This is a genomic window from Achromobacter sp. FW305-C-13 (genome assembly GCF_058783475.1).
In genome coordinates, this window is record NZ_JBYSYN010000004.1 from 337,490 (window position 1) to 451,816 (window position 114,327).

A 114,327-nucleotide genomic window follows, 5' to 3' on the forward strand; every position below is an offset into this window, starting at 1 on the left:
CCCCCAGGCGCGCGTGTCGTCGCCGGCGCCGGGGCGTTCGATCTTGATCACTTCGGCGCCAAGGTCGGCCAGGTTCTGGGTGCACCAGGGGCCCGCCAGTACGCGGGTGAGATCCAGCACGCGTATGCCGGTAAGGGGAGCGGGACGTTGCGACATCAGTGTTCTTTTCGCTAGATGGGAAATGAAAACGTCTGGGCTGGCGGCCAGCGCAAGCCAGACTGGAGTCCGTCATGCCAGCGGGCCAGGCCGCCAGCGCGTCATATGCGATATTAGCCGTTCAAGCCCCGGGCCGGTCGCCGGCATCGCCGGGCGGCCGGCGCACGGACGCGGGCGTGCGCGGCAGGGGTGGCGTGCAGGCACCCGCAGCCGCACGCGCCCCCTGACCGGCTTGGCATCAGGAATGGGCCTTGATCGTTTCGCGCGCGATCACCAGCTGCTGGATCTGCGACGTGCCTTCGAAGATGCGGAACAGGCGCACGTCGCGGTAGAAGCGTTCCACCGCGTATTCCGACATGTAGCCCGCCCCGCCGTGGATCTGCACGGCGCGGTCGGCGACGCGGCCCACCATTTCAGTCGAGAACAGCTTCGCGCAGGCGGCCTGCATCGTGGTGTTTTCGCCGCGGTCGCGCATGCGGGCGGCATCCAGCACCATGCAGCGGGCGGCGTAGAGCTCGGCCTGGCTGTCGGCGATCATGGCCTGGATCAGCTGGAACTCGGCAATCGGCTGGCCGAATTGCTTGCGCTCCATCGCGTATTTGACGGCGTCTGACAACAAGCGGTCGGCGATCCCCACGCACAGCGCCGAGATATGCAGGCGGCCCTTGTCCAGCACGCGCATCGACGTGCGAAAGCCATTGCCTTCTTCGCCGCCCAGCAAGGCGCTGGCGGGCACGCGGCAGTTGTCGAACACCACGTCGCTCGTCAGGGCGCCGGCCTGGCCCATCTTCTTGTCGGGCTTGCCGATGCTCAGGCCCGGGGTGCCGGCTTCGACCAGGAAGCACGAGATCGAGTTGGCACGGCGCTCCGGCGCGGTGCGCGCCATGACCGAGAACAGGCCGGCGATGGGCGCGTTGGTGATGTAGCGCTTGGTGCCGTTCAGCACGTAGCCGTCGCCATCGCGTTCGGCGGAAAGCCGCAACGCCATCGCGTCGGAGCCGGCATCGGGCTCGGTCAATGCGAACGAGCCGATCAGTTCGCCGCTAGCCAGCTTGGGCAGGTAGCGGGCGCGCTGGTCGTCCGTGCCGGCCAGCACGATGGCCTGCGAACCGATGCCGATGTTGGTGCCGGCCAGCGAACGAAACGCGGGCGAGGTCTGGCCCAGTTCGAACACCACGCGCACTTCTTCTTCCATCGTCAGGCCCAGGCCGCCGAATTCCGGCGCGATCGACAGGCCGAAGAGACCCAGTTCGCGCATTTCGTTGACGATGGCGAGCGGGACCTGGCCGCTTGAGGCCAGTTCGTCTTCGGCGGGGATCAGGCGCTCGTGCACGAAGCGGCGCACGGCGTCCAGGAGGAGGTTCAGGGTTTCGGTGTCCAGGGCCATGATGGGAGTCTCACAAGGAATGCGGTGCAGGGATGCGGTGTGGGGAAGCGAATATCGGCGGCGGCGCTCAGGCGCGCATGCCGCCCAGCAGGAGATCGAAGTAGCCGGCGGCGATAGTTTCGGCGCTGTCGCCTTGCCCCGGCTTGTACCAGCGCACCATCCAGTTCAGCATGGACAGCACGGCGCGGCCGGTGGCGGCCACGTCCAGCGGGCGGAACGCGCCGTCGGCCACGCCCTGCGCAATCAGTTCGCGCAGGCGCTTCTCGTAGCTGTCGCGCAACCGGGCGGCGTCTTCGCGTTCGGGCAGGGCCATGCCGGAATAGCCGATCAGCATCGTCACGAATTCGGCGTGGTGCTGTTCGAAGTAGCGGGCATGGCCGACCATGAACGCGCGCAGCCGGGCGGCGGCACCCTCGGCGCGGTCGACGTCCTGGCCCACGTTCTGGGTCAGGCCGCTCAACACGCCCAGGATGATGGCGTCGTAGATGTCCTGCTTGGTCGTGTAGTAATGGTAGATGGCCGCCTTGGACACGCCAATGGCGGCCGCCAGATCCGACACGGAGCTGCCGTCGTAGCCGCTTTGGGCGAAGAGCTTGGCGGCTTCTTCCAGGATGCGTTCGCGCGGGGCCGCCAACGTAGGAGGCCGGCCGGCGCGGGCGCGCTTCAGGGGAGGAGGGGCGGAGGTCGCCATGACAGCCTTTGCAAAGAGGTTGCGCCGCGGGCGGCCAAGGGGCCGGGCGGGCCTCCATTGACAGCAGTTCGGCGCATGCCGTTAAATAAAGATTAATTAATTACCGGACGGTCGGTAGGTAATTATAGGCACATCCGCCTCGGGGACTCAAGCCTGTCCGCTGGCGGCCTCTTCTGGACTGACCTGAACACAACGCGACGACGCTATGCCCCACTCTCTCGTGACAGATTTGTATGGCCAGATGTCCCTGCCGGTCATCAGCGCCCCCATGTTCATCGTCTCCAACCCGACGCTGGTAGTCGCCCAATGCACCAGCGGCATCGTGGGGTCGTTTCCCGCGCTGAACGCGCGCCCGCAAAGCCTGCTGACGGATTGGCTGGACGAAGTGCAGGCCGGCCTGGCCTCGTACCGTGAAGCGAATCCGGGCGCCGCCGTGGCGCCGTTCGCCGTGAACCAGATCATCCACCAGTCCAACGACCGCCTGGAGCAGGACCTGGCCGTATGCGCCAGCCACCGCGTGCCACTGATCATCACCAGCCTGCGCGCCCCCGGCGACCTGGTCAAAGGCGTGCACGACTGGGGCGGCAAGGTGTTCCACGACGTCACCACCATCCGCCACGCCGAAAAAGCGCTGGAAGCCGGCGTGGACGGGCTGATCCTGGTCTGCGCAGGCGCAGGCGGCCATGCCGGCACGCTAAGCCCCTTCGCACTGGTGTCCGAAGTGCGCCGCTTCTATGACGGCCCGTTGATCCTGTCGGGCGCCATCACGTCCGGCGCACACGTGCTGGCGGCGCTGGCCATGGGCGCCGACTTCGCCTACATGGGCACGCGCTTCATCGCCAGCGAAGAAGCCAATGCCAGCGAAGGCTACAAATCCGCCATCGTCGAGGCCAGCGCGTCCGACATCCTCTACACCCCGTTCTTCACCGGCATTCCCGGCAACTACCTGAAGGCCAGCATCGCGGCCGCCGGGCTGGATCCGGCCAACCTGCCGCAGCCGGACAGCGGCGCGTCCAACTTCGGTTCGTCCCGGGTCAAGCCGTGGAAAGACATCTGGGGCGCGGGCCAGGGCGTGGGCGGCATCGCCAGCATCGAACCCACCCGCAAGATCGTCGACACGCTGCGCCGCGAGTACGACGAAGCCCGCGCGCAATTGGCCGCCAGGACCTACGCATGAGCGCGGGCCTGAAGGTGGCGCGCGACGGCGCCGTCCTGACGCTGACCATCGATCGCCAGGACCGCCGCAACGCGCTGGATACGGCGACGTACGCGGCCTTGACCGAACAGATCTCGCTGGCGTCGGCCGACCTGTCGGTATCGGCGGTGATCCTCACCGGCGCGGGCGAACACTTCACGGCCGGCAACGACCTGCGCGACTTCCAGGCCGAACGCGGCGCGGGCGACAGCGCCGGCCTGACGTTCCTGCGGGCCCTGACCACGGCGGAGGTGCCGGTCATCGCTGCGGTCGAGGGCTACGCCATCGGCATCGGCGTGACCCTGCTGCAGCACTGCGATTTCGTCCATATCGGCGAAGGCGCCACCTTGCGCATGCCGTTCGTGGCGCTGGGCCTGTGCCCGGAAGGCGCCTCCAGCCTGCTGATGCCGCGCCTGGCCGGACGCCGAGCCGCCGAATGGCTGCTGCAGGGCAAGGCGTTCTCGGCCGCCGACGCGCACGAGGCGGGTTTGGCGACCTCGGTCGCGCCCAAGGGCCAGGCGCTTGCGGCCGCGCAGGCAACCGCCGCCGACCTGGCGCGCCAGCCGCCCGCGGCGCTGCGCCTGACCAAGGCCATGATGAAACGCGCCGACCGGCAGGCCATCCAGGAAACGCTGGACTACGAAGCCCAGCAATTCCGCGCCCGCCTGCAAACCGAAGAGGCGCAGGCGGCGTTCGCGAAGTTCTTCAAGAAATAGCGGCGTGCGTGAAGATGGGTTGCGCGCGCTGCGCTACGGCGCTTTTGCGGCGGGGTTTTCGCGCTCCACCCATCCTACGGGGCAAGACCGCCGCTTGTAGGATGGGTGGAGTGCGTTCCGGCGCCCCAAAGCACACTGAGGCATGCCGCACGTAACCCATCACTGATGCATGCGGCAGATGGGTTGCTCGTGCAACCCATCGCTTCAGAACGGCGAATCGGGCCGGAAATTGGGCGCCCGGCGCTCTCGCAGGGATTTGACCCCCTCTTTGACGTCCGGCCCGCCGAAGCCCATGAATTCCAACGCGAGCGACGTGTCGAAGGTGGGGCCAGCCATGCGCAGCCAGTTGTTCAGCGAATACTTGGTCCAGCGAATGGCGGTCTGCGAGCCGGCGGCCAGCTTGTTGGCCACTTCGAAGGCGCGGGTGATGAGCTCGGCCTCGTCCACGCACAGCGACACCAGGCCGATGCGCTCGGCTTCCTCTCCCGTGACGGTTTCGCACAGCATCAGGTAGTACTTGGCGCGGGCCATGCCGCACAACAGCGGCCAGACGATAGCGGCGTGGTCGCCCGCGGTCACGCCCAGGCGGGTGTGGCCGTCGATGATCCGCGCGTCGCGCGCCGCGATCGAGATGTCGGCCAGCAGCCCGGCCACCAGCCCCGCGCCCACGGCCGCGCCATGCATGGCGGACACAATGGGCTTGCTGCAATTGATGATGTTGTAGACCAGGTCGCGGGCTTCGCGCCAGACGCGGGTGCGCACGTCGAAGTCGTCCGCCATCTGCTGCACCAGGTCCAGGTCGCCGCCGCCGGAAAAGCCCTTGCCTTCGCCGCGGATCACCACCACCCGGGTGTCGGGGTCGGTGTCGATATCGCGCCAGATATCGGCCAGTTCGCGGTGCATGCGGTCGTCCGCCGTGGACAGCTTGCCCGGCACGCCGCCCTTGGCGCCCATGATCAGTTCCAGCACGCCGCCGGGATGCCGGCGCAGCTTCAGGGACTCGTAGGCCGAATAGTGTTGCAGCGTGATATCAGTCATTGTCTTCTCCGCGTTGTCTTTACCAGTGGGGCAAGCCTGAGGCCGGCGCGTTTTTGCGAACTATAGTGGATACATCGGCGTCCACCCGCCGACAGCCCGAAGGAGCCTCACCCCATGAACACCCCCGCCCCGTCCGCCGGCGCCCCCATCGACCGCGCCAGCCTGCCTGCTCTGTTCGCCCCCCGCGGCGCGGACACCCACAAGGGCAGCTTCGGCACCGTCGGCATCGTGGGCGGCGGCCCGGGCATGGCGGGCGCGGTGTTGCTGGCGGGCCGCGCCGCGCTGAAGGTGGGTGCCGGCAAGGTGCTGGTCGGCTTTGCGCAGGACGCGGCGCCCCTTGCCTGCGACCCGCTGCAACCCGAACTGATGCTGCGCGACGCGCGGTCCCTGCTGGAGGAGGACTGGGGCATCACCGCCTGGGTCGCCGGCTGCGGCATCGGCACGGGCGCGCTGGCGGCCAATATGCTGTCGGAACTGTTCGTCCTGCGGCATGAAGCCCCGCTGGTGCTGGACGCCGACGGCCTGAACCTGCTGGCCCAGGGCGACATCCAGCCCAATTGGGGCCCCGGCCCCGTCGTGCTGACCCCGCATCCCGCCGAAGCGGGCCGCCTGTTGGGACTGACGGCCGCACAGGTGCAGGCGGATCGGCGGGGCGCGGCCTGGCAACTGGCGCAACGTTTCAATGCCTGGGTGGTGCTCAAAGGCGCCGGCACCATCGTCTGCTCGCCGGACGGCAGCCGGCGGACCAACACCAGCGGCAACCCCGGACTGGCCACCGCCGGAACGGGGGACGTATTGGCCGGGATGCTGGGATCGCTGATCGCCCAGAAGCTGCCCTTCGAACAAGCCGTGTCCGGCGCCGTCTGGCTGCACGGCACCGCGGCCGACGCACTGGTGGCCCGCGGCATCGGCCCTATCGGGCTGACGGCGGGGGAGCTCGCGGATGCCGCCCGCGCCCTGCGAAATGGCCGCTAAGGGGCAAAAAGCGCGCTAAGTCCCCGTCGCATAAACATTTTTACAACATACTAGGGTTTTCCCCTAAAAGGTCGTTGCTTTTAATTTAGGGTTATCCCTATAATGGTTTACCCCAAGACGAAACGGACTGGAGAAGACCATGAGCGAACTGACCTTGAATAGCACTGCCCGCCTGACCGACGCGCTGGAGCGCGACCTGCTCCGCGGCGCTCTCGAGAACCAACCGAATTCCCACCCGCTGACCAACCTGAAGAAGGCTGGCCAAACCGTGATGGCCGCTGTCGCCAGCGTGTTTGCCTTCATCGACGAAGTGAACGAATCGATGAACAAGGCCCGCGCCGCCAGCTCGCGCTTCTCCGGCTCTCAGTGGTAAGTACAGCTGCGCTGGACTGAATCGCGACCGATCTCCCGCGATTCAGCCCGGCGCGCTGCCGTTGCAACGGCCTGCTTGGCCGGTCCAAGCACCCCGTTCGGCGGACTCCGGCGCCTGCCCCTCACCGGCGCCATCGCGCCGCGCCGGCTCCCATTCATGCTGTTGGGAGCCCTCGCGACGCCCTCCCGGCCCTGCTGCCGCACCCCTCCTCTCGGCGTTTTCCCTAGCGCCCGATTCGCCGTTCTTCATTGACAGCGCGCGAAGCCCCTACCGATAATCGGCCCCTTGCCGTCGTGCCTGGCGCCAAACACCGTAAGCCCCCCGGCCGGCACCCGCTGCCCGCCCGGCCCGCCCGGTGGTTCTTGCGCAGGCACGATCCGGTTCGTTATCCATCCGGAGTTGTCACCATGAAGTTGCGCACCACCCTGGCCCTTGTGGCCGCCGCCATCCCCTTGGCAGCCGCCCAAGCCCAGACGCTGAAGATCGGCCTGTCGGCCGAACCCACTTCGGCAGACCCCCACTATCACAAGATGACGCAGAACGACGCGTTCTCCGCGCACGTCTACAGTTCGCTGGTGGGCCGCAGCGCCGACATGAAACTGACGCCCCAGCTGGCCACGTCGTGGAAGAACCTGGACGACCTGACCTGGGAATTCAAGCTGCGCGACGACGTCAAGTTCTCCAACGGCAAGCCGTTCACGTCCGAGGACGTGCTGTTCACGATCTGCCGCACGCTGAACAACGAAACCAACGTGTCGCAGTCCTACATGGACATGACCAAGCGCATCACCGACGTCCAGACGCCGGATGCGCACACCGTCATCATCAAGACCGGTGAGCCCTTCCCGCTGATGCCCGCCGAACTGGCCCGCTCGCTGCCCATCGTCTGGAACGGCATCGTCGAGCACGGCAAACTGACGTTCGACCCGAAGAAGGGTTGCGGCGTGACCGGCGCCTGGCCGACGGTGGCCGACTTCAACAACGGCAAGGACGCCATCGGCACCGGCCCGTACACCCTGAAGTCGTACGTGAAGGGCACTGGCATCGAGCTGGTCCGCAACGAACAATATTGGGGCGAGAAGCCCTACTGGAAGGAAGTGAAGTTCGTGCCGGTGCCGTCCGCCGGCCCGCGCCTGACCGGCCTGCTGTCCGGCGACTTCGACATGATCGAAAACCCGGCCGCCCGCGACCTGCCGCGCCTGAAGGACAACCCGAAGTTCGGCTTCGTGGCCACGCCGTCCACCCGCCTGGTGTTCTTCCAGCCGGACGTGGGCCGCAACCCGAGCCCGTTCGTCAAGACGACCGACGGCAAGAACCCGCTGCAGGACCTGCGTGTTCGCAAGGCTATTTCCATGGCCATCGACCGCAAGACCATCACCGCCCGCATCATGGACGGCATGGCCACCCCGGCCTACCAGTTCATGCCCGACGGCATGTTCGGCGCGCTGCCCAAGGCACCGGAAATCAAGTACGACCCGGAAGGCGCCAAGAAGCTGCTGGCCGAAGCCGGCTACCCGAACGGCTTTGAAATGACGCTGTCGTCCACCAACGACCGTTACGTCAACGACGGCCAGGTGGCCCAGGCCGTGGCCCAGTACCTGGCCCGCGTCGGCATCAAGACCAACGTGGACGCCATGACGGCCTCCATCTATTTCCCCAAGCGCGCCAAGCGCGAGTTCAGCTTCTCGATGGGCGGCTGGCCGGCGGAAACGGGTGAAGCCTCGGCGCTGTTCCAGCTGTGGGTCGCGTCCCTGGATTCGCCCAACAGCCTGGGCACCAGCAACTACGGCGGGTTCTCCAACGCCGATTTCGACAAGGTGTACAAGCAGGCCATCGTGACGGTGGACGCGCCCAAGCGTGAAAAGCTGCTGCAGGAATCCACCCAGATCGCCCTGGACAACGTGCCGCTGATCCCGCTGCACTTCGAAAGCAGCATCTGGGCCTTCCGCAAGGGCATCACCTACGAAGGCCGCCGCGACCAATACACGCTGGCCACCTCGGTCACGCCCGAAAAGAAGTAATCAGGTCCGCCTGAACGACAGAACGGCTGCCTTCGGGCAGCCGTTTTTTTTCGCCCCGCCACGAGAGCCGGCGCCGGGGGCACGCCGTATGGCCAGACCTTATGGCCGCCCCTTATGGCCGCCCCGCCGGGCCCGCCGCCAGCGCCTGGTCCAGTTCCCGGGACAGCAGTTCGATGAACGCCTCTGCCTTGGGCGGCAGCACCCGCCCCGGCATCACCTGGATCTGCAGCGTGCGCGATTGCAGCTCGACGTTGGAAATCGGCACGGCCACCAGTTCGTCGCGCCGCAGGCTCCACGCCACCGAGATATAGCCGCTGAGCATGATGGCGTCCGTGCCGAACACGAAACCGTGCAGGGGCGAGGAATCGTTGCACGTCAGCACCGGGTCCAGTTGCACCGATTCCAGCGCGCAGCCCATTTCGAAGAGCTGGCGCGTGGTGGTGCCCGCCCCGGTCAACGCCAGCGGAAAATCGCTGAGGTCCTGCAGGCTGACGCTGCGATGGCCGGCCAGCGGATGGTTGGACGCCATGACGGCGTGCACCGGCGCGCGGCGCGAATACCGCACGCTGACCCCATTGACCCGTTCGGCGATGAACGTCATGCCCAGATCGGCCCCGCCTTCCGCCACCCGGCGGCTTACCTCGGCCGGGGATCCCACGAAGAGGTCGAAGCGGATATTCGGCCGTTCCTGGTGAAAGCGCGCCATCACCGACGGCACGAAGATGCGCGCGACGCCTTCGACCGCCGCCACCCGGATCTCGTTGCGCGCCATGCCGCGGGCGGCGGCAATCTCCTGCAAGACCGACTCAGCCTCAAGCATGGTGCGCCGGGCGTGCGCCAGCAGCAACTGGCCCGCAGGGCTCAGGACCATGCCCCGGGCGGCGCGCTCGAAAAGCGGCGCCCCCGCTTCCTCTTCCAGCTTGGCGATCTGCCGGCTGATTGCCGACACCGCCACATGCAGGCGCTCGGACGCGCCGCTCAGGCTGCCCGCCTGGGCAACCTCCAGAAAGTACTTCAGGGCGATTCCGTGCATGTTCAAGCCTCGCTGCCGGCGCAGACCTTTGCCTTTTCAGCAAAGCTGCCGATAAATATTCTAATTGTAGAGAAAGCTGCCAAACTCCTAGAATTCGCGGGGACCGCATCGCACCGGTGCGCGAATGAAGCTCGCCTGGCCCCAACCCCTATACAATCCCCTCGCTTCATCGGAGTTCCCATGCCCACGTCCCCGTCCGCGCCCCGTCCGCGCCCTTTCCTGCTTGCCTGTCCCGACCTGTCGGCCGAACGCCTGGGCAATACGGATACGCCGGGCGTCTGGCATTTCGATTCGGGCGTGCCGGGCAAGCGGGTCATGCTGAGCGCGCTGATCCACGGCAATGAGCTGTGCGGCGCCTGGGCGTTGAAGGAAGCGCTGGCTGCCGGTCTGCGTCCGCGCCGCGGTTCGCTGACGCTGGCGTTCTGCAACCTGGCCGCGTTCGACCGTTTCGACGCCGCCAACTACGCCCCCGCGCGCTTCGTCGACGAAGACATGAACCGCGTCTGGAGCGACGACAAGCTGGGCCTGCCGATCAGCCAGGAACGCCGCCGCGCCGCCGAGATCCGCCCGTGGGTGGAACAGGCCGACTGGCTGCTGGACTTCCATTCGATGAGCAATTCCGACGTGCCGCTGCAACTGACCGGCATGGAACAGCGCAATATCGACCTGGCGCTCGCGCTGGGCAACCCCGCCACCATCATCGCCGACGCCGGCCATGCCGCCGGCGTGCGCATGCGCGATTACGGCCGCTTCGGCGAAGCGGGCGACAACGGCACGCGTTCCCTGCTGATCGAATGCGGCTTTCACGGCGCACCCGAGGCGCGCGGCGTGGCCGTGGACCAGATGGCGCGCTTCCTGCTGGAAGCCGGCACGGTCGATGCCCAAGACATCCCCGCTGGCTGGGTCGCGCCCGGCGCCCCGGCGCAGCGCGCGCTGCGCGTAACGCATGCGGTGGCCGCCAAGAGCGCCGACTTCCGTTTCGCCGAGCCCTGGAAGGGCCTGGAAACGCTGGCGGCCGCCGGCACCGTGATCGGCTGGTCCGAAGGCGAACCCGTCGCCACCCCCTACGACAACTGCGTACTGATCATGCCGTCCACCGCGAACCTGCGGCCCGGCGTGACGGTCGTCCGCCTGGCCCAGCCTATCGCCTGATCCGCATCCCTGATTCACCACGAGGGAGCGCCCGCCAGAGGCGCCCTTCGGCACGACGAGCACGACCGGCACTACCCATAACAACTAGGGAAAAACATGTCAGCCCAGGTATTCATCCGCAGCGCCTTGCTGGCCTGTACGCTCGCCGCCTGTACGGCGGCCGTCCAGGCCCAGACCCCGCCCTCTACCCTGAAGATCGGCCTGTCGTCCGAACCGACGTCGATGGACCCGCACTACCATCAGGCCACGCCGAACGATGCGATGACCTCGCACATGTTCGAGACGCTGGTGGGGCAGGACGCCAAGATGGCCCTGATCCCGCGGCTGGCCACGGCCTGGAAGGCGGTGGACGACACCACCTGGGAATTCAAGCTGCGCGACGGCGTGAAGTTCGCAAACGGCCAGCCCTTCACCGCGCAGGACGTGATCTTCACGTTCTGCCGCGTGATGAACAACGAACAGTCCATCGGCGGCTCGTACCCCGCCGTCGTCCAGAAGTTCGCTGATGTGCAGGCGCGCGACGGCAACACGCTGGTCATCAAGACGCACAAGCCCTATCCGCTCTTGCCCAACGACCTGACCCGCACCGCCATGCTGTGGAGCGGCATCGTCGAGCACGGCCCCATCACGTTCGACCTGAAGAACAAGTGCGGCGTGACGGGCCCCTGGCCCACGGTGGCCGACTTCAACGGCGGTCGCGACGTGATCGGCACCGGCCCCTACACGCTGAAGTCCTACGTGAAGGGCACCGCCATCGAACTGGCCCGCAACGACGGCTACTGGGGCGACAAGCCTGCCTGGCCGGCCGTCAAGCTGGTGCCGGTGCCTGCGGCGGGCCCGCGCCTGACGGGCCTTCTGGCCGGCGATTTCGACCTGATCGAAAACCCCGCCGCCCGCGACGTAAAGCGCATTTCGCAAACCCCGGGCTACGGCTACGTAATCACGCCGTCCGTGCGCGTGGTGTATTTCCAGTTTGACGTGGCCCGCAGCCCCAGCCCCACGGTCAAGGCCGCCGACGGCAAGAACCCCTTGCAGGACGTGCGCGTGCGCCGCGCCATTTCGATGGCCATCGACCGCAAGACCATCGCCGACCGCATCATGGACGGCGCGGCCACCCCCGCCAACCAGTTCCTGCCCGACGGCATGTTCGGCACGCTGCCCCATCCGCCCGAACTGAAGTACGACCCGGAAGGCGCCAAGAAGCTGCTGGCCGAAGCCGGCTACCCCAACGGCTTCGAACTGGCCGTCTCGTCCACCAACGACCGCTACATCAACGACGCCCAGATCTCGCAGGCGGTGGCGCAGTACCTGTCCCGCGTGGGCATCAAGACGACCGTCGACGCGATGACGCGCTCGGTGTATTTCCCCAAGCGCGCCAAGCGCGAATTCAGCTTTGCGATGGGCGGCTGGTCATCCGAAACCGGTGAAGCCTCGTCTTTCCTACAATACTGGGTTACCCGGTTCGACAAAGCGCAAGGCCTGGGCACCAGCAACTACGGCGGTTACGACAACCCCGAGTTCGACGGCGTGTTCAAGCGCGCGCTGGTAACCGTGGACCCGGCCGAGCGGGAAAAGCTGCTGCAACAGTCCCTGACCCTTGCACTGGCCGACCTGCCCAGCATCCCCCTGCACTTTGAAAGCAGTATCTGGGCGTTCAAGAAGGGGCTGGCCTACGAAGGCCGGGCCGATCAGTACACCCTGGCCATGTCGGCCAAACCCGCCAAGTAAGCACGCGGCGCCAAGAAACCCTGAGCCCACCAAGGAAATCATCACGTGGCCTTGTTCATCCTACGCAGACTGATACAGAGTCTGTTCGTGCTGCTGGCCGTTTCGGTCGTGGTCTTCTTCGCGGTGTACGCCGTGGGCGACCCGATCGAACTGCTGGTCAGCCCCGAAGCCAGCCAGGCCGCCCGCGAGGCGATGATCGCCCGCCTGGGCCTGGACCTGCCCGTGTGGCAGCAATACACCGGATTCCTGTGGCGCGCGCTGCACGGTGACCTGGGCACGTCCTTCGTGCACGGCATCCCCGCGGTCGAACTGATCGTGCAACGCATCCCCGCCACCTTCGAGCTCGTCTTCGTGGCCATCATGCTGACCTGTGTGGTCGGCATCCCGCTGGGGCTCGTCGCCGGCCTGTACCGCGACGACTACCTGGGCCGCGGCATCATGGCGTCGTCCGTGCTGGGCTTTTCGCTGCCGAACTTCTGGCAGGGCATGATGCTGATCCTGCTGTTCGCCGTCTGGCTGGGATGGCTGCCCGCCACCGGGCGCGGCGACACCGTCACTGTGCTGGGCGTGCGCCTGTCCATCCTGACGGCCGACGGCTGGTCGCACCTGATCATGCCGGCCATCAACCTGGCGCTGGCCAACATCGCGCTGGTGCTGCGCCTGACCGCCTCCGGCGTGGTCGAGGCCCGCAGCCAGGACTACGTGAAGTTCGCGCGCGCCAAGGGCGTCAAGCCCGGCCGCATCGTGCGCCGCCACATCCTGCGCAACATCCTGATCCCGGTCGTGACCGTGATCGGCATGGAATTCGGCAGCCTGATCGCCTACTCCACCATCACCGAGACCGTGTTCGCATGGCCCGGCATGGGCAAGCTGCTGATCGACAGCGTCTACCAGCTGGACCGCCCCGTGGTGGTCGCGTACGTGATGCTGGTCACCCTGATCTTCGTGGTCATCAACCTGGTTGTGGACATCCTGTACGCCGCGCTCGACCCGCGCGTGCAGCTCGTGACCCCCGCTCAATAATCCGCCATGGCTAACTCTCCCAATCCCGGCCGCACCCGCACCGTCCAGCCTCTGGCTGAGACGCCGCAGCGCGCCTCCATCCTGAAGAAACTGCGCGCGCGCCCCACGGTGCGCGGTTCGGTAATCGCGCTGGCCATCCTGGTGGTCCTGGTGATCTTCGCCCCGTACTTTGCGCCGCAGAACCCGTATGACCTGGCCAACCTGTCGCTGATGGACGGCCGCCTGGCGCCGCGCCAGGCGCTGATGGACGGCAGCATCGCCTGGCTCGGCACCGACGACCAGGGCCGCGACATGCTCAGCGCCATCCTGTATGGCCTGCGCATCAGCCTGATGGTGGGTCTGTCCGCCGTGGTGCTGGCCACCGCCGTCGGCGGCGCGGTCGGCCTGGTCGCCGCCTATGTCGGCGGCCTGGTCGACACCGTGCTGATGCGCATCGTCGACTTCATCCTGGGTTTCCCGACCATTTTGGTGGCGCTGGTGCTGCTGGTGGTGCTGGGGCGCGGGGTCGACAAGGTGATCCTGGCGCTGGTGCTGGTGCAATGGGGCCACTACGCCCGCATCATGCGCAGCCGCGCGCTGCAGGAGCGCCGCAAGGAATACGTGGAAGCGGCCGCCAACCTGGGCTTTCCGGCCTGGCGCATCATGGTGTTCCACCTGCTGCCCAACTGCCTGGGCCCCGTCATGGTGTTCGCCACCATCCAGATCGCCACCGCGATCGCGCTGGAAGCGACGCTGTCCTTCCTGGGGGTCGGCGTGCCGATCACCGAGCCGTCGCTGGGCCTGTTGATCTCCAACGGTTTCCAATACCTGCTGTCGGGCGACTACTGGATCAGCCTGTTCCCGGGCATCGCCCTGCTGGTGCTGATTCTTTCCATCAACATCGTGGGCGATCGCCTGCGTGAAAGCCTGGACCCCAAGCGATGACGCCCACCCCCGAAGCGCTACGCGCTTCCCCCTCAAGGGGGCATGCCTGCGGACCGGCAAAGCCGGCTCCGCGGCATCCCGATCGGGCGGCGCCCGTTGCACGCGCTGCCAGTGGCGCAATGGACAACTGAAATGAGCGAAACCCTTCTTGATGTGCGCGGACTGCGCACTGCATTCCATACCGAGGCCGGCGCGTATCTGGCGGTCGACGGCGTCGACCTTACCGTGCGCCGCGGCGAAATCGTCGGCCTGGTCGGCGAATCGGGTTCCGGCAAATCCGTCACCGGCTTCTCGCTGCTGGGCCTGATCGACCCGCCCGGGGAAGTCGTGGACGGCGAAGTGAAGTTCAAGGGCACCGACCTGCGCAAGCTCTCGGAAGAGCAGATGCGCCAGTTGCGCGGCAACCGCATCGCCATGATCTTCCAGGACCCGCTGATGACGCTCAACCCGGTGCTGCGCATCGGCGAGCAGATGATGGAAGCCATCCTGACGCACGAGAACGTGTCGCGCGCGCAAGCGGAAGAACGCTGCCGCGAGGCGCTGGCCATGGTCGGCATCCCGTCGCCGGAAAAGCGCTTGAAAAGCTATCCGCACGAGTTCTCGGGCGGCATGCGCCAGCGCGTGGCGATCGCCATCGCCATGCTGAACAAGCCCGACCTGATCATCTGCGACGAGCCCACCACCGCGCTGGACGTCACCATCCAGGGCCAGATCCTCTACCGCATGCAGGAGATCTGCCGCGAGCACAACACCGCGCTGATCTGGATCACCCACGACCTGGGCGTCGTGGCCGAACTGGCCGACCGCGTGGCCGTGATGTATGCCGGCCGCATCGTTGAAAGCGGCCCGGTCGAACAGGTGCTGGAATCGCCGCGCCACCCCTACACCAAGGGCTTGCTGGATTCGATGCCGGGCGCCACGCAACCCGGCGCACGCTTGCACCAGATCAACGGCATGGCGCCCAGCCTGGCCGGCCGCCCGTCGGGCTGTGCGTTCCGCCCGCGTTGCACCCGGGTGATTCCGCGGTGCACCGAACAAGCCCCCTCCGTCACCACCGAAGGTCCGCGCAGCTATCGCTGTTACGTGCCGATAGCCCGCGAGGCACAAGAAGCATGAGCCAAGCCGATACCCCCGTCATCGAGCTCAAGAACGTCCACAAGCGCTTCGAGCAGCGACCCGACCTGGCCCAACGCATCCTGGCCCTGACCGGCCGCCCCATCGACCGCCGCACGGTGTATGCCGTCAACGGCGTGGACCTGTCCATCAAGCGCGGCGAAGTGGTCGGGCTGGTGGGCGAGTCCGGCTGCGGCAAGTCCACGCTTGGCCGCGTCGTGGCCGGCCTGCATCGCCAGACCGAAGGCGAACTGCGCTATCTGGGCCAGGACGCCGTGCGCCTGCGCGGCGCTGAAAAACTGGCCTACACGCTGGGCGTGCAGATGATCTTCCAGGACCCGCAGGCATCCTTGAACCCGCGTCAGCGCCTGCGCCAGATCCTGGGCGAATCGCTCAAGGTCCACAAGCTGGCCCCGCCCGCCGAGATTCCCGGCCGCATCGACCAGGCCCTGAAGGAAGTGGGCCTGGACGCCGAATACCGCGACCGTTTCCCGCACCAGATCTCGGGCGGCCAGCGACAGCGCATCGGCATCGCCCGTGCGCTGATGGTGGCGCCCAAGTTCCTCGTCTGCGACGAACCGGTCGCCGCGCTGGACGTGTCGATCCAGGCGCAGGTGATCAACCTGTTCATGGACCTTCGTGAGCAGCACCGCTTCACGTATCTGTTCATCAGCCACGACCTGGGTGTGGTCAAGCACATCTCGGACCGCGTGGCGATCATGTATCTGGGCAAGATCGTAGAGATCTCCACCGCGGCCGAGATCTTCGCGCGCGCCAACCACCCCTACACCCAGGCCCTGATGGCCGAAGTGCCGGACGTGGCCCGCCGCGGCCGCAAGTTCACGCCGATCAAGGGTGAAATCCCGTCGCCGCTGAACCCGCCCCCGGGCTGCACGTTCAACCCCCGTTGCCCCCACGCCATGCCGCGTTGCCGCGAGCAGGCGCCGGTCCTGAAAGAAATCTCGGCGGGCCATTGGTCGGCCTGTCACCTGAATGAAGCGAGCGCCTGATGAAACCCTCCGACATGTCCAACGTGGACCGCATCGCCATTGAAATGGGCCATGCGGGCCGCAACGCCATCCTGTACGTGGATGAAGACCGCAACTCCGATCGTCCGTTCAAGCTGCAGACGTACCGCCCCTACGGCTACACGCCGGACCGCCCGGTCGTCATCGTGCAGCACGGCGTGCTGCGCAACGGCGACGAATACCGCGACTTCTGGGTCGAGGCGGCCGACAAGCACAAGCTGCTGATCGTGGCGCTGACGTTCTCCAACGAGATCTGGCCCGGCGTCGAAAGCTACAACAACGGCCGCGTGTTCTCGGCCGGCGGCAATCCGCGCCACATCGACGGCTGGACGTATGCGCTGGTGGGCAACGTCATCCGCGACATGATCGACGGCGAAATCACCGACGGCCAGAACATCTACCTGTTCGGCCATTCGGCCGGCGGCCAGTTCGTGCACCGCCTGATGAGCAGCCAGTCGCATGCGCCGTTCAAGGCCGTCGCGGCCGGCAACCCCGGCTGGTACACGTTGCCCACGTTCGACTTCCCGTTCCCGGAAGGCATGGACGGCGTCGGCCTGACCGAAGAACATCTGGTGAAGTTGCTGGCCTACCCGATGACCATCCTGGCGGGCGATCAGGACATCGCGACCGACGACCCCAACCTGCCGTCCGAGCCGGCCGCCATGCGCCAGGGCCCGCACCGCTTTGCGCGTGCGCAGAATTACTACGAGTTCGGCAAGAAAGAAGCCGAACGCCGCGGCGTGCCGTTCGGCTGGACGCTGCAAGTGGTGCCCGGCATCGGCCACGACGGCCGCGCCATGTCGGCCGTATGCGCCAGCCTGTGGTTCGACGGCAAGATGCCGGATGCCGCCGAGCTGGCCCGCCTGGCCGGCCAGCAGGTCGCCTGATCGCCCTCTTCCTTTCCATCGCTGAATACCGATACCGCCATGTCCAACACTCAGAGCACTGAACAGATCGTCGCCGGCATCCAAAGCTGGCTGCAATGCGAATCGCCGTCGAACTTTCCGGAAGGCATTGCCGCGATGGCGCGCATCATCGCCGACTACGCGGCGGCCGCCGGCCTGACGGTGGAACTGTCGTCGCTGGGCCCCACCACGGGCCCGCTGCTGTACGCCACCAACCGCGCCCCCGGCGACACGCGCCCCGGCATCCTGATCCTGGCGCACATGGACACGGTGCATCCGGTCGGCACGCTGCTGGAGAACCCGGTGCGCATCGACGGTGACCGCCTCTACGGCCCCGGCAGCTATGACATGAAGGCGGGCATCTACCTGGCGCTGACGGCGCTGGCCGGCGTGGCCCGCCCGGGCGCGACGCAGCTGCCCGTGGACTTCCTGGTGGTGCCCGACGAAGAAACCGGCAGCCACGCCTCCCGCGTGCACATCGAACGCTTCGCCGCCAACGCCAAGTACGCGCTGGTCTGCGAACCGGCCCGCCCCAACGGCGGCAAGTGCGTCACCGCGCGCAAGGGCACGGGCATGCTGAACCTGAACGTCAAGGGCCGCCCGGCCCACGCCGGCATGCAACACGAAAAGGGCCGCAGCGCGATCCGCGAAATGGCGCACCAGGTGCTGGCGCTGGAAGCGATGACCGACTACGACCGCGGCATCACGGTCAGCGTCGGCACGATCGCCGGCGGCACGGTCACCAACACGGTGCCGGCCCTGTGCCGTTGCGTGGTGGATTTCCGCGTGCCGGACATGGGGGCCGCGGAAGACGTGCTGCGCCGCATGCGCGAGCTGTGCGCGGTGGGTCCGGATGTGGAACTGGACATTAACGTGGAACTGAATCGTCCGCCGATGGTGAAAACCGAAGCGGCGGCCAATCTGCTGGCGCTGGTACAGGGTTACGCAGATCGCGCAGGTTTCCTGCTGGAAGACGCCCCGATGACCGGCGGCGGCAGCGACGCGAACTTCACATCGGCGATGGGTATTCCGACGTTGGACGGTCTGGGCGCCGACGGCGACGGGGCACATACGTTGAATGAATATATTCTGGTGTCGACGTTGGAGCAGCGCTTGAAGTTTTGGGAATTGTTGCTTCGGGAATTGGCTTAGTTTTTTTGTGCCGTTGATGGTTCTTTAGACGCCCGTCACGGCGGTCCCGCGGGAAGTGCGGGTCAACGATTGCGGTCCGGAGCCTTCGCTCCGGACTTCCCCGTCGTCATCTTCGTCACTGCCTGCGGCAGTTCCTTCAGATTCCCTCGGGCTTATCGACTCCCCGCACTTCCCGCGGGACCGCCGCGACGGGCTCTGCTGGCTGCAATCTGACGGTCGCTGGGGAGAACCGTGTGCTTGCGTTCTCGTCAACAATTTTGAGGGGCGAAGGATCTTGCGATGCCCGCTCCCCGCCGGCCGCGCGGGCGGCCTTGGGGCGCTTACGCATTGTCTTGCGCCGTGATGTGATTGATGGTGCTCCGTAGGATGGGTGGAGTGCGATCCGGCAGGCCCAAGTACACGGGCGTATGCCGCACGTAACCCATCATCGATGCCCGCCACCATGATGGGTTACGCGCGATGGACGCCCGTGTCCTCATGCCGGATTTGCCGCGCTCCACCCATCCTACGACGCACGATCAGCCGGATCGCATCGACAGTCTTCCTATTAGACGGGTGGCGCGCGCAGGTCTGGCTACGCACACAGCTCTGCCGCGCGCCACCCGTCGCTCCACTCCACCCCGTGACTGCGGGGATCATTAGCAAACTGCTCTTCACCGGCGCGTAAGCGATCACCGCTCCGACGCCTCGACAATGCGTATGCCTCAAGCGGCCGCCTGCGCGGTCGCTTGAGGCGGGCCACGCAAATCTCGTCAGTAAACAGCGCTCTAGCAGCGCATCGAACTCAGACGGCGCAGCTCGTCGTTGGGGTCGGGTGGGTGGCGCGCAACCTTGATGCGCCCGAGGGAATCTGAAGGGAAGGCCGCAGGCCTGGACGAAGATGACGACGGGGCAGTCCGGAGCGAAGGCTCCGGACCGCAATCGTGGGCGCGCGCCACCCACCCGACCCCAACGACGGGCGTCCCACGAAGACCTGAAGGACGTCCAACGAAGATCTGCCCCCCGCCGCCTCCAATCGCCTAGAATCCTCCCAATTCCAGTCCAGAACTCCCCGCCATGTCCGCCGCCCCCGCACCTCAAAGCGCCATCGCCTACGGCCTTGCCACTCTTGCCGCCGACGGCACCATTCTTGATACCTGGTATCCGCGTCCGTCGCTAGCCGATCACACCCCTGCCGGCGGCACCCGGCATCTGACGCCTGAAGAAGCGCGCGCCGCGCTTGGTGAGCACGTTCCCACGGCCCTCATCCGGGACACACGCCGCAAAGTCGACATCGTTGCCGTCCGCACCGCGATCCCCTCGCTTGCCGAAGCGCCTGTCGACGCGCATGACGCCTATCTGCGGCTGCATCTGCTCAGCCACCGGCTGATCCGCCCCCATGACGCCAACTTGGACGGCCTGTTCGGCGTGCTCGCCAACGTCGCGTGGACCTCCGTCGGGCCCTGCGCCATCGACCAGGTCGACGCCTTGCGCTGGCAGTTGCGCGCCATCGGCCAGACCCTCGAGATCCGCGGCATCGACAAGATTCCCCGCATGACCGACTACGTCGTGCCCGGCGGCGTGCGCATCGCGGACACCGCGCGCGTGCGGCTGGGCGCACACCTGGCGGCAGGCACCACCGTGCTGCACGAAGGGTTCTGCAACTTCAACGCCGGCACGCTCGGCGCGTCGATGGTCGAAGGCCGCATCAGCGCGGGCGTCATCGTCGATGACGGCACCGACATCGGCGGCGGCGCCTCCATCATGGGCACCATGTCCGGCGGTGGCAAACAGGTGGTGTCCATCGGCAAGCGCTGCCTGTTGGGCGCCAACTCGGGCCTGGGCATCTCGCTGGGCGATGATTGCGTGGTCGAGGCCGGCTGCTACGTCACCGCCGGCACACGCGTGCTGACGCCGGAAGGCGCCGTGGTGAAAGCCGTGTCGCTGGCGGGCCAGCATGGCCTGCTGTTCCGCCGCAACTCGCAGACGGGCGCCGTGGAGTGCCTGGTGCGCACCGCCGCCTGGGGCACCTTGAACCCCGCGCTGCACGCGGGGCATTGAATGGAAAAGGGCCGCTGCAAGCGGCCCTTTCTTCATCCGGGAAAAGCCGGCGCGCCCGGCGCCGCTTGGGGTCGTGTCCCGGTCAGGCGTATTCCGCCGTCTGCCCCAACTGGTCGTACACCAGATTCACCAACAGGTCCGAGCTCAGGATGCGCGTGGCCAGGCACGAGAACACCGTCTTGCCGCTGTCGTCTTGCAGGGTGACCGTCTCGGTCCAGTCGTTCAGGTCGATGCGCTTGAGCGACTCGTAGGGCCACGTGGCGCCGCCGATGTGCAGGCCTTGCGCCGACAGGGCCAATTCCTGCGTTTCCAGGCCAGGGAACTCGCCGGCCTTGATATAGCGGAACGGAACGCGCGTGCCATTGGCGATCATGGCTTCCAGCACGGGCAGGCGCTGCTCGACGTAGCGCGAGCGGAATCCGTCCATGAATGCGGGAAATTCACTGGTGCCGCTGGGCACCACGGTCCAGTCTTGGGCCGAATCCGTGCGGTAGGCAAAGCTGTCTACCTGAACCGCCGCGGCCGGGCCGGAGGCGAACAGGCAAAGATCCTGGATGTCCGCGAAAGCCGCGTAATTACGCGTGTCGCCATGCTGGCTGACCACGCCCTTGTCATGCAATTCAAAGCGATCCGGGGCGCTCCCCGTGTGCGTAAACACCGCCAATGCGTCAGATGCCTGCGGGGTTTTGCTATTAGTCATGCAACTTCCTTATTCAGTTAGGGTGCTTTCGCGGCCCAGGACGTCGCAAAGTCATGCGACACGCATTCTCCCCCATATGAGGAATACGTGCTTGATGACCCCTTTTATCGCCGATAAAGGTGTCCGCCAAGGGGACACCAAGCACCCGCTTGCGTCACGCGCCCGGCGGAATGGGCACGAAGGGATGGTGCTGCACGTCCCCGCCCCCGGCGATGATCGCGGTCGCCTCGGGCACCTCTTCCCAGGCTCCGGGCATCTCGCTCAAGGGTTCGGACAGCAGCAGGAAGGCGTTCTCGTCCAGCGCGGCGATCTGCGCGTCCTGCGGATACAGTTCGCGCAGGTGGCGCACGCAGGTGTTGTGGAACAAGGTGCGCGATTCGGCCTCGCTGGAATAGCGCACGGCGATCAGGCGGTGGCCGTCCAGTGCGCAGACGGTCATGTTGATGGGATGCGTGACGCCATGACGCCGCCCGGTCTCTTCCACCGCGCCCACCATGCGGGCCAGCGCCGGGATCGGGTCTTCCTCCAGGCCGAACGTCAGCGCCAGCAGGAACATCACCTCGGAATCCGTCGACCCTTCCAGCGACCCGAAATACGCCGGCGCGATCATCAGCATCAGATCGCGGCGCAAGAGCGGATAGTCGCGGATGACGCCGTTATGTACGAACAGCCACTGCCCGTGCCGGAACGGATGGCAGTTGGTCTCTTGCGCGGGCGTATCGGTGGCCGCGCGGATGTGCGCGACGAAGAGCGGCGCATGGATCGCGCGCGCCGCCTCGCGCAGGTTGCGGTCGTTCCAGGCGGGATGCACGCTGCGATAGCGGAACGGCGGTTCGGGAGACTGACCCGCCGGGGCGCGGCCATACCAGCCCAGGCCGAAGCCGTCGCCGTTCGTGGTGGTGGCGCCCAGGCGAGCGTGCAGGCTCTGGTCGATCAGCGAGTGCTTGGCTTTGAAGAGCACGCTCTCCATCTGCAGGGGACTACCGGTGTAAGCCAGCCAACGACACATGACGCACTCCTTCAAGACAGACTTGACCAGTGTAGGAGCGACCCGCAATTTTCTACAAGCTTGCCCGTCCGCGCCGCGGCATAGTGGCCTTTTCCCCGCATCAGCCGGAACTTGCCTGTGACTACGCCCTCATCCGTCCCCGCCCTGCAACAGGGTTTTTCCAGCGACAACATCGCGGGCGCCAGCCCGGAAGTCTTCGACGCCCTGCTGCGCGCCGGCACTGGCCAGGCCCCGGCCTATGGCACCGACGACGGCTCCTTGCGCGTGCAGCGCAAGCTGGCCGACATTTTCGAACGCGACGTGGACGTGCTGCTGGTGCCCACCGGCACCGCCGCCAATTCCATCAGCCTGTCAGCGTTGACGCCCCCTTGGGGCGCCGTGCTGTGCCACGCGCAGGCCCACATCGCCAATGACGAATGCGGTGCGCCCGAGTTCTACACAAACGGGGCGCGCTTAAAGCTCCTGGGTGGCCAGGCCGCCAAGATCGATCCGGCAGAACTGGCCGTGGAAGCCCGCCGCAAAGTGGGCGACGTGCACTCGGTCCAACCCTCCTGCGTCAGCATCACCCAGGCCACCGAAACCGGCGGCGTCTACACGCTGGATGAAATCAACGTCATCGGCGGCATCTGCCGCGATGCCGGCCTGCCCTTGCACATGGACGGCGCGCGCTTTGCGAATGCGCTGGTCAGCCTGAACTGCACGCCGGCGGAAATGACGTGGAAGGCGGGCGTAGAGGTCCTGTCGTTCGGCGCCACCAAGAACGGTGTGCTGGGCGCCGAGGCCATTGTGCTGTTCAACCCGGAACGGGCCCGTGAACTGGAGTTCCGCCGCAAACGCGGCGGCCATCTGTTCTCGAAGATGCGTTTGCTGTCGGCCCAGCTGGAAGCGTATCTGGACAACGACCTGTGGCTGCGCAACGCACGCCAGGCCAACGCCATGGCCGCGCGGCTGGCGGCCGGCATGCAAGGGCTGCCGGGCGTGGCGCTGCAAGGCACCGTCGACGCCAACATCCTGTTCTGCCAATTGCCTGCCCAGGCCATCGAAGGCCTGCTGGCCGATGGCTTCCGCTTCTACCACGACCGCTGGGGTCCGGGCGTCGTGCGCCTGGTGACGTCGTTCGCGACGCAGGAGCAGGACGTGGACCACTTCCTGTCGGCGCTGCGCGCGCAAGTCGCTTAAGACCTGTGCTCGCGTGCGGGTCCGCGGCCTAGGCCGCCGGCTGGTACGCCGAAGGCGGCGCGCCGTAAGCCATGCGGAAGGCGCGGTTGAAGTGGCTCTGGTCATAGAAGCCCACGTCCGCCGCCACCTGGGCCACCGACACCCGCTCGGTGGCCAGCGCCGCGCAGGCGCGCTCCAGCCGCAACCGCACCAGCCACGCGTGCGGCGTCAGGCCAGCCGAATGCGTGAAACGCCGCAGGAACTGGAAGCGGCTCAATCCGCATAGCCGGGCCAGGTCGTCCAGCGCGATCTTCTCGCACAGGTGCGCCTGGCAATAGTCGCGCACGGCGTGCAGATGCGTGGACGACAAGCCGCCCTTGACCGTTTCGGGCTGCACGGCGCCGGTACGCGCGAACAAGGCGCCCATCAACGCCAGCGACTGCGATTCCTGCGCCAGTGGCTCATCCGGCGCACCCGACATCCACACGCTGTGCAACGCCATGAAACGGGCGGCCAGCGCGGCGTCTTCCACCAGCGTCGCAGAGAAGCGTTCATCCGCAGCCGCCCCCGACACGTCTTCGATGAAGCCGCGCATCAGCTCGGCCGACAGGCGGAAGGTCTTCAGTGTGTACGAAGCACCATAAGCGTCGACGCCCGCGCCATCGTGGATCTCGCCCGGCGGCATCAGGGCAAGGCCGCCGGGGCCCAGCAGGATGCTCGTGCCGCGGAAACACTGGCGCTGCACGCCCTGCGTCACCAGGCCGATGTGATAGTCCACATGGTAGTGGCGGTCGAACTGGAATTCGCTGAACCGCGCCTGGCCCAGCACCAGCCCCGGCGTGCCGGGCACCGGGTGATATCGGACGTCGTCTTTCATGGCGTCGGCTCCCGCGCGCTACTTCTTCAACAGCGCCTTCAGCATCGCCATGCGCTCCTTGGGATTCATGGCGGCCGTGGCTTCGTCTTCCTGCACCCGCACATCGCCCAAGCCCATCTCTTCGATGAAGCGCGACGGTTCCCGCACCAGGTCTTCACGGGCGCGGCGGCGACGCTTGCACCAGCTCAGATTCAGGCTGCGCTGCGCACGCGTGATGCCCACGTACATCAGGCGGCGTTCTTCCTGGATGCGCGTGGCCAGATTCTCGGCCGCGCGCGCCGGGTCGCCGACTTCGTCGTCCTTGCCCAGGTGAGGCAGCAGCCCCTCTTCCACGCCGGCCAGATACACGTGCGGATACTCCAGGCCCTTGGAGGCGTGCAGCGTCGACATCTTCACGGCGTCGGGCTCTTCTTCTTCGCCGCGCTCCAGCATGGTCACCAGCGCCACGTGCTGCACCAGGTCGAAGAGCGTCATGTTGTCTTCTTCGGCCTTGCGCTTGAGCCAGCCCGTCAGTTCCAGCACGTTCTGCCAGCGCGTCTGCGCCGGACGTTCCTCGAACAATTCGAACAGGTGGCGCTCGTACTGGATGGCTTCCACCAGGTCGTCCAGGATGACGCCCGCGGGTTCGGCGGGCGCGGCGTCCTTGGCCGAAGCCGCGCCGCGTCCGGCGCGCCACTGCATGCGGCGGATGAACTCGGCAAAGGTGCGCAGCGGGTCCAGCTGGCGCGGCGCCAACAGGCTTTCCAGGCCGGTTTCGGCCACCGCCGCCAGCAGCGAGATCTCGCGCGAGGCTGCATACTGACCCAGCACCTGCAGGGTCGCCTGGCCGATGCCGCGCTTGGGCGTGGTAGCCGCTCGAATGAACGCGGGGTCGTCGTCGTCATTGGCCAAAAGGCGCAGATACGACAGCACGTCGCGCACTTCGGTCTTGTCGAAAAAGCTCTGCCCGCCCGAGATCGTGTACGGAATCTTCAGATTGCGCAGCGCCTGCTCCAGGATGCGCGACTGGTGGTTGCTGCGGTACAGGATGGCGAAATCCTTCCACTGCGCCTGGCGTTCGAAGCGCGAGGCCGACACCTTCATGGCGATGGATTCGGCTTCCTGCTCTTCGCCGTCCATCGCCGACACCAGGATCGGTTCGCCCACGCCCAGGTCTGACCACAGCTTCTTGTCGAACAGCTTGGGGTTCTTCTCGATGACCTGGTTGGCGGCGGCCAGGATGCGCTGCACCGACCGGTAGTTCTGCTCCAGCTTGATGAGCTTGATGTTGGGGTAGTCGGTCGTCAGCTTGGCAAGGTTCTCGATCGTGGCGCCGCGCCAGGCATAGATTGCCTGGTCGTCGTCGCCCACCGCCGTGAACATGGCGCGCGACCCGGTCAGCAGCTGCACCAGGCGGTACTGGCACACGTTGGTGTCCTGGTATTCGTCCACCAGCAGGTAGCGCACGCGGTTCTGCCAGCGCGTGCGCACTTCCTCGTTGCTGGCCAGCAGCAACGCGGGGATGCGGATCAGGTCGTCGAAGTCCACCGCCTGATAGGCCGCCAGCGTGGCCGCGTAGCTGCGGTAGACGTTGGCCGCTTCAACATCGCCCGGCGTGACCGCCTCTCGCGCGGCGTCGTCCGGCTCCAGCAACGCGTTCTTCCACAACGAGATGATGCCTTGCACGTGGCGCAGGCGGGCCTTGTCGGTGGTGGCCAGCAGTTCCTGGATGATGGACATGGCGTCATCGGCGTCCAGGATCGAGAACGTGGGTTTCAGGCCCGCGTTGCGCGCCTCTTCGCGCAGCATCTTCACGCCCAGCGAATGGAACGTGCTGATGATCAGGCCCTTGGACAGCTTGCGGTCCACCAGGGTCTTCACGCGCTCGTCCATCTCGCGCGCGGCCTTGTTGGTGAAGGTCAGCGCCACCACGTTGCGGCCCATGTAGCCGCACTCGCGCAGCAAGTAAGCGATCTTCTGCGTGATCACGCGCGTCTTGCCGCTGCCGGCGCCGGCCAGCACGAGGCACGGGCCGTCCAGGTAAAGCACCGCCTCTTTCTGGGCGGGATTCATGCCTTGGCCAATAGATTCGCTTGCGGACATTTTGAGTTGGGTCGTCATGCATCGCGCTCGCCGCAACGCGGATGCGGCCGCCAGGCGCAGGGCCGGCAGCCGCCCGTCAGCGGGCTGGTACTACGCGAGAAAATGGGGACGGGCGCAGCCGCCGATGCGGGCCTGCCGCGCCAGCGCGATAGAGGAAGACGATCATAGAACAATCGGATGGATGACGCATCGGCAGATGCCGAGGGGTCAGATCTCCAGCGGATCGACTTCCAGTTGCCAGCGCACGCGCGCCTCGTTGGCAATGTAGGGCAGATGGTGTGACCATGACGCCAGGAACGCCTGCAGGGCCGGCCGGCTGCTGCTTTCCACCAGCAGTTGCGCGCGTTCGATATTGGCCACCCGCACCACCCGCAGCGGCACCGGGTCATACAGCATGATCGCGTCCAGGCCCGGAAAGTCGGCCGCCCACTCCCCTTCGGGCAGCACGCGCGCGCGTTCCAGGAAAGCCTGTGCCACCTTCAACTCGCGCGCCTCGGCCGTCAGCAGCGCCTGGTAGACGAACGGCGGCAGGCCGGTGCTTTCGCGTTCATGCAGCGCGTGCCGCGCAAAGCCCGCGTAGTCGTGACGCAGCAGCGCCTGGTAGACGGGCTGCTCGGGATAGCCGGTCTGGATCAGCACCTCGCCGTTGCCCTGGTGGCGCCCGGCACGGCCGGCCACCTGCATCAATTGGGCGAACAGACGCTCGGGCGCGCGGAAGTCATGCGCGAACAGCATCGAATCGGAATTCAGCACGCCCACCAATCCCAGGCGCGCGAAATCGTGGCCCTTGGCCACCATCTGCGTGCCCACCAGGATGTCGACCTCGCCCGCATGCACCGAGGCGAACAGCGCCTCGGCGCTGCCCTTCTTGCGCGTGCTGTCCGCATCGATGCGCAAGATGCGCGCACCGGGAAAAAGCTCGGCCAGATGCTCTTCAATGCGCTGCGTGCCGCGGCCCATCGGCGCCAGGTCCTGGTCGCCGCATTCGGGGCATGCGCGGGGCACAGGCGCCTGATAGCCGCAATGGTGGCACTGCAGGCGGTGGCCGCGGCCGTCGGTGCGATGCAGCACAGTAAAGGCCGTGCAGCGCGGGCAATTACTGACCCACGCGCACGACTGGCAATGCAGCACGGGCGAATAGCCGCGCCGGTTCAGGAAGATCAGCGACTGCTCTTTGCGCTCCAGCCGCTGGCCGATCGCCTCCAGCAGATGCGGCGACATACCGTGCTTCATCTGCAGGCGGCGCGTGTCCACCAGCCGCATCGACGGCAAGCTGCTGGATCGCGCGCGCGCCGGCAGCGTCAGGCGCAGATAGCGGCCGCGCTCGGCGTGCTGCCACGTTTCCAGCGACGGCGTGGCTGAACCCAGCACCACGGGAATGTCCAGGTCATGGGCCCGCCACACGGCCAGGTCGCGCGCCGAATAGCGCAGGCCGTCCTGCTGCTTGTAGGAGGCATCGTGTTCTTCGTCCACGACGATCAGGCCCAGCTTGCTCAAGGGCGCGAAGATCGACATGCGCGTGCCCAGCAGCATGCGCGCGTCGCCGCGCTGGGCGCGCGCCCAGGCCTGCAGGCGTTCGCCGTCGGACAAGCCGCTATGCATGACGGCCAGGCCGTCCGGGCCCACCAGCGCCTCGAGGCGGGCGCGCAGCGCGCCTTCCAGCTGCGGCGTCAGGTTGATTTCGGGCACCATCAGCAGCACCTGGCGCCCCTGGGCCAGCACGCGTTCGGCGGCCCGCAGGTACACCTCGGTCTTGCCGCTGCCCGTCACGCCATGCAGCAGCACGGGCTTGAAGCCGGCCAAGGCGCCAATGGCGTCCACGGCGGCCACTTGGGCCTCGTTCAGTTCGGGCGGCTGGTCGGCCTTGGCCGGCGCGCGCGCCGTCTTGCGCTTGCGGTTGTCCAGCCGCGCCACCGGCCCGCCCGCCGACCGTTTGCCCTGATACGCCGTGGGTTTGCGCAAGGGTGGCGGCAAGGTCGGCAGCATTACCTCGCCCAGGGGCCGCTGGTAGTACTCCGCGGCAAACCGCGCCAGGCGCAGCCAGTCCTCGTCAAAAGGCGGCAGGTCGTCCAGCACTTGCTCGATGGGGCGGATCTGCTTCGGGTCGAACGAGGGCTCGGCCGGGTTCGCCACCACCACCCCGATCATCTTGCGCCGCCCGAACGGCACGATCACCCGCAGGCCCACCGGCACGGGGGTCTCGCTGCGGTAATCGAAGGGGCCGGGCAAGGGCACGTCCAGCGCCACGCGCACCCAGCAAACCGCTGCGGGAGTCGTCGTAATCGGCGGCGCTTCAGACATGGATGCTGGGAGGGTGCATGGGGCGGGTAGGACCTGGTTGGCGGGAAATTGCTAAGGAAGGCGCAGCGGGGCAATTGTCGCCCCAATGCGTCGGCTTGCTCCAGCCCCCGCCTGTGGATAACTTTGGGGAAAAGGCTGGGGCAACGTCAAGATTTGGAATAAGCGTAGATTGCGCACGCTGTTGCAATCCGGTGGAAAACTTGATTTTTGTCTATTAAAACAATGACTTAAACAGTCTTCCAAGATTGTAAACTAGCTTCTAAAGGGTTTTCCCCGAGCAAAATCTTGCTGTGCACAAGTGTCCGCCGGGGCCCTCAAACTTCGGCCCTTTGGACCGAAGCGTTCACTCACTTACCCCTGCAGCAAGCGGCTGTGTTGGTGGACTTCGTCGACCAATTCCGCTACCGCTTCCGGCGGCGTAAACCGCGAAATGCCGTGTCCCAGGTTGAACACGTGGCCGCCCTTGCCCACCGGGCCGAAGGCGTCCAGCACGCGGCGGGCTTCCGTACGGATGGCGGACGCGCCGCCGAACAACGCCATCGGGTCCAGGTTGCCCTGGAAGGCCACGGAGTCGCCCGTGCGGCGGCGGGCCGCAGCCAGGTCCACCGTCCAGTCCAGGCCTACCGCGTCGCAGCCGCAAGCCGCGATTTGCTCGAGCCACTGGCCGCCGCCCTTGGTGAAGACGATGACCGGCACGCGCCGGCCTTCGTGCTCGCGGGTCAGGCCGTCCACGACCTTCTTTGTGTACGCCAGCGAGAACTGCTGGAACAGGCCATCGGCCAGCACCCCGCCCCAGCTGTCGAACAGCATGACGGCTTGCGCGCCGGCGGCGATCTGCGCGTTCAGGTACTGCAGCGTGGCTTCGGCGTTGATTTCCAGGATGCGGTGCAGCAGATCCGGACGCGAATACAGCATCGTCTTGATCAGGCGGTAGTCGTCGCTGCCCTGCCCTTCGACCATGTAGCAGGCGATGGTGAACGGGCTGCCGGCAAAGCCGATCAGCGGCACCTTGCCGTCCAGTTCGCGGCGGATGACGCTGACCGCGTCGAATACGTAGCGCAGCTTGTCCATGTCGGGCACGGCAAGGCGCGCCACGTCGTCCTCGGTGCGCACCGGGCGGGCAAAGCGCGGGCCCTCGCCTTCGGCGAAATCCAGGCCCAGGCCCATCGCATGCGGCACGGTCAGGATGTCCGAGAACAGGATGGCCGCATCCAGGTCGAAACGCTCGAGCGGCTGCAATGTGACTTCCATCGCGTAGTCCGGATTCTGAGCCAGGCCCATGAAAGAGCCTGCCCGGGCGCGCGTCGCGCGGTATTCGGGCAGGTAGCGACCCGCCTGGCGCATCAGCCAGATCGGGGTATAGGGCACGGGCTCGCGCAAGAGCGAGCGCAAGAACACATCGTTCTTCAAGCTGGAAGCAGACACGACTATCCTCGATGATCGGAAGCCGTGATTTTACTTCCCCAAGCTGACAAGGCGCGCCAGGCCGGCAGACCCGGCTTGCTTGGGCGCAAGTCGGCGGCAATTCTGCCGGGCATTTCAACTTTTTCGGCGGCGGCGCGGGGTGATCCCCGGTATTTCAATACTCCGCCCGACGCGCCAGCGCCGCCTGCCGATACGGTGCGGCCTCGATGCCGTGCTTGCGCATCAGCGCCCAGAATGCGCGCCGGTGCTTGTCGCAGGCCCGTGCGGCCTGCGCCACGTTGCCGCCGTGGCGTGACAACGCGTGGCGAATGTAGTCCCGCTCGAAACCGTCCACCACCCGCGATTTGGCCACGCGGAACGGCTCCTGGGCCGGCAGGCGCCGTGCCTCGCGCATGCCGGCCGCCGCCTGTTCGACAAGTTCTGCCGGCAACCGCGGGCGAGCCGCCTCGTGCGCTGCGGCTTCTGACCCGCCCGGATAACTGGCCGCCGGTTCCCGCACACTGGCGCGCGGCGCCTGGCGCCACACGGCGGGCCGCGCCATCCGGTCCAGACGCACCCGCATGCTTTCCAGGCAGGCGGGCTGCGCGATGAAGTCCGCCACGCCCAAGCCCAGCAGGTCTTCGATGGCGGGGGCCTTCATGTCGTCCATCAGCAGCAGGATAGGCGTCGTCAGCGCGGCGCCCGCCTGGGCTAGGGCCATGCGCGCCCAGGCGACCGTGGATGGCGTCACAGGCAGGATGCAGCCGTCATAGCGCTTGAGCGATATCGCCAGGCGCGCGAGCACCTGGACGTCCTGCAGCGGATGTGGGTGGACGCCCGCGCCGTGCGCAGGAGCCGCGAGAAGCTCGGCATTGGCCTCCGCTGCGTGTGTGCGAACCAGCGGCACCAGGTGCAGCCGGATCCGCGTCAGCCGGGCTTGATGCCGGGCGACCCAATCGCGCATGGCGCCTTCATGGCCCGGCGCCAACAGCACCCCGCAATCCAGGACTTCTCGCACGCTTTCCCCTTTGGCTAAGTAGGCAAAGTTGAAGGCTACTGTCGTGCAAGCCGCGTCGCCATTCGTAGTGAACGCATTGCGGTCGCCCCCGCACCCGGGCACATGATGCGCGGGCATGAAACGCGCGGGCATGAAAAAAGCGGCCATTGGCCGCTTTTTCCAATCCGGAGCGAACCCCGGGGTACTGCTTTGCCGCTTAGTGCGAACGACCGCCTTGGCGCAGCTTGCGCGCCGCGATGGCTTGCGCAGCCAGCATGGCGAGTTCCGCTTCGACGACAGCGATGTCAGCCTTGTCCTTGGCGTTCGCAAGGGCCTCTTCGGCCTTCTTGCGAGCTTCCAGGGCACGGGCTTCGTCCAGGTCGGCGGCACGGATAGCCGTGTCGGCCAGAACCGTCACGCTGCCCGGCTGCACTTCCAGAATGCCCCCGGCGACGAAGATGTTTTCCTCGCCTTGGTCGGCACGAACGATCTTGACCGTCCCGGGGCGTATGCGCGAAATCAGCGGGGTGTGGCCGGGCAGAATGCCCAGTTCACCCGCTTCGCCAGGCAGCACCACGAACTTCGCCTCACCGGAGAAGATCGCTTCCTCTGCGCTGACGACATCCACATGCAGGGTAGCCATATCGGTTCCTTATTGCAGTTTCTTGGCCTTCTCGAAGGCCTCGTCGATCGAACCGACCATGTAGAAGGCCTGTTCCGGCAGGGCATCGCACTCGCCGTTCACGATCATCTTGAAACCACGGATGGTTTCGGCCAGCGGAACGTACTTGCCGGGCGAGCCGGTAAACACTTCAGCAACGTGGAACGGCTGCGACAGGAAACGCTGGATCTTACGAGCGCGGGCCACGGCCTGCTTGTCGTCGGGCGACAGTTCGTCCATACCCAGAATCGCGATAATGTCGCGCAGTTCCTTGTAGCGCTGCAGCGTTTGCTGCACACCACGAGCAACGGCGTAGTGCTCTTCGCCGACGACTTGCGGGTCGAGCTGGCGGCTGGACGAATCCAGCGGGTCCACGGCCGGGTAGATACCCAGCGAAGCGATGTCACGCGACAGCACGACGGTGGAGTCCAAATGCTGGAAGGTCGTGGCAGGCGACGGGTCGGTCAAGTCATCCGCAGGGACGTACACGGCCTGGATCGAGGTGATCGAGCCCGTCTTGGTCGACGTGATGCGCTCTTGCAGCTTGCCCATTTCTTCAGCCAGCGTGGGCTGGTAGCCCACGGCCGACGGCATACGGCCCAGCAGTGCGGACACTTCGGTACCGGCCAGCGTGTAGCGGTAGATGTTGTCCACGAAGAACAGGATGTCGCGGCCTTCGTCACGGAACTTCTCGGCCATCGTCAGGCCGGTCAGCGCCACGCGCAGACGGTTGCCCGGGGGTTCGTTCATCTGACCGAACACCATCGCGACCTTGTCCAGAACGTTCGACTCTTCCATTTCGTGGTAGAAGTCGTTGCCTTCGCGGGTACGCTCACCCACGCCGGCAAACACCGACAAACCGCTGTGCTGCTTGGCGATGTTGTTGATGAGTTCCATCATGTTCACGGTCTTGCCCACGCCGGCGCCGCCGAACAGGCCGACCTTGCCGCCCTTTGCGAACGGGCAGACCAAGTCAATAACCTTGATGCCGGTTTCCAGCAGTTCCACCGACGGCGACAGTTCGTCGAAGCGGGGAGCGCTTTGGTGGATGCCACGCTTTTCTTCGTGTTGGATCGGGCCGGCTTCGTCGATGGGACGACCCAGCACGTCCATGATGCGGCCCAGCGTGCCGGTGCCGACCGGCACCGAGATCGGGGCGCCCGTGCCGGTGACCTTCATGCCGCGGCGCAGGCCGTCGCTGGAGCCCAGCGCAATGGTACGCACCACGCCGTCGCCCAACTGTTGCTGCACTTCCAGCGTCAGACCCTTTTCGGCGAACGAGGAGGACTCGTCGTCGGCCAGGGTAAGCGCTTCATAAATCTTGGGCATGTGATCGCGGGGGAACTGAATATCCACCACGGCGCCGATGCACTGAACGATGGTTCCGTTGCTCATGTCGATTCCTTGCTTGATAGCTTTAGATGGGAGCTGCCTGCCTTAAACGGCGGCAGCGCCCCCTACGATTTCCGAAATTTCTTTGGTGATCGCGGCCTGACGGGTCTTGTTGTAGACCAGTTGCAGCTCTCCGATGACCTTCTTGGCGTTGTCCGACGCCGCCTTCATGGCGACCATCCGGGCCGACTGCTCCGAAGCCATGTTCTCGGCCACGGCTTGATACAGCAGGCCTTCAACGTAACGCTGCAGCAGGTCGTCGATCACGCTACGGGCGTCGGGTTCGTAGATGTAATCCCAGCTGTAGTCCGACTTCACTTCCGACGTCTTGGCCAGGCTTTCAGCACCCGTCTGGTACGGATCTTCCAAACCACTGGCCAACGGCAGCAGACGCAAGAACAGCGGCTCCTGCTTCATCGTATTGACGAAGCGGGTCGATGCCACGTACAGCGCGTCGATGCGGCCATCCAGGTAGGCGTCCAGCTGCACCTTGATCGCGCCCAGCAGGCGGTCCAGTTGCGGCTTGTCGCCCAGTTGCACTTCCTGGGAAACCAGTTTGGCGCCGATACGGGTCAGCACACCCACGCCCTTATTGCCGAAAGCGGTCGCTTGCACGGCGATGCCGTTTTTCTCGAACTCTTTCAGCTTGCCCAACGTCACGCGAGTGATGTTGGTGTTCAAGCCGCCGCACAAACCCTTGTCAGTCGTCACCATGACCACGCCGACCGCTTTGATTTCGCGTTCGACCAGGTACGGGTGGCTGTACTCGGGGTTGGCCTGCATCAGGTGCGCAGCAATCTCGCGCACCTTGGTGGCGTACGGACGACCAGCACGCATCCGTTCCTGCGCCTTGCGCATTTTGGATGCGGCGACCATTTCCATCGCCTTGGTGATCTTGCGCGTGTTTTGCACGCTCTTGATCTTGGTTCGGATTTCCTTAATTCCGGGCATTGCGCTTTCCTGTGAAGACTGGCCGATGGGTTCCGCTCACGCCTCAACCATCCGGTAAGGATGGGTGAGGCGTTGCAGACGCCTAACCCATCACTTTCTTAAAAAGCACCGTGCTTCTTGAATTCCTGAACGGCGGTGGCCAATTCGGCCTCGTCGTCCTTGGACAGTTCCTTGGTGTCTTCGATGCGCTGGATCATGGCCGCATGCTTGGCCTTCAGTTGATCCTTGAGCGACTTCTCGAACGACAGCACTTGGGCCACGTCCACGTCATCCAGGTAGCCGTTGTTGACCGTGTACAGCGTGACGGCTAGTTCCCACACTTGCAGCGGCTGGTATTGCGGCTGCTTGAGCAGTTCGACCACGCGCTTGCCGCGTTCCAGCTGGCGACGGGTGGCGTCGTCCAGGTCGGAAGCGAACTGCGCGAAGGCGGCCAGTTCACGGTACTGCGCCAAGTCGGTACGGATACCGCCGGACAGTTTCTTGACGACCTTGGTCTGCGCAGCACCACCCACACGCGACACCGAGATACCGGCGTTGATTGCGGGGCGGACACCGGCGTTGAACAGGTCGGTTTCCAGGAAGATCTGGCCGTCGGTGATCGAGATCACGTTGGTCGGAACGAAGGCGGAAACGTCACCGGCTTGCGTTTCGATGATCGGCAGTGCGGTCAGCGAACCGGTCTTGCCCTTGACGGCGCCATTGGTGAACTTTTCGACGTAGTCTTCGTTCACGCGGGCAGCACGTTCCAGCAGACGCGAGTGCAGGTAGAACACGTCGCCCGGGTAGGCTTCGCGGCCCGGCGGACGGCGCAGCAGCAGCGACACTTGGCGATAGGCCCAGGCTTGCTTGGTCAGATCGTCATAAACGATCAGGGCGTCTTCGCCGCGATCGCGGAAGTATTCGCCCATCGTGCAACCGGCGTAGGCAGCCAGGTATTGCATGGCGGCGGAGTCGGAAGCCGAAGCGGCCACGACGATGGTGTATTCCATCGCGCCGTGCTCTTCCAGCTTGCGGACCACGTTGTTGATCGTGGAAGCCTTCTGGCCGATGGCGACGTACACGCAGGTGACGCCCTTGCCCTTCTGGCTGATGATCGTGTCGACAGCGACAGCGGTCTTGCCGGTCTGGCGGTCACCAATGATCAGTTCGCGTTGACCGCGGCCGATCGGCACCATCGAGTCGATAGCCTTGACGCCGGTTTGCAGCGGCTGCGACACCGAGCGGCGGGCGATAACGCCGGGCGCCACTTTTTCGATGATGTCGGTTTCCTTGGCGTTGACCGGGCCCTTGCCGTCGATCGGCTCGCCCAGCGTGTTGACCACGCGGCCTTTCAGTTCCGGACCGACCGGGACTTCCAGAATGCGGCCGGTCGTCTTGACCTGGTCGCCTTCGGAGATGCCGGTGTAGTCGCCGAGGATAACGGCGCCGACGGAATCGCGCTCAAGGTTGAGCGCCAGACCGAAAACGTTGTTGGGAAATTCGAGCATTTCGCCCTGCATCACATCGGACAAGCCGTGGATGCGGGTAATACCGTCGGTCACGGACACGACGGTGCCCTGAGTACGGACATCAGCCGAAGCGCCCAGGCCCTCGATGCGGCTCTTGAGCAGTTCGCTGATCTCGGAGGGATTGAGTTGCATATTGACTCCTGGAATCCTGTTAGTTGCCTTAAGCGGCGAGCTGATCGCGCATGCGGACCAATTGGGCTTGTACGGAAGTATCGAGCACCTGGTCACCGACAGCCACGCGCACGCCGCCGATCAACGACTTGTCGACGGTGACGTTGGGCTTGAGCTTGAGGCCGAATTTTTGTTCGAGCGCGGCGACCAATTCTTTGACCTGGTCGTCGCTCAGTTCGAACGCGCTGGTGATTTCCGCCTGCGCCGTGCCCTCGTGACGATTCCGCAGCACCACGAATTGCGTGGCGATGTCGGGCAGCAGCAGCAGTCGGTCGTTTTCAACCAGCAGCTCGATGAAATTACGGGCGGCCTGCGGCAGTTCGGCCTTGATCAGGCCGGAAAACAGCTCAACGCGCTGCTTGTCGCCCAGACGCGGGTCGGCCATGGCCTCGCGCACGTCGGGGTTGGAGGCGACCTGCGACATTTCGCTGACCAGGTCGGCCCAAGCCGGCAAGCCGGCCTTGTCGTCGCGCGCTGCGCTGAAGAGCGCTTCAGCGTAGGGACGGGCAACAGTGGAAAGTTCAGCCATGACGGTCCCGGATTAAAGCTGCGCGCGAAGCTGGTTCAGCAGCTCGGCGTGGGCGCGGGCGTCAACCTCGCGCTTGAGGATCTGTTCAGCACCCTTGACAGCCAACGCGGCAACGTCGTCGCGCAGCGAGTCACGAGCGCGCTGAACTTCCTGCGCGGCATCTTGAGCTGCTTGAGCCACGATACGGGCGCGTTCAGCTTCCGCTTCACGGCGGGCTTGCTCGATCAGGGAGGCGGCTTGCTTTTCGGCCTCGATGATGCGGGCGTGGTTTTCGGACTTGGCAGAAGCCTCGATAAGACTGACACGCGCCTGGGCTTGAGCCAAGTCGGCTTTGCCCTTCTCGGCGGCGGCAAGGCCGTCGGCGATTTTTTGGCGGCGCTCGTCCATCGCCTTCGTCAGAGGAGGCCACACGAATTTCATCGTGAACCAGCCCAGAACGAAGAACACGAGCATCTGGAAAATGATCGTCGCGTTCAGATTCACGGTCGTTCCTTTAACACCTTGCGGCTCCGACCGCACCCGGAAAGGGGCGTCACGGAGCACTCGATACTTTGCTGACCGGCGATGGGACTTGCGCCCTCATCGCCGCCAGCGTCATGACCCGCCTATTCGCCGGCGGGCGCTGCCTTAGCCGACGAACGGGTTGGCGAAGGCGAACAGCATGGCAATACCCACGCCGATCAGGAATGCCGCGTCGATCAGGCCAGCCAGCAGGAACATCTTCGTTTGCAGAGCGTTCATCAGCTCAGGCTGACGAGCCGAAGCTTCCAGATACTTGCCGCCCATCAGTGCGATGCCGATGCAAGCGCCGATAGCACCCAAACCGATGATGAGACCGCAAGCGAGGGCAACGAAAGCGACGTTGGTCATGACAACTCCTTGGTTAGAAATCTGAAGTCAAAAATTGAAAAATAAGGGGTACAGCTCAATGCAAGATAATCTTGCTATCCCACGCTGGCCGGGTGGCCAGCGCAGGAAATTCGGGGGATCAGTGGCCTTCGTGTGCCTGGCCGAGATACACCAGCGTCAGCATCATGAAGATGAAGGCCTGCAGAAGAACGATCAGGATGTGGAAGATCGCCCAGATGGAGCCGGCCAGGATGTGGCCGATTCCCAAGCCGATGCTGGCACCGTTGAAGCCGGTCCAGGCGCCGCCCAGGAGGGCGATCAGCATGAAAATCAGTTCGCCGGCGAACATGTTGCCGAACAACCGCATGCCCAGCGACACGGACTTGGCGGCGTATTCGATCAGGTTCAGCAGCAGGTTGAACGGGGCCAGCACGACGGCGCCCAGACCATGCGCATGGAACGGCGCGGTGAACAGTTCTTTGACGAAGCCGCCCGGATGCTTGATCTTGATGCCGTAATAGAACATCAGCAGCAGCACGCCCAGCGACATGCCCATCGGCACGTTCAGGTCGGCGGTCGGCAGAATGCGGTGGTAATAGAGGGGATCGCCGTGTTCCGCACCCAGGCCGGTCAGGCGCCAGATGGAGGGCAACAGGTCAACCGGCAGCAAGTCCAGCGCGTTCATCAGGATGATCCAGAGGAACACGGTGAGCGCCAGCGGGGCGATGAAAAGACGGCTCTTGGCGTTGTGGACGATGCCCTTGGCCTGGTCGTCGACCATGTCGACGATCATTTCCACGAAAGCCTGGAAGCGGGTCGGCACGCCACTGGTGGCGCGGCGAGCAGCGCGCCACAGGAAGAAAATCACGATCAGACCCATCAGGCCGGACCAGAACAACGAGTCGTAATTGATGATGTCGAACTGAGCAATTGCGCTCTGTTTCTCACCGGTATTGTTCAGATGCACCAGGTGATGCTGAATATACGCGGACTGAGGCGACACGTCGCTGGCAGCAGCCATTTGAATCCTACCCTATTTGCTGTATGCCCGAACCCTTGCGAGCCGGACGATTCCACGATCACGTTTGCCGCTACTGACTACTCGGCGCTAAGACAACTTGCGGAACATCAAAAGCAGGAGGTAACCCTTCAATGTGAGTATCAGACCGAGCAATGCAGCGGGCCACACCAGGGTGTCCTGCGCCACACGCGAAAGCCCCCACAACAGCAATGCCGTTGCGAACAACTTGATCAACTCACCAGAGAGAAAGGTAAAGGGACTGGCTCGACCGGCCCGAACGCTGACAACCAGGCGCAATGCGAACAACGCATTGGGTATGAAATACGCTCCCGCCCCCGCCAGCGCCGACCAACCAGCCGCTGCCCCTCCGACAACCCCCGCAATTACTGCTGCTGCGAGCCCCATGGCGCCTTGCGCCGCCAATGCCAACAGGAGCCCGCGGCTAGCTTGAGCATTCAGCGCCGCGCGATCCGCGTCGCTGAGAACCAGAACCTTATCCATCTCGTCCTGGTCCAACAAACCCTGTTGCACATGTTGCATCGAGTTCTGCTGCATCAAACTTCCCCGCTGTACTTCTTGCCCCTATCAGAACCGGCGTGCCCGCACTTGAAACCTGATGCTTTGTCCTTACATAGGTCAAAGGCACCGCTTTCAGTACGCGCTAGTGTCTGGCTTCGGCTTGCCTGGGTTCGCCTTTCAGCCCATGCTTTTCAGCATCCGCTAATTTAGCGTCTCTACCCTGCAATCCGCGCCCATCCACCGCTTACCAGCCGCCACGTGTTCTTATCCCGCAAGCGTCAAACCCGCAGAGTATAGCGTGATTCTTTTTGCTCGAGCAAATGAACTTTCGGGGGTTTGTAAGGTGCAAACAACGGCCCGGGCGTACTAGATACCGCACGAAAAATAGGGACGCGAACGCGGCCCTTGTTCCACCTGCTCAAGCCTTGCGCAACCCGCCTTAGCACTCTAAAAAAACGGCCCCGACATCGGGGCCGCTTTGTTCCGGCAGGCGGTGTTAACCGGCTGCGCAGGCTTAGTCTTCCTTGACCGGCGGCGGCGCCCACAGGCCGTCCAGCGCCGTGTCTTGCGGCCAGTAAAGACGCAAGCTCAACAGGAACGGACCGTCGGCGGCCGGCGTACTGATCCAGTTCGAACGCTTCTTCTCGCCCGGGTCGCGGCGCTGGATGTAGATGTCCAACGAACCGTCCGAGTTGTACTTCAGCCCGTCGGTGCTGCGCAGCGCGTAGCGGTTGGCGGGGTTGTCGGCAAAGCCGTGCTTGTCGTTATAGACGTGCAGCGACCAGAACGCGTTGACGGGCGGCAGCTGGCCCTTGTCGAAGTGCAGCACGTAGTCCTCGTTGGAGTTCAACGGGCGGCCCTTCGAATCGGCCACGGTCACCGGGTACAGCACGTCTTCCGGCGTCGGCGCGCCCAGGCCCGCATAAGCGATGGCGGCGCGGCGCGCGTAGTCGGTGCCGTAGGTGCCGATGCCCGACAGGACGGTATTCCAGCCGTTGATCGGCGTGCCCAGGCGCGACACGCCATCGGCGATGCGGCGACCCGCCAGCGGCTGGGCGTCGGCCAGGGCCTGCTGCACGGCCGGGCTCAGGCGGCCATACGAGAACGGTTGGCGGCTCTCTAAGCCGATGCGGCGCATGCGGTCCAGGATCGGCGAATCGTTGGCGTGCGGCGGATTGTTGCGCAACACATCGAAGAACAGTGCAAAGAAGGATGCCGCGTCCATGCTGGCCGCCTGCTCGGCGGGCGTGCCCTCGGGCAGGTTTACCGGCGTCGGCAACGGCAGGCCGCTGCCGATCGGGGCCGAGCCCACGCCCGATCCGGTCTGCGGATAGGCGTTGCCCGCGGTGTAGCGGCCGCTGCGCATCGGCGTCGCGGCGGTCTGCGTGACAAGCGGCACAGCGGTCATGCCGGCCTGGATCTGATTGACGGCCGCGTAATCCTGCGGACCGCCGGTCTGGGTCCAGCCGATCAACCAGCCGGTCGAAGTCGGGCTGCGGATCACGTCGATGCCGGCGGGCACGCTGCCCTGCCAGTTGGGGCCGACGATGGCGAAGGATTGCGCGCCGGGGCCGTTGGTGCGGGTGCCGCGCGAGGCGAACACGTCGCTCCACATATCCAGCGCCGACAGCACCGAATAGCGCCCGCCCGTGTCGGGCAGGTTCACGATCAGCGGCGCCTGCGAGACATCGAACCACAGGCTGGAGTACAGCGCGTCGGCGCTGGGCCACGGCGTGTCGGCGGCACGCGGGTCAGGGAAAGCGGTCTTGTGGCCGAACTGGTTCACCGGCGCGCGCCCGTCCAGCGGACTTTGCACGGCGGTGGCCTTGCGGCGCGCCAGCTCCATCAACACCATGGGATAGGCGTAGACGTAGGCATCGATGGCCGTGTCGCGCAGATCCTGCTCGCTCATCTGCGGCGCGGCAGCCGAGGCGGGATAGGGCGTTTCGGACACCAGGCGCAGCGTGGGCTGCGGCGATTGAGCCTGAGTGGCGGTCACGAAGCAGGCGCTGAGCGCGCCCGCAAGGACCGCGGCGGACCACCGGCGATTGGCGATAAAAGTACGCATGCAAGGCTCCTTCTTGATTTTGTTTGCAAGCGAGCCGCCGCGCGGGACTTGCCAGGTTGGGCAAGCCGCTCTGGCGCGGCACCTCTTGATGACGCCTAATCAGGATAGGGAAGAAGTCTGCAACAAGGTGCTGCCCAGACGTTTCAAGGCGCAACGGGAAACCCGTATTCATCGCCCATGAAAAACGCGCCCTGCCGGGCGCGTCGGGTATCTCAGGACCTGCCCGCGCCACTTGCGCGGACGTAACAAGGCTTAACGGTGTTTAAAGTCCGGTTTGCGCTTTTCGGTGAACGCGGCCATGCCTTCCTTCTGGTCTTCGGTGGCGAACAGCGAATGGAAGACGCGGCGTTCGAACAGCAGGCCTTCGTTCAGCGCGCTTTCGAACGCGCGATTCACGCATTCCTTGGCCATCATCACGGACGGCAGCGACATCGACGCGATGACGGTGGCGGCATCCAGGGCTTCTTCCATCAGCTTGTCGGCGGGGACCACGCGCGACACCAGGCCGGCGCGCTCCGCTTCTTCGGCGCCCATCATGCGGGCGGTCAGCGCCAGATCCATGGCCTTGGCCTTGCCCACGGCGCGCGGCAGGCGCTGCGTGCCGCCGGCGCCCGGGATCACGCCCAGCTTGATCTCCGGCTGGCCGAACTTGGCGGTGTCAGCGGCGATGATGATGTCGCACATCATGGCCAGTTCGCAGCCGCCGCCCAGCGCGTAGCCGCCCACGGCGGCGATTACGGGCTTCCGGATGCGCTTCAAGGTTTCCCAGTTGCGGGTGATGTATTCGCTGCCGTACACATCCATGTACGACCAGTCTTTCATCGCGCCGATATCGGCGCCTGCGGCAAAGGCCTTCTCGCTGCCGGTAATGACCACGCAGCCGATGTCGGCATTCGCTTCGAACGCCAGCAGTGCCGCGCCGAGCTCATCCATCAGTTGATCGTTCAGCGCATTGAGCGCCTTGGGGCGGTTCAGCGTCAGCAGGCCGACGCGGCCCCGGGTCTCGACCAGTACAAACGACTCGCTCATTGAATGTCTCCAGTAATAAGATAGAAGCATGAAAAAATCAGATGCCGCTTTTCCGATACTTTACCGCCTTGCGCCGTTCGATCCGGCAGGACACCGCTACCGGATAACCCTAACCATCGATACGCCTTCTCCTGAAGGCCAGCGGCTGTCGCTGCCGGCCTGGATTCCGGGCAGCTACCTCATCCGCGACTTCTCGCGCCAGATCGAATCGCTGTCGGCCCAGGCGGGCACGCGGCGCGTGAATGTCGACAAAATCGATAACCACACCTGGCAGGCCGCGCCTTGCGACGGCCCGTTGCGGGTCGAATACGTGGTCTACGCGTGGGACCTGTCGGTGCGCGGCGCGCATCTGGACGAAAGCCACGGCTTCTTCAACGGCACCAGCGTGTTCCTGCGCGTGCATGGCCAGGACCACCTGCCCTGCCTGGTGGACCTGGCGCCGCCGCGCGGCCTGGACGGCTGGAAGGTCTACACCAGCCTGCCCGAGGCCCGCGGCCACAAGGGCGCCGCCCGCCGCCACGGCTTCGGCCTGTACCTGGCGCCGGATTACGACGCGCTGATCGACCATCCCGTGGAAATGGGCACGCCGCATGTGGCGACGTTCACGGCCCACGGCGCGGAACACGAACTGGTGTTTACCGGCGTGACGCCGAACCTGGATCTGGCCCGCATCACGGGCGACGTGAAAAAGATCTGCGAGACGCAGATCGCATTCTTCGAGCCCCGCACGAAACGCGCGCCGTTCCTGGACAGCTCCAACCGCTACGTCTTCATGACCATGGTGACGGGCGACGGCTACGGCGGCCTGGAGCATCGCGCCAGCACGGCGCTGATGACGTCCCGCAAGGACTTGCCGGTGCTGGGCCAGCAAGGCCAGGGCGAAGGCTACCGCGGCTTTCTTGGTCTGGTCAGCCATGAATACTTCCATACCTGGAACGTCAAGCGCATCAAGCCGCAGGCGTTTGCCCCCTACCACCTTGAGCAGCCCGACCTGACGCGCCTGCTGTGGGTGTTCGAAGGCTTCACGTCCTATTACGACGACCTGCTGCTGCTGCGCTCGGGCGCGATCACGCAGTCCGACTACCTGCGCTTGCTGGCCAAGACCATCACCAGCGTGGCCCGCACGCCGGGCCGCGCCAAGCAGTCGGTGGCGGAAAGCTCGTTCGACGCGTGGACGCGCTATTACAAGCAGGACGAGAACTCGCCCAACGCGCTGGTCAGTTACTACACGAAGGGCGCGCTGGTGGCGCTGGGCCTGGACTTGCTGATCCGCCGCGACTCCGCCGGCCGCCATTCGCTGGACGACGTGATGCGCCTGCTGTGGGAGCGCTATGGCCGCGACTTCTATCAGGGCAATCCGCAGGGCTTGCCCGAAGACGGCCTGCCCGCGCTGATCCAGGAAGCCACCGGCGTGGATGCCCGCCGCTTCATCGCGCGCCATGCCTACGGCACGGCCGACGTGCCGCTGGCCGAACTGCTGGCCGCCGAAGGCATCACGCTGCAATGGAAGACGGCGGCCAACATCCCGTCGCTGGACGTGCGCACGCGCAAACAGGGCGACTCACTGCTGCTGGCCACCGTGCTGGAAGGCGGCGCGGGCCACCAGGCCGGCCTGTCGGCGGGCGATGTGCTGGTGGCGGTGGATGGTTTGCGGGTGGATGCACCCGCCGGCCTGGACCTGCTGCTGGCGCAGTATCGCCCCGGTGATCGCGTGACAGTGCACGTGTTCCGCCGCGACGAGTTGCGCGCGTACCGCGTGAGGCTCACCGCGCCGGAAGCGCTGGATTGCGTGTTGACGGTATAGCGCCGCGCGTCGGGGGACACGGCACAGGGGCACATCGGGCCCTTCCTTAATTCAGCTTGGCCCCCGAGGCGTCCACCGCCTTTTTCCACGCGTCCAGTTCGCGGTCGATATGGCTGGCGAAGTCGGCCGGCGTAGAGCCCACGGTTTCATATCCATAGCCCGCCAGTTGCTGCTTCAACGCGGGCAACGCCACGGCGTCGGCGATGCCGCGGCTCAAGGCGTTGACGACATCGGGCGGCGTGCCCGCCGGCGCCAGCACCCCGTACCAGCCGTTCACGACGAAGCCAGGCACGCTTTCGGCCACCGTGGGCACATCGGGCAGCAAGGGCGAGCGGCGTTCGCCGGTGACCGCGATGGCCTTCAACTTGCCTGCCTGCACCTGCGGCAACGACGTGGAGATGCTGTCGAACATCAACGACACCTCGCCGCCCAGCAAGGCGACGACCGCGGGGCCGCTGCCTTTGTACGGCACGTGCATCATGTCCACGCCCGTCTGGTTCTTGAACATCTCGGCGGCCAGATGGCTGGTGTTGCCGTTGCCGGCGGACGCGAAACTGAGCTTGCCGGGATGGCTCTTGCCGTAGGCGATCAGTTCGGGGATGGTGCTGGCCGGCGTGGACAACGGCGCAGCCACCAGCATCGGCAACGTCGCCACCAGCGAGACCGGCGCGAAGTCACGGCGGGTGTCGTAGGGCAAGGACGGATACAGGCTGGGGTTGATGGCATGCGCGGCCAGCACCATCAGCAAGGTGTAGCCGTCAGGCTTGGCGCGCGCCAGTTGCGCGGACGCGATGGCGCCGCCCGCGCCCGGCTTGTATTCCAGCACGACCGGCTGACCCCACTTCTTCTGCAGTTCCGCGCCCAGCGGCCGGGCCAGCATATCGGCGCTGCCGCCCGGCGGATACGGGATCAGCAAGGTGATGGGCTTGTCGGGGTAGGCCGGGGCGGCTTCGACAGCACCCAGGGACAGGACGCCGAGCGACGCGGCAATCAGAAACGAACGGATCATCAGGGGGTCTCCTTTGCCCAAAGGCGGATGCACACCGTCAGGCGTAGCGCGGCGTGCCGGCTGGATCCAGCACGATCACGCGCGGCGTCGCGGGGAAATGCAGCGGCGCCTCGGTCACGGAACGCAGGAAGGCCGCGGTAACGCCTGCCTTCATGGCGTAGACATTCAAGCCGCCGGGCGTCACGTCAATCACCGCCAGATCGGTATAGATGCGCGTCACCACGCCCTTGCCCGTCAGCGGATACGTGCATTGCCGCAGCACCTTGGGCGAGCCGTCGCGGCCGCGGTGCTCCATCGTGACCAGGACCTGCTTGGCGCCCACGGCCAGGTCCATCGCGCCGCCCACGGCGGGAATGGCGTCGGCCGCATCGGTCTTCCAATTGGCCAGGTCGCCTGATTCCGATACCTGGAACGCGCCGAGCACGGCGTAGTCCAGGTGGCCGCCGCGCATCATCGCGAACGACACGATGTGCTCGGTGATTGAGGCGCCGTCCAGCAGCGTGATGGGCTGGCGGCTGGCGTTGATCAGGTCCAGGTCCACGTTTTCGCCGCTGGCGGCCGGACCCATGCCCAGGATGCCGTTTTCGCTGTGCAGCAGGATGTCCTTGTCGGAGGGCAGGTAGTCGCCCACCAGCGTCGGCATGCCGATGCCCAGGTTGACGATGGAGCCGTCGGGGATGTCGCTGGCCAGCAGCTGCGCGATCTGCTGGCGGGTCAAGCCGGTGATGTCTTGCATGTCAGGCCTCCACCCGCACCACGGATTTCACGAAGATGCCTTGCGTCATGACCTGCTCGGGCACGAACGCGCCCAGCGGCACGACCTCGTCGACCTGCGCGATGGCGTGGCCGGCGGCCATGCACATCACCGGGTTGAAGTTGCGCGCCGCGTGCCGGTACATCAGGTTGCCCCAGCGGTCGCCTAGATGGGCGCGGATCAGCGCGTAATCGCCGCGCAGCGGATGCTCCAGCACGTAGCCCACGCCATTGATCACTTCCTGGCGACGGCCCGCGGCCAGTTCGGTGCCGTAGCCGGTGGGCGTGTAGAACGGCCCCAGCCCCGCGCCCGCGGCGCGCAGCCGTTCGGCCAGCGTGCCCTGCGGCACGCATTCCAGTTCCACCTCGCCAGCGCGAAACGCACGCGCGAACGCATCGGAATTGGGCGGACGCGGATGCGAGCAGATGATCTTGCGGACCTGTTTGCGGATCAGCAGCGCGGCAATGCCGCGCTCGAACGTGCCGGCGTTGTTCGAGATGATGGTCAGGTCGCGCCGGCCCGATTCCGCCAGGCATTGCAGCAGCTCGTAAGGCACGCCCGCTTCGCCAAAGCCGCCCACCAGCACGGATGCGCCGTCGGGAATCACCGCCACGGCCTCGGCCATGGATGCTTGGATCTTGTCGATCACGTCTATTGCTCCTGTGCCAGTCCGGCCGTGTCCACGATCTGCTTCCAGCGAGCGCGCTCCTGGCCGATGAACGCGGTAAATTCGGCGGGCGTGTTGCCGCCGGCCTGCCCGCCCATGGCCTTGAAGCGGTCGCTGACTTCGGGGCTCTGCACGACGTCGCGCGTGGCGGCGTAGAGCTTGCCGATGACGTCCTCCGGCGTGCCGGCCGGCGCAACAAGGCCGAACCAGGCCGTCACCACCATGTCCTTCACGCCAGCTTCGGCCATCGTCGGCACGTCCGGCAGTTCGGCCAGCCGGCGGTCGCTCGTGACGGCAAGCGCGCGCAGCTTGCCGGACTGGATGAACGGCATCGAGCTGGGCAGGTTGTCGATCATGAACGTGAACTGCTGGCCCAGCAGCGCGGCCACCGCGGGGCCCGCGCCCTTATAGGGCACATGCGTGCCGGGGATGCCGGCGCGTTGCTTGAACAGTTCGGCCGACAGGTGCGGCGATTGCCCCGCGCCGGAACTGCCGAAGGAAACCTTGGCCGGGTCTTGCCTCGCCAGGGCCAGCAGGTCGGCGACCGTGCGGGCGGACGAGGCTTCGTTCACGACCAGCACGTTGGGCACCGAGATCACCAGCGTCACCGGCGCGAAGTCGGCGGGCTTGTAGGGCAGCGTCTTGTACAGCGCGTAGTTGATGGCGTTGGGGCCGATGTTGCCCATCAGCAAGGTGTAGCCATCGGGCTTGGCGCGCGCCATTGTCTGCGCGCCGATGATGCCTGCGGCGCCCGCGCGGTTTTCCACGATGACCTGCTGCCCCAGCCGGGCGCCCAGCTTGTCCGCGATCAGCCGCGCGGCGATGTCGGTGGTGCCGCCGGGCGCGGCCGGAACGATAAGGGTGATCGGCCGTTCAGGCCAGGCGGCATGGGCCTGGCTTGCCAGGGCGAATGCCACCGCGCCGGCAGCCAGCCAGCGATGCGCGTGCAACATGCTTGTCTCCTGACGTGATCATTGATTGATCAACTTGTGGAGACAGAGTGTGGTCGCCGCGGGGGCAAATGCCTATTCTGCAATCTGGAGGGCGGCCTTCGCCTGAGGTGAACGCCGCCCCGGCTGCGCGCTACGGCTGGCGGCGAATGACGCTGTTGGCGTACATCGGGCCTTGCACCAGATGGCCGGTCATGACGTTGGTCTGATAACGCTGCATGACGCCGCCTAGCGTCGCGGGATCCAGCAGCGCGCGCATCGTCGCGAAACCTGCAGAATCCACGCGCGCGGGCGCACCGCCTTTGGGGTAAAGGGCGCGCTTGCTGTCTTCCATCGGCGCTTGCAGCACACCGCCGCTGGCAGTCAGGTCCAGCACCAGCTTGCCGTCGCGCACCCGCGCTGACCCGGAGGCGCCCAGCTCGGCGTCGTCCAGCAGCAGGCTGCCGGTCAGCGCGTAGTCGCCCGTGGGCAACGGCTGCACGTAGAGGCGCAAGGTGTAGGGCGGTTCGCCCCGGCCGTCGTCGATCGTCCAGCGGTACTCGCCAGCGGACAAGACGGGCGACACCGCGGCCGCCTGCGGGGTGGGCGCCGCCGGGGCGGCTTGCGCCGGCAAACCTGCGCACAGCGCAACGCCGAAGGCGGCGGCGCGCAGCGCCTGTTGCAAGGAAATCTTCATCGCTTTTCTCCTGAGGGTTCGATCAATACTTGACGCGCATGTTCAGCATGACGCTGCGCGGTTCGCCGTAGGCGTTGCCCATGTCGGCGTTGCCCAGCCGCTGGTAATAGACCTTGTCGAACAGGTTGTTCACATTCAGTCCCAGCGACACGTGGTCGCTCACGCGGTAGCCGATCCGCGCGTTCCAGATGGCGTAGCCGCCCTGCGACACGCGCACCGAACTGCCCGAGACGGGGCCCTGCACCGCGCTTTCGGTGTAGACGCCGCTTTTCACATTGACGCCACCGCCGACGCTCCAGCGGTTCCATTGGCTGGGCAGCTGATAGGTCGTCCAGAGCTGGAAGATGTGCTTGGGCGTGAAGGTGCGGAACGGCGCGCCGCCGTTCTCCGCATCCTTCAGATAGCGCGTGGTGTTGAAGGTGTAGCCGCCCGCCACTTCCCAGCCCGGCGCCAGCCGGCCGGATACTTCCGCCTCGAAGCCCTGGCTGCGCACCTGCCCGCTGGCCTGGTAGCAGCAGTCGCCGACTTCCGGATAGTTGAGGTCGCTCTGCGCGCGGTTGCGTTCGGTGATGCGGAACAGCGCGAACGAGGTGTTCAGGCGCCCGTCCAGCCATTCGCTCTTCACGCCGGCTTCGTAGTTCGACCCCACCACGGGCGGCAGCGAACCGCCGCCGGCGGTGCGTAGATCGCTTTGCACGCGGAAGATGTCGGCGTAGCTGGCGTAGGCGCTCCAGTGGTCGTCGATGTCGTAGACCAGACCCGCATACGGCGTCATCCGGCCGTGTTCGGTGACGGCCGGGGCGGTCACATCCGTCATCAGGTTTTCGCTCTGCGTGCGCCACCAGCTCATGCGCGTGCCCAGCACCAGCGTCAGCGGGTCGGCCACTTTCAGGCGGGCCATCGCGTAGACGCCGGACTGACGTGTCTTCACGTCGCTTTGGCTGCCCCATTGCGGATCGCCAGGTTCGGGATAGTCGCGGACGTCGTAGTGGAAGACGTCCACCGGCTGCGGCGGGAATCCCGGCAGCGAATAGGCGTTGTACGAACGCGCGCTGCGGTCGTACCAGTTGCCGCCGAAGACGAGCTCATGGCGCCGGCCCAGCGCTTCGAACGCGCCCGACACCATCAGGTCGATACCCAGTTGCCGGTTGCGGTACTGGTTGCCGCCGCCGTACAGGCGCGGGCCCAGCCCGGTTGCGCGGTCCACCGCGCCGCGCACATAGGCGTACTTCAACTTGCTGGTTTCTTCGGCCTGGTTGACGTTGAGCTTGACCGTCCAGTCCGACGAGAATCGGTGCGCCAGTTCCGCGAAGATCTGCGTGTTCTCGAAATCCCACCGGTTCCAGTCGGCGCCCAGGTAGGTGCCACGCGTCAACCCAAGATCGCCGCCGTCCTTGTAGCGCGGCATCTGCATCATGAACGGCAGCCAATCGCGCTGCTGATAGCTGCCGCCCAGCGTCAACAGCGTGTCCGGTGTCAGGTCGGCTTCCAGGATGCCGTAGTAGGCCTGCTTCTGCGAGTTGGCGACGTCGTAGAAGTACTTGCGGTCTTCATAGGCGGCGGCCACGCGGCCGCGCACCGACCCCGAGGCGTTCAGCGGCGAAGACAAGTCCGCTTCGCCGCGGTAGTTGTCCCAGGAGCCGGCGCTGGCCGAACCCGAGAACTGGAATTCTCGCGTGGGGCGCTTGCGGACCAGATTGATCACGCCGCCTGGCTGGCCGGCGCCGTTGAACAGGCCGGCGGCGCCCCGCAGCAGTTCCACGTGATCGAACATGAACAGATCCGGCTGCGCCCACGACGCGCCGCCCGTCTGCATGGGCACGCCGTCGTACTGGAAGTATTCGATCTGAAAGCCGCGCGAATAGAACTGCGGAATGGCCGCGGTGGCCGCCAGGTCGGTAGTGATGCCGGGGGTCTGCGCCATGGCGTCTTCCAGCGACGTCATGTTCTGGTCTTCGATGCGCTGGCGCGTGATGACGGACACCGATTGCGGGATCTCGCGCAGCGACAACGGCAGTTTTCCGCCGATGGTGACGCTGGGCGCGGTGTAGGACGCGCTGCCTTCGGTCACGCCGGCTTCCTCGCCCCGCACCGTCACCGGCGCCAGCGTGGTGGTTTCCGGCGCCGTCTGCGCCGAGGCCGCCCCCGCGGCCAGGCCGAACATCATGGCGCCGCGACCCAGCCAGACCGCGCGGCCCACGCGCGCCCCGCCCTGCCCGGCCCGCCGGCCCCCGCTTGTCTTGATACCCACAATTCCCTCCGACGATCCGTCTTCAAATAAGACTGATAATCATCTTCAACCGGGGAATTATGGGCAATCGAAAAGGCTTTCGATTTTGGGACTAAGGCTTTCGAATTTCTGCGGACGCCGCTTGCAAGGCCAGCCACAACCGGTTCGCGACGGGGCCTTGCGGGCGGTCGCTGCGCCGGGCGGCCACCAGTTCTTCGATGCTGCCGGGCAGATGGCGGCTGGCAATCGACACCAGCCGGCCGTCGCGCAATTCGTCTTCGATCAGGAAACGCGGCAGATGGCCCCAGCCCATGCCTTGCAGGATGACGTCCTTCTTCATGAGCTGGTCAGGCACCGTGCATTGCGGGGCGCCATCAACCATGAAGTAATCGCGCGGCGGCGTATGGCGGGCCGTGTCGCGCATCACGCATTGCGTGGCCTCGCGCAATTGCGGGAAGCTGATGGCGCGGCCGCGCGCGGCGGGCAGGAACCCCGGCGCCGCCACCGGAACGAACGGCACCTTGGCCAGGTCCAGCCATTCGATGCGCGGATCCTGCTTGTCCACGCGATGCAGGATCAGGTCCGCGTCGCCATCGAGCAGGCGTTCGGCCGGGCCGCCCACGGCCTCGAAGTGCAGATGCAGGCGCGTGCCGGGGCACTGCGCGGAAAAGCGGTTCAACACGGCCAGCATCCACGGCCGCGGACAGAAGTCGCCGATCACCACATGCAGGTCGCTTTCCTCGCCCATCGCCAACTGCGCGGCGTGTGTGCGCAAACCTTCCAGTTCGCGCAGCAGGCCTTGCGCGCGGCGGTGGAAGGACTGCCCCGCAGGCGTCAGCCGCACGCGATAGCCGCTGCGGTCCAGCAAGGCCAGATCCAGTTGGCGCTCCAGCTTGGCCACGGCCGCGAACACCGCGGGGTGCGAACGATGCAGCGCGACGGCAGCGGCCTGGAAGCCGCCCGCGCGCGCCACGGCGTCGAAGCACTGCAGGTCGTGCAGGGTGAAGTCGCTCATGCGTGCCTCTGATGTCTGTTTTTCTGACAATGATGGTCCGGACTTTGTAATTTCTTCCGGATCGGCGCGCAACTACGATTTGCCTCATCTCCACCCGACCAGGCAGACCCGCCATGCAAGACCTTTCCTTCTTCACCACCGGCGACGGCGTGCGCATCGCCTACCGTATCGACGGCGACGCCCGCCTGCCGGTGCTGGTGCTGTCCAACTCCATCGGCACCACGCTGCACATGTGGGACGGCCAGATCCCCGCCCTATCGCGCCACTTCCGCGTGCTGCGCTACGACACCCGCGGCCACGGCGCGTCCGGCGTGCCGGCGGGCGCCTATTCGATGGACCGCCTGGGGCGCGACGTCATTGAGCTGCTGGACGGCCTGGACATCCCGCGCGCCCACTTCCTGGGTCTGTCGCTGGGCGGCTTCATCGGCCAATGGCTGGGCGTGCATGCGCCGGATCGCATCGACCGCCTGATCCTGGCCAACACGTCCGCCTACCTGGGACCCGCGCCGCAATGGGACGCGCGCATCGCCGCGACGCTCGAAGCGCCCGACATGACGGACACCGCCGCCCTGTTCCTGGGCAACTGGTTCCCCGCCCGCCTGCTGCAAGCCGGCGGCCCCGTCATCAACGCGTTCCGCGCCGGGCTGATGGCCACCGACAAGCATGGCCTGGCGGGCGCGTTCGCGGCCGTGCGCGACGCGGACTTGCGGCGCACCATTGCGTTGATCACGGCGCCGACCCTGGTCATTTCAGGGCGCGACGACACCGTGACGGCGGCCAGCCACGGCGCCGCCATCGCGGCCACGGTACCGGGCGCGCGGTCGCTGGAATTGCCGGTGGTGCACCTGTCGAACATCGAACAGCCCGAGGCGTTCATGGACGCGGTGCTGGGGTTCCTGCTGCCGCGCTGAAGCGGCCCCGCCCGGCATCAGCGCAAGGCGCTGGGGCTGGCGTTGAAGCGGCGGCGGAACGCCACCGAGAAATGCGCGGGCGCGTAGCCCACGTGCCAGGCGGCTTCCGACACGCTCATGCCGCCGTTCAGTATCAGATCGCGGCCGCGCAACAACCGCGCCTCTTGCACGCAACGCGCCATGCTCAGGCCAAACACGCGCTTGAACGCCTGTTCCAGCTTGCGCGTGTGCAGGCCGAAATCTCGCGCCAGTTCGGAGGCCCCTGGCGGCTGGCGCAGGTCGGCCAACAGCCGGCGGCGCGCTTCATGCGCCGCGTCCAGTTCCCGCGCGGCAGCGTGGGCGGGTTCCGCGGACAAGGCGGCGGTCCGGGTCGCCTGCGCCAAGGCCACGGCCGCCAGTTCCAGCCCCTTGGCAGCCAGATACAGGCGGCGCGCTGCCCCGTCGAAGGCGCAGACGCGTACCTGGTCGGCGATGCGGCGCGCGTCGCGCCCGGCTGCACCGTGCCAGACGATCGGCTCGCTCGACGGCTGACCCGGGGCGAGTCGCTTGAAGAAGTCAGGCTCCAGCCCCAGTTCCGACCACAACGCCGTATCCGGCAGGCTGACCATCGCGTACTGCTGGTCCACGCCCGCCTCGAAGGCGTCCGCGCCTTGCGCCTGGCCGGTGTTCCACGCCAGGAACAGCGTGGGGCCCTGCAAGCGCAAGGCGGTGCGGTCTTCGATCCGGCTATGCACATCGCCATCGAGCATGATGACTTTCAGGCCGCGGTGCAGCGGTTCGTCGCGCCAGCGGGTGGCGTTGCGCCGGAACACGCCCGCGTGCAGGGCGACGCCGCCGGGCTGGCTCAGTGCCGCGTCAACGCGGTGGTGTTCGGCGGCGGCACGCAGGGAAGGCATGGACGGATCCGGTTCTTATTTGAGAATAATTATTATTACCCAAATAAGGCCCGCCTGTCCGGACGGCGGCCGGCTTATTCCCCTGCGCGCTCCCAGCGGCGCTGGATGGCCTTGGCCGCCACGACCCCGTCCGCCATCGACGTGACCACGCAGGGATGCATGCGGTGCGCCACTTCGCCCACGGCGTAGATGTCGGGTACGCTGGTTTCGGCGGTGGCGAAATCCGTGCGGATGTAGCCGCGGTCGTCGCGGGCCAGCCGCAGGCCGTCGGCGAAGGCGGCTTGCGGCTCCCAGCCGTAGAAGACCAGGATCAGGTCGTACTGCTGGCCGTCCACGCTGCGCCGGGCGGGATCCACCTGGTACGGGCCGATGCGCACCCCTTCGCGGCCGGCGCGCGTCACCCATTGCTGCTGGGCGCGGACGCTGCGGGCGTACAGATGCACGGCAAGGGCGCCGCGGTTGCGCACATAGACGTAGTTTTCGAACGCGTTGTCGCCGCCGCCCAGCACCGCGACCGACAGGCCGGAATAGTCCTGCGCCACGATGGGGGACCCCGGGCCGATCAGCACGCCGGGCCAGGATGCACCCGGCGGGTGGTCCGGCAGGCCCTTGGCGCGCACGCCCGAGGCGATGACCAGCGTGCGTCCGCGCACCTGCGTCTGGCCGCCGTCGGGACCGGTCAGGGTGGCCTGGATGCCGCCCTTGCAAGGCAAGACGCCCGTCACGCGGGTGTCCAGGCGCAGCGGCACGCCGGCGGCGCGCACGCTGGTGTCGATGTTGGCCGCCACCTGCTGGCCGGTCACCCCGGGCAGCACCGCGATCCAATCGTCGGCGAACGGATTGTCATTGCCCAGACCGCCCAGGCGGGCGCTGGCTTCGACCAATAGCGGGGACAGACCCAGCCTGGCCAGCCACAGGGCGCAGGAAGCGCCGGCCGGGCCGCCGCCTACAATGACCGCATCGTGCATCTGTTGCATTTCACCCCTTATTGACTGCGCCGGCGTCCTCAAAGACGCCCGGACATGGCCGAATTGTAGCCAGCGCGCCGTCCCTGACCCGCTGTCGCCTTACAATTCCGGCTGTCCCACCCAGGTTTTCATCATGCCCACACGCCGCATCATCCTTTCCGGGCTTGCGCTCGACGCCCGCATCGGCATCCTCGAACACGAGCGACGCGCCACCCAGCCCCTGCACGTCGATGCCGAGTTCGATGTGGACATCCAGCGCTCGGTCGACGACCACGATATCCACAGCGTGCTGGATTACCGCCGGCTGCGCGAGGCCATCGTCGAGGAATGCACCCAGGCGCATGTGAACCTGATCGAAACCCTTTCCGAACAAGTCGCCGCGCGCCTTCTGGCCGACTTCCAGGAAATCCGCTCGCTGCGCCTGCGCATCAGCAAACCCATGGCCTTTTCCGACTGTGCGGCGGTAGGCGTGGAAATCCAGATCACGCGTTGACCATGAACGATATCGCTCCCCCTATCCGCTTCCGTACCGAAGCAGAAGAGAAGGCCCGCCACGAAGGCAACAAGCTGACCAAGCGCCTGGCCCGCGAGACCACGCGTGCGCTGTCCGACTACAACATGATCGGAGAAGGCGACCGCGTCATGGTCTGCCTGTCGGGCGGCAAGGATTCCTATGCGATGCTGGACATCCTGCTCCAGCTGCAAAAGCGCGCCCCGTTCAAGTTCGAACTGATCGCGGTGAACCTGGACCAGAAGCAGCCTGACTTCCCCGACCACATCCTGCCTCAGTACCTGAAAGAACTGGGCGTGCCCTTTCACATCGAGACGCAGGATACGTATTCCATCGTCACGCGCGTGCTGGAAGAAGGCAAGACGATGTGCTCGCTCTGTTCGCGGCTGCGCCGCGGCATCCTGTATCGCGTCGCCTCCGAACTGGGCGCCACCAAGATCGCGCTGGGCCACCACCGCGACGACATCCTGGCCACGTTCTTCCTGAACCTGTTCTACGGCGGCAAGGCCAAGGGCATGCCGCCCAAGCTGGTGTCCGACGACGGCCGCCACACAGTGATCCGCCCGCTGGCCTATGTAGCCGAAACGGACCTGATCGCCTACGCCGAACTCAAGCAGTTCCCCATCATCCCGTGCAACCTCTGCGGCTCCCAGGAAAACCTGAAGCGCAAGGAAGTGGGTCGGATGATCAAGGACTGGGACAAGCAGCACCCGGGCCGTTCATGGAACGTGTTCAACGCACTGTCGCGGGTCGTGCCGTCGCATCTGATGGACCGCGACCTGTTCGACTTCGTGGGCCTGAAGCCCACCGGCGTGCCGGACGCCAACGGCGACACGGCGTTTGACGCTGTGGATCCGGACGAAGACGGCGACGACGCCTGCGGCGATACGCCGGAATCGCTGGAACCGGGCGCGATCGTGGAAAAGAAGGTGATGTTCACGCGCAGCTGATGCCTATGGGTTGCGCGCGTTGAATGGCCGCGTTCTTGCGGCCATTTTTTCGCGCTCCACCCATCCTACCGATGACGCGCGTGCCCCGTAGGATGGGTGGAGCGCGCGGAATCCGGCAACGAGAGCACCGCCATTGAACGCGCGCAACCCATCACAGATCAGGCGTTCAACACCCGGATCGGCTTGCCCGCCTGGAACGCCTTCACGGCTTCCAGCGAATTCTGATAGAACGCCTCGAAGTTCTCGCGGCTGACGTAGCCCAGGTGCGGGGTCAGGATCACGTTGTCCAGGTCGCGCACGGTATCGGTGGGCGACAGCGGTTCTTCGGGATAGACGTCCAGGCCCGCGCCCGCGATGCGGAACTTCACCAGCGCGTCCATCAGCGCTTCGTTATCCACCAGGCCGGCGCGCGACGTGTTCACCAGGTAGGCGGTGGGCTTCATCGCGGCCAAGGCGGTGGCGTCCACGACATGACGGCTGCGGTCCGACAGGATCAGGTGCAGGCTGACGACGTCGGACGTGGCGAAGAGTTCGTGCTTGTCCACCCGCTTGACGCCGGCGGCCTCGGCGCGCTCGTCCGTCAGGTTGGGGCTCCAGGCCACCACGTCCATGCCGAACGCCTGGCCCACCTTGGCCACGGCGGCGCCCAACTTGCCCAGGCCGAGCACGCCGAGGCGCTTGCCGGCCAGGGGCTCGGGCATGGCGGTTTGCCACATGCCGCGGCGCATGGCCGCGTCTTCGGCGGGCAGGTGCTTGAACAGGCCCAGGATGTGCGCCCAGGCCAGTTCGGCCGTGGCGGTGTTGGCGTCGGCGCTGCCGGGCGCGCCGCACACGACGATGCCCTGCGCGGTGCAGGCGGGCATGTCGATGGCGTTATTGCGCATGCCTGTCGTGATCAGCAGGCGCAGCTTGGGCAGCGCGCGGATGCGCTCGGCGGGGAACGGCGTGCGCTCCCGCATCGCCACGATCACGTCGAAAGGCTCAAGCGTGGCCTCGACCTGTTCGTCCGGAATGAAGTTGTTGAAGATCTGGACCTCGGCGTCGCCGCCCAGCGAGGTCCAATCCGCATAGCGCCGGGCTACGTCGTGGTAATCGTCGAGAATTGCGATTTTCAAGTGCTGTCTCCGGGAGGCGTGGCGCTTGTCGCGCCAGCCTGCCCGGCCGGCGCGCGGCGCCGGTCAGTTCAAACGGGCTTTGAGTTGGTCCAGCGGGATCGCGCCGCTGACGCGCGACCCATCGGCGAAGAAGAGCGTGGGCGTGCCGCGCACCATCAACTGATGGCCCAGGGCCAGCAGCTTGTCTTCGGGCACGTCGCAACTGGCGGTAGCCGGCTTCTTGCCGCGCACCATCCAGTCGTCCCAAGCCTTGCCCTGGTCTTTGGCGCACCAGACGTCACGCACCTTGTCCTTGGAGTCCGGTGACAGGATCGGGTACAGGAACGTGTAGACGGTGACGTTGTCCAGGTCTTCCATCGTCTTGCGCAGTTGCTTGCAGTAGCCGCAGTTGGGGTCTTCGAAGATTGCGACCTTGCGCGAGCCGTCGCCCTTGACCTGCTTGATGGCCAGGTCCAGCGGCAGCTGGTCGAACGAGACGGCGCTGAGCTTTTCCTGGGATTCGCGGGTGACGTCGCGGCGCGTCATGGCGTCGATCAACGGCCCTTCCATGACCCAGGTGACCTTTTCATCCGTGTAGATCAGGTCCATGCCCAGCTGCACCTCGAACAGGCCATACGGCGTACGGCGCACGGCCGTCACGTCCATGCCGGTGAAGCGCTGCTGGAAACGTTCCTTGACGGCATCCGCCACCGGGTCGATCTGCGTGGTGGACACGCTTTTTTCGCCCTTGCCCGGCTGGCCGACAGACTGCGTGGACACGGACTTGTCGCCCTTGGCGGGCGCTTGCGCCAGCGCCGCGGTGGACAGACCCAGGCCACCGGCCAGGAAACAAGCCGCCAGGGTGGCGGAGATGCGGAAGTTCATCAGTACTCCTGTACTTATCGTGTTCTTTGGAGGCAAGCGTAACGCATCCCGAGCGGGGTTGGCCGGGCGGGGACCGGACGCAGCGCGGATCTCAGTCAGACTCCCGCCCCCTGCCAAGGTTCCAAAAGCATGCCCGACCGGGCTTAATTGGCCGAAGCACCCGCGATCAGGCGGCGCTTGACCAGCGGCGCCTTTTCGACCCAGTGCATGCCCGCGTTGCGCAACCACACCAGCGGCGTGGCGCGCGATGCGAACAGCTTGTGCAGGCCGTCGGTAGCCAGGCGCATGGCCAGCACCGGTTCGGCGCGCGCGCGCTGGTAGCGGTGCAGCACCCGGAGGTCGCCCGCCGTGCGGTAGGGTTCGCGGCCCGCCACCGTGCGCGCCAACGCCTCGACGTCGCCCAGGCCCAGGTTCAGGCCCTGACCCGCCAGCGGGTGCAGGCGGTGCGCGGCGTCGCCGGCCAGCGCGATGCCGGGCGCCACCATCTGGGCGCGTTCCAGCGTCAGCGGAAAGCCGTGCAGCTTGCTGCGGACTTTCAGCCGGCCCAGGCGGCCTTCGGAGGCCTCGGCCAGCAGGTGTTCCAGCTTTGCGGCCTGCGCCTCGGGCGGCAACGCCAGCAGCGCTTGCGCCGGTTCGGTGCGCATGGACCAGACCATCGACACTTGCGGGCCGTCCGCGGTGTCGGGCAGCGGCAGCAACGCCAGCACGCCGTCATCGCGGAACCACTGGATGGCCGTGCCCTGATGGGCGAGTTCGGCGTCCAGGTGCACGACCAGGCCGGTGTCGTCATAGGACACGGCGTCGTGTTTCATGCCTGCCGCCGTGCGCAGCGGCGAAGCCGCACCGTCAGCGCCCACGAACAGCTCCGCCTGGATGCGGGTGCCGCTTTCGGTATCGATCGCGCCATCCCGATAGCCCGTGCAGCGGTCTTCCAGCCAGGGGATGCCGAACATCCGCACCGCCTGGATCAGCACGCGCTCGATTTCGCCGGATTCCACGATCCAGGCCAGTTGCGGCAGCGCCGCCTGCCAGGCGTTCAGGTTGACCTGTCCGTCGGCATCGCCGTGGATTTCCATGGCTTCGACGGGCATCAGCCGGGATGCGGGCATGGCGTCCCAGACGCCCAGCTCGGCCAGAAAGCGCTGGCTGGCGGGCGAAATGGCGTAGACGCGCGGGTGGTAGCGGTTGGGATCGGCGGCCGGCACCGACGTGCGCGGCGCCAGGACGGCGACGCGCTGGCCGCGGCGGGCCAGCGCCAGGGCGGTGGACAGGCCGACGATGCCGGCCCCGCAAACGACGATTTGATGGCTCATCTTGCCGAGGGCTCCCCAGCTTGCTTGGGCCACAGCACCCACATCTGGCCCCGTTGTTTCATGCGGCCCGCCTGCTGCCCGGCCTCGTCGCCGTAACCCCAGTAGAAGTCGGCACGCGCCGCGCCGCGGATGGCCGTGCCCGTATCCTGGGCGAACACCAGCCGCTGCAGCGGCCGGTCGGAGGCCGGGAACGTAGTGGCCAGATACACGGGGGTGCCCAACGGCACGAACGTAGCGTCGACTGCGACCGAGCGCTTGGGCGCCAGCGGGATCGCGTAAGCGCCCTTTGGACCTTGTTCGGGGTCGATGACCGGCTCTTCGCGGAAGAAGACGACCGCCGGATTGGCGTTCAACATTTCCTGCACGCGTTTCGGATTGCGCTGCGCCCAGGCGCGGATGTTCTGCATGGACGCCTGGTCGGCAGTCAGCTCGCCGCGGTCGATCAGCCAGCGGCCGATGGACACGTAGGGCTGGCCGTTGTGGTCGGCGTACGCCACGCGGATGGTCTTGCCGGCGTCGGGGCCGTCAGTCAGCTGCACGCGGCCCGAGCCCTGCACCTGCAGGAAGAAGTTGTCCACGGGGTCGTCCACCCACACCACGACGGGCGGGCGACGGCCAGAGGACTCGATGGCGGCACGGGTGTCGTAGGGCACGACCCGCTTGCCCTCGAGCTTGCCGCGCACGCGCTTGCCGGCCAGATCCGGGTAGATTGATCCCAGATCGATCGTCAGCAGGTCGGCGGGCACGGCGTACAGCGGCCACTGATGGTTGCCGCCCTGGCGGCGCGAGCCGCGTACCAGAGGTTCGTAATAGCCCGTGACGGTATTGGTGGCCGGCTTGCCGTCGGCGGCATTCAGGCGCCACGGCTGCAGATAGGTCTGCAGGAAGCGGCGCACGCTCTCGGCGTCGCCTGCGGCCGGCGCCCGGGACGGGTCGACGGCGGCGGCGCACACGGGCTGCCAGGCGCGCGGCGTGGCGCGCGCAGGCGCGGCCAGGTTGCCGCTGGTGGGCCGCATCAGGCCGCGGCAGTTGCGCAGGAACAGCGGCCAGAACTGCGTCAGATCGTCGGACGACCAGCCCGGCATTTCGGACCAGGTCCCAGCCTTGAACTTGCCCGCCAGGGCACGCGGCGGGGTGTCCGGCAGGGCCGACAGCGACGGCACCACCAGGGGGCCGTCAGCCGCGGGGACGCGCGTGCCGGGCAGGCTGCCGGCATCGCCGGATTCAGGGGGGACGTCCGAGGGGGTGGAACATGCCGCCAACAGGACCGACAGCACGGACAGGCTAAGAATGCGCTTCATGAGCAGAGAAGAAAACGGGGCAACGGGCCGGGCCATTCAGTGCAGGGTGCGCGGCATGGCCAGGACGAATTCGGAGATCGGCACTTCGAACGGAATCCCGTTCTCGCCGACGCAGTGGTAGGTGCCGCGCATCGTGCCCACCGGGGTGGGCAGGGGACAGCCGCTGGTGTATTCGAAGGTCTCGCCGGGCGCAAGCAGGGGCTGCTGCCCCACGATGCCCAGTCCGCGCACTTCCTGCACGCGCTGGTTGCCGTCGGTGATGACCCAGTGGCGGCTGATCACCTGGGCGGGATGCTCGCCGGTATTGGTGATGCGCACGGTATAGGCAAACACGAATTGCTGTTCGCCGGGATCGGACTGTTCAGGCACGAAGCGCGGAGTGACAGAGACGCTCAGGTCGTAAGGTTTCACAGTCCTTCCCTGTGTGGCTGGGCGCGGGGGCCGGAGAACGGCGCCGGACGCTTTCAAGACGCAGTTTTTGGACCCGTGGAACCGGGCTGTTCCCGATACCGCGCCTCAAACTGCAATAATGGCACATTATGCCCTTCCCGACTCCGAACATCATGTCATCCTCCACGGCTTCCACCCGCATCACCCCCAGCATCCTGTCGGCTGACTTCGCCCGCCTGGGCGAGGAAGTCCGCAACGTCGTCGCCGCCGGCGCGGACTGGATCCACGTGGACGTGATGGACAACCACTATGTCCCCAACCTGACCATCGGCCCGATGGTGTGCGCGGCGATCCGCCCCCACGTCGAGGTGCCGATCGACGTGCACCTGATGGTCGAACCGGTGGACGACCTGGTCCCGATGTTCGCCAAGGCCGGCGCCGACTACATCAGCTTCCACCCGGACGCCAGCCGCCACGTGGACCGCACGCTGTCCCTGATCCGCGAAAACGGCTGTAAGGCAGGCCTGGTGTTCAACCCCGCCACGCCGCTGACCTATCTGGACTACGTCATGGACAAGATCGACCTGGTCCTGATCATGTCGGTGAACCCCGGCTTTGGCGGCCAGAGCTTCATCCCCGGCGCACTGACCAAGCTGCGCGAGGCGCGCGCGAAGATCGACGCCTGGATGCAGGCCGGCGGCCAGGAAATCGTGCTGCAGGTGGACGGCGGCGTCAAAATCGACAACATCGCCGAAATCCGCCGTGCAGGCGCCGACACGTTCGTGGCCGGCTCGGCCATCTTCGGCAAGCCCGACTATGCAGGCATCATCACGTCCATGCGCGAACAGATCGCCATCGGCGAAACCACCGCCATCTGAGGATCACGACGACATGACCGCTTTCCGCGCTGCGCTGCTGGACCTGGACGGCACCCTGCTGGACTCCATCCCCGACCTGGCCTTCGCGGCCAACGCCATGCGCGTGGAGCTCGGCATGACCGCGCTGCGCGAAGACGTGGTGGCCACTTTCGTGGGCAAGGGCGTGGACAACCTGGTCCGCCGCAGCCTGGCGGGCAGCCTGGATGCGGCCGACCCGTCGGCCGCCGAGTTCGACCGCGCCCGCGAAGCCTTCTACCGCCACTATCACCTGGTCAACGGTGAACGCGCCCAGGTCTACCCCGGCGTCATCGAAGGCTTGAAGCACATGCGCGACCAGGGCCTGAAACTGGCCGTCGTCACCAACAAGCCCACCGAATTCACGCTGCCGCTGTTGCAGCGCACGGGCCTGGCGGGCTTTTTTGACGCGGTCGTCTGCGGCGACACCTGCGCGCGTCGCAAGCCCGACCCCGACCAGGTGCTGCATGCCTGCGAGTTGCTGGGCGTGGCGGTGACCGAAGCCGTGACCATCGGCGACTCGATCAATGACGCGCAGGCGGGCCGTACGGCCGGCACGCAGGTCCTGGTCGTGCCTTACGGTTACAACGAAGGCCGTGACGTGCGCGAGCTGGATGTCGATGGTATAGTGGACACGCTTGTCAACGCCGCCCAGTGGGTGGCGCTCTGGAACCAAAACCAGAACGCCGCGAAAACCGCTTCCTGAAACGGAGCCCGGGGTACCTGACAAACCGCCTGACAAACCCTGAATTCTCAAAGACTTATCCCGGATCAATGAACGCTTACCCCCAGAACCAAATGCTCGGCGCCTCGTGGCGCTGGTGGCGTTTGTCTTCCGGGTGGCGATGATCCCTCCCGGCCCTGGACGCGTATGCCGCCTAGTGCCGTAGCTGTGTAAACACAGAGCCAAGCCCGGAACCAGTAACCTGGACCGGGCTTTTTTGTTGTGCGCCCGGTCTGAAAGCAAACACCAAATCGCTTACGAGACCCCGACATGACCGAAATCGAATTCAAGGCCCTCGCCGCGCAAGGCTACAACCGCATCCCGCTGGTCGCCGAGACCTATGCTGACCTGGACACCCCGCTGGGCATCTACCTGAAGCTGGCGCACGCGGGCCCGCTGGCCGGCCGCATGACCTGCCTGATGGAGTCCGTGGTGGGCGGCGAGCGCTTTGGCCGCTATTCGTTCATCGGCCTGCCTGCCCGCACGGTGATCCGCGCCAGCGGCACCCTGACGGAAGTGCTGCACGACGGCCAGGTCGTGGAAACGCACGAAGGCGATCCCCTGGCCTTCATCGAGCAATACCAAGGCCGTTTCAAGGTCGCCCTGCGCCCGGGTATGCCGCGCTTTTGCGGCGGCCTGGCCGGCTACTTCGGCTACGACACCGTGCGCCACATCGAGCCCTGCCTGGGCCCGGCCGTCAAACCCTTCCCGGCCGGCATGGAAGGCGGCACGCCCGACCTGATGCTGATGCACGTGGACGAACTGGTCATCGTGGACAACCTGGCCGGCCGCATCTACCTGATGGTCTACGCCGACCCCAGCCAGCCCGAGTCCTATAGCCGCGCCCAGCAGCGCCTGCACGACCTGCGCGCCCGCCTGCGACGCCCGGTGGAGATCCCCTACAGCCACGCCAGCATGCAGACCGAAGAGCGGCGCGACTTCAAGAAGGAAGACTATCTGGCGGCCGTGCACCGCGCCAAGGAACACATCGCCGCCGGCGACCTGATGCAGGTGCAGATCGGCCAGGTCATCGCCAAACCCTTCCGAGATTCCCCGCTATCCCTCTACCGCGCCCTGCGGTCGCTGAACCCCTCCCCCTACATGTACTTCTGGAACTTCGGCGACTTCCAGGTCGTGGGTGCGTCGCCCGAGATCCTGGTGCGCCAGGAGCGCGTGGTGGACAACGGCGTGCCGAAGTCGCAGATCACCATCCGCCCGCTGGCCGGCACCCGCAAGCGCGGCGCCACGCCCGAGGAAGACGCGGCGCTGGCCGCTGAACTGAAGGCCGATCCCAAGGAAGTGGCCGAACACGTGATGCTGATCGACCTGGCGCGCAACGACGTGGGCCGCGTGGCCGAAGTGGGCTCGGTGAAGGTCAGCGACACCATGGTCATCGAACGCTATTCGCACGTGATGCACCTGGTGTCCAACGTGACGGGCAACCTGAATCCCGGCATGAGCAGCATGGACGTGCTGCGCGCGTCCTTCCCCGCCGGCACGCTGACGGGCGCGCCCAAGGTCGAAGCCATGAAGATCATCGATGAACTGGAACCTGTGCGCCGCGGCATCTACGGCGGCGCGGCCGGGTACCTCTCTTACGGCGGCGAAATGGACGTGGCCATCGCCATCCGCACCGGCGTGATCAAGGACGGCACGCTGTATGTGCAGGCCGCCGCCGGCATCGTGGCCGATTCCAACCCCGAAGCCGAATGGGCCGAAACGGAAGCCAAGGCCCGCGCGGTGCTGCGCGCGGCCGAACAGGTGCAGCACGGCCTGGACGAACCCATCTGATCCCGGCCCCGCCCGAACCGAATACCGCCCGCACGGAGAAAAAAATGCTGTTGATGATCGATAACTACGACTCTTTTACCTACAACCTGGTCCAATACTTTGGCGAACTGGGCGAAGACGTGCGCGTCGCGCGCAACGACCAGATCACGCTGGAGGAGATCGCCGCCCTGAACCCCGACCGCATCTGCGTGTCGCCCGGGCCGTGCTCGCCGGCCGAAGCCGGCATCTCGGTGGCCGCGATCCAGGCCTTTGCCGGCAAAAAGCCTATCCTGGGTGTGTGCCTGGGCCATCAGGCCATCGGCGCGGCCTACGGCGGCGACATCGTCCGCGCCCAGCAGATCATGCACGGCAAGACGGTGAAGATCTCGCACACGGGCACCGACATTTTCACCGGCCTGCCCACCCCGTACACCGTGATCCGTTACAACTCGCTGACTATCGACCCCGCCACGCTGCCCGACTGCCTGGCAGTGACCGCAACCGCGCCGGACGGCGACATCATGGGGGTCCGCCACAAGACGCTGCCCCTGTACGGAGTACAGTTCCACCCCGAATCCGTGCTCAGCGAACATGGCCACGCCCTGCTGCGCAATTTCCTGAACCTCGCCTGAGAAGGACGCATCGTGACGATTTCCCCCACCGAAGCGCTGACGCGCTGCATTGAACACCGCGAAATTTTCCACGACGAGATGCTGCATCTGATGCGCATGCTGATGCGCGGCGAGATGTCTCCGCAGATCGCCAGCGCCCTGCTGATGGGCCTGCGCGTGAAAAAGGAAACCATCGGCGAGATCACCGCGGCCGCGCAGGTCATGCGCGAATTCGCCACCCCCGTCGTAACGCCGAATCCGCAGGATCTGCTGGATATGTGCGGCACGGGCGGCGACGGCAGCCACACGTTCAACATTTCGACCACCGCCATGTTCGTGGCGGCGGCGGCCGGCGTGCCGATCGCCAAGCACGGCAACCGCAGCGCCTCGTCCTCCAGCGGCAGCGCCGACGTGCTGGAAGCCCTGGGCGCCAACCTGGTCCTGACGCCCGATGAGGTCGCCGAGTGCATCCAGGCTACCGGCATCGGCTTCATGTTCGCGCCCGCCCACCACGGCGCCATGAAGAATGTGGCCGCCGTGCGCAAGGAACTGGCCGTACGCACCATTTTCAACATCCTCGGGCCGCTGACCAACCCTGCGGGCGCCGCCAACCAGCTGATGGGCGTGTTCCACCCCGACCTCGTCGGCATCCAGGTGCGCGTACTGGAGCGCCTGGGTTCGCGCCATGTGCTGGTCGTGCACGGCAAGGACGGCATGGACGAAGCCTCGCTGGGCGGCGCCACGCTCGTGGGCGAGCTGAAAGATGGTCAAATACGGGAATATGAAATCCACCCCGAAGACTACGGGCTATCCATGATGTCCAACCGGTCCATCAAGGTGTCCAATCGCGAGCAGTCGCGCGAACTTGTCATCGAAGCGCTGGACAATGTCGAGGGCACCGCGCGCGACATCGTTGCGCTCAATGCGGGGCTTGCCATCTATGCCGGCAATAAAGCCGATTCCATTCCCGAAGCCTTAGCGCTAGCATTTGAATTGATTGCCACCGGCGCGGCGCGAGCCAAGCTGGAAGAATTCTGCGCATATACCCGGAAATTCCAGAAATGAACGATATTCTTGCGAAGATCCTCGCCGTCAAGGTCGAGGAAGTCGCCGCCGCCCGCCAGATGCGCAGCGAAGCCGAAGTCCTGCGCGAAGCGCAGGCGCGCCAGGACGTGCGTGGCTTCGCCCAAGCCATCGAAGACAAGATTTCGCAGGGCAAGGCCGGCGTCATCGCTGAAATCAAGAAAGCGTCGCCCTCCAAGGGCGTGCTGCGCGAAACCTTCGCCCCCGCCGACATCGCCTCTACCTATGCCGTGCACGGCGCGGCCTGCCTGTCTGTGTTGACGGACGTGCAGTTCTTCCAGGGCTCGCACGACCACCTGCGCCAGGCGCGCGCCGCGTGCTCGCTGCCGGTGCTGCGGAAAGATTTCGTGATCGACCCCTACCAGATCATCGCCGCCCGCGCGATGGGCGCGGACTGCGTGCTGCTGATCGTGGCCGCGCTGTCGCCGTCGCAATTGCGCGACTACGAAACGCTGGCGATGGAACTGGGCATGGACGTGCTGGTGGAAGTGCACGACGCGCGCGAGCTGGACGTGGCGCTGACCATGAAGACGCCGCTGCTGGGCATCAACAACCGCAACCTGCGCACCTTCGAAACCAGCCTGAAGAACACGCTGGACCTCTTGCCCAACATCCCGGCGGGCAAGCGCGTCGTGACGGAAAGCGGCATCTTGAAGCCCGAAGACGTGAAACTGATGCGCGACCACAAGGTCAACGCGTTCCTGGTGGGCGAGGCCTTCATGCGCGCCAAAGACCCCGGCGCCGAACTCGCGCGCCTGGTCGGCTAAAGCCGCGTACCCAGGCTATCGCGCGCGCGGCAAACCCAACGCCGCCGCGCGCCGGTACACGGTGCTGCGGTGCACACCCAGCGCCCGCGCCGCTCTGCTGACATTGCCGCCGTGCGCGGCCAGTGCTGCGCGAACGGCAGCATCCGTCATCGATTGCAGATCTGCCGTGCCGCCTTCGGGCGGCGCGGCGACCGCATGCGCGTTGTCCGCCACGGGCCGCAGTTCGGCGGGCAGCATATCTGCATCAACCACGCCTGACGGCCCCGCCAACACATGCAAGGTGCGCAGCACGGCTACCAACTGCCGGTAGTTGCCCGGCCACGGGTAGGCCGCCAGCAGCGCTTCGATGGGCGGCGGCAACACCGGCCCCCCCCCCTGCGCCGCCCAGAGCGCGCGCAGCAATTCCAGACGGTCGGCACGCGCGCGTAGCGGCTCCAGCGTGACGGTGTACTCGGCGATACGGAAATACAGGTCGGGACGCACCGGCGCATCGGCGCCTTCGTGGGCCAGCGGACGGTGCGTGGCGCACACCAGCGCAAAATCCACCGGCACCGGCCGCGCCGCGCCCAGTGGCGACACCTCGCGCGTCTGCAACACGCGTAGCAACCGCGATTGCAGCATCAGCGGCATGTCGCCGATCTCATCCAGGAACAGCACGCCGCCGTGCGCCTGCCGCAGCAAACCCTTGCTGCCTTGACGCCGCGCCCCCGTGAACGCGCCATCCTCATAGCCGAACAATTCGGATTCGATCAGGCTTTCAGGCAAGGCGGCGCAGTTCACCGCCACGAACGGGCCGGATGCCCGCTTGCCGCGCGCATGCAATTGGCGCGCAAAGACCTCCTTGCCCACGCCCGTTTCGCCTTGCAGCAAAATGGACACGCCCGCATCTGACAGGTGCACGGCGCGCGCCAGTGCGCCAAGTGTGGCGGCGTCGAAACTGGGTGCGGCCGGGCGCGTGGCATCGATGCTTGGCAAGGCCGGCGCCACCGGCTGCGGCGCACGCGCACGCGGCAGTCGCAGCCGCGCGTGATAGCTCGCGCCCGTGCGAGTATGCACGCGGCCCGCGGCATCGGGGCAACGTTCCAGTACACCATCGAAGACATCGCTGTAGCGGTACACCCCCAACGCCGTTGCGGCCAGCCCCAGCGCCTGCAAGGCACGGCGGTTGGCGCCAATCAGCACATCGCCCTGAAACGCCAACAGGCCTTCGCCTGGTGCGCCCAGGCCGGAATGGTGGTCGTGCAGCCGCAGCACGGCATGGTGCTCATAGGCTTGTTCAAACAAGCGGTGTTCGATCAGATCGACCGCGGCGCGCACCAGCGCCAGGACGTCGGGACGGATGTCGCGCGCCTGGCTGGATAAATCCAGCACGCCGAGCGTTCGGCCTTCGCTATCGGTAATGGGCACCGCCGCGCAAGTCAGGATGCGATTGGGTTCGAAGTAGTGTTCCGCGCCATGCACGGTGATGGGCCGGCCTTCGACCAGCGCGGTGCCGATGGCGTTGGTGCCGGCGGCGGCTTCGTCCCACGGTGCGCCGGGCATCAGCGCCACGCGCGACGCCCGGTTGGCGAACCCCGCATCGCCGTCGCTATCCAGCACCAGCCCTTGGGCGTCGGACAGAATCACCAGATTGCCGCTGCCGCCCGCCTCGCGGCGCAGATACGACATGGCGGGTTCGGACAGCCTGCGCAGCGCTTCGTTGCGCTGCTGGGCTTCGCGCAGTTCGCCTTGCGTCATGAGTTCGGCACGGCGCACGCCACGCATGTCGAAGCCCAGGTCCGCGCAACGGCGCCAGGATCGAAGGATGGGTTCGGCAACGATGCCGCCCGGCACCGCTCCCTGCTGGTTGAACAGCAGGCGCGCTTGCGTCAGCGCGTGCTGACGAGAATGAGTGGCCATGCGTGTCTCCTAGGACAGGCGTTCTGCGACACCTGTTCCGCGACAATGTCGCAAAAAACGGCAGTTGCCCGGGGTTGCGCGGGCTGATCAACTTTCGCACGTGAGAGCGCGCGCTGTCCAGCGGGGAAGCCCGCAGGTTGGCATGTTCCTTGCTTGATACCGGATAGGCAGCCGACTGCCGCTATCCCAACAATTTCGGAGACAAGCATGGACATCGCGACCCGCATCACCCCGGACTCGTATGGCACCCGTCTGGACCTGAAAACGCAGTACGACAATTTCATTGATGGAAAGTGGCAGAAGCCGGCAGACGGTGAGTACTTCGACAACGTCACTCCGGTGACCGGCCAGGTGCTGACCCGCAACGCGCGCTCCAAGGAGCGCGACATCGATCTGGCGCTGGACGCCGCGCACCGCGCCGCGCCGAAATGGGGTGCGACCCCGGCCGCCGAACGCGCCCGCATGCTGATGCAGATCGCAGACGTGATGGAAGCCAATCTGGAACGCTTGGCCACGGCCGAAACCTGGGACAACGGCAAACCCATCCGCGAAGCCCGCGCCGCCGACATCCCGCTGGCGATCGACCACTTCCGCTATTTCGCCTCGTGCATCCGCAGCCAGGAAGGCGGCCTGTCCGAAATCGACAGCGACACCGTCGCCTATCACTTCAATGAACCGCTGGGCGTGGTCGGCCAGATCATCCCGTGGAATTTCCCCATCCTGATGGCCGCGTGGAAGCTGGCGCCTGCGCTGGCCGCGGGCAATTGCGTGGTACTCAAGCCCGCGGAACAGACGCCGCTGGGCATCCTGCTGCTGATGGAACTGATCGGCGACATCCTGCCCCCGGGCGTGGTGAACGTGGTCACGGGCTTCGGGCTGGAAGCCGGCAAGCCGCTGGCTTCCAGCAAGCGTATCGCCAAGATCGCCTTCACCGGCGAGACCACCACCGGCCGCCTGATCATGCAGTACGCGTCGCAGAACATCATTCCGGTGACGCTGGAGCTGGGCGGCAAGTCGCCCAACATCTTCTTTGCCGACGTGGCCGCGCAAGACGACGACTTCCTGGACAAAGCGGTGGAAGGCTTCGTGATGTTCGCGCTGAACCAGGGCGAAGTGTGCACGTGCCCCAGCCGCGCGCTGATCCAGGAATCGCTCTACGACAAGTTCATGGAACGCGCCTTGAAGCGCGTGGCCGAGATCAAGCAGGGCAACCCGCTGGACGGCGACACGATGCTGGGCGCGCAGGCGTCCACCGAGCAACTGGAGAAGATCCTGTCGTACCTGGACATCGGCAAGCAGGAAGGCGCCGACGTGCTGGCCGGCGGCTCGCGCGCGCAGATGCAGGGCGCGCTGGAAGGCGGCTATTACGTGCAGCCCACGGTCTTCAAGGGCCACAACAAGATGCGCGTGTTCCAGGAAGAGATTTTCGGGCCGGTCGTGGCGGTGACGACGTTCAAGGACGCCGATGATGCGCTGGCGCTGGCCAACGACACGCTCTATGGCCTGGGCGCAGGCGTGTGGTCCCGCGACGCCAACACGTGCTATCGGATGGGCCGCGCCATCAAGGCTGGCCGCGTGTGGACCAACTGCTATCACGCCTATCCCGCGCACGCGGCGTTTGGCGGCTACAAGCAGTCGGGCATCGGACGCGAGAACCACAAGATGATGCTCAACCACTATCAGCAGACGAAGAACCTGCTGGTGAGCTATTCGCCGAAGAAGCTGGGCTTTTTCTGATCGTCAACCTGCGGCCGGCGCGCCGGGCCTTCGGGCCTGGCGCGCCGGCGCTCCCGGATAGGAATGACGCCATGACAGAGCACACGCCGCGCGTGGTCGCGACCGACGAGGCGCGCAAGCTGATCGATACCTTGCGGACCAAGCACGGCCCCTTGATGTTCCACCAGTCGGGCGGATGCTGCGACGGCAGTTCGCCCATGTGCTATGCGCTGGGCGAATTCATGGTGGGCGGCTCGGACGTCCTGCTGGGCGACCTGGAGGGGTGCCCGTTCTACATGGGCGAGGACCAGTTCGCTTATTGGGAGCACACACAGCTGATCATCGACGCCGTGCCCGGTCGCGGCGGCGCCTTTTCGCTGGACAGCGCGGAAGGCAAGCGCTTCCTGCTGCGCTCCCGGCTGTATTCGGACGAGGAATGGGCGCAGGTGGCCCCGGTCACGAAGGGCTGAAGGAACCGCCCTTGTTGCCTGGGCCATGGCCGGCCGGGTCTTGCGCCTGCCCGGCCTGCTTCCACTGGAACGAGACGCGCCGAATGCGGGCGGCGCGGAATTGCGTGAACGAACGGCCGCCCGGCATGGGCGCGCCGCGATAGGCACTGCTTGCGTTTTTCATCGTTGGGCCCACTCCAGGGCGTCTTCAAGCCGGTCATTACCCCAAAACATTTCATCGCCCACGAAGAACGTGGGCGCGCCGAACACGCCGAGGTCGCGGGCGCGGTCCACCTGCCGGCGCAGCGCCTCCTTGGCGGCCTCGGACTTGGCCTGGGCTATCAGGGCGTCCGCGTCCAGCGACAGCTGGGTCAGCAAGCCATGCACGACGTCTTCGGCCTGGATGTCCAGGTCATGCTGGAAGTTGGCGCGAAACACCGCCAGGCAGAAGTCGCGGCCCCAGGGTTCGTCCTGCCCCAGCAGCCCGATGCGGGCCGGCAGCACGCTCATGCGCGGAAACAGGCGCGGGCGGTTGTAGACCACGCCGTATTTGTCGGCCAGGCGGGCGATGTCGCGCATCATGTACGCGCCCTTGCCCGGGAACAGCCGGAACGGCGTGTCGTTCCACCCCTGCGCCTGGAAGATCGGGCCCAGCAGGAAGGGACGCAGGTCGACCCGCACGCCGGCGGCCTGCGCCAGGGCGTCGACCCGCTCAATCGCCAGATAGCTGTAAGGGCTGGCGAAATCGAACCACATCTGCATGCGGGGCGAGTCAGGCAACGGCGCGATCATCACGGGTACTCCGGCGGAAAAGGTGGCGCGACGGCGCAGGCAATGCGCCTGTCGCAGCCTGTTATTGAACGCCGTCGGCGTACTATTACTCAAGCGACATTTCCGTCTGATACGCATGAGTTTTGCGAATGCCATATCCGCTGGCCAAACTTCCCCCGCTTGACCTCGTCCGAGGCTTTGTCGCCGTGGGCCGCCGCATGAGCATCACGCTGGCCGCGCAGGATCTGCATGTGACGCAGTCAGCCGTCAGCCGCCAGATCCGGGCGCTGGAGGCGCATCTGGGCGTGCCGTTGCTGGTGCGGGGTTTTCGCAGCGTGTCGTTCACGTCGGAAGGTGCGCAACTGTTCCGCATGGCCGACGTGTGGCTGAGCCAGCTGGGCGACCTGACCGAACAGCTGCGCGCCCCCGAACGGCGCACGCCGGTCACGGTGACCACGACCATCGGCGTGGCGTCCCTGTGGTTGCTGCCCCGGCTGGGGGAGTTCCAGGCGGCGCACCCGCATATCGACGTGCGCGTGGCCGCCGACAACCGCCTGATCGACATCGACCGCGAAAGCGTGGACATCGCCATCCGCTACAGCCCGCGCGAGATGGTGCCGGACGGGGCGGTCTGGCTGTTCGGGGAATCCGTGGTGCCGGTGGCACATCCGTCCCTGCAGGCGCGCGAGCTGGACGCCCGCGAATTGCAACGCCATGTATTGCTGGAATTCGACGACCCGACCCGCCCCTGGCTGCAATGGTCCGAATGGCTGAACGCCCGCGGGCTGGGCCGCACCCGCGCCAAGGGCATGCTGCGCTTTAACCAGTACGACCAGATCGTGCTTGCCGCGCTGGCGGGCCACGGCATCGCGCTGGGCCGGCTGGCGTTGATCGCGCCCATGCTGGCGGACGGACGGCTGGAGGCGGTGGGCGGGCAGGCGGCTCGGGCGACGGAACATGCCTACTGGCTGGTGCGCAACGCGCGCCGCAGCACGCCGGACGCCGATGTGGTGGCGCAATGGCTGACCGAACAGGCCGCCATGACCGCGCGCGACCTGTCCCCCGCGACAAACGCCGGTTAAGCCCGGTACGCCTCCATCACAAAGCTATACAAACCTTTGTACATTCGGGCACGGCCTCCTGTACATTTCGCGCTGCATGGCGAACGGCCGCGTTAAACCCAACCACGAAAAGCCCCGATCGCTCGCTGCCATTCCGCCCCTTGGGGCTGCGCCCCCCTGGACACGGGCCGGAATCTCTTTCATGCGCCCTCCCCCGCGCCGGTCTCGCCCGACAGGACCGCGGGCATCCTATTGCCGCTATCCGCGTGTTCGCCGATAGCTCCTTCCCCCGGTGCAGATGAAGCGCTTCCCTCCAGCGTATGCGTGGCAAGACTGGTCTCTCAATGTTCAACGCGCGTTCCTGCTTATCCTGGCGCCCTGGCTGGTCAGCGTGCTGGCGCAGTTTGCGGGCCGGGCCTACCTGCTTGCGACCTATGCGCCGCCAGCGACGTATGCGGCGCGTCCGCAGGACGTGGGCAAGTCGCTCGGCGTCGGGCTGCTGTTCGACATCAAGGTGACGAGCATCGTCTTTTCGGCCTTGCTGCTGCTGGCGATGCTGGCCGCCGGCAGCCGGACCTTGCACGCGCGCTGGCTGCGCTGGATGCCCGGCGTGGGGGCCGGCCTGGCCGCCCTGTTCGCGGCCTCGACGGTAGTGACGGTCTGCTACTACGCCACGTTTTCGCGGTCGATCGACATCTTCGTATTTGGCCTGATCGACGACGACACCCGCGCCATTGCGATGACGCTGTGGCACGGCTACCCCGTGGCTCAGGCAGGGCTGCTGCTGTCCGCGGTGCTGGCCTCTACGTGGTGGCTGGGCACACGCTGGCAAGGACGCGTGCAGCGCCTGCCGCTGCAGCGCCGCGCGCTGGCCCCGGCTGCACTGCGTGTGCTGCTGATCGTTGCAATCACCGTGCTGGCTTGCCGCGGATCGCTGGGCCGCTTCCCCTTGAACAAGGACGACACCAGCATCTCCAGCGTGCGGCTCTTGAACGACATTACGCCCAACGGCATCTCGTCGTTTTTCTGGGCCCTGGCCGAACGCGGCAACGACAAGCGCTTCCAACCGGTCACGGCGGCAGCCGGCCAGGCGCTGTACGAGCGCTTCCTGGGCCACCCCGCACAGGGCCTGCAACCCTTCATGGCCGTTACCGCAGCCAATCCGGCCGCCCGTGCGCGGCCGCCGCACGTCGTGCTGCAGGTCATGGAAAGCATGGGGCATCACCTGAACGCCTATGACCAGCCGGGACGCGACCTGCTGGGCGCGCTGCGGCCGCATTGGCAACAGGACTGGCGCTTCGATCGCTTCCTGTCGGAAGGCAACGGCACCATCGATTCGCTGTCGCGCCTGCTGGTGCGCAGCCCGGTGTCCGCCATCGGCCAATCGTCCGCGGCCGACGCCGAGTTCGCCAGCAACGCCTTCGCGCCGTATCTGGCACGGGGCTACCGCGTGCTCTTCGTCACGTCAGGCGCCGCCACATGGCGCAACCTGGGCACGTTCGCCACGCATCTGGGCGCCCATGAATTCATCGACCAGCAGACCCTGCGAGCCCGTTATCCCGAGGCCGAAGCCGGCACCTGGGGCGTGCCCGACGAGTACATGTTCCGCTACATCGAAAGCCGCCTGGCCGAGGCGGACCCGGACGGTGCGCCGCTCTTCATCATCGCGCTGTCCACCACGCATCACCCGCCGTTCCTCATTCCCGAAGGCGGCAAGCACGGCGACCTGCCGCTATACGACGTGACGCGCCAGCCGTACTTCAAAGCCTGGGATGGCCTTGCCGACGCCTTCGACACGCTGCGCTATGCCAACGACCAGCTCGGGCGATTCCTGACACGCGTGAAGGCCTCGGCCAGCGGCAGCCGCACCATCGTGGCGGTCACGGGAGATCACAACCTGTTGGGCATCGATTACCAGGACGACAAGGACGCGGCCTTGGCGCGCGCCGTGCCGTTCTACCTGTACGTGCCGCCCGCCTATCGGGCCGGCGCCACGTATGACCCGACGCGCGTGGGCAGCCACAAGGACATCATGCCGACGCTGTACCAGTTGAGCCTGCCGGACACGCCGTACTTTCGCACCGGCTGCGACCTGCTGGCCGCGCGGACGGATCCGGTATGGTGCTTCGGGATGAACGACCCGGATGTGACGATCACACAGGACGGCGCCTACCGTCAGACCCGGCCGGGCAAGATCCTGCCGTGGGCCGGCCCCGCCGGCCTGGCGCTGGCCCGCGAGCAGGACACCTCAACGGCGCAGCTGGCCGAGCAGAAGCGCCTGCGCGCCTACCCCGACTTGTTGCGCTGGCAGATCAACTATCAGGTGCAGACGCAGCCGCACCCCCACCCGCGGCCATAGCCCCGCCTGGTCGACCCGCTTATTCCACGCGCACCTGCGCGTCGCCGGCGGTCATCTCGCCGACCACCGCAGCCTGTTCGAAGCCCTGGCTGCGGAACAGGTCCAGCACGGCGTCCGCGGCCTCGGGTGCGCAGGCCACGAGCAAGCCGCCGGACGTCTGCGGATCGGTCAGCAACGCACGCTGCGTGTCGGTGACCGCCGCGCCCAGCTGCACCGAGCCCCCATAGGACGCCCAGTTGCGGCCGGACGCGCCGGTGATCACGCCATCGGCCGCGAAGGCCTGCACGCCCGGCAACCAGGGCAAGGCGTCCAGGCGCAGCCGCGCGGTCAGCTTCGCGCCGCGCGCCATTTCCAGCGCATGCCCCAAAAGGCCGAAGCCCGTCACGTCGGTGATCGCGTGCACGCCGTCCAGCGCGGCCAGCGCCGGGCCAGGGCGGTTCAGGCGCGTGGTCGTGTCGATCATCACGCGGTAGCCCGCGTCGTCCAGCCGGTTCTTCTTCAGCGCGGCCGACAGGATGCCCACGCCCAGCGCCTTGCCCAGGATCAGCACGTCGCCCGCCCGCGCATCCGCGTTGCGCTTGAGACGGCCGGGGTGCACCAGGCCCATCGCCGCCAGACCGTAGATCGGCTCGACGGAATCGATGCTGTGGCCGCCCGCGACCGGAATGCCCGCGTCCTCGCAGACCGATTCGCCGCCGCGCAGGATGTCGGCGATGACGCTATGCGGCAGCACGTTGATCGGCATGCCGACGATGGCCAGCGCCATGATGGGCGTGCCGCCCATCGCGTATACGTCCGACAGCGCGTTCGTAGCCGCGATGCGGCCGAAGTCGAACGGGTCGTCCACGATGGGCATGAAAAAGTCGGTGGTGGCGATGAGCGCCTGCTCGTCGTTCAAGCGGTAGACCGCGGCGTCGTCGGCGGTCTCGGTGCCCACCATCAGGTTCGGATAGCTGGCGGCGGGGCCGAAACGCTTGAGCAGTTCGGACAACACCCCGGGCGCGATCTTGCAGCCACAGCCGCCGCCGTGGGACAACGACGTCAAACGCGGCACAGCCGCCGTGGCAACATCCTGGGTCATTTCAATCTCCATGGGTCAATGGAAAAAGGATAGCACCGCCGCCGAGGTTGGCTCTATGATGATCCGGCAGGATGCGTAGGAGCACACCCCAAGGGACGGCCGCCCGGCCAAGGGCGCACCGATAGCCAAACTTCACCGTGCGTGAGGGCTTCATGGATCGCCGACACTTTCTCCGACTCTCCGGCGCATTGTGCGCCGCCACAACCGCCTTGCCGCAAGCGCTGCGCGCGCAGCAGGCTCCCGTCAGCGCCGACTGGCGCAGCTTTGAACTGACCACCGACATCAGCGTGAAAGACCCCGGCGCGCACACGCGCATCTGGGTGCCGGTGCCGTACGCCACCGACACGCCGTACCAGCGCGGCGCGCAAAGCACCTGGCAGGTCAGCGGCGGCGGCACCGCCCAGCTGATGCGGGCGCCCGGCTACGACGTGCAGATGCTGGCCGTGCAATGGCCCGATGCCCAGGCCCCGCGCCACGTCACCGTGACCAGCCGCTTCCAGACGCGCAATCGCCGGGTCGACCTGACGCAGCCGCCGCCCTCGGACGCCATGCTTGAACGCCCCGCCGCGCTGCGCGAATTCCTGAAACCCACCGCACTGCTGCCCACCGACGGCATCGTCAAGACCACCGCGGACCAGATCACCCGCGGCCACCAGGGCGACCTGGCGCGCGCCCGCGCCATCTACGAATGGGTGGTGGAAAACACCTGCAGGACGGCCGCGACCCGCGGCTGCGGCGTGGGCGATGTGCGCTACATGCTGACGGCGAACGACCTGAACGGCAAATGCGCCGACATCAACGCGCTGTTCGTGGCCCTGGCCCGCGCCGCCGGCATCCCCGCACGCGACGCCTATGGCTTGCGCGTGGCCAATTCCGAGCTGGGCTACAAGAGCCTGGGCAAGGCCGGCGACGTCACGAAAGCCCAACACTGCCGCGCCGAGTTCTACGCCGCCGGCTATGGCTGGATTCCGGTCGACCCCGCCGACGTGCGCAAGGTCATGCTGGAAGAGCCCCCGGGCGAATTGCCGCTGACCGACGCGAAGGTGCGCGCCGCGCGCGTCATGCTGTTTGGCGCGTGGGAAATGAACTGGGTCGCGTACAACCACGGCCACGACGTCGTGCTGTCGGGATCGGTGCATGACCCGGTGCCCTTCCTGATGTATCCCAACGGCGAGACCAGCGCCGGACGGCTGGACAGCCTGGACCCGGACAGCTTCAGCTACAAGCTCAGCGCCAAACCCATCGCCATCTGACCCGCCCGCGGAGGAAGCCGCCTTGATCAGCCGTCGCCGCCTGCTGCAATCCGGCCTGTCGCTGGCCGCCCTGCCCGGCTGGGCGCGGGCCGCCAGCGACTCGGCGCTGAAAACCGCCACCGGCCCCGACTGGGCGCCGTGGACCGCGCCCACGCCCGCCCTCGTCCTGCCCGACCTGGCCGGCCGCGAACAGAAGCTCTCGGCCTGGCGCGGCAACGTCGTCATCGTCAGTTTCTGGGCCACCTGGTGCGAGCCCTGCCGCGATGAAATCCCGTTGATGTCCGCCATGGCCAAGCGCCACCGCGAAGAAGGCTTGCGGCTGGTGGCCGTGAACGTCGGCGAAGCGCTGGGCAAGGTCTCGACCTTCCTGGCGAAATGGCCCGTGGCCGGCACGGTGCTGCATGACCGCAACAGCGCGGCGTCCAAGAAATGGGAAGCGATCGGATTGCCCGCCAACTACCTGGTGGACCGCGGCGGATCGATCCGGTATTGGCATTTGGGGGAACTGGACTGGCAGTCGGATCGCGTGACGGGCGTGGTGACGCGGATGCTGCGCAGTTAAAGCGTGTGGCGGAAGGCAGCAGGAGTCGAACCTACCTGGGAACGTCTGACGCCCCCAACTGGGTTTGAAGCCCAGCCGTGCCGCCGGGCACGAATGCCTTCCTCAGCAGCCCGCCTATGATACCGGCTCTGCGTTCACCTGCATGGCCGCGTACGCGCTTTCCGCCCGCAAGACGTGCGTATCGCGCACCCGCCGCGTATAGCCCACCCGGTCGAAGAACTCCAGGATCTGGATGGCGCGCTTGCGGCCCAGCCCCGTCGCATCGCGGAACACCGCTGCGTTCAGGCCCGCCGGCTGCGCCGCCAGGTCCGCCGCGATCCGCGCCAGCGCCCGCACCTGGCCCCGGTGATAGAAGAGGTCCTTCACCACCTGCGCCACGTCGCCGCGGCGCAGCAGCTTGCGTAGCAACTGCCGCACGCGCTCTTCGGGTTCGTTCTGCGTGCGGGCCAGGTCGCGCACCCAGGGCGGATCGAAGGCGCCCTGCTCCAGCAATGGCAGCAGGCGCGCGGCCAGCGCCGATTCCGCGTCGGCCAGCGTGGAGGTATGGGCCGGCAGATGCAGCCAGGGGCCGTTGCGCGCCACGCGCCCGTCGCGCTGCAGATGGTCCAGCACGGCCGTCCACAAAGCGTCCGGCCCCACCGGCATCGCCATCCGGCGCAAGCGCGCGCTGTCCGGACCCGGCTCATCGGGCGCGCTTTGATGGAAGGCCGCCAGGGCCTGTTCGACGCGCTCGCGCAAGGCGTCCCAATGCATGGCCAGGATCAGGGTGCGCGGCGCCTGCGCATTGCGCGTCTCGATCCACAACGCGCCATGCGGCGCTTCGATCGCGCGCACGGGCCTGCCGGTCAGGCGCTGCAAGGCGCCTTCATCCAACCCGAGCGGCGCGTGCGCCAGCACCGGCGGCAGGCCGCCTCCGTCCAGCATGTCGGACAACGCCTGCAAGCCTTGCAGGCGCGAGGCCGCCCGGCGCTTGCGGTCCGGCGCATTCGGGTCCAGCACGCGGCCGCCGCCGACGGTGCGCGTCGCCTGCGCATTGCGCACGATGTAGCGGTCGCCCGGCATGGCGCAGACCGGCTCGTCAAAGACCAATTGCACCCAGCCGGACTGACCCGGCGCCAGCGTCTCGGCGCTAAGCGGCACCACGTGCGCCACGTGGCGCGCGGCGCCGATGTGCACGTGCAGCGGCGCCCAGGCGCGCACGGGCGCGTCGGCGGAAGCAAGCAGCGTCAAAGCCACGTCGATATGGCGCGAAGGCAGGAAGCAGCGGGCGTCCGCGATCCAGTCGCCGCGCGCAATGGCGTTCTTGTCGATGCCGGCCAGGTTCAGCGCGCAGCGCTGGCCCGCCACGCCGGTTTCGCTGGGCTGGTTCTGCGCGTGGATGCTGCGCACGCGCACCCGCGTGCCCGCAGGCATCAAGCGCAGATCGGCCGTGTCGTCGCCCGCGCGGGCCTGGCCCGCGTGCGCGGTGCCGGTCACCACGGTGCCGTGCCCCGCCAGCGTGAACACGCGGTCCACCGCCAGCCGGAACAGGCCGGCGCCGTCGCGCTGGTGCAGGCCTTCAGCCTGCGCGTGCAGATAGGATTTCAGTTCCGCGGTGCCGGCATCGCCCGCTTGCGAGGCCTGCACCGCGAACACCGGCGCGCCCGCCAGGAAGGTGCCGGCGGCAAGAGCCGCGATCTCGGCGCGCACGGCCGCTTGTTGGGCGGCGTCGGCGCGGTCGGTCTTGGTGAGCGCCACCGCGCCTTGCGCCACGCCCAGCAGGGACAGGATGGCCAGGTGTTCGCGCGTCTGCGGCATGACGCCGTCGTCCGCCGCCACCACCAGCAGGCCGAAGTCGATGCCACTGGCGCCGGCCGCCATCGTATGCACCAGCTTCTCGTGGCCGGGCACGTCAATGAAGCCCAGCACGTCGCCATTGGCCAGCGGCGTATAGGCATAGCCGAGTTCGATGGAAATGCCGCGCGCTTTCTCTTCCTTGAGCCGGTCGGTGTCGACGCCAGTCAAGGCGCGCACCAGCGTGGTCTTGCCGTGGTCGATATGGCCGGCGGTGCCGATGATCATGCCAGGGGCTCCGCCAGCTGCGCGGCAAAGGCGGCCTCGTCGCGCGCTTCCAGGCAGCGCAGGTCCAGCCACAAGGCGTCGTCGGCGATGCGGCCGATGACGGGCGTGGGCAGGCGGCGCAATTGCGCCTCGAGCTTGTCCAAGTGGCGCCCCGGCCGCCCGCTGCCCGTGTAGCGCACCGCCAGCCCCCAACTGGGCAACTGGTCCACCGGCAGCGCCCCGCTGCCGATCTGGCTGAACATGGGCACGGCCTCGACCGCATAGGAGGCGCCGGCCGCATGCGCCAGCACGCCACGCAGCCGTTCGGCCTGCGGCTGGATCTCGCGCTGCGGGCGGGTCAGGAGGCGCAAGGTGGTCAGGCGCTGCGCCAGGAATTCCGGCGCGCGGTACAGGCCCAGCACGGGCTCCAGCGCGGCCAGCGTCAGCTTGCTGACGCGCAAGGCGCGCTTGAGCGGATTCTTCTTGATCTTGCGGATCAGGTCGGCGCGGCCCACCAGCAGGCCGGCCTGCGGGCCGCCCAGCAGCTTGTCGCCGCTGAAGGTCACCAGATCAGCGCCAGCGGCGATGGTTTCGCGCACCGTGTCTTCCTTGGGTAGGCCGAACTGGGTCAGGTCCACGAGCGTGCCGCTGCCCAGGTCCACCGTGGCCGGCAGCCCTTTCGCGTGCGCCAGCGCCGCCACCTCGGCCACGCCGACGCTTTTGGTGAAACCGGTGACGGCGTAGTTGCTGCAATGCACCTTCATCAGCATCGCCGTGCGCGGGCCGATGGCGTTGTCGTAGTCGGCGGCGTGCGTGCGGTTGGTGGTGCCCACTTCCACCAGCTTGGCGCCCGCGCGCTTCATGATGTCGGGGATACGAAACGCGCCGCCGATCTCGACCAGTTCACCGCGCGACACCACGACCTCGCGCCGGTCGGCCAGCGCGTTGAGCATCAGCAGGACGGCGGCGGCGTTGTTATTGACGACGGTCGCGGCCTCGGCGCCGGTCAGTTCGCACAGCAGCTCGTCGATCAGGTCGTCGCGGTCGCCGCGGCCACCGGTGTCCAGATCGAACTCCAGGTTGGCAGGCGTGGTCAGCGCGCGCAGCACCGACGCGACCGCCTCGTCGGGCAGCAGCGCCCGCCCCAGATTGGTGTGCAACACCGTGCCGGTCAGGTTGTAGACGGCGCGCAGGCGCGGCTGGGCCGCCTTGTCCAACGCCGCCGACACGCGGGCGGCCACCACCGGCGCATCCAGTTCGTTGCGCGGCAACTGGCCGGCCAACGCGCGCTGGCGCTGCGCGTCCAGGTCGCGCCGCAGCGCCGCCACCACCTGGGTGCGGCCGTGCGTGTCCAAAGCGGCGCGCAGGGCGTCGGCGTTCAGCAGGCGATCCAGCGGCGGGATGTCGGACACGGCGGCCACGGCGCCCTCTGACGGGTGCTCGGCCATGCTATTCCTCGGCGCCATGCCACAACAGGGGGTTGCCGCTGGCGCGCGAATAACCCGCTTCGCCCACCAGCACGTCCAGCATCAGGCTGGCCAGGTCGTCGGCCACCGGCTCCACGTGCAGGTCCTTGTCCTGATAGAAGATCTTGCGGTACGTGTGGCAGTGGTCGCAGGTCTCGGCCTTGATGGCGGGCGAGCGGCCGTCGATGGCTTGGTACGCCACCGATTCCACGTCTTCGCAGTGCGTGCACTTCACGCGCACCATGTGCCATTGCGTGGCGCACAGGCTGCAGCACAGGTAGCGATAGCCTTCAAACTGGCCGCCCACGCGCACCACGCTGGCCACCGGCAGGCTGGCGCAGACGGGGCAGACGCCGAACGGGCTGACCACCGGCAACTGCTTGTCGTCGAAGCGGCTGGCCAGATCGGTCCAGTAAACCTGCAAGGCCGCCATCACGAAGGGCGCCGCAGCGCTGTCCACGCCCTGGTCCTGCTCGGCCAACACGGCTTCAGCCAGGTCTTCCAGCGATTCAGGGTCTTCGTCCACCGCCCGGCGCAGCGCGGCGCAGACCTCGATGGCTTCGGCCGGCACGTTCTTGCCGCGCGACACCTCGTCCACCAGCTGCGCCAGGATGTTGCGCCACATCGGGTCGCGCGGCCAGCCGATAGCCTGCAAAGGCGGCATGCCATGGGCCTGCGCCAGCGCGACGCGGTCTTCCGACGCCTCCGGCGCCGCACAGTCTTTCAGCGCGCGCTGCTGGGCGTCAACCAATTGCGCCATCAGCAAAAGATAGTCAGCGACGGGACTATCGGCCGCCAATTGCCGCAAGCGCGCGGCACGCGTCGCAAACACCGACGCGCGGTCGGGCAGGCTGACGCGGGGGATGACATTATGGTCTAGCGCTTCGATCTCGCCGCGCGGAAGAATTCGCTGCAATGGTGTCTCCAAGAAAACAAACACGGCTGCTGGCCTTCAAAGAAGGATAGCAGCCGTAGGCAACTACGTGGACGCGGCGAGGGGGGCCCCGTCCCTCCGCCGGGCCGCCCCAAGGAGGGACCACCCCCTCGGGGGGCAGGAAGCGCGCACAGCGCGTGCGCCGTGGGGGCCCCTCCCTCCGCTGGGCCGCCCCAAGGAGGGACCGCCCCCTCGGGGGGCAGGAAGCGCGCACAGCGCGCGCGCCGTGGGGGCCCCTCCCCTCTACTTTCGGATCTGTTCGCGGAACCACGCGCGGTGGTGTTTCCACGCCCAGCCGGCGGTGACATAACCCCGCAGCATCGCGGTGAGCGATCCCTTGACCCAGATCGCCGCGTAGATGTGCACGATGATCGAGCAGATCAGCACCAGCGCCGTCACGGCATGCACGACGGACGCCACCCGCACCACCCAGATGGGGAAGTAGAACGCGAAGAACTCGCGCCAGATCACGATGCCGCTGGCAAACAGCCCCAGCATGCACAGCACCAGCACATAGAACAGCAGCTTCTGGCCGGCGTTGTACTTACCGACTTCGGGCAGCTTTTCTTCGCGGTTCTCGACCACGTCGTTCAGTTGCTTAAGCCACTGGCGGTCGGCTTTCGTCATTACGTTGTGCCGCCACATGTGGCCGGCAAACACGACGAAGCAGGCGAACATCACCACCCCGATGAAGGGGTGCAGGATACGCGTCCAAGGGCCGCCGCCAAACAGGTTGGACAACCAGTACATCGACGGGTGGAACAGCGCCAGCCCGGACAACGCCAACAGGATGAACGTAAGGGCAATGATCCAGTGGTTGGTGCGCTCGCCCGGCGTATAGCGCTTGATCCGGCGGTGACGGTGGTCTTCACTCATGGCGCACCTCCTCTTCGGCACGGCGTTCGTCTTCTTCCGAAACCTCGTTGCGGCCCACGCGGGCGTAGTGGAAGAAGCCCGCCAAGGCGGTCAGGGCCATCATGGCCACGCCCAGCGGTTTGGCCAGCCCCTTCCACAACGACACCATGGGGCTGATATGCGGGTCTTTGGGCAGCCCGTGATACAGCCCGGGCTGGTCGGCGTGATGCAGCACATACATGACGTGGGTGCCGCCCACGCCTTGCGGGTCATACAGGCCAGCCTGATCGAAACCGCGGGACTTCAAGTCCACGATCCGTTCTTCGGCATGCTGCTTCATGTCTTCCTTGGTGCCGAACACGATGGCGCCGGTGGGACAGGCCTTGACGCACGCCGGCTCCTGGCCAACGGCCACGCGGTCGGAACACAAGGTGCACTTGTACGCCTTGTGGTCTTTCTTGGAAATGCGCGGCACATTGAACGGGCAGCCGGTGATGCAGTAGCCGCAGCCAATACAGTTTTCTTCGTGGAAGTCCACGATGCCGTTGGTGTACTGGATGATGGCGCCCGGCGAGGGGCAGGCTTTCAGACAGCCCGGGTCCTCGCAGTGCATGCAGCCGTCCTTGCGGATCAGCCATTCCAGGTCGCCGGCGGGGTTCTCGTATTCCGAGAAGCGCATCACGGTCCAGGAATGCTCGGTCAGGTCGGCCGGGTTGTCGTAGACGCCCACGTTGGTGCCGATCTCGTCGCGCAGATCGTTCCATTCCATACAGGCGCTTTGGCAAGCCTTGCACCCGATGCACTTGGAGACGTCGATCAGCTTGGCGACCGAACCCGTAATGGGTTCACGGATGCCCGGCGGCGGGGTCGTGGTGGCGGAGCGCCGCTTGATGTCTAGGGATTGCATGGACATGTCGGTTCTCCTAAGCCTTCTCGACCTTGACCAGGAACGACTTGAATTCCGGTGTTTGGGAATTGCCATCGCCCACGACCGGCGTCAACGTGTTGGTCAGGAAGCCGGGTTTGGCCAGGCCCACAAAACCCCAGTGGATGGGAATACCCACGTGGTGCACGGTCTTGCCCTCGATGGTCAGCGCGCGCAAGCGCTTGGTGACCAGCGCCACGGCCTTGATGTAGCCGCGGTTGGACGAGACCTTCACGCGCGACCCGTTGGCGATGCCCAGTTCCTTGGCCAGCGCGTCGCCGATTTCCACGAACTGCTCGGGCTGGAGAATGGCGTTGATGCGCACGTTCTTCGTCCAGTAGTGGAAGTGCTCGGTCAGGCGGTAGGTAGTGGCCACGTACGGGAACTTGTCCGCCGTGCCCATCGCGGCCAGGTCGTCCTTGAAGACGCGCGCCGCCGGGTTGCTGGTGACGCCCTTGGCCTTGGGATATAGCGGGTTGTAGCCCAGCGGCGTCTCGAAGGGCTCGTAGTGTTCAGGGAAAGGCCCTTCGGCCATGCCCGCCCGCGCAAAGAAGCGCGCCACGCCTTCCGGGTTCATGATGAACGGACCCATACCGCCGTCCGGGTTCTCGTCTCCCTTGAAGTCGGGAATGTCCGCGCCCACCCAGATCTTGCCGTTCCACGAGATCAGGCTGCGCCGCGGGTTGAATGGCTTGCCGGACACGTCGCACGACGCGCGGTTGTACAGGATGCGACGGTTGGCAGGCCACGCCCAGGCCCAGTTCAGGGTCTGGCCGATTCCGGTGGGGTCGCTGTTGTCGCGGCGGGCCATCAGGTTGCCGCCAGGGCCCCAGGCGCCAGCGAAGATCCAACAGCCGCTAGCCGTTGAACCGTCGTCGCGCAGCTCCGCAAAACCCGCCACTTGCTCACCGCCCTTGCGCACGAGCTTGGTGGGATCCTTGGGGTCCATGACGTCCACCAACGCCTTGCCTGAATATTCCTTGGCCAGCTCTTCCGCGGTGGGGCTTTGCGGATTGGAGTACGGCCAGGACAGGTTGACGATGGGGTCGGGGTACTTGCCGCCTTCCTCCTGGTACATCTTGCGCAGGCGCGTGAAGATCAGCGACATGATTTCGATGTCGCTCTTGGCTTCGCCCGGAGGCTCGGCGCCCTTCCAGTGCCATTGCAGCCAGCGCCCGGAGTTCACCAGCGCACCGTCTTCCTCGGCGAAACAGGTGGTGGGCAGGCGGAAGACCTCGGTCTGGATCTTGGTGGGGTCCACATCGTTGTGTTCGCCCGCGTTGCGCCAGAACTCCGAGGTCTCGGTGACCAGCGGGTCCATGATGACCAGGAACTTCAGCTTGGCGAAACCGTCGTTCAGCTTGCCCTTGTTGGGCGCGGCTGCCAGGGGGTTGAAGCCCTGCGCGATGTAGCCGTTCATCTTGCCCTGGACCATGAGCTCGTAGACCTGCAGCATGTCGTACATCTTGTCGAGCTTGGGCAGGTAGTCGAACGCCCAATTGTTCTCGGCAGTGGCCGACTTGCCCCACCAGGCCTTCATCAGGCTCACGTGGAACTTGCTGTAGTTTTGCCAGTAGCTGAGCTGGTTGGGCCGCAGGGGCTTCAACGCGCGCGTCTCGATGTACTTGGCGTAGTCCTGTTCGGGCTCGTTGGGCAGGGTCATGTAGCCCGGCAGCAGATTCGACATCAGGCCCAGATCGGTCAGGCCCTGGATGTTCGAGTGCCCGCGCAGCGCGTTCATGCCGCCGCCCGCAATACCGATATTGCCCAGCAGCAGCTGCACCATGGCGCCGGTACGGATGATCTGCGAGCCGATGGAGTGCTGCGTCCAACCCAGCGCGTACAGGATCGTGGCGGCGCGGTCGGTGGTGGCCGTGGAGGCCAGCATGTCGCACACCTTCAGGAACTTGTCCCGCGGCGTGCCGCACACGCGCTCGACCATCTCTTCGGTGTAGCGCGAGTAGTGCTTCTTCATCAGCTGATACACCGTGCGCGGATGCGTCAGCGTGGGGTCCGTCTTGACGAAACCGTCGTCGCCGCGTTCGTAGTCCCAGCTTGCCTTGTCGTACGTGCGCTTCTCGGCGTTGTAGCCCGAGTACAGGCCCGCGTCGAACGTGAAGTCCTCGCGCACGATGTAGGAAAAGTCGGTGTAGTTGCGCACGTACTCGTGCTGGATCTTGTCGTGATCCAACAGGTACTTGATGACGCCACCCAGGAAGATGATGTCGGTGCCGGTGCGTATGGGCGCGTAGAAGTCCGCCACGGATGCCGAGCGCGTAAAGCGCGGATCCACGACGATCAGCTTCGCCTTGTTATGGGCTTTCGCTTCCGTGACCCATTTGAACCCGCACGGGTGGGCCTCGGCGGCATTGCCGCCCATGATCAATACTACGTCCGCGTTCTTGATGTCGACCCAATGGTTCGTCATCGCTCCACGGCCAAACGTCGGGGCAAGACCTGCCACCGTCGGGCCATGTCAGACACGGGCTTGATTGTCGAACGCCAGCATCCCCATGCTGCGCACTGTCTTGTGCGTGATGTAGCCCACCTCGTTGCTGCTTGCCGAGGCGGCCAGCATGCCGGTAGTCAGCCACCGGTTTACCGTTTTGCCGTCCGCGGTCTTCTCGACGAAGTTCGCGTCGCGGTCGGCTTTCATGAGCTTGGTGATGCGCGTCAGGGCGTCGTCCCACGACATCCGTACCCATTTGTCCGACCCGGGCGCCCGGTATTCCGGGAACTTCAGGCGGTTGGGGCTGTGGATGAAGTCGATCAGGGCCGCGCCCTTCGGACAGAGCGTGCCGCGGTTGACGGGGTGGTCGGGGTCGCCTTCGATGTGCATGATGCTGGCGCGCGCGTTCTTGGCGCCGTCGCCCAGACCGTACATCAGCAAACCGCAGGCGACCGAACAGTAGGGACAGGTGTTGCGCGTTTCGGTCATGCGCGCAAGTTTGTACTGGCGCACCTCAGCCATGGCTGTGCCGGGAGCAACCCCGAGCAATGCCAGGCTGGAGCCTGCCAGGGTTGCACCTGTCACCTTGAAGAACTGGCGGCGATTCATGTTGACCATGAAGCACTCCTCTCCTGGTGAATGACGAAAGCCGGAGGCTCGTCCGAAGGAAAAAGCCCTACAACTTCCAAGGATATTCCAACAAGTATATTCCGAAGCCGCATGGCCGTGCCATGGGTCAAACCCGCTGGCGCCCGGGATTTGGCAGCGAAATGGGAGTTGTTCGCAGATTTTGGAGGGTCGGCAGGCTGCTACCATTGCCGGCGGCCGTGGCTAGACCGGCCCTTTTCCACCCATATTTTTGCCTGACCGCTGGAGCGCCGATGCGCCGCTTTGCCCCGCTGGCCCTGTCCCTTGCCGCCCTGGCCGGGGCGCCCGCCCCCGCCGCCGCAGCCCCCGCGCGCGCCGCCCTGACGCCGGCCGCCGCCGCCACCGAGGCCGCCCATCAGGCGGCCATGGACGGCTACCTGTATTTCTACCCCCTCGTCACGATGGACCTGACGCGGCGCCAGTTCACGCACCCGTCGCAGGGCGCCCAGGGCGCACCGTCCAACGCGTTCCTGCATGTCCGCACCCTGCCCCAGCCGGGCGCGGCTACACCGTGGGCCAACCCCGACATGCTGCGCAGCACCGGCTGGCTGGACCTGACGGCCGGCCCCGTGGTGCTGTCGGTGCCGGATACCCAGGGCCGGCGGTACACGCTGACCCTGCTGGACATGTGGACGGACGTGTTCGCCGCGCTGGGCAAACGCACGACCGGCACGGCCAAGGGCAACACCGTGATCGTGCCGCCGGGCTGGACGGGCACGCTGCCCTCGGGTATGGCGCGCATCGACGCCCCCACGGCGCACGTGTGGGCAAAGGTGCTGATCCAGACCGACGGACCGGCCGACTACGCCGCCGTCAACGCCCTGCAGGACGGCTTCACGCTGACGCCGCTTGCGCAATGGAACCTGCCCGCGCAATCGCAGCGTGTGAAATCCGACCCGAACCTGGACCTGAAGATCCCGGTGCGCGAACAGGTGGAATCCATGCCCACCGACGCCTTTTTCACCTACGCGGCGGAATTGCTGCGCAAGGATCCGCCGCACGCGACCGATCAGCCGGTGCTGGCGCAGTTGCGCCGGGTGGGCCTGATCGCCGGCAGGACCTTCGAATTCGACCGCCTGGACCATCCCGCCAAGCAAGGCATGCGCCGGGGCCTGCGCGCCGGACGTGAACGCATGGAAGCTGCCGCCGGCGGCACGCTGCGCGCCGTCAACGGCTGGCAGCAGGAAACCGCCAGCGTCGGCGTGTATGGCAGCGCCTATCTGCGCCGCGCGCTGGCGGCCCAGGCCCAGCCGGGGTCGGGCTTGCCCGAAGACCAGATGGTGCTGCTGCTGGCGGCCGACAGCCAGGGTGCGCCGATCGATGGCGCGCACCGCTACGTGCTGCACTTTGAAAGCGGCCAGTTGCCGCCCGCGGGCGCGGCGTGGTCACTGGCCGCCTATGATGGCCAGGGCATGCCGGTGGCCAACCTGCTGAACCGCTACGCGCTGGGCGACCGCGCGCCCTTGCGCTACAACGCCGACGGCTCGCTGGACGTGCACGTCAGCCATGCGCCGCCCGCGCCCGAGGAACAGGCCAATTGGCTGCCCGTTGCGGCCGCGGGGCCGGTGACCGTGCTGCTGCGCGCCTATGAGCCGGGCCCGGCTTTGCTGGACGGCTTGTGGATGCCACCGCCGTTGGTGCGCGACGAACCGCAACCGGTGGCGGAGACGGCGCCGGCGGTGGAGGCTCCCGTGGCGGAGCCAGTGGCCGAGACGGCGCCCGCCGCGCCGGCCAATGCCGCGCCGAAGACCGCGCCCCCCGGGGCGAAGAAACCCTAGACGCGGCGCGAATGACGGCGCCATGACAGGCGCCTGCCGCTACCATAGGCGTTTTATTTCTGAATGATGAGCGCCCGCCATGGACGACGCCTTTAGCCACCAATTGTCGATGACCATCCTGATGACGCCGGACATGGCGAATTTCTCAGGGAACGTGCACGGCGGAACCATCCTGAAGTACCTGGACCAGGTGGCCTACGCCTGTGCGAGCCGGTACGCCGGCCAATACGTGGTGACCCTGTCGGTCGACCAGGTCGTGTTCCGCGAACCCATCCACGTGGGCGAACTGGTGACCTTCCTGGCGGCGGTGAACTACACGGGACGCACCTCGATGGAGATCGGCATCAAGGTCGTCACTGAAGACATCCGCAAGAAGCTGGTGCGCCACACCAACAGCTGCTATTTCACGATGGTGGCGGTGGACGACAAGGGCGCGCCGACCGCCGTGCCGCCGCTGGCGCCGCGCAACCTGGAAGAGAAGCAGCGTTTCGAGGCCGCCCGCCTGCGCCGCGAACTGCGCCAGGAGATGGAACGCCGCCACGACGAGATCAAGCGCGAGACCACGCACGACGCGCCGCCGGCCGGCTGAAGAACTATGTCCATAAAAAAACCGAGCCACGCAGGCTCGGTTTTTTAATGGACGCAACCGTTCAGGCAGTTGCCGTCACGCGCGTTCCGCGGCGCCGGGTGGGCTGGGCGGCGCGGAGACGGGTTCGCGGTCGCGGCCCACCATGCGCTTTAGCCCCAGCCATTGCTGCGACCAGAAGCTGCGGCCGTAGTCGCGTCCGCCCAATTCGGCCTGCTGGTCGTGGATGCCCGTCGGGCCGTAGCCCACGCCAAAGCGGGCGGTGCGGAACAGCACGTCCCAGATCGGGAACAGCGCGGCGAAGTTGTAGCCGCCCACCGGCCCCGGCGAGGACGCGTCATAGGCGATGGAATGGTGATGGCGGTGAAAGCGCGGGCTGACCAGCAAGCGTTCGCCCAGCGCGCCGAAATGCATACGCAGGTTGGCGTGCGAGAAGCTCTGCGCCAGCTGGGTGATGGCCACCACGATCACGAATTGCGCGGGCGGCACGCCCACCAGCTGCGACACGAACACGACCAGCACGTCGCGCAGCATGTCGTCCAGCAGGTGATTGCGGTCGTCGCTCCAGATGGTCATCTGGCGCTGGCTGTGATGCACCGCATGCAACGCCCAGAGCCAGCTGAAACGGTGCTGGGCACGGTGATAGACGTAGTCCACCGCGTCGAACAGCAGCAGGTAGATGATCAGGCTGACCCAGGCCTTGTCCGTCACGCCGGGCCAGTACTGGTCCAGCTGGAACGGCGCAAAACCCCAGACGTGCAGTTGTCCGAAGATGCTGTCCCAGAACGGGTCGATCGTGAAGAACAGCGCCAGGCGGAACACGCCCAGGCGGTGGATCAGCGTGTACAGCACGTCGATGCCGATCTGGCGGCGGTCGGTGACGGCTTCAACCGGCCGCAGACGCTGCAAGGGGCCGAACACCAGCACCAGCACGGCGATCTGCACCAGGCCCACCAGCAGCCACATGGTGGCGTCGTAGCCGTCTTCGATGAAGTTGCTCATCCCCAGGTGAAACAGCGCAGGCTGGATCAGCGTTTCGAAGAGCCATTGCTGGCAGGCCCCGAAGAATTGACTAAGCGTATCCATGATCAGTGATGCGTGGCGATCCAATCGCGGTAAGCGGGATGCGTATTCAAGGTAGCAAAACAATAGCCCTTCTGCTGCAAGCCCACAATCAAGGGCTCGAGCACGGCGGGCGCCCAGGGGTCCTGGCGCGACCAGATGCCCAGGTGGGCCAGCAGGATGTCGCCCGGCTTGATGGTGCGCAGCGCCTGGTCCAGCAGCTTGGCATTGGGGTATTTATCGCTGGGCAGCTCGTCGCCCAGGAAGCCGGCGGGCGCCCAGCCCACGTGCTCGAATCCGCACGCCTTGGCCGCCTTCAGCAGCGCGGGCGAGGTCTTGCCGCCCGGCGCGCGGTAGATCGGCAGCATGTTCTGGCCCGTCATCTGATGAAAGCGGGTGGCCGAACGCTTGATCTCGGCGCAATACTGCTCGGCCGTCCATTCCTCGCGCTTGCCCGTTTCCGGGCCGGCGCTGGGCTTGACGCGGAACTTGCCGCCGGGCAGGTCGCCCTGCCAGTAGACGTGGTCGTACGTGTGCGAACCGAAGGCATGGCCTTCGGCCGCGCGCGCCTTCCACCACGGCGCCCACACGTCGTCCAGGCTCGCGCCGTCGGTCTTGGTGCGTTCATTGGCCAGGAAGAAGGTGACTTTGACATGATGGCGGTTGAGCACATCCGCGATCAACGGCGCCACGCCCATGTGGCCGGTGTCGAAGGTCAAGTAGACCGGCTTGTCGCACGTCGTCGGCGCCGCCGCGTTCGCCATCGGAACAGCGAACGCCAGGACCGCCGCGACGATACTGTTTCTAGCGGGTTGGCGCATGGTTCAAGGTCCACACACCGTGGGGGGACTTGCCGACCGACACCTGATTCACGACCTTCTTCTGCTCAAGGTCCACCACCGTCATCTTGCGCGCCCAGCGCGAGGTGACCAGCAGCGTCTTGCCGTCGGCCAGCACGTCCATGCAGTCGGGACCGCCGGGCACCGCGAAGGTGTCGGTGACGGTCAGCGTCTGCATGTCGATGCGGCTGATGGAATTGGCGGTGCGGTTGCTGACGAACAGGTGGCGCTTGTCGCCCTGCGCGCGGAAAGCGTGCGCGCCGGCGGCCGTGGGGATGCGCTTGACCAGTTTGGCGGGGCCGTTGCTGACGTCGTAGGCTTCGACGAACGAGTCGCCGGTCAGCGCCACGAGCAGCGTCTTCTGGTCCGGCGTCAGGAACACGTCGGCCGGCGTCTTGCCGACGGACACCGTCCACTTGGGCGTCTGCGTGGCCAGGTCGATGGCGATCAGCTGATCGCTGTCCTGCAGCGTCACGTAGGCCGTGGTGCTTTTCTTGTCGATCATGATGTGGCTGGGCGTCTTGCCCGCCGGGACGCGCTTGACCAGCTTCAGCTCGGCGCCCTTTTCCTGCGGCTGCCAGGCATAGATGTCGATATGGTCCAGGCGGTTGGCCGCCGTGACGAACCACTTCATGTCCGGCGAAAACTGCAACTGGTAGGGATCGACGATGCCGGTCAGCGTGCGCTGCACGTCGCCCGTCTTGGGATCCATCATCGTGATCGTGTTGCCGGTGGCGTTGGCCACCATCAACGACTTCTCATCCGGGGTCAGGTACAGGTGATGCGGCTCTTTGCCGGTCGGCACGCGCCGCAGTTCCTTGTAGGACACCGGATCGATGATGCTGACATTGGCGTCCAGGGAGTTCAGGACGAAAATCGGGGCGGATGCCGCCGCTGCGCTAAGCGCCATCCCTACGCCGGCCAGGGCGTAGCGGACAAAATGCAAGGGATTCAATTTCAAGGTCCGGCAAAAGGGGATCGGGCACCGATCCCAGTGCCCGCCATTTTAGGCACAGCCGCCTTTCAAAAGCGCAACAGTGGGGGGTTTGGCGACAAACGTACACGCCTGTTGCGACCCCGCAACAACCCCCACCTGAAAACCCTCTGAAAACACCGAAAAGTCATTTTGCGCCAACGGGTTGCGCGTTGGCGTCGACCCAGGCGCCGGAGGCGATATCGCGCTCTCGCAGCGCCGCCGCGCGGGACGCGGACGAAGGTCCCAGGTCTGCTTCCAGCACCCCGCCCTGCGGACCGATGACAAAGGTGCCGATGCCGGTCTGCCCGTAGCGCGCCGGCCACGCCACGATGCGGTAGGCGGTGTCCTGTCCGCCCGGCAGCACCTTGTAGCGGTAGCCGGCATAGGCGTCCGCCACGGGCACCTCCGGCCCCATCGCCAACGCGTCCGGCCCAAAGGCCTGCGGCGGGGAACCGGGCACTTCCGGCCAGTACAGGCCGTCCATGGTGCCGGGTCGGCTGACCAGGCGGCTCGCATAGCGGCCCTGTCCCACGCCTTGTTGATAGCGGGTCTGCGCGGCCTGCAGCTGCTGCAGGGTGTCAATCGCGGTCAGTTCATTGCGACCGATGGCGCGGCGCTGGATTTCAGCTTTGCCCGCAACCGGGTCGAACCGCCAGCCCTTGCCCGATTGCACGATGGGCACTGGCATGGTCCACCCGGAATCGCCGACCGCCAGCCACGAGCGGCCGCCGTCCGCGATGACCTCGTGCTTCTTGGCCCAGGCCGACAGGAAGCGGTAGATATCTTCCTGCGCCACGCCGCCCGGCACGATCTGCTTGTGATCGGGCCCCAGCACGCGGGCGATCGCGGCCGGGTCGCTGGTGGCCAACGCGTCGGCAAAGGCGTCGGCTGCCGCCTGCGACGTCGGATACACGCTTTGCGCCGCCACCGGGGCGGCCAACCCCAGCGCCAGCAATGTCGCGGCGCCCAGCACGCGGGCATGAACCCAGGCATTCGTCATGAAAGCTCCCTTGTCCATGGTGCTTACCTCCGGCCGCCGAAATGGCCACCGCCACCGCCGCCCATACGCCCGCCCCCGCCACCCATGTGCCCGCCACCGCCGCCGCCACGCTGAAAGCCGCTTCCGCCGCCGCCCCGGTTCATCTCGGTGCGCTGGCTTTGCTGGCGCATACGGTCGCCGTTGCCGGCGTCGTGCAGCGCGCTGCTGCTGTTGGACGCCCGGGCCCGGTCGCGGGCCGCGGACTCGTCGGCACGCTGGCGTTGCGCCGCTGCCTGCCGATCCGGGTTGGATGCACCCGAGGCGCGCGGCGTCTGGCCGCCTTGCGGCCGCTCACGGGCTCCTTGGGCACCGCCCGCGCCTTGCCCGCGCCCGGCCATGCCCTCGCCGCCCCGGCCGGCCGCGCCTTCGCCACGACGGGCACCCGGTTCTGCATGGCCCGGGATGGACTGCCCCGTGCGCCCCTCGAAGGATTGCGCCGCGCGGTCGCGCGCCGCGTCGCGGGAATTCGGCGCCGGCGCGGCGCCGGGCGGCCTGCCGCCCTGGCCTTGCCCCGGCCGCTGTTGACCCGCCTGGCGGTTCTGCAAGCCGGCCTGGCGCTGGTTGTCATAGCGCTGGCGGTTGGCCTGGTCCGCATAAGGCGTGTTGCCGCGGTTGGCAGGGTTGTGCTGCCACGCCACGTTATTGTTGTTGGCGTTGTTGATGCGCTGGTTGACGTTGACGTTGTTGTACCGGTTGACGTTGATGTCCACGTCGTTGTGTCCCCAGTTGAATCCGCCCCACATGGAATCCACGGCGGCCACGCCCAGGCCGAAACCGATGCCGGCCACCAGCGAGGTCGCGAACACCGAGCCCGGCGGCGGCGGATAGTAGTAAGGGGGATACGAGGGATAGGCCCAGGCGCCATAGACCACGGTCGGGTTGTAGCTGGGCACGTAGACGACTTGCGGGTCGGCGGGCTCGATCACCACCACGGTCTTGTTGTCGGTGGTGCTGGAGGTCACCTTCTGCTGCGGCGTACTCTTCAGGTTGCCGGCCTTTTGAGCCTGCGCGCGCAGCCGCTGGACCGAATCCATCACGCCGTCCGGCTGCGCCAGGAAGGCGTCGCCCACGGATTTCACCCAGTCGGGCTGCCGGCCCATCAGGTCCATGACCGACGGGAACGCCACCAGCGACTTGACGCTGGGGTCCCAGGTTTCGCCTTCGACGGCTTTGACTGCCTTGTCGCCGGATTCCGACGTGTGCGCGGCCGACCACTTGGCGGCGGCGGCAATGTCATCGGGGTAAGTGGCCCCCATGAGGATCTGCGACAGCAAGGAATCGGGGTACAGCGCGATCGGCGCCATCAACTGATCCAACTGCCCATTGTCCAGCTTGGTCTGCGCCACGGCGGGCAGGCAGACCGCCAGCCCCAGGCATAACCAGCCGATGAACCACCCTTGCAGTCGACGCATGAACCGTTCTCCGTGAAGCAACGCATAAAGCTACAAGCCAGGAGGAAACCGCCGGATATCGCGCTGACAATATATGCCTAACGCCGGCGCAAGGAAAGCGCCGGCGCCGTCGTTGCATTCACAGTTTGGCGACAGACACCTCGGTCGCCTTGACGAAGGCCAGGACTTCGGTGCCCACCTGCAAGTCCAGTTCCTTGACCGAACGCGTCGTGATCACCGAGGTCACGATGCCCGCGGGCGTATCGACGTCCACCTCGGACACCACCGGGCCCAGGATGATTTCCTTGATCTTGCCGCGGAACTGGTTGCGGGCGTTGATGGATTGAATGCTCATGGTTTGCTCCTGAAAGGGAAAGGGCGGCGCCGTCATGGCGCCATTGCGTGAATGCCAGGCTGCGCGGCGCTATACCGCCAGCCGTAAGTGCCGGATCTGGATCACCGGCGCCAAGGGCCGGTCCGCGTCCGGCGGTTCGGGTTCTTTCAACACGGCGCGCAACACGCGCGCCGCCAAGGCGGCAAACGCCGGTGAACCTCGTGCGCGCGGGCGCGCCAGTTCCACCCGTTCGTCGAACACCACCGCGCCGTCGTCGATGACGAGGATGCGGTCGGCCAGCGCCACGGCCTCGTAGACATCCCGCGTGGCCAGCACGGCCGTGAAGCCGTCGCGCCGCCAGGCCTGTTCGATGGCCGCCTGGGCCTCGATGCGCGTCAGCGCGTCCAGGCCGCCCAACGGTTCATCCAGCAGCAGCAAGCCCGGCCGCCGCGCCAGCGCGCGCGCCAGGGCCACACGCTGACGCTGGCCGTCGGTCAATTGCGCCGGCCAGTCGCCACCGCGACCGGCCAGGCCCGCTTGCCGCAGCGCCTCGCCGGCCCGGGCCCGCGCGTCGCCCGGCAGGCCCAGCGCCACGTTCTGCCATACGCGCTTCCATGGCAACAGCCGGGCGTCGGCGAACAACAAGCGCACGCGGTCGTCGCTGGCCCATTGCGGAAAGTTGTCGAACAGCACCGGCGAACGCGCGGGCGGGCCGCCTTGTTCGCCGGTGGGCCGTTCCAGGCCAGCCAGGATTCGCAGCAAAGTGCTCTTGCCCGTGCCGCCGCGCCCCGTGACCGCCACGAATTCGCCTGCGGCGATGTCGAGGTCCAGTCCATTGAGCACGCTGCGCGCGCCATGGCGCTTGGCCAGCTTGCGCACGGTGACGCGCAGCGCCCGCCAGTCGTCCTGCCCCGAATCCGGCGCCTCGTCATGCCGGGCGCGCCCCGGCACCTCCAGGTGCTGCAGCAGCTCGAACTCGTTCGGATGGACAAACATGGCCGCGCGCTCCCGCCGGGCAGCCCTAGCGGGCCGCTTCCAGCTTCTGCTGATAATCGGTCTTCACAAAACCGGCGAACGACTTCTCGGTGACCGCCAGGAACTCCCGCGACGCATAGGCCGCAGCAATATCCTTCACATAGGGCTTGTCCAGGTCGGCCGTGCGCACGGCCACCAGGTTCTGGTAGGTGGGCGTGGTCTTCTCAAGCGCCAGCGCCGACGTCAGCTTCAGCCCCGACGCCAACGCAAAGTTGCCATTCACGAACGAGTAGTCGGTATCGTCCAGCGAGCGCGGCAGTTGCGCAGCTTCAAGCGGAATCAGCTTGATCTTCTTCACATTCACGGCCACGTCCTTCTCGGACACCTGCAAGGGGTCATAGCCTTCGCGCAACTTCACCCAGCCCAGTTCCTCCAACACCACCAGCGCGCGCGCCTGGTTCGTCGGGTCGTTGGGCACGGCCACGCTGACGCCATCGGGCGCGGCGTCCACGCTCTTGTACTTCTTGCTGTAGATGGCGATCGGCGCGGTAGGCACCTTCACCAGTTCGGACAATTCCAGCTTGTTCTTGGCGGCGAAATTCTTCAGGTAGACCACGTGCTGGAACGCGTTTGCGTCCAGCGCGCCTTGCGCCAACGCGAAGTTCGGCTGGATGTAGTCGTTGAACTCCACGATCTTGACCGTGTAGCCCTGCTTTTCCAGGATGGGCTTGATGCCCAGCTTGATCTGGTCGCTATAGGGGCCGGCCGTGGCGCCGAACACGATTTCCTTCTTGGCCGGGTCCGCCGCGTGCGCGGCGCCGGCGAAGGTCAGCGCGGCCAGCGCCGCGATCAGGGTAGAGCGGGGAAATGCCATGGGAGTCCTCATTGGATTCAACGCTTGTCGATGCGGCGCGCGACGGTATTGCCGGCAACCTGGATGATCTGCACCAGCACGACAAGCAGCGCCACGGTCAGCACCATCACGTCGGTCTGGAAGCGGTAGTAGCCATAGCGGATGGCCAGGTCGCCGATGCCGCCGCCCCCCACCACGCCGGCCACTGCCGAGTACGAAAGAAAGCTCACCGCCAGCACCGTCAGCGCCAGCACCAGGCCCGAACGCGCTTCCACCAGCAGCACGCGGCGCACGATCTGCAGCTCGGACGCGCCGGCGGCATGCGCCGCCTCGATCACGCCGCGCGGCACGTCGCGCAGGCACTGTTCCACCAGCCGCGCAAAGTACGGGATCGCCGCGAAAGACAGCGGCACCGCCGCCGCCACGGGCCCGATGGAGGTGCCCGCGATCACGCGCGTGAAGGGCACCAACGCCACCAGCAGGATGATGAACGGGAACGAGCGCACGGTATTCACCGTCCAGCTCAGCAGCCGATGCACCACGGGCCGGTCCAGCGACTGCCCCGGCCCGGTCAGGAACACCAGCACCCCGAGGGGCCCGCCCAGGAGGATCGACGCCGCCAGCGCGATCGCCAGCATCAGGAAGGTCTGGCCGACGGCCACGCCCAGCTCGGGCAGCAACTGCACAAAGGTATCCAGCATCATGCGACCTCTTCGTAGGGGTGGGTGGCTTCGCGGATGAGTTCGCGGCCCAGCGCGGAAGACAGGTGCACGTTGGCGCCCGAGATCTCGGCCTGCTCCAGCACCTGCCCGTTCTCCATCACGGCCACATGGCGGCACAGGGCGCGCACCACGGCCAGTTCGTGCGTGACGATCACGATGGTCACGCCCAGGCGCTTGTTGATGTCGCGCAGCACGGCCAGCACCGACCGCGTGGTTTCGGGGTCGAGCGCCGAGGTGGGTTCGTCGCACAGCAGCACGGCGGGCTCGCTGGCCAAGGCACGCGCGATCGCCACGCGCTGCTTCTGCCCGCCCGACAACTGCGCCGGGTAGCTGGCGGTCTTGTCGGTCAGGCCGACGATATCCAGGCAGTCCCGCACGCGCGCGGCGATCTGTTCACGGGTGCGCCCGCCATGCACCCGCAACGGGAAGGCGACGTTTTCAAACACGGTCTCGTTCTGCAGCAGGTTGAACTGCTGGAAGATCATGCCGATGTGCTGGCGCGCGCCGCGCAGTTCGCGCTTGGACAGCGCGGTCAGTTCGGTGCCCGCCACATGCACCGCGCCCGCATCCGGGCGTTCCAGCAGGTTGATCAGGCGCAGCAGCGTGGACTTGCCCGCGCCGCTCTTGCCGATGATGCCGAAAGTGTCGCCGGCGCGGATCGACAGCGACACGTCGCGCACGGCATCAAACCGGCCCGCACGCGTGGCAAACGCCTTGCTGACGGCATCCAGGCGGATCACCGGCTGCGGCACGGCGGGAAGGGGGGAAATCTGGCTCATCGCGGAGTTCCGGTCAGGGTCGGGCGCATCAGGAATACGCGGTGGGTTCGGGAATCTGGTCCAGCAGCGCAAAGCGTCCCAGGTCGCGGACCTTGTAGGCCACGGGGTCATGCAGCGTATGCACGCGGGCATTGCGCCAAAAGCGGTCATAGCCGTGGCGCGCGGCGGTGGAGCTGGCGCCCGTCACGTCGAACAGGTCGGAACCGACTTCCAGCGCAGCACGATGGGCCAGCACTTTTGCCTGGGCGCCGGCCACGGCCACCTGCCCGCGCTCGTCCGCCGTCACGGAGGGCCCGCGCGCCAGCGCGGCATCCAGCGCCAGGCCCGCCTGATCGGTCAACGCCTCTGCCGCCTGCACCCGCAACCAGAATTCGCCGAAGCGCTCCTGCACATAGGGGTCATCGGCGTGGCGCTGCACGCCCGACGAAAACCACGGCCGCGCGTCGTCGCGCACATAGCGCCGGGCTTCCTGGTAGGCGCCCTGCGCGATGCCCAGGTACAGATTCGTCATGATCAGCTGGGCGATCTGCGAGCGCAGCGTGGCGCGCGGGGTCGGCGTCGTGCCGGGCGCCTGCAGCACGTGGATCGATTCCAGCCGGACGTGGTCGAACCGCACCGTGCCGCTGTCAGTCTGGCGCTGGCCGAACGCGTCCCAGTCCGGATTGACGGTGATGCCGTCGGCCCGCGTCGGCAAGGCCGCGATCAGTGCGGTATCCGACGCCTTGTGCCACGCCGAAATCGTCAGCAGGTCCGAGCCGACCGAACCCGAGCTGAAGCCTTTCACGCCGTCCACGCGATAGCCATCGAGTTCGGCGCGCGCGATCACGCGACGGTCCAGCGGATTCAGCGCATTGCCCCAGAACAGATTGCGCTCGACCGTCGGCTCCAGGAAATAGGCGTGTTGCTCAGGCGTGCCGTAGAGCAGCACGCCGGCGATCTGCAGATGATGGAAGCCGAAGACGTGCGCCAGGGCGCTGTCGGCCTGCGCCAAGCGCCGCACCGCATGCAGCACGGTCGACCAGCTGGCGCCCGCACCGCCATAGGCGGTGGGCACCGACAGGCGCAAGAGGCCGCTTGCACGGATCAGTTCGCGCTCGGCGGCCGCGTGCCCGCCCTGGCGGTCGCGTTCGACTGCGGTGGCGGCCAGTTGCGCCGCCAAGGCGTCCACCGCGCTTGCGGAGTCCGCCGCCCGCGACGGCGCGGCGCCGGCGGGGTCCGGATGCCTGGCGTCCCGCGCGTCTTGAAGGGATTGAATCTTGGCCATGATTGAGTTCCTAGTAAGCGCCAGCGCGATCCGGCACGAAGGCGGCATCCCAGCGCAATGCGCGGCGCGCCAACACGCGGACGAGCGCATCCGTGGCCAGGGCCAGCAGCGCGTAGAGCAGGATGGGAACGAACGCCGCGTGGCCGCTGCCGGATCCCGTGGCGGCGATATCGACCGTCACCCGCAACACCCAGAACAGCGCCAGCGCCAGGCGCGCGCCGGACAGCACTGTGGGCAAGGCGCCGGGCAGGATCACGTCGCGCCACAGCGGCCAGCCGGCCAGGCCGACAGAACGGCCCATTTCGATAAGCTTCCGATCCCCGGTACGCACGCCCTGCCAGCCGCCCAGCACGGCCCCCAGCAATGCCGCCGCGGCCGCACCCCACAGGCCGACCCGCAGCGGCGCCCACAGTTCGCCCGAGCCGGCGGCCGAGACCGCAGCTGACAGCACCGCGGACGGCGCGGGCAGGTCACGCGCAAGCGGCCATCCGGCCAGCGACGCCAGTTGCCAAAGCGCCAGCAACCCCGCAGCCGCCACCCAGGGCACAAGCGCCCTGCGCACCGGACGGTGGCGACGGGAGGGGCTGGCGGCGGCCATCAGCTTGCCGATTCCTTCGGCACCAGTTCGGTCGCCATGACTTCACCGAACGGGCCCGTCAGCACCGTGTTGCCGACCTGACGCTGGCCCTTGCCGGGCAGCAGCGGAAACACCAGTTCGGCAAAGCGGTAAGACTCTTCCAGATGCGGATAGCCGGAGAAGATGAACGTGTCGATGCCCAGGTCCGCGTATTCCTGGATGCGCGCGGCGACCGTCTGCGGATCGCCAACCAGCGCCGTGCCCGCCCCGCCGCGCACGAGTCCCACGCCGGCCCACAAGTTGGGGGATATCTCCAGATGCGAACGGCCGCCCTGGTCGTCGCTGAGCTTGCCGCCATGCAAGGCGGCCATGCGGCGCTGGCCTTCCGAATCCATCTTCGAGAATGCAGCTTGCGCGGCGCGCACCGAATCTTCGCTCAAGTGGCTGATCAGTTCGTCCGCCGCGGCCCAGGCGGCGTCCTCCGTTTCGCGCACGATGACGTGCAGGCGGATACCGAAGCGCACCGTCCTGCCATGCTTGGCGGCGCGCTGGCGCACGTCCGCGATTTTCCGCGCGACAGCCTCGGGCGGTTCGCCCCACGTCAGGTACACGTCCAGCTGTTCGGCGGCCAACTCATGCGCCGCTTCCGACGAGCCGCCGAAATACAGCGGCGGATACGGTTTCTGCACGGGCGGGTAGATGACCTTCCCGCCTTTGGACACCAGTTGCTCGCCCTGAAAGCTGTAGCCTTCGGCCTCGTGGCTGTTTTCCAGGATGCCGCGCCAGATCTTCAAGTAGTCGGCGGTGATCGCGTAGCGTTCGTCGTGGCTGACGAAGACGCCGTCGCCTTCCAGTTCACCGGGGTCGCCGCCCGTCACCACGTTGACCAGCAAGCGGCCTTCGGACAAGCGGTCGAACGTGGCAGCCATGCGCGCCGAGAATTGCGGCGAACTGACGCCCGGCCGGATCGCCACCAGGAACTTCAACTGGCGGGTGGCGCCGATCAGGCTGGAAGCCACCACCCAGGCGTCTTCGCAGGACCGGCCGGTCGGCAGCAGCACGCCGTCATAGCCCAGCGTATCGGCGGCCACGGCCACCTGGCGGAAGTAGTCATAGCTTGCGGCGCGCGCGCCTTGGCTGGTGCCCAGGTAGCGTGAATCGCCATGCGTGGGGATGAACCAGAAGACATCCATTGCAAATCTCCGATCAGACGCTGAAGCCGCCCGCAAGCGCGAGCCGGCCCAGGTCATAGGCTTCATGGGCAACGACGCCGCGCGGCAGCACCTGCTCGGCCAGCCGGTCGACCGAGTCTTCCAGCCGCTCGCGGACGTCATCGTCGATATGAATACTGCCGTCGTCTTCCACCCGCACCTGCTTGTCGGTGGCGTAGACGCCGGCCAGGATGTGCCGCGCGCCCAAGGCGGACAGCACCGGCTTCAAGCCGTACTCCAGCGCCAGCAGATGCGCAGGACTGCCGCCCGTGGCGATCGGCAGCACGACCTTGCCCGCCAACGCCTTTTCATCCAGAAGGTCCAGCACGGCCTTCAGGCCGCCGGAGAACGACGCCTTGTAGACCGGCGTTGAAATCAGCACCGCGTCAGCGGTTCCTACGCGCGCCCGCAACGCACCGGCCGCAGCGCCCGAATAGTGCCCTTCGATCAGCTCTTCGGCAGGGATGTCGCGCAAGCCCAATTCGACGACGCCCAATCCGCGCGAACGCAGCAGGTGAGCGGCGTGGCGCAGCAACGCGGAAGAACGGGAACGCTGTGACGGGCTGCCCGCCAACGTGATGATGCTCATGATGATTCGCCGGAGATCGCGCGTTAGAAAGCGGGGATGAGGGAACCCTTGAATTCCTTCTCGATGTAGGCGCGCACTTCGGGCGACTGGTAGGCCGCCACCAGCTTCTTCACCCAGGGTTGGTCGCGGTCTTTGGTCCGCACGGCGATGAGGTTGGCGTAAGGCCCATCAGCGGCTTCGCGCCCGATCGCATCACGCGCCGGCACCAGACCGGCCTGCTCGGCGTAATCGTTATTGATCGACGCCGCCGTCAAGTCATCCAGCGAACGCGGCAACTGCGCGGCATCCAGCGCCACCAGCTTGATCTTGCGCGGATTCGACACCACATCCAGCGGCGTCGCGGTGTTCTTCTGCTCGGCCTCTGGCTTCAAGGTGATGATCTTGTAGGCCGCCAGCAAGCGCAGGGCGCGGTTGCCGTTGGAAGGATCGTTCTGAATGCCGACCGACGCGCCTTCAGGCAAATCGTTCAACGATTTGATCTTGCGGGAATAGAAACCTAACGGCGCGGTGACGGTCAGTCCGACAGGAACGATATCGAAGCCACGTGCCTTGATCTGGTTATCCAGGAACGGCTTGTGCTGAAACGCATTGGCGTCGAGGTCGCCGGCGTTGAGGGCAGCGTTGGGGAGCTGGTAGTCGTTGAATTTGACGAGCTTGATGGTGAGGCCGTCACGGGCGGCAACTTTCTGGACCACATCAAAGATCTTCTCGGCCGTGCCGACGGAGATGCCGACGGTGACGGTGTTCTTGTCTTCAGCGTGTGCAGGCGCGGCGAAGGCGATGGCAAGGGTTGAAGCGGCTAACAGGCGAAGCAGCGATGACATGAGGATGTGTCCAGGAGACGGAGTGATTGAGGGATTCTGTCATCGCGGATGGACGGGGAAAAATACTTAGTCGGTATGAAGTTATGTCTTGAGGTGGTGGTGGATACGGGGGTTATCGATTTTTGGAAATATGGGGATATTGCTGGGGGTTCTTAAACGTTCTAGGTTGGGTTGGTATTGATTGCTGGATGGGGGTTCTTTTGACGCCCGGTGTGGCGGTGGCCTGGGGTGCGCGGGTCAACGATTGCGGTCCGGAGCCTTCGCTCCGGACTGCCCCGTCGTCATCCTCGTCCGCCTTCGGCTCCCTTCGGATTCCCTCGGGCTTATCGACTCCCCGCGCACCCCAGGCCACCGCCACGCCGGGCTTCGGTGGTTGAATCTTTACCGTCGCTGGGGAGGGTGTCGTTCTTAAGGTTCTCGTCACCGATGGGATGTGGTGGAGGATCTTGCGGGGCCCGCTCCCGGCCGGCCGCGCGGGCGGCCTTGGGGAGCTTACGCATTGTCTTGCGTCGTGTGGGAGTTCGCTTCGCGTGTGGGTCGCGGTGGGCGTTATTCTGTCCGGTTTTTCGGGGTTGGAATATTTTTCGGGTGGTCCTTGCTTGGCGCCACAAGGATGTAGTTCGTGTTCCGTAGGATGGGTGGAGTGCGTCTGGGTAGACCCAAGTGCGCGGACCTGTGTCGCACGTAACCCATCATCGTCGCAGGCCACCAGATGGGTTGTGCGCGATGAACGTTTCCGTCCTGATGCCGGGTTTGCCGCGCTCCACCCATCCTACGAATGCATAGCCGAAACCCACGACAGTCTCCCTATTAGACGGGTGGCGCGCAAGCGACCACACCCCCAAACGACACCAGACGCGTATGCCGATTGGCGCCGCCCGGGCGGCGGCAACTCGGCGGGCCCCGCAGCACTCGTCAGTAAACAGAGGCCTGACTGCGCCGCGACCCAAGACTTCCGTAGCTCGTCGGTGCTGTCGGCGTGACGGCGTGCAACCTTGATGCGCCCGAGGGAATCCGAAGGGAGCCGAAGGCGGACGAGGATGACGACGGGGCAGTCCGGAGCGAAGGCTCCGGACCGCAATCGTGGGCGCGCGCCGTCACGCCGACAGCGCCGACGGGCGACCTACGAAGATCTGACGACGGCTAACCAACAAAGCCCTGCCCACTGCAAACCCACGATTACCAGCCGACGATCCCGCACAAAATCCCACCCGCACCGTTACAACGCACTAAGCACCCCCCTCCTGCCTACATGCTCCACCGGCAATTCCGCCCTCCCCGCCCCAAACAGCTTCTCCCGTAACGGGCCGTCGGCGTAGGCCGTCTTATAAGACCCGCGGCTCTGCAACTCCGGAATCACCAGGTCGATGAAGTCGCCATAGCATTCCGGCGTCACCGTCCTTGCCAGGTTGAAGCCGTCGATATCCGTTTCGGCCACCCACGACTCCAGCTCGTCCGCCACTTGCGCGGCGCTGCCTACCAGGGCCGGGTATCTGCCGCCCAGCGCCATGTCCGCCAGCAAGTCCGTCACGGTGCGATCCGTTCGTGACACCGTCAGGTTCTTCACCGCCGACTCGATCGCATTGTTCTTCACGTACCGGATCGGCTCGTTCGCGCCGTAGCGCGAAAAATCGATGCCGGTTGAACTTGCGTAGTGCGCCAGCCCCGCTTCCGGGTTCGCGTAGCGCAAGTACTCCGCATGCTTCTCGCGCGCCTCGGCTTCCGTCCTGCCTACCACCGCCGTCACGCCCATGAAGAACTTGATGTCGCGCGGACTGCGGCCCTCGCGGGCGACGGACTCGCGCACCTCTGCCACCAGTTTTCGCAAGCCCTCTTTGGTCTGGCTCGACACGAACACGCATTCGGCGTGCCGCGCCGCGAAGGCCTGGCCGCGGCCCGACGAGCCGGCCTGGTACAGCACCGGTGTGCGCTGTGGCGACGGTTCCGACAGGTGGAAGCCCTGCACCTTGTAGTACTTGCCTTCGTGATCCACCCGGCGCACGGCTGCGGGGTCCGCATAGACGCGTGCGCGCTTGTCGGCCTTGACCGCATCGCGGTCCCAGCTTTCTTCCCACAGCTTGTAGGCCACCTCCAGGAACTCGTCGGCGCGGTCGTAACGTTCGTCATGCGCGATCTGTTCCGACAGCCCCATCGCGCGCGCCGCGCTTTCCAGGTAGCCCGTGACGATGTTCCAGCCGACGCGGCCATTGGTCAGATGGTCCAGCGTGGAAAAGCGCCGTGCCAGCAGATACGGCGCCTCGTAGGTCAGGTTGACCGTGACGCCGAACCCCAGGTGCCGGGTGGCGGCCGCCATGGCCGAAATCGTCAGCAGCGGATCGTTCACCGGCAACTGGATCGATTCGCGCAGCGTCAGGTCGGCCGAGTCCTGGTAGACGTCGTACACGCCCACGATGTCGGCCAGGAACAGGCCGTCGAACAGCCCGCGTTCCAGCAGCCGGGCCAGATCGGTCCAGTAGTCCAGCGTCTTGTACTGCGTGGACGTGTCGCGCGGATGGGTCCACAAGCCGTGGTTGATGTGCCCCACGCAATTCATGTTGAACGCGTTCAGGAGGATTTGCTTCTTCGCCATGATGTGCGGTTCCGTCAGGATCAGGTAGTGCCCACGCGGCCGGGCGCGATGTCGTTCAGGTAGTAGTTGCCCACGGCGTGCCGCTTCCAGCGCACCGGGTCGTGCAGCGTGTGCGTACGCGCATTGCGCCAGTGGCGGTCAAGGTTCAGATGGTCCAGCGTGGATTGCGTGCCGGCCAGCTCGAACAGCTTGGTGCCGGCGGCAAGCGAGGCTTCGGTGGTCAGCGCGCGCGCTTCTGCCACTGCGATCGCGGCTGCCGCCACGTTGGCGGGCGTGCCGTCGGCGGTGGCCGTGTCCAGCAGGCGGCCCGCCCGCGCGACCAGTGCGCGCGCCGCATCCAGGCGGATGGACAGGCGGCCGAACTCGCTGATCGTCAGCGGATCGTCCGCCGCGCGTTCGACATTGGCGTCGATCCACGGGCGGGAACGGTCACGCACAAACGCCATGGCATCCGCCAGCGCGGCCTGGCCGATGCCCAGGTCGATGGCCGCGTGGATGATCTGCGCAAGCGGCTTGATCGTGTTGGGCGGCGCGGCAGGGTCGGCCAGCAGCAGAACGTCTTCGGCCGGCACCGCCACCTCCTTGAAATGCACCGTGCCGCTGCCGGTGACGCGCTGACCAAAGCCCGACCAATCGTCGATGATCTCGACGCCCGGGCTGTCGCGGCGCACGATGGCCAGGCGCTGGGTGCCGTCGTCATCCACCGTTGCCGTGGGAATCCATTGGGCGTAGAGCGCGCCAGTGCAATAGAACTTGCTGCCGTTGATGCGCCATCCGCCCTCGGGGTTGGCGGTAAGGCGGGTGCGGCGTTCGGCGGCCGTGCGCGTGCCGGTCTCGGCCAACGCGTTGCCGAAGCGTTCTCCCGCCAGTGCGCGGGCATAGAAGCGGCGCTGCTGGTCCGCATTGCCGTTCACGCGCAGCACCTCCAGCGCGTAGTAATGGTTTTGCGGAATTTGGCCCAGCGAACCGTCGGCGGCCGAGATTATCGCCGTGACTTCCGCCAGCGTCACCCGCGACACTCCGGCGCCGCCGTGCTCGCGCGGCACCGTAATACCCCACAGGCCGGACAGCGAATAGCGTTCCAGCTCCGGCAGGGGCAGCCGGCGTTCGCGGTCGCGCTGGGACGCTTCGCGAGCGAAGTCCGCGGCCAGAGCGCGCGCGACTTCCAGTGCCTGGGCGTCGGTGTCGATGATCGCCGCACGGCGCTGCGCCAGGGACGAGATGTTGTTGGTCGGCATGGCCTCAGATCCAGGAATGTCGGTTGGGGCGCTGGCCGTTAAGCACGTAGTTGCCCACGGCGTGGTACTTCCAGCGCACGGGATCGTGCAGCGTATGCACGCGCGCGTTGCGCCAATGGCGGTCCAGACTGAATTCGGCCAGGGAGGCGCGCGCACCCGACAGTTCGAACAGCTTTTCGCTGGCCGCCAGCGCGACCTCGGTGGACACCGCTTTGGCGCGCGCCACCGCGATCGATGCCGCGGCAACGTCGTCGGCGTCCAGCGTCCGGCCACGGGCGTCGTCCAGCACCTGGGCGGCCTCGGTCAACAGCGCCTGGGCGGCGTGCAGATCGATATAGAGCTGCCCGACGTCCGCGATCACGTAGGGATCCTGCGTGGCCCGTTCGACGTTGGCCTCGACCCAGGGGCGCGAGCGCTCCCGCAGGAAGGCCACGGCGTCCTGCAGCGCGCCCTCGGCGATGCCGGCGTCGATCGCCGCCTGCATCAGTTGCGCGAACGGCCCCAGCAGAACGGGCGCTTGCTGCGCCAGCCAGGCGGGCAGGATGCTCTCGGCCTCCACCCGCACGTTGTCCAGCAGCACGGTGCCGCTGGCTGTGGTGCGCTGGCCGAAGCTGGACCAATCGTCCACGACGGACACACCCGGCGCCCCGCGTTCCAGGACGACCGTGACCAGCCTGCCTTCGGCATCCAGCACCTTGGTCGGTATCCAGTGCGCGAACAGCGCGCCCGTCGAATAGAACTTGCGCCCGCTGACGCGATAGCCGTCGCCGTCCGGCACGAGCCTCGCCTCGATGTCGCGGGTATGTCGGGTGTGGCGCTCGGGGCCGGCATTGCCCAGCCGGCGCCCGGCCAGCACGCCCTCGTAGTAGTGGCGCTGCTGCGCCGGCGTGCCAGTCAGGCGAAGCAGGTTCAGGAAGCCGAAATGGTTCTGCGGGATCTGACCCAGCGACGGATCCGCCGCGCTGATGATGCGAAACACGTCGGCCAGCGTCACATGCGAGACATCCGCGCCGCCGAATTCGCGCGGCACCGTGATGCCGCCCAGCCCGCTGGCCGAATAGCGTTCGATCTCGCGCCAGGGCAATCCGCGTTCCCGGTCGCGCTGGGCCGCGCCTAGTGCAAAGTCGGCCGCCAACGCGTGGGCGGCCTCGATCGCATGGGCATCATCCCGGATGCGGGCGGCAGAGACCAGGCGCGGCGCCTCGTCCCCGTCCTGAATTGCGGTGGTGCTTGAAGCGTGCGGCATGTTGCGCCCCGGCATTGGGAAAACATGCAGCCTATCGGTGCGGCGCCGCACGCGGAAGGACGGAATTCTCATGCGGTTATGTGAAATCGGTATATGCCGGATGCACCCCGCTCGCCCACTGTTAGCAGCCATGCCGCGCATATAACGAAATCACCAAAGAATGTTTGCGGACGGCGTTGACGCTTGCTTAGAGTCGAGACTTTTCCGCGTCTGCCACTCGCCATGCCTGAACTGGATTTCCCCCTGCCGCCCCTGACGCTGGATTACGACGGCGCGTTGGAAACGAGGTTGTTCGACGACATCCGCGTTGTCGTCGCGCCGCACATCCCGGCCGCGCGCATGGATCCACCGCGCGATCTGGCAGACGCCGATGAACGTCGCAACGCCGCCGAGTACGCCGTGTGGAACACGGTGCATGACCTCTTCATCACGCAGGTCGCAGCCCACGCGATTGCCGGCCTGTTCAAGGACGACACCGAATTCCAGTTTGCGCTGGCCCGCCAGCTGGGCGACGACGCCGCCCACGCGGAATTCTCGCGTGGCCGTGCCGCGGCGCTGCTGGGCGCCGACCCGCTTGCGCAAGTCGAGCAAGGCGTGCAGGAATCCTGGGACCTGATCGGCGGCTTTGCGCTGCGCAACTGGCAGAACTTCCTGGCCTGGCAGTTCCATTACGAGCACTACATCCTGGCGCGCCTGTTCGTGAACCGGCGGACCGCGCGGGTACTGGACTTCGGCCATCGTGAATTCGGCGAAAACCGCATCCTTCCTGACGAGGAAGCGCACCGCATCCGCATCACGCAATGGTGGCTGAACAAGCTGGAACGCGCGGAACCCGCGCAGCGTGAAGACTGGGTGGCCGGCCTGATCCAGGCGGACGAGGACGTCCAACGCCGGCTTGGCCCCTATCTGCGCGATTCCTGGCAACTGAACCAGCGCGCCACCGGCCTGGACACGCGCGGCCACATCGCGCTGTACGACGCGTGGCGCCGCGAACTGCTGGCCACGCTGTTGCGCCGCGACCCCGACGATCTTCCCGCCCTGACCAGCCTGGCCGCCTGAAACAGCCGGCCGCCCCTCTCCAAGCAAGAAGGAAACCTTCATGACGCTGCAATTGCCCCCCGCCGGCGCGCCCGGCCACGACGACGAGCCTGCCAATCCCCTGCGTCGCTGGTTGATGAGCGCCGGCGCCTTGATGGGCGCCAGCGCGCTATTTCCGAACGTGATCTTCGCCCCCGCCTATGCCGACACCCAGAGCCTGCCGAACACGGTGGACGGCGCGGTGCGCGGCGGCGTGCTCAACGCGGTGGTGCATCCGGAGCCGCCGACGCTGGCCTTCTATCTGAATTCGTCCACGCCCACCGGCGCGGTCGTCAGCAAGATCTTCGACGGGCTCGTCGAGTACGGACCCGACCTGAAGCCGCGCCCGGTCCTGGCCGAAAGCTGGAGCGTGTCCGACGACGGCAAGACCATCACCTTCAAACTGCGCCAGGGCGTGTTGTGGCATGACGGCAAGCCGTTCACCGCGGCCGACGTGAAATGGTCCGCCGAAGAGGTGTGGCTCAAGCATGCGCCGAGCGCGCGCCGGGTGTTCCAGTATCTGCAGAAGGTGGAAACGCCCGACGACCACACTGTCGTGCTGCACCTGTCGCAGCCCACTCCCGTGGCGCTGAACGCCATCGATTCGCTGGGTGCGCCCATCCTGCCGCGCCATCTCTTCGAAGGCACGGACATCCAGAACAATCCGTACAACAACAAGCCGATCGGCACCGGCCCCTTCGTGTTCAAGGAATGGAACCGGGGCAACTACATCGTGCTGGAAAAGAACGACAAGTATTGGCAGCCTGAACGCCCCTACTTGGACCGCATCGTCTGGAAGATCATTCCCGACGTGTCCGGACGCGCCACCGCGTTGGAGACGGGCGGTGTCGCCTACGGCGAGCGCAACCCCGTCGCCTTCACCGACGCCACGCGGCTGTCCAAGCTGCCCAAGCTGGCGGTGGACACCTCGGGCTACAACGGCTTTGCCGCCTGGCTCTGGCTGGAAGCCAACCTGCGCGACCCCATTCTGTCGAATCTGAAGGTCCGCCAGGCCATCGCGCACGCCGTGAACAAGCAAGTGCTGGTGAAGACGGTGTGGAACGGCTATGCCGAACCCTTCGTGAGCCCGGTTCCCTCGCTGGTGAAGCCCTATCACAACCCGAATGTGCAGCAGTACCCCTACGACCCTGCGCTGGCCGAAAAGCTGCTGGACGAAGCCGGCTACCCGCGCAAGGCCGACGGCTGGCGCTTTGCTTTGACGCACGACTACATCCCGTTTGGCGACGACTACCGCCGCACCGGCGAATTCGTGCGCCAGGCACTGCGCAAGATCGGCATCGACGTGACGTTGCGCGGCCTGGACCTGGCCACGTGGACGCGCAATGTCTTCACCGACTACAACTTCCAGCTCATCAGCTCGTGGGGCACGGTGCTGATCGATCCGCAGCTGGGCGTGGAAACACGCTACTGGAGCAAGGCAGAGGCAAAAGGCACTCCCTGGTACAACGCGTCCGGCTACAGCAACCCCGACATGGACCGCGCCATCGAAGCCGCGCAGGTCGAGACGGATCCGAAGAAGCGCATCGACCAGTACAACGAGGTGCAGCGCCTGGCGCAGCGCGACCTGCCGCTGATCGGCCTGTTCGAGTTCCGCTGGTTTGGCGTCTGGGACAAGCAGGTGCGCAACGTGACCGATGCGTCCTCGCATTCGCGCAACAACTTCGCCAACGTCTGGCTGGGCAAGGCCTGACGGCCGCCGGGAACCTGCCATGCGCCTGCCCCGCCTCGTCCGCTACCTGCTGCAAATCCTGTTCGTGGTGGGCGCGACCGCCATCGCCAACTTTTTCCTGCTGAAGTTGGTGCCTGGCGACCTGGTCGATGTGATCGCCTCGGAAAACAGCGGCATCACGCCCGAACACGTGGCGCAGCTGCGGGTGGCCTACGGGCTGGACCAGAGCGTGCTTGCGCAGCTGGGCTACTACCTGAAAAGCCTGCTGTCGCTGGACCTGGGATATTCGTTCCGTTATGGCGAACCCGTGGCCGACCTGATTTTCGGGCGGCTGCCGGCCACGCTGGCGCTGATCGGCACCGGGCTGGCGCTGTCGGTGGCGGTGGGCGTCCTGCTGGGCGTGCTGGCCGCGCGCCGGCCGCACGGCGTGCTGGACACTCTGCTGTCGGCGCTGGCCACGGCCGGCTATTCGGCGCCGATGTTCTGGACGGCGTTGATGCTGATCGTCGGCTTTGGCGTGCACCTGAACTGGTTGCCGGTCGGCGGAATCCGCGACGTGGGCGCGGCCTACCAGGGCTGGGCGCTGTGGGCCGACTACGCGCGGCACCTGGCGCTGCCGGTGGCGACGGTGGCGATCTACTACGTGGCCATCTATGCGCGGCTGTCACGCGCGTCAATGATCGAGACGCTGCAGGAAGACTATATCCGCACCGCCCGCGCGCGCGGCAACGGCGAAGCGCGGGTGATCTGGCGCCATGCGCTGAAGAACGCGATCTTGCCCGTCATCACGATGCTGGGCCTGCAAAGCAGCGCGCTGCTGGGCGGCAGCATCGTGGTGGAAACCGTGTTCGCGTGGCCGGGCCTGGGCCAGCTGTCGTTCGAGGCCATCGCCAGCCGCGACGTCAACCTGCTGCTGGGCATCCTGCTGATGAGCGCGGCGCTGGTGGCCTTGATGAATATCGCCGTGGATGCCTGCTACGGCCTGTTGGACCCTCGCGTGAGGAAGACATGAAACCGATTGCCCGCGCCGCGCTGCATCTGCTGCGCACGCCCTCGGCCGCCGTCGGCGCCGCCATCCTCTTGATCGTGCTGGCCGCCGCCGCGAGCGCGGCGCGGCTGTTCCCGGACGACCCGCTGGAAATGGTGGGCGCACCCTTCACCTGGCCCGGCGAAGACGCCAGCTTTCCCGCCGGCACCGACCTGATGGGCCGCGACATCCTGGCCGGGCTGTTTCACGGCGCCCGCGTGTCGCTGCTGGTGGGCGGCGCGTCGGCCGCCATCGCGCTGGCCATCGGCCTGTTGGTGGGCGCGTTCGCGGGCTATGCCGGCCCGCGCACCGACGCCGTGCTGATGCGCATCACCGAATTGTTCCAGACCGTGCCGTCCTTTCTGCTGGCCATCGTGCTGGTGGCCATTCTGGGCCCGTCGCTGTCGACCATTATCTTCGCGCTGGGCGTGACGTCATGGACCGGCATCGCGCGGCTGACCCGGGGCGAATTCATTTCCCTGCGGGAACGCGAATTCGTGCGGGCCGCGCAGACGCTAGGCGCAGGCCACGCCCGCATCATCTTCCGCGAAATCCTGCCTAACGCCCTGCCCCCCATCATCGTGACGACCGCCGTGCTGGTCGCCCAGGCCATCCTGTCGGAAGCCGGCCTGTCGTTCCTGGGGTTGGGCGATCCCAACGTGGTCAGCTGGGGCAGCATGGTGGGCGCGGGGCGCGAAGCCTTGCGCACCGCCTGGTACATGACCGCCCTGCCCGGCCTGACCATCATGGCCACCGTGCTGGCCCTGAACCTGCTTAGCGACGCCATCAACGACGCGCTCAATCCCAAACTGCGCCGGCAGCGCGTGGCCGCCGCGCCCGCCGCCGCGCGCTAGGCGACCATGACTACGCTGATCGACATCCAAGGGCTGAATGTGGCCTTTCCCGGCCATCAGGCCGTGCACGGGCTGGACCTGCAATTGCGCGGCGGCGAAACGCTGGCGCTCGTCGGCGAATCCGGCTGCGGCAAGTCCACCACCGCGCTCGCCCTGCTGGGCCTGCTGCCGCGGCATGCCCGCGTGTCGGGCCGCATCCTGTTCGAAGGCCAGGACCTGCTGGCGCTGTCGGAACGCCAGCGCTGCGCGCTGCGCGGCGACCGCATCGCCATGATCTTCCAGGAGCCGATGACGAGCCTGAATCCGGTGCTGACCCTGGGCGACCAGATCGGCGAGGCGCTGCGCCTGCATCGGGGCGCCAGCGCCCGCGCCGCCCGGGCGCGCGCCATTGAACTGCTGGACCTGGTGCGCGTGCCAGAGCCGCAGCGCCGCGTGGATGACTACCCCCACCTGCTGTCGGGCGGCCAGCGCCAGCGCGCCATGATCGCCGCCGCCATCGCCTGCCAGCCCGCGCTGCTGGTGGCCGACGAACCGACCACCGCGCTGGACGTCACCGTCCAGGCGCAGATCCTGCAACTGCTGGACGACCTGCGGTCGCAACTGAACATGGGACTGCTGCTGATCACGCATGACCTGTCCGTGGTTGGGCAATGGGCGGACCGCGTCGCCGTGATGGTGCGCGGCGAGAAGGTCGAAGAAGGGCCCGCGGCGACGCTGCTCGCCCAGCCGCGGCACCCCTACACCCGGGGCCTGCTCGGGGCGTCGCTGCGCCTGGACGACGCGACCCACTACAGCACGTTGCGGCTGCCTGAAATCCGCACGCGCCTCGACCCCGCCTCGGGACGCCCGGTGTTCGGCCTTGTGACCCCTGACCGCGTGCCGGTTGCCGCCAACGACCCCATTCCCATCGGCGCGACGCCCTTGCTGCAAGTCGAAGACCTGCGCGTGCAGTACCCGACGGCCCATGGCGCAAGCACCGCGGTGGACGGCGTGTCGTTCCAGATCGCCCCCGGCGAAACCCTGGGGCTGGTCGGCGAATCCGGCTGCGGGAAATCCACGCTGTCCCGCACGCTGGTGCGCCTGCTTGCCCCGGCGTCCGGCCGGATCCTGCTGCGCGGCGCAGACACCGCCCAGTTGGACCGGCACCGCCTGGCGGCCTACCGCCAGAGCGTGCAGATGATCTTCCAGGATCCCTATGCGTCGTTGAACCCGCGCCATACGGTCAACGACATCCTCGAGGCCGCCTTGCGCATCCACCGGGTGAAGGACCGCGAGGAACGCCGCCAGCGCATCGCCCGGATCCTGGACGCGGTGGGCCTGCCGCGCCAGGCGCTGGCGCGCTATCCCAGTGAATTCTCGGGCGGGCAACGCCAACGCATCGGCATCGCCCGCGCACTGGTGCTGCGCCCGGCGCTGGTGATCTGCGACGAACCCGTATCGGCGCTGGACGTGTCCGTGCAGGCGCAGATCCTGAACCTGCTGGTGGACCTAAAGGCCGAATTCCGCTTGTCGTACCTTTTCATCTCGCACGACCTGTCGGTGGTCCACTATCTGGCCGACCGGGTGCTGGTGATGAATGCGGGCCGGATCGTCGAAGAAGGCCCCAACGCCACCTTGTGGCGCAACGCGCGCCACCCCTATACGCGCAGCCTGATCGATGCGTTGCCCCAAGGGCTTTCCCCAGGTGGCGACGCACTACGCCGGAGCGCCTGAGCCGGCGCGCCCGGGCGGGTCCGCCTCCTCCTTATGCGGGACTGGATTGCGGGCAACGGCAAGCCTATACTGAATTCGCCGTTGCTCGACATTCCTTTTCCTAAAGGAGAGGCAACATGTACAGGCACTTGCTCATCGCCGTGGATGGCTCCCTGCTGTCCGAATCGGCTTTCAAGCGCGCACTCGTTTTCGCCAAGGAAATGGGCGCCACCATCACCCTCATCCGCGCCATCCCGGAGGACCACCTGCTGGTCTATCAGGCCGAGATGCTGGGCACCACGCAGCCGCCACACACCGACCAGGCGCGCAAGAACGCGCAAGGCTATCTGGACGGGCTGGAAATGGAGGCCCGCCATGCGCTGGTGCCCTGCAACATCGTCGTGGTGGTCAACGACCATCCGCACGAGGCGATAGTCGAAACCGCGAAGAGCCAGGGGTGCGACCTGATCATCATGGGCTCGCACGGGCGCCACGGCATGACGGGGTTCCTGCTGGGCAGCGAGACGCAACGCGTGCTGGCCAAGACGCGCCTGCCCGTGCTGGTGTTCCGCTAGGGCCCACCGCAGGCCCGGGCCGG

The 114,327-nt window shown here is 66.5% G+C and carries 104 protein-coding genes and 1 tRNA gene (1 of these 105 running past the window's edge); 39 read left to right on the forward strand and 66 right to left on the reverse strand.

Annotated features, from left to right (window positions below; genetic code table 11):
• The 3 genes from AC3WMU_RS25175 to AC3WMU_RS25185 all read right to left on the reverse strand — a co-directional run.
• Positions 1-156, reverse strand: partial view of a CaiB/BaiF CoA transferase family protein gene (locus tag AC3WMU_RS25175; RefSeq protein WP_006227244.1) — the 5' end (the start) only. 1,074 nt of this gene lie to the left of the window's left edge; only the first 156 of its 1,230 coding nucleotides appear in the window; the start codon lies at positions 154-156; its stop codon lies beyond the left edge, outside the window.
• A 238-nt stretch (positions 157-394) separates the two neighbouring features.
• Positions 395-1,543, reverse strand: a complete 1,149-nt coding sequence (locus tag AC3WMU_RS25180; protein ID WP_492283119.1) for an acyl-CoA dehydrogenase family protein — start codon at positions 1,541-1,543, stop codon at positions 395-397.
• 67 nt (positions 1,544-1,610) lie between these two features.
• The gene (locus AC3WMU_RS25185) at positions 1,611-2,234 is read right to left on the reverse strand and encodes a TetR/AcrR family transcriptional regulator (protein WP_492283120.1); all 624 of its coding nucleotides are present in this window, start codon (positions 2,232-2,234) and stop codon (positions 1,611-1,613) included.
• 205 nt (positions 2,235-2,439) lie between these two features.
• On the opposite strand from AC3WMU_RS25185, the gene AC3WMU_RS25190 reads away from it, so the two are divergent.
• The gene (locus AC3WMU_RS25190; protein WP_035214045.1) at positions 2,440-3,411 is read left to right on the forward strand and encodes an NAD(P)H-dependent flavin oxidoreductase; all 972 of its coding nucleotides are present in this window, start codon (positions 2,440-2,442) and stop codon (positions 3,409-3,411) included.
• On the forward strand, positions 3,408-4,145 hold the full coding sequence (locus AC3WMU_RS25195; RefSeq protein WP_006227248.1) for an enoyl-CoA hydratase-related protein: 738 nt from the start codon (positions 3,408-3,410) through the stop codon (positions 4,143-4,145). The genes AC3WMU_RS25190 and AC3WMU_RS25195 overlap by 4 nt, the downstream gene beginning before the upstream one ends.
• A 204-nt stretch (positions 4,146-4,349) precedes the next feature.
• Here AC3WMU_RS25195 and AC3WMU_RS25200 read toward each other — a convergent pair whose 3' ends face one another.
• The gene (locus tag AC3WMU_RS25200; protein ID WP_006227249.1) at positions 4,350-5,183 is read right to left on the reverse strand and encodes an enoyl-CoA hydratase/isomerase family protein; all 834 of its coding nucleotides are present in this window, start codon (positions 5,181-5,183) and stop codon (positions 4,350-4,352) included.
• A gap of 114 nt (positions 5,184-5,297) precedes the next feature.
• On the opposite strand from AC3WMU_RS25200, the gene AC3WMU_RS25205 reads away from it, so the two are divergent.
• The 3 genes from AC3WMU_RS25205 to AC3WMU_RS25215 all read left to right on the forward strand — a co-directional run bounded on the left by AC3WMU_RS25205 (position 5,298) and on the right by AC3WMU_RS25215 (position 8,552).
• Positions 5,298-6,158: an NAD(P)H-hydrate dehydratase gene (locus AC3WMU_RS25205; RefSeq protein WP_424626662.1), complete on the forward strand. Its 861-nt coding sequence runs from the start codon at positions 5,298-5,300 to the stop codon at positions 6,156-6,158.
• Positions 6,159-6,297: 139 nt separating this feature from the next.
• Complete coding sequence (locus tag AC3WMU_RS25210; RefSeq protein ID WP_006227251.1) at positions 6,298-6,531, forward strand: hypothetical protein; 234 nt, start codon at positions 6,298-6,300, stop codon at positions 6,529-6,531.
• A 407-nt stretch (positions 6,532-6,938) separates the two neighbouring features.
• Positions 6,939-8,552, forward strand: coding sequence for an ABC transporter substrate-binding protein (locus tag AC3WMU_RS25215; RefSeq protein ID WP_006227252.1), 1,614 nt, complete (start codon positions 6,939-6,941; stop codon positions 8,550-8,552).
• Between the two features lie 112 nt (positions 8,553-8,664).
• Here the strand turns inward: AC3WMU_RS25215 and AC3WMU_RS25220 are convergent, their stop codons facing one another.
• On the reverse strand, positions 8,665-9,585 hold the full coding sequence (locus AC3WMU_RS25220) for a LysR family transcriptional regulator (RefSeq protein ID WP_492283121.1): 921 nt from the start codon (positions 9,583-9,585) through the stop codon (positions 8,665-8,667).
• A gap of 180 nt (positions 9,586-9,765) precedes the next feature.
• Between AC3WMU_RS25220 and AC3WMU_RS25225 the strand changes: the two genes are divergently transcribed.
• The 9 genes from AC3WMU_RS25225 (at position 9,766) to dapD (ending at position 20,650) form a co-directional block, all read left to right on the forward strand.
• The gene (locus AC3WMU_RS25225) at positions 9,766-10,737 is read left to right on the forward strand and encodes a M14 family metallopeptidase (RefSeq protein ID WP_006227254.1); all 972 of its coding nucleotides are present in this window, start codon (positions 9,766-9,768) and stop codon (positions 10,735-10,737) included.
• Positions 10,738-10,833: 96 nt separating this feature from the next.
• On the forward strand, positions 10,834-12,465 hold the full coding sequence (locus tag AC3WMU_RS25230; RefSeq protein WP_454676064.1) for an ABC transporter substrate-binding protein: 1,632 nt from the start codon (positions 10,834-10,836) through the stop codon (positions 12,463-12,465).
• A gap of 45 nt (positions 12,466-12,510) precedes the next feature.
• A complete protein-coding gene (locus AC3WMU_RS25235) occupies positions 12,511-13,488 on the forward strand; it encodes an ABC transporter permease (protein WP_006227256.1) in 978 nt (325 codons plus the stop codon).
• 6 nt (positions 13,489-13,494) lie between these two features.
• A complete protein-coding gene (locus AC3WMU_RS25240) occupies positions 13,495-14,412 on the forward strand; it encodes an ABC transporter permease (RefSeq protein WP_088591027.1) in 918 nt (305 codons plus the stop codon).
• Between the two features lie 132 nt (positions 14,413-14,544).
• The gene (locus AC3WMU_RS25245; RefSeq protein ID WP_088591028.1) at positions 14,545-15,528 is read left to right on the forward strand and encodes an ABC transporter ATP-binding protein; all 984 of its coding nucleotides are present in this window, start codon (positions 14,545-14,547) and stop codon (positions 15,526-15,528) included.
• Positions 15,525-16,535 carry an ABC transporter ATP-binding protein gene (locus tag AC3WMU_RS25250; protein WP_492283122.1) on the forward strand — a complete coding sequence of 337 codons (1,011 nt, stop codon included), beginning with the start codon at positions 15,525-15,527 and terminating at the stop codon, positions 16,533-16,535. The genes AC3WMU_RS25245 and AC3WMU_RS25250 overlap by 4 nt, the downstream gene beginning before the upstream one ends.
• Positions 16,535-17,440: a prolyl oligopeptidase family serine peptidase gene (locus AC3WMU_RS25255; RefSeq protein WP_006227260.1), complete on the forward strand. Its 906-nt coding sequence runs from the start codon at positions 16,535-16,537 to the stop codon at positions 17,438-17,440. The genes AC3WMU_RS25250 and AC3WMU_RS25255 overlap by 1 nt, the downstream gene beginning before the upstream one ends.
• 39 nt (positions 17,441-17,479) lie before the next feature.
• Entirely contained in the window at positions 17,480-18,610 is a 1,131-nt protein-coding gene (locus AC3WMU_RS25260; protein ID WP_006227261.1) for a M20 family metallopeptidase, read from the forward strand.
• Positions 18,611-19,666: 1,056 nt separating this feature from the next.
• Entirely contained in the window at positions 19,667-20,650 is a 984-nt protein-coding gene (gene dapD, locus AC3WMU_RS25265) for a 2,3,4,5-tetrahydropyridine-2,6-dicarboxylate N-succinyltransferase (RefSeq protein ID WP_315140496.1), read from the forward strand.
• A gap of 82 nt (positions 20,651-20,732) precedes the next feature.
• Here dapD and AC3WMU_RS25270 read toward each other — a convergent pair whose 3' ends face one another.
• Complete coding sequence (locus tag AC3WMU_RS25270; protein WP_035214049.1) at positions 20,733-21,350, reverse strand: hypothetical protein; 618 nt, start codon at positions 21,348-21,350, stop codon at positions 20,733-20,735.
• A 154-nt stretch (positions 21,351-21,504) separates the two neighbouring features.
• Positions 21,505-22,359, reverse strand: a complete 855-nt coding sequence (locus AC3WMU_RS25275; protein ID WP_006227264.1) for a class II glutamine amidotransferase — start codon at positions 22,357-22,359, stop codon at positions 21,505-21,507.
• A 117-nt stretch (positions 22,360-22,476) separates the two neighbouring features.
• Between AC3WMU_RS25275 and AC3WMU_RS25280 the strand changes: the two genes are divergently transcribed.
• The gene (locus AC3WMU_RS25280; RefSeq protein WP_006227265.1) at positions 22,477-23,538 is read left to right on the forward strand and encodes a threonine aldolase family protein; all 1,062 of its coding nucleotides are present in this window, start codon (positions 22,477-22,479) and stop codon (positions 23,536-23,538) included.
• 28 nt (positions 23,539-23,566) lie between these two features.
• Here AC3WMU_RS25280 and AC3WMU_RS25285 read toward each other — a convergent pair whose 3' ends face one another.
• The 16 genes from AC3WMU_RS25285 to AC3WMU_RS25360 form a co-directional block, all read right to left on the reverse strand.
• The gene (locus tag AC3WMU_RS25285) at positions 23,567-24,394 is read right to left on the reverse strand and encodes an AraC family transcriptional regulator (RefSeq protein ID WP_006227266.1); all 828 of its coding nucleotides are present in this window, start codon (positions 24,392-24,394) and stop codon (positions 23,567-23,569) included.
• A gap of 18 nt (positions 24,395-24,412) precedes the next feature.
• Positions 24,413-26,476, reverse strand: coding sequence for a UvrD-helicase domain-containing protein (locus tag AC3WMU_RS25290; protein WP_035214051.1), 2,064 nt, complete (start codon positions 26,474-26,476; stop codon positions 24,413-24,415).
• A 207-nt stretch (positions 26,477-26,683) separates the two neighbouring features.
• Positions 26,684-28,777, reverse strand: a complete 2,094-nt coding sequence (locus tag AC3WMU_RS25295; RefSeq protein WP_492283123.1) for a primosomal protein N' — start codon at positions 28,775-28,777, stop codon at positions 26,684-26,686.
• Positions 28,778-29,128: 351 nt separating this feature from the next.
• Complete coding sequence (hemE, locus tag AC3WMU_RS25300) at positions 29,129-30,202, reverse strand: uroporphyrinogen decarboxylase (RefSeq protein WP_492283124.1); 1,074 nt, start codon at positions 30,200-30,202, stop codon at positions 29,129-29,131.
• Between the two features lie 154 nt (positions 30,203-30,356).
• Entirely contained in the window at positions 30,357-31,199 is an 843-nt protein-coding gene (locus tag AC3WMU_RS25305; RefSeq protein ID WP_492283125.1) for a helix-turn-helix domain-containing protein, read from the reverse strand.
• A 196-nt stretch (positions 31,200-31,395) separates the two neighbouring features.
• A complete protein-coding gene (locus AC3WMU_RS25310) occupies positions 31,396-31,821 on the reverse strand; it encodes a F0F1 ATP synthase subunit epsilon (RefSeq protein ID WP_006227271.1) in 426 nt (141 codons plus the stop codon).
• A 9-nt stretch (positions 31,822-31,830) separates the two neighbouring features.
• A complete protein-coding gene (atpD, locus tag AC3WMU_RS25315; protein ID WP_006227272.1) occupies positions 31,831-33,234 on the reverse strand; it encodes a F0F1 ATP synthase subunit beta in 1,404 nt (467 codons plus the stop codon).
• 42 nt (positions 33,235-33,276) lie between these two features.
• Complete coding sequence (atpG, locus tag AC3WMU_RS25320; protein WP_006227273.1) at positions 33,277-34,182, reverse strand: F0F1 ATP synthase subunit gamma; 906 nt, start codon at positions 34,180-34,182, stop codon at positions 33,277-33,279.
• A 98-nt stretch (positions 34,183-34,280) separates the two neighbouring features.
• On the reverse strand, positions 34,281-35,822 hold the full coding sequence (atpA, locus tag AC3WMU_RS25325) for a F0F1 ATP synthase subunit alpha (protein WP_006217061.1): 1,542 nt from the start codon (positions 35,820-35,822) through the stop codon (positions 34,281-34,283).
• A 28-nt stretch (positions 35,823-35,850) separates the two neighbouring features.
• Complete coding sequence (locus AC3WMU_RS25330; RefSeq protein ID WP_006227274.1) at positions 35,851-36,390, reverse strand: F0F1 ATP synthase subunit delta; 540 nt, start codon at positions 36,388-36,390, stop codon at positions 35,851-35,853.
• Between the two features lie 12 nt (positions 36,391-36,402).
• Entirely contained in the window at positions 36,403-36,873 is a 471-nt protein-coding gene (locus tag AC3WMU_RS25335) for a F0F1 ATP synthase subunit B (protein WP_006227275.1), read from the reverse strand.
• A gap of 144 nt (positions 36,874-37,017) precedes the next feature.
• A complete protein-coding gene (gene atpE, locus AC3WMU_RS25340; RefSeq protein ID WP_003815363.1) occupies positions 37,018-37,260 on the reverse strand; it encodes a F0F1 ATP synthase subunit C in 243 nt (80 codons plus the stop codon).
• A gap of 118 nt (positions 37,261-37,378) precedes the next feature.
• A complete protein-coding gene (gene atpB, locus AC3WMU_RS25345) occupies positions 37,379-38,260 on the reverse strand; it encodes a F0F1 ATP synthase subunit A (protein ID WP_006227276.1) in 882 nt (293 codons plus the stop codon).
• Positions 38,261-38,347: 87 nt separating this feature from the next.
• Positions 38,348-38,761: an ATP synthase subunit I gene (locus AC3WMU_RS25350; protein ID WP_035214069.1), complete on the reverse strand. Its 414-nt coding sequence runs from the start codon at positions 38,759-38,761 to the stop codon at positions 38,348-38,350.
• Between the two features lie 532 nt (positions 38,762-39,293).
• Entirely contained in the window at positions 39,294-40,847 is a 1,554-nt protein-coding gene (locus AC3WMU_RS25355) for a DUF1254 domain-containing protein (protein ID WP_492283126.1), read from the reverse strand.
• 252 nt (positions 40,848-41,099) lie between these two features.
• Complete coding sequence (locus tag AC3WMU_RS25360) at positions 41,100-41,876, reverse strand: enoyl-CoA hydratase (RefSeq protein WP_492283127.1); 777 nt, start codon at positions 41,874-41,876, stop codon at positions 41,100-41,102.
• 28 nt (positions 41,877-41,904) lie between these two features.
• Between AC3WMU_RS25360 and AC3WMU_RS25365 the strand changes: the two genes are divergently transcribed.
• On the forward strand, positions 41,905-43,680 hold the full coding sequence (locus AC3WMU_RS25365) for a M61 family metallopeptidase (RefSeq protein ID WP_492283128.1): 1,776 nt from the start codon (positions 41,905-41,907) through the stop codon (positions 43,678-43,680).
• Between the two features lie 46 nt (positions 43,681-43,726).
• On the opposite strand, the gene AC3WMU_RS25370 is transcribed toward AC3WMU_RS25365, so the two are convergent.
• From AC3WMU_RS25370 to AC3WMU_RS25400, 7 genes are all read right to left on the reverse strand, one after another.
• A complete protein-coding gene (locus AC3WMU_RS25370) occupies positions 43,727-44,689 on the reverse strand; it encodes a Bug family tripartite tricarboxylate transporter substrate binding protein (RefSeq protein WP_492283129.1) in 963 nt (320 codons plus the stop codon).
• A 37-nt stretch (positions 44,690-44,726) separates the two neighbouring features.
• Entirely contained in the window at positions 44,727-45,425 is a 699-nt protein-coding gene (locus AC3WMU_RS25375; protein WP_492283130.1) for a 3-oxoacid CoA-transferase subunit B, read from the reverse strand.
• Between the two features lies 1 nt (position 45,426).
• Positions 45,427-46,092, reverse strand: coding sequence for a 3-oxoacid CoA-transferase subunit A (locus tag AC3WMU_RS25380; protein WP_006227283.1), 666 nt, complete (start codon positions 46,090-46,092; stop codon positions 45,427-45,429).
• A gap of 2 nt (positions 46,093-46,094) precedes the next feature.
• Positions 46,095-47,063 carry a Bug family tripartite tricarboxylate transporter substrate binding protein gene (locus AC3WMU_RS25385; RefSeq protein ID WP_006227284.1) on the reverse strand — a complete coding sequence of 323 codons (969 nt, stop codon included), beginning with the start codon at positions 47,061-47,063 and terminating at the stop codon, positions 46,095-46,097.
• A 130-nt stretch (positions 47,064-47,193) separates the two neighbouring features.
• Positions 47,194-47,736: a hypothetical protein gene (locus tag AC3WMU_RS25390; RefSeq protein WP_280029883.1), complete on the reverse strand. Its 543-nt coding sequence runs from the start codon at positions 47,734-47,736 to the stop codon at positions 47,194-47,196.
• Positions 47,737-47,758: 22 nt separating this feature from the next.
• On the reverse strand, positions 47,759-49,987 hold the full coding sequence (locus AC3WMU_RS25395; RefSeq protein WP_492283131.1) for a TonB-dependent siderophore receptor: 2,229 nt from the start codon (positions 49,985-49,987) through the stop codon (positions 47,759-47,761).
• Positions 49,988-50,078: 91 nt separating this feature from the next.
• Positions 50,079-50,981, reverse strand: coding sequence for a LysR family transcriptional regulator (locus AC3WMU_RS25400; protein WP_280029881.1), 903 nt, complete (start codon positions 50,979-50,981; stop codon positions 50,079-50,081).
• Positions 50,982-51,094: 113 nt separating this feature from the next.
• On the opposite strand from AC3WMU_RS25400, the gene AC3WMU_RS25405 reads away from it, so the two are divergent.
• Entirely contained in the window at positions 51,095-51,892 is a 798-nt protein-coding gene (locus AC3WMU_RS25405; protein WP_492283132.1) for an alpha/beta fold hydrolase, read from the forward strand.
• Positions 51,893-51,909: 17 nt separating this feature from the next.
• Here the strand turns inward: AC3WMU_RS25405 and AC3WMU_RS25410 are convergent, their stop codons facing one another.
• Positions 51,910-52,788, reverse strand: coding sequence for a helix-turn-helix domain-containing protein (locus AC3WMU_RS25410; protein WP_427956126.1), 879 nt, complete (start codon positions 52,786-52,788; stop codon positions 51,910-51,912).
• A 74-nt stretch (positions 52,789-52,862) separates the two neighbouring features.
• Positions 52,863-53,765 carry an NAD(P)/FAD-dependent oxidoreductase gene (locus tag AC3WMU_RS25415; RefSeq protein ID WP_035214056.1) on the reverse strand — a complete coding sequence of 301 codons (903 nt, stop codon included), beginning with the start codon at positions 53,763-53,765 and terminating at the stop codon, positions 52,863-52,865.
• Positions 53,766-53,889: 124 nt separating this feature from the next.
• Between AC3WMU_RS25415 and folB the strand changes: the two genes are divergently transcribed.
• Together folB and ttcA are read left to right on the forward strand one after the other, a co-directional pair.
• Positions 53,890-54,249: a dihydroneopterin aldolase gene (gene folB, locus AC3WMU_RS25420; protein ID WP_006217044.1), complete on the forward strand. Its 360-nt coding sequence runs from the start codon at positions 53,890-53,892 to the stop codon at positions 54,247-54,249.
• A 2-nt stretch (positions 54,250-54,251) separates the two neighbouring features.
• On the forward strand, positions 54,252-55,217 hold the full coding sequence (ttcA, locus tag AC3WMU_RS25425; RefSeq protein ID WP_006227291.1) for a tRNA 2-thiocytidine(32) synthetase TtcA: 966 nt from the start codon (positions 54,252-54,254) through the stop codon (positions 55,215-55,217).
• Positions 55,218-55,375: 158 nt separating this feature from the next.
• Here the strand turns inward: ttcA and AC3WMU_RS25430 are convergent, their stop codons facing one another.
• The 5 genes from AC3WMU_RS25430 to apaG all read right to left on the reverse strand — a co-directional run bounded on the left by AC3WMU_RS25430 (position 55,376) and on the right by apaG (position 60,221).
• The gene (locus AC3WMU_RS25430; protein ID WP_006227292.1) at positions 55,376-56,332 is read right to left on the reverse strand and encodes a D-2-hydroxyacid dehydrogenase family protein; all 957 of its coding nucleotides are present in this window, start codon (positions 56,330-56,332) and stop codon (positions 55,376-55,378) included.
• 63 nt (positions 56,333-56,395) lie between these two features.
• A complete protein-coding gene (locus tag AC3WMU_RS25435) occupies positions 56,396-57,196 on the reverse strand; it encodes a DsbC family protein (RefSeq protein ID WP_006227293.1) in 801 nt (266 codons plus the stop codon).
• Positions 57,197-57,339: 143 nt separating this feature from the next.
• Positions 57,340-58,509, reverse strand: a complete 1,170-nt coding sequence (locus AC3WMU_RS25440) for a UbiH/UbiF family hydroxylase (RefSeq protein WP_492283133.1) — start codon at positions 58,507-58,509, stop codon at positions 57,340-57,342.
• On the reverse strand, positions 58,506-59,810 hold the full coding sequence (gene mltA / locus AC3WMU_RS25445) for a murein transglycosylase A (protein ID WP_006227295.1): 1,305 nt from the start codon (positions 59,808-59,810) through the stop codon (positions 58,506-58,508). Before mltA ends, AC3WMU_RS25440 begins: the two co-directional genes overlap by 4 nt.
• Positions 59,811-59,846: 36 nt before the next feature.
• Positions 59,847-60,221, reverse strand: coding sequence for a Co2+/Mg2+ efflux protein ApaG (apaG, locus tag AC3WMU_RS25450; RefSeq protein WP_006227296.1), 375 nt, complete (start codon positions 60,219-60,221; stop codon positions 59,847-59,849).
• Positions 60,222-60,349: 128 nt separating this feature from the next.
• Between apaG and rpe the strand changes: the two genes are divergently transcribed.
• The 6 genes from rpe (at position 60,350) to trpC (ending at position 66,048) form a co-directional block, all read left to right on the forward strand.
• Entirely contained in the window at positions 60,350-61,078 is a 729-nt protein-coding gene (rpe, locus tag AC3WMU_RS25455) for a ribulose-phosphate 3-epimerase (protein ID WP_006227297.1), read from the forward strand.
• Between the two features lie 13 nt (positions 61,079-61,091).
• Positions 61,092-61,799 carry a phosphoglycolate phosphatase gene (locus tag AC3WMU_RS25460; protein WP_006227298.1) on the forward strand — a complete coding sequence of 236 codons (708 nt, stop codon included), beginning with the start codon at positions 61,092-61,094 and terminating at the stop codon, positions 61,797-61,799.
• A 288-nt stretch (positions 61,800-62,087) separates the two neighbouring features.
• Positions 62,088-63,608: an anthranilate synthase component I gene (trpE, locus tag AC3WMU_RS25465; RefSeq protein ID WP_006227299.1), complete on the forward strand. Its 1,521-nt coding sequence runs from the start codon at positions 62,088-62,090 to the stop codon at positions 63,606-63,608.
• Positions 63,609-63,652: 44 nt separating this feature from the next.
• Positions 63,653-64,219 carry an aminodeoxychorismate/anthranilate synthase component II gene (locus AC3WMU_RS25470; protein WP_006227300.1) on the forward strand — a complete coding sequence of 189 codons (567 nt, stop codon included), beginning with the start codon at positions 63,653-63,655 and terminating at the stop codon, positions 64,217-64,219.
• A 12-nt stretch (positions 64,220-64,231) separates the two neighbouring features.
• Positions 64,232-65,263 (forward strand): anthranilate phosphoribosyltransferase, encoded by a 1,032-nt coding sequence (gene trpD / locus AC3WMU_RS25475; protein ID WP_006227301.1) that lies wholly within the window; start codon positions 64,232-64,234, stop codon positions 65,261-65,263.
• Positions 65,260-66,048 (forward strand): indole-3-glycerol phosphate synthase TrpC, encoded by a 789-nt coding sequence (trpC, locus tag AC3WMU_RS25480; RefSeq protein ID WP_006227302.1) that lies wholly within the window; start codon positions 65,260-65,262, stop codon positions 66,046-66,048. Before trpD ends, trpC begins: the two co-directional genes overlap by 4 nt.
• A 15-nt stretch (positions 66,049-66,063) precedes the next feature.
• Here trpC and AC3WMU_RS25485 read toward each other — a convergent pair whose 3' ends face one another.
• Entirely contained in the window at positions 66,064-67,947 is a 1,884-nt protein-coding gene (locus AC3WMU_RS25485; protein WP_492283134.1) for a sigma-54-dependent Fis family transcriptional regulator, read from the reverse strand.
• Positions 67,948-68,154: 207 nt separating this feature from the next.
• On the opposite strand from AC3WMU_RS25485, the gene adh reads away from it, so the two are divergent.
• Together adh and AC3WMU_RS25495 are read left to right on the forward strand one after the other, a co-directional pair.
• Entirely contained in the window at positions 68,155-69,684 is a 1,530-nt protein-coding gene (gene adh / locus AC3WMU_RS25490; RefSeq protein ID WP_006227304.1) for an aldehyde dehydrogenase, read from the forward strand.
• 71 nt (positions 69,685-69,755) lie between these two features.
• Positions 69,756-70,133, forward strand: coding sequence for a DUF779 domain-containing protein (locus tag AC3WMU_RS25495; protein WP_006227305.1), 378 nt, complete (start codon positions 69,756-69,758; stop codon positions 70,131-70,133).
• Here AC3WMU_RS25495 and AC3WMU_RS25500 read toward each other — a convergent pair.
• Positions 70,120-70,296: a hypothetical protein gene (locus AC3WMU_RS25500; RefSeq protein WP_006227306.1), complete on the reverse strand. Its 177-nt coding sequence runs from the start codon at positions 70,294-70,296 to the stop codon at positions 70,120-70,122. The two genes, AC3WMU_RS25495 and AC3WMU_RS25500, sit on opposite strands and share 14 nt — an antisense overlap.
• Positions 70,293-70,904, reverse strand: a complete 612-nt coding sequence (locus tag AC3WMU_RS25505; RefSeq protein ID WP_006227307.1) for a 2-hydroxychromene-2-carboxylate isomerase — start codon at positions 70,902-70,904, stop codon at positions 70,293-70,295. The genes AC3WMU_RS25500 and AC3WMU_RS25505 overlap by 4 nt, the downstream gene beginning before the upstream one ends.
• Positions 70,905-71,032: 128 nt before the next feature.
• Between AC3WMU_RS25505 and AC3WMU_RS25510 the strand changes: the two genes are divergently transcribed.
• Both AC3WMU_RS25510 and AC3WMU_RS25515 read left to right on the forward strand, forming a co-directional pair.
• A complete protein-coding gene (locus AC3WMU_RS25510; RefSeq protein ID WP_006227308.1) occupies positions 71,033-71,965 on the forward strand; it encodes a LysR substrate-binding domain-containing protein in 933 nt (310 codons plus the stop codon).
• A gap of 277 nt (positions 71,966-72,242) precedes the next feature.
• A complete protein-coding gene (locus AC3WMU_RS25515) occupies positions 72,243-74,303 on the forward strand; it encodes an LTA synthase family protein (protein ID WP_492283135.1) in 2,061 nt (686 codons plus the stop codon).
• Between the two features lie 19 nt (positions 74,304-74,322).
• On the opposite strand, the gene selD is transcribed toward AC3WMU_RS25515, so the two are convergent.
• Positions 74,323-75,384, reverse strand: coding sequence for a selenide, water dikinase SelD (selD, locus tag AC3WMU_RS25520; RefSeq protein ID WP_424626678.1), 1,062 nt, complete (start codon positions 75,382-75,384; stop codon positions 74,323-74,325).
• A 152-nt stretch (positions 75,385-75,536) separates the two neighbouring features.
• Here selD and AC3WMU_RS25525 point away from each other — a divergent pair, with 152 nt between their 5' ends.
• Complete coding sequence (locus AC3WMU_RS25525; protein ID WP_492283136.1) at positions 75,537-76,637, forward strand: transglutaminase-like domain-containing protein; 1,101 nt, start codon at positions 75,537-75,539, stop codon at positions 76,635-76,637.
• A gap of 22 nt (positions 76,638-76,659) precedes the next feature.
• Complete coding sequence (locus AC3WMU_RS25530; protein ID WP_006227312.1) at positions 76,660-77,199, forward strand: TlpA disulfide reductase family protein; 540 nt, start codon at positions 76,660-76,662, stop codon at positions 77,197-77,199.
• Between the two features lie 6 nt (positions 77,200-77,205).
• Here the strand turns inward: AC3WMU_RS25530 and AC3WMU_RS25535 are convergent.
• The 7 genes from AC3WMU_RS25535 to fdnG all read right to left on the reverse strand — a co-directional run bounded on the left by AC3WMU_RS25535 (position 77,206) and on the right by fdnG (position 86,486).
• Positions 77,206-77,301, reverse strand: a tRNA-Sec gene (locus tag AC3WMU_RS25535).
• A gap of 12 nt (positions 77,302-77,313) precedes the next feature.
• Entirely contained in the window at positions 77,314-79,260 is a 1,947-nt protein-coding gene (gene selB, locus AC3WMU_RS25540; RefSeq protein ID WP_492283137.1) for a selenocysteine-specific translation elongation factor, read from the reverse strand.
• Positions 79,257-80,687: an L-seryl-tRNA(Sec) selenium transferase gene (gene selA, locus AC3WMU_RS25545; protein WP_492283138.1), complete on the reverse strand. Its 1,431-nt coding sequence runs from the start codon at positions 80,685-80,687 to the stop codon at positions 79,257-79,259. The genes selB and selA overlap by 4 nt, the downstream gene beginning before the upstream one ends.
• A gap of 1 nt (position 80,688) precedes the next feature.
• Positions 80,689-81,621, reverse strand: a complete 933-nt coding sequence (fdhE, locus tag AC3WMU_RS25550) for a formate dehydrogenase accessory protein FdhE (protein ID WP_088591258.1) — start codon at positions 81,619-81,621, stop codon at positions 80,689-80,691.
• Positions 81,622-81,882: 261 nt separating this feature from the next.
• Entirely contained in the window at positions 81,883-82,515 is a 633-nt protein-coding gene (locus tag AC3WMU_RS25555) for a formate dehydrogenase subunit gamma (RefSeq protein WP_006227316.1), read from the reverse strand.
• Positions 82,508-83,407 carry a formate dehydrogenase subunit beta gene (gene fdxH, locus AC3WMU_RS25560; RefSeq protein ID WP_006227317.1) on the reverse strand — a complete coding sequence of 300 codons (900 nt, stop codon included), beginning with the start codon at positions 83,405-83,407 and terminating at the stop codon, positions 82,508-82,510. The genes AC3WMU_RS25555 and fdxH overlap by 8 nt, the downstream gene beginning before the upstream one ends.
• A gap of 10 nt (positions 83,408-83,417) precedes the next feature.
• Complete coding sequence (fdnG, locus tag AC3WMU_RS25565) at positions 83,418-86,486, reverse strand: formate dehydrogenase-N subunit alpha (protein WP_159106391.1); 3,069 nt, start codon at positions 86,484-86,486, stop codon at positions 83,418-83,420.
• A 263-nt stretch (positions 86,487-86,749) separates the two neighbouring features.
• Between fdnG and AC3WMU_RS25570 the strand changes: the two genes are divergently transcribed.
• Entirely contained in the window at positions 86,750-88,294 is a 1,545-nt protein-coding gene (locus tag AC3WMU_RS25570; RefSeq protein WP_492283139.1) for a DUF1254 domain-containing protein, read from the forward strand.
• Positions 88,295-88,373: 79 nt separating this feature from the next.
• Positions 88,374-88,883 (forward strand): acyl-CoA thioesterase, encoded by a 510-nt coding sequence (locus AC3WMU_RS25575; RefSeq protein WP_006227321.1) that lies wholly within the window; start codon positions 88,374-88,376, stop codon positions 88,881-88,883.
• 75 nt (positions 88,884-88,958) lie between these two features.
• Here the strand turns inward: AC3WMU_RS25575 and AC3WMU_RS25580 are convergent, their stop codons facing one another.
• The 18 genes from AC3WMU_RS25580 to AC3WMU_RS25665 form a co-directional block, all read right to left on the reverse strand.
• The gene (locus tag AC3WMU_RS25580; protein ID WP_315141348.1) at positions 88,959-89,966 is read right to left on the reverse strand and encodes a sterol desaturase family protein; all 1,008 of its coding nucleotides are present in this window, start codon (positions 89,964-89,966) and stop codon (positions 88,959-88,961) included.
• Positions 89,967-89,968: 2 nt separating this feature from the next.
• Positions 89,969-90,763, reverse strand: a complete 795-nt coding sequence (locus AC3WMU_RS25585; RefSeq protein ID WP_035214058.1) for a polysaccharide deacetylase family protein — start codon at positions 90,761-90,763, stop codon at positions 89,969-89,971.
• Positions 90,747-91,727 (reverse strand): YVTN family beta-propeller repeat protein, encoded by a 981-nt coding sequence (locus AC3WMU_RS25590; protein WP_446678360.1) that lies wholly within the window; start codon positions 91,725-91,727, stop codon positions 90,747-90,749. Before AC3WMU_RS25590 ends, AC3WMU_RS25585 begins: the two co-directional genes overlap by 17 nt.
• A gap of 175 nt (positions 91,728-91,902) precedes the next feature.
• Positions 91,903-92,757: a DUF2950 family protein gene (locus AC3WMU_RS25595; protein ID WP_492283140.1), complete on the reverse strand. Its 855-nt coding sequence runs from the start codon at positions 92,755-92,757 to the stop codon at positions 91,903-91,905.
• 23 nt (positions 92,758-92,780) lie between these two features.
• Entirely contained in the window at positions 92,781-94,208 is a 1,428-nt protein-coding gene (locus tag AC3WMU_RS25600; protein ID WP_492283141.1) for a DUF3300 domain-containing protein, read from the reverse strand.
• Between the two features lie 118 nt (positions 94,209-94,326).
• Positions 94,327-94,542 carry a TOBE domain-containing protein gene (locus tag AC3WMU_RS25605; RefSeq protein ID WP_006227327.1) on the reverse strand — a complete coding sequence of 72 codons (216 nt, stop codon included), beginning with the start codon at positions 94,540-94,542 and terminating at the stop codon, positions 94,327-94,329.
• A 69-nt stretch (positions 94,543-94,611) separates the two neighbouring features.
• Positions 94,612-95,517: an ATP-binding cassette domain-containing protein gene (locus AC3WMU_RS25610; protein WP_424626686.1), complete on the reverse strand. Its 906-nt coding sequence runs from the start codon at positions 95,515-95,517 to the stop codon at positions 94,612-94,614.
• A gap of 25 nt (positions 95,518-95,542) precedes the next feature.
• Positions 95,543-96,370: a MetQ/NlpA family ABC transporter substrate-binding protein gene (locus AC3WMU_RS25615; RefSeq protein ID WP_280030082.1), complete on the reverse strand. Its 828-nt coding sequence runs from the start codon at positions 96,368-96,370 to the stop codon at positions 95,543-95,545.
• 17 nt (positions 96,371-96,387) lie between these two features.
• Entirely contained in the window at positions 96,388-97,050 is a 663-nt protein-coding gene (locus AC3WMU_RS25620) for a methionine ABC transporter permease (protein WP_088591273.1), read from the reverse strand.
• The gene (locus tag AC3WMU_RS25625; RefSeq protein ID WP_088591268.1) at positions 97,050-97,850 is read right to left on the reverse strand and encodes a methionine ABC transporter ATP-binding protein; all 801 of its coding nucleotides are present in this window, start codon (positions 97,848-97,850) and stop codon (positions 97,050-97,052) included. The genes AC3WMU_RS25620 and AC3WMU_RS25625 overlap by 1 nt, the downstream gene beginning before the upstream one ends.
• 28 nt (positions 97,851-97,878) lie before the next feature.
• Positions 97,879-99,114: an acyl-CoA dehydrogenase family protein gene (locus AC3WMU_RS25630; RefSeq protein ID WP_280030084.1), complete on the reverse strand. Its 1,236-nt coding sequence runs from the start codon at positions 99,112-99,114 to the stop codon at positions 97,879-97,881.
• Between the two features lie 10 nt (positions 99,115-99,124).
• Positions 99,125-99,712, reverse strand: coding sequence for an ABC transporter permease (locus tag AC3WMU_RS25635; protein ID WP_006227333.1), 588 nt, complete (start codon positions 99,710-99,712; stop codon positions 99,125-99,127).
• Positions 99,712-100,884 (reverse strand): FMNH2-dependent alkanesulfonate monooxygenase, encoded by a 1,173-nt coding sequence (gene ssuD / locus AC3WMU_RS25640; RefSeq protein WP_280030087.1) that lies wholly within the window; start codon positions 100,882-100,884, stop codon positions 99,712-99,714. The genes AC3WMU_RS25635 and ssuD overlap by 1 nt, the downstream gene beginning before the upstream one ends.
• Positions 100,885-100,897: 13 nt before the next feature.
• Positions 100,898-101,491, reverse strand: a complete 594-nt coding sequence (ssuE, locus tag AC3WMU_RS25645; RefSeq protein WP_006227335.1) for an NADPH-dependent FMN reductase — start codon at positions 101,489-101,491, stop codon at positions 100,898-100,900.
• 23 nt (positions 101,492-101,514) lie between these two features.
• Positions 101,515-102,315: a MetQ/NlpA family ABC transporter substrate-binding protein gene (locus tag AC3WMU_RS25650; RefSeq protein WP_088591272.1), complete on the reverse strand. Its 801-nt coding sequence runs from the start codon at positions 102,313-102,315 to the stop codon at positions 101,515-101,517.
• Positions 102,316-103,534: 1,219 nt separating this feature from the next.
• Entirely contained in the window at positions 103,535-104,905 is a 1,371-nt protein-coding gene (locus AC3WMU_RS25655) for an LLM class flavin-dependent oxidoreductase (protein WP_006226823.1), read from the reverse strand.
• Positions 104,906-104,925: 20 nt separating this feature from the next.
• On the reverse strand, positions 104,926-106,143 hold the full coding sequence (locus AC3WMU_RS25660) for an SfnB family sulfur acquisition oxidoreductase (protein WP_280030091.1): 1,218 nt from the start codon (positions 106,141-106,143) through the stop codon (positions 104,926-104,928).
• 4 nt (positions 106,144-106,147) lie between these two features.
• Positions 106,148-107,389, reverse strand: a complete 1,242-nt coding sequence (locus AC3WMU_RS25665) for an SfnB family sulfur acquisition oxidoreductase (protein ID WP_492283142.1) — start codon at positions 107,387-107,389, stop codon at positions 106,148-106,150.
• A 222-nt stretch (positions 107,390-107,611) separates the two neighbouring features.
• On the opposite strand from AC3WMU_RS25665, the gene AC3WMU_RS25670 reads away from it, so the two are divergent.
• The 6 genes from AC3WMU_RS25670 to AC3WMU_RS25695 all read left to right on the forward strand — a co-directional run bounded on the left by AC3WMU_RS25670 (position 107,612) and on the right by AC3WMU_RS25695 (position 114,304).
• Positions 107,612-108,448 (forward strand): hypothetical protein, encoded by an 837-nt coding sequence (locus tag AC3WMU_RS25670; RefSeq protein ID WP_280030095.1) that lies wholly within the window; start codon positions 107,612-107,614, stop codon positions 108,446-108,448.
• A gap of 40 nt (positions 108,449-108,488) precedes the next feature.
• Entirely contained in the window at positions 108,489-110,177 is a 1,689-nt protein-coding gene (locus tag AC3WMU_RS25675) for an ABC transporter substrate-binding protein (RefSeq protein WP_006226818.1), read from the forward strand.
• 19 nt (positions 110,178-110,196) lie between these two features.
• Positions 110,197-111,168, forward strand: coding sequence for an ABC transporter permease (locus tag AC3WMU_RS25680; RefSeq protein ID WP_006226817.1), 972 nt, complete (start codon positions 110,197-110,199; stop codon positions 111,166-111,168).
• Complete coding sequence (locus tag AC3WMU_RS25685) at positions 111,165-112,037, forward strand: ABC transporter permease (RefSeq protein WP_492283143.1); 873 nt, start codon at positions 111,165-111,167, stop codon at positions 112,035-112,037. The genes AC3WMU_RS25680 and AC3WMU_RS25685 overlap by 4 nt, the downstream gene beginning before the upstream one ends.
• A gap of 6 nt (positions 112,038-112,043) precedes the next feature.
• Positions 112,044-113,750: an ABC transporter ATP-binding protein gene (locus AC3WMU_RS25690; protein WP_492283144.1), complete on the forward strand. Its 1,707-nt coding sequence runs from the start codon at positions 112,044-112,046 to the stop codon at positions 113,748-113,750.
• A 116-nt stretch (positions 113,751-113,866) separates the two neighbouring features.
• Positions 113,867-114,304 (forward strand): universal stress protein, encoded by a 438-nt coding sequence (locus AC3WMU_RS25695; protein ID WP_006226814.1) that lies wholly within the window; start codon positions 113,867-113,869, stop codon positions 114,302-114,304.
• Positions 114,305-114,327: the final 23 nt, after the last annotated feature.

Coding starts and splice junctions, on each gene's coding strand:
- AC3WMU_RS25330 (WP_006227274.1), bottom strand. CDS start 36,390: ATGGCTGAACTTTCCACTGTTGCCCGTCCCTACGCTGAAGCGCTCTTC.
- rpe (WP_006227297.1), top strand. CDS start 60,350: ATGCCCTTCCCGACTCCGAACATCATGTCATCCTCCACGGCTTCCACC.
- AC3WMU_RS25630 (WP_280030084.1), bottom strand. CDS start 99,114: ATGGCCAAGATTCAATCCCTTCAAGACGCGCGGGACGCCAGGCATCCG.
- AC3WMU_RS25350 (WP_035214069.1), bottom strand. CDS start 38,761: ATGGATAAGGTTCTGGTTCTCAGCGACGCGGATCGCGCGGCGCTGAAT.
- AC3WMU_RS25195 (WP_006227248.1), top strand. CDS start 3,408: ATGAGCGCGGGCCTGAAGGTGGCGCGCGACGGCGCCGTCCTGACGCTG.
- AC3WMU_RS25625 (WP_088591268.1), bottom strand. CDS start 97,850: ATGAGCCAGATTTCCCCCCTTCCCGCCGTGCCGCAGCCGGTGATCCGC.
- AC3WMU_RS25635 (WP_006227333.1), bottom strand. CDS start 99,712: ATGGCCGCCGCCAGCCCCTCCCGTCGCCACCGTCCGGTGCGCAGGGCG.
- atpB (WP_006227276.1), bottom strand. CDS start 38,260: ATGGCTGCTGCCAGCGACGTGTCGCCTCAGTCCGCGTATATTCAGCAT.
- trpC (WP_006227302.1), top strand. CDS start 65,260: ATGAACGATATTCTTGCGAAGATCCTCGCCGTCAAGGTCGAGGAAGTC.
- AC3WMU_RS25205 (WP_424626662.1), top strand. CDS start 5,298: ATGAACACCCCCGCCCCGTCCGCCGGCGCCCCCATCGACCGCGCCAGC.
- AC3WMU_RS25680 (WP_006226817.1), top strand. CDS start 110,197: ATGCGCCTGCCCCGCCTCGTCCGCTACCTGCTGCAAATCCTGTTCGTG.
- AC3WMU_RS25370 (WP_492283129.1), bottom strand. CDS start 44,689: ATGATCCGTTCGTTTCTGATTGCCGCGTCGCTCGGCGTCCTGTCCCTG.
- AC3WMU_RS25485 (WP_492283134.1), bottom strand. CDS start 67,947: ATGGCCACTCATTCTCGTCAGCACGCGCTGACGCAAGCGCGCCTGCTG.
- AC3WMU_RS25180 (WP_492283119.1), bottom strand. CDS start 1,543: ATGGCCCTGGACACCGAAACCCTGAACCTCCTCCTGGACGCCGTGCGC.
- AC3WMU_RS25610 (WP_424626686.1), bottom strand. CDS start 95,517: ATGTTTGTCCATCCGAACGAGTTCGAGCTGCTGCAGCACCTGGAGGTG.
- ttcA (WP_006227291.1), top strand. CDS start 54,252: ATGAACGATATCGCTCCCCCTATCCGCTTCCGTACCGAAGCAGAAGAG.
- ssuD (WP_280030087.1), bottom strand. CDS start 100,884: ATGGATGTCTTCTGGTTCATCCCCACGCATGGCGATTCACGCTACCTG.
- AC3WMU_RS25285 (WP_006227266.1), bottom strand. CDS start 24,394: ATGAAAGACGACGTCCGATATCACCCGGTGCCCGGCACGCCGGGGCTG.
- AC3WMU_RS25365 (WP_492283128.1), top strand. CDS start 41,905: ATGAAAAAATCAGATGCCGCTTTTCCGATACTTTACCGCCTTGCGCCG.
- AC3WMU_RS25505 (WP_006227307.1), bottom strand. CDS start 70,904: ATGATCGCGCCGTTGCCTGACTCGCCCCGCATGCAGATGTGGTTCGAT.
- AC3WMU_RS25400 (WP_280029881.1), bottom strand. CDS start 50,981: ATGAGCGACTTCACCCTGCACGACCTGCAGTGCTTCGACGCCGTGGCG.
- AC3WMU_RS25605 (WP_006227327.1), bottom strand. CDS start 94,542: ATGAGCATTCAATCCATCAACGCCCGCAACCAGTTCCGCGGCAAGATC.
- AC3WMU_RS25390 (WP_280029883.1), bottom strand. CDS start 47,736: ATGAAGATTTCCTTGCAACAGGCGCTGCGCGCCGCCGCCTTCGGCGTT.
- AC3WMU_RS25655 (WP_006226823.1), bottom strand. CDS start 104,905: ATGGCGAAGAAGCAAATCCTCCTGAACGCGTTCAACATGAATTGCGTG.
- AC3WMU_RS25525 (WP_492283136.1), top strand. CDS start 75,537: ATGGATCGCCGACACTTTCTCCGACTCTCCGGCGCATTGTGCGCCGCC.
- AC3WMU_RS25225 (WP_006227254.1), top strand. CDS start 9,766: ATGCCCACGTCCCCGTCCGCGCCCCGTCCGCGCCCTTTCCTGCTTGCC.
- AC3WMU_RS25460 (WP_006227298.1), top strand. CDS start 61,092: ATGACCGCTTTCCGCGCTGCGCTGCTGGACCTGGACGGCACCCTGCTG.
- AC3WMU_RS25245 (WP_088591028.1), top strand. CDS start 14,545: ATGAGCGAAACCCTTCTTGATGTGCGCGGACTGCGCACTGCATTCCAT.
- AC3WMU_RS25620 (WP_088591273.1), bottom strand. CDS start 97,050: ATGCTGGATACCTTTGTGCAGTTGCTGCCCGAGCTGGGCGTGGCCGTC.
- selD (WP_424626678.1), bottom strand. CDS start 75,384: ATGACCCAGGATGTTGCCACGGCGGCTGTGCCGCGTTTGACGTCGTTG.
- AC3WMU_RS25660 (WP_280030091.1), bottom strand. CDS start 106,143: ATGCCGACCAACAACATCTCGTCCCTGGCGCAGCGCCGTGCGGCGATC.
- dapD (WP_315140496.1), top strand. CDS start 19,667: ATGTCCGCCGCCCCCGCACCTCAAAGCGCCATCGCCTACGGCCTTGCC.
- fdxH (WP_006227317.1), bottom strand. CDS start 83,407: ATGTCCATGCAATCCCTAGACATCAAGCGGCGCTCCGCCACCACGACC.
- AC3WMU_RS25405 (WP_492283132.1), top strand. CDS start 51,095: ATGCAAGACCTTTCCTTCTTCACCACCGGCGACGGCGTGCGCATCGCC.
- AC3WMU_RS25575 (WP_006227321.1), top strand. CDS start 88,374: ATGGACGACGCCTTTAGCCACCAATTGTCGATGACCATCCTGATGACG.
- adh (WP_006227304.1), top strand. CDS start 68,155: ATGGACATCGCGACCCGCATCACCCCGGACTCGTATGGCACCCGTCTG.
- AC3WMU_RS25670 (WP_280030095.1), top strand. CDS start 107,612: ATGCCTGAACTGGATTTCCCCCTGCCGCCCCTGACGCTGGATTACGAC.
- AC3WMU_RS25215 (WP_006227252.1), top strand. CDS start 6,939: ATGAAGTTGCGCACCACCCTGGCCCTTGTGGCCGCCGCCATCCCCTTG.
- AC3WMU_RS25200 (WP_006227249.1), bottom strand. CDS start 5,183: ATGACTGATATCACGCTGCAACACTATTCGGCCTACGAGTCCCTGAAG.
- AC3WMU_RS25675 (WP_006226818.1), top strand. CDS start 108,489: ATGACGCTGCAATTGCCCCCCGCCGGCGCGCCCGGCCACGACGACGAG.
- AC3WMU_RS25255 (WP_006227260.1), top strand. CDS start 16,535: ATGAAACCCTCCGACATGTCCAACGTGGACCGCATCGCCATTGAAATG.
- trpE (WP_006227299.1), top strand. CDS start 62,088: ATGACCGAAATCGAATTCAAGGCCCTCGCCGCGCAAGGCTACAACCGC.
- folB (WP_006217044.1), top strand. CDS start 53,890: ATGCCCACACGCCGCATCATCCTTTCCGGGCTTGCGCTCGACGCCCGC.
- AC3WMU_RS25515 (WP_492283135.1), top strand. CDS start 72,243: ATGAAGCGCTTCCCTCCAGCGTATGCGTGGCAAGACTGGTCTCTCAAT.
- AC3WMU_RS25190 (WP_035214045.1), top strand. CDS start 2,440: ATGCCCCACTCTCTCGTGACAGATTTGTATGGCCAGATGTCCCTGCCG.
- atpG (WP_006227273.1), bottom strand. CDS start 34,182: ATGCCCGGAATTAAGGAAATCCGAACCAAGATCAAGAGCGTGCAAAAC.
- AC3WMU_RS25240 (WP_088591027.1), top strand. CDS start 13,495: ATGGCTAACTCTCCCAATCCCGGCCGCACCCGCACCGTCCAGCCTCTG.
- AC3WMU_RS25690 (WP_492283144.1), top strand. CDS start 112,044: ATGACTACGCTGATCGACATCCAAGGGCTGAATGTGGCCTTTCCCGGC.
- AC3WMU_RS25375 (WP_492283130.1), bottom strand. CDS start 45,425: ATGCAAGACATCACCGGCTTGACCCGCCAGCAGATCGCGCAGCTGCTG.
- AC3WMU_RS25290 (WP_035214051.1), bottom strand. CDS start 26,476: ATGTCCGCAAGCGAATCTATTGGCCAAGGCATGAATCCCGCCCAGAAA.
- AC3WMU_RS25555 (WP_006227316.1), bottom strand. CDS start 82,515: ATGAGTGAAGACCACCGTCACCGCCGGATCAAGCGCTATACGCCGGGC.
- AC3WMU_RS25685 (WP_492283143.1), top strand. CDS start 111,165: ATGAAACCGATTGCCCGCGCCGCGCTGCATCTGCTGCGCACGCCCTCG.
- selB (WP_492283137.1), bottom strand. CDS start 79,260: ATGATCATCGGCACCGCCGGCCATATCGACCACGGCAAGACCACGCTG.
- AC3WMU_RS25650 (WP_088591272.1), bottom strand. CDS start 102,315: ATGTCATCGCTGCTTCGCCTGTTAGCCGCTTCAACCCTTGCCATCGCC.
- AC3WMU_RS25260 (WP_006227261.1), top strand. CDS start 17,480: ATGTCCAACACTCAGAGCACTGAACAGATCGTCGCCGGCATCCAAAGC.
- AC3WMU_RS25220 (WP_492283121.1), bottom strand. CDS start 9,585: ATGCACGGAATCGCCCTGAAGTACTTTCTGGAGGTTGCCCAGGCGGGC.
- AC3WMU_RS25665 (WP_492283142.1), bottom strand. CDS start 107,389: ATGCCGCACGCTTCAAGCACCACCGCAATTCAGGACGGGGACGAGGCG.
- AC3WMU_RS25570 (WP_492283139.1), top strand. CDS start 86,750: ATGCGCCGCTTTGCCCCGCTGGCCCTGTCCCTTGCCGCCCTGGCCGGG.
- atpE (WP_003815363.1), bottom strand. CDS start 37,260: ATGACCAACGTCGCTTTCGTTGCCCTCGCTTGCGGTCTCATCATCGGT.
- AC3WMU_RS25500 (WP_006227306.1), bottom strand. CDS start 70,296: ATGAAAAACGCAAGCAGTGCCTATCGCGGCGCGCCCATGCCGGGCGGC.
- AC3WMU_RS25295 (WP_492283123.1), bottom strand. CDS start 28,777: ATGTCTGAAGCGCCGCCGATTACGACGACTCCCGCAGCGGTTTGCTGG.
- AC3WMU_RS25230 (WP_454676064.1), top strand. CDS start 10,834: ATGTCAGCCCAGGTATTCATCCGCAGCGCCTTGCTGGCCTGTACGCTC.
- AC3WMU_RS25385 (WP_006227284.1), bottom strand. CDS start 47,063: ATGTTGCACGCGCATCGCTGGCTGGCTGCCGGCGCGGTGGCATTCGCC.
- AC3WMU_RS25410 (WP_427956126.1), bottom strand. CDS start 52,788: ATGCCTTCCCTGCGTGCCGCCGCCGAACACCACCGCGTTGACGCGGCA.
- AC3WMU_RS25270 (WP_035214049.1), bottom strand. CDS start 21,350: ATGACTAATAGCAAAACCCCGCAGGCATCTGACGCATTGGCGGTGTTT.
- AC3WMU_RS25510 (WP_006227308.1), top strand. CDS start 71,033: ATGCCATATCCGCTGGCCAAACTTCCCCCGCTTGACCTCGTCCGAGGC.
- AC3WMU_RS25470 (WP_006227300.1), top strand. CDS start 63,653: ATGCTGTTGATGATCGATAACTACGACTCTTTTACCTACAACCTGGTC.
- AC3WMU_RS25360 (WP_492283127.1), bottom strand. CDS start 41,876: ATGAGCGAGTCGTTTGTACTGGTCGAGACCCGGGGCCGCGTCGGCCTG.
- AC3WMU_RS25580 (WP_315141348.1), bottom strand. CDS start 89,966: ATGGATACGCTTAGTCAATTCTTCGGGGCCTGCCAGCAATGGCTCTTC.
- AC3WMU_RS25585 (WP_035214058.1), bottom strand. CDS start 90,763: ATGCGCCAACCCGCTAGAAACAGTATCGTCGCGGCGGTCCTGGCGTTC.
- AC3WMU_RS25595 (WP_492283140.1), bottom strand. CDS start 92,757: ATGACGAATGCCTGGGTTCATGCCCGCGTGCTGGGCGCCGCGACATTG.
- AC3WMU_RS25275 (WP_006227264.1), bottom strand. CDS start 22,359: ATGTGTCGTTGGCTGGCTTACACCGGTAGTCCCCTGCAGATGGAGAGC.
- atpD (WP_006227272.1), bottom strand. CDS start 33,234: ATGAGCAACGGAACCATCGTTCAGTGCATCGGCGCCGTGGTGGATATT.
- AC3WMU_RS25600 (WP_492283141.1), bottom strand. CDS start 94,208: ATGCGTCGACTGCAAGGGTGGTTCATCGGCTGGTTATGCCTGGGGCTG.
- AC3WMU_RS25440 (WP_492283133.1), bottom strand. CDS start 58,509: ATGAGCCATCAAATCGTCGTTTGCGGGGCCGGCATCGTCGGCCTGTCC.
- AC3WMU_RS25210 (WP_006227251.1), top strand. CDS start 6,298: ATGAGCGAACTGACCTTGAATAGCACTGCCCGCCTGACCGACGCGCTG.
- AC3WMU_RS25250 (WP_492283122.1), top strand. CDS start 15,525: ATGAGCCAAGCCGATACCCCCGTCATCGAGCTCAAGAACGTCCACAAG.
- AC3WMU_RS25415 (WP_035214056.1), bottom strand. CDS start 53,765: ATGCAACAGATGCACGATGCGGTCATTGTAGGCGGCGGCCCGGCCGGC.
- ssuE (WP_006227335.1), bottom strand. CDS start 101,491: ATGAGCATCATCACGTTGGCGGGCAGCCCGTCACAGCGTTCCCGTTCT.
- AC3WMU_RS25435 (WP_006227293.1), bottom strand. CDS start 57,196: ATGAACTTCCGCATCTCCGCCACCCTGGCGGCTTGTTTCCTGGCCGGT.
- AC3WMU_RS25355 (WP_492283126.1), bottom strand. CDS start 40,847: ATGCGTACTTTTATCGCCAATCGCCGGTGGTCCGCCGCGGTCCTTGCG.
- atpA (WP_006217061.1), bottom strand. CDS start 35,822: ATGCAACTCAATCCCTCCGAGATCAGCGAACTGCTCAAGAGCCGCATC.
- AC3WMU_RS25695 (WP_006226814.1), top strand. CDS start 113,867: ATGTACAGGCACTTGCTCATCGCCGTGGATGGCTCCCTGCTGTCCGAA.
- AC3WMU_RS25310 (WP_006227271.1), bottom strand. CDS start 31,821: ATGGCTACCCTGCATGTGGATGTCGTCAGCGCAGAGGAAGCGATCTTC.
- selA (WP_492283138.1), bottom strand. CDS start 80,687: ATGGCCGAGCACCCGTCAGAGGGCGCCGTGGCCGCCGTGTCCGACATC.
- AC3WMU_RS25185 (WP_492283120.1), bottom strand. CDS start 2,234: ATGGCGACCTCCGCCCCTCCTCCCCTGAAGCGCGCCCGCGCCGGCCGG.
- AC3WMU_RS25615 (WP_280030082.1), bottom strand. CDS start 96,370: ATGGCATTTCCCCGCTCTACCCTGATCGCGGCGCTGGCCGCGCTGACC.
- mltA (WP_006227295.1), bottom strand. CDS start 59,810: ATGAAGCGCATTCTTAGCCTGTCCGTGCTGTCGGTCCTGTTGGCGGCA.
- AC3WMU_RS25495 (WP_006227305.1), top strand. CDS start 69,756: ATGACAGAGCACACGCCGCGCGTGGTCGCGACCGACGAGGCGCGCAAG.